The 113739-nt window shown below is 73.1% G+C and carries 103 protein-coding genes, 4 pseudogenes and 1 riboswitch (2 of these 108 only partly in view); of the genes and pseudogenes, 46 read left to right on the top strand and 61 right to left on the bottom strand.

The genetic code is table 11. From position 1 onward, the window contains the following. Positions 1-3, top strand: partial view of a PaaI family thioesterase gene (locus ABDB74_RS13545; protein ID WP_346619164.1) — the end only. The gene continues 381 nt to the left of window position 1, outside the view; only the last 3 of its 384 coding nucleotides appear in the window; the start codon falls outside the window, past its left edge; the stop codon is at positions 1-3. 52 nt (positions 4-55) lie between these two features. Here the strand turns inward: ABDB74_RS13545 and ABDB74_RS13550 are convergent, their stop codons facing one another. Beyond that, positions 56-286: a hypothetical protein gene (locus ABDB74_RS13550; RefSeq protein ID WP_346619166.1), complete on the bottom strand. Its 231-nt coding sequence runs from the start codon at positions 284-286 to the stop codon at positions 56-58. Positions 287-430: 144 nt separating this feature from the next. Between ABDB74_RS13550 and ABDB74_RS13555 the strand changes: the two genes are divergently transcribed. Next, a complete protein-coding gene (locus ABDB74_RS13555) occupies positions 431-712 on the top strand; it encodes a DUF427 domain-containing protein (RefSeq protein WP_346619168.1) in 282 nt (93 codons plus the stop codon). Positions 713-730: 18 nt separating this feature from the next. Here the strand turns inward: ABDB74_RS13555 and ABDB74_RS13560 are convergent, their stop codons facing one another. The 4 genes from ABDB74_RS13560 to ABDB74_RS13575 form a co-directional block, all read right to left on the bottom strand. Continuing rightward, positions 731-1144, bottom strand: coding sequence for a hypothetical protein (locus ABDB74_RS13560; RefSeq protein ID WP_346619170.1), 414 nt, complete (start codon positions 1142-1144; stop codon positions 731-733). Between the two features lie 128 nt (positions 1145-1272). Then, complete coding sequence (locus ABDB74_RS13565; protein ID WP_346619172.1) at positions 1273-2247, bottom strand: ferritin-like domain-containing protein; 975 nt, start codon at positions 2245-2247, stop codon at positions 1273-1275. 172 nt (positions 2248-2419) lie between these two features. Further along, a complete protein-coding gene (locus ABDB74_RS13570) occupies positions 2420-2638 on the bottom strand; it encodes a hypothetical protein (protein WP_346619174.1) in 219 nt (72 codons plus the stop codon). Between the two features lie 162 nt (positions 2639-2800). Beyond that, positions 2801-3607, bottom strand: coding sequence for an enoyl-CoA hydratase/isomerase family protein (locus tag ABDB74_RS13575; RefSeq protein WP_346619175.1), 807 nt, complete (start codon positions 3605-3607; stop codon positions 2801-2803). A 237-nt stretch (positions 3608-3844) separates the two neighbouring features. Between ABDB74_RS13575 and ABDB74_RS13580 the strand changes: the two genes are divergently transcribed. Together ABDB74_RS13580 and ABDB74_RS13585 are read left to right on the top strand one after the other, a co-directional pair. Then, positions 3845-9778 (top strand): DUF4011 domain-containing protein, encoded by a 5934-nt coding sequence (locus tag ABDB74_RS13580; protein ID WP_346619177.1) that lies wholly within the window; start codon positions 3845-3847, stop codon positions 9776-9778. A gap of 85 nt (positions 9779-9863) precedes the next feature. Then, on the top strand, positions 9864-10190 hold the full coding sequence (locus ABDB74_RS13585; RefSeq protein WP_346619179.1) for a hypothetical protein: 327 nt from the start codon (positions 9864-9866) through the stop codon (positions 10188-10190). A gap of 12 nt (positions 10191-10202) precedes the next feature. On the opposite strand, the gene ABDB74_RS13590 is transcribed toward ABDB74_RS13585, so the two are convergent. The 3 genes from ABDB74_RS13590 to ABDB74_RS13600 all read right to left on the bottom strand — a co-directional run bounded on the left by ABDB74_RS13590 (position 10203) and on the right by ABDB74_RS13600 (position 13992). Further along, a complete protein-coding gene (locus tag ABDB74_RS13590) occupies positions 10203-11279 on the bottom strand; it encodes a DUF3048 domain-containing protein (protein WP_346619180.1) in 1077 nt (358 codons plus the stop codon). Between the two features lie 125 nt (positions 11280-11404). After that, a complete protein-coding gene (locus tag ABDB74_RS13595) occupies positions 11405-13633 on the bottom strand; it encodes a SpoIIE family protein phosphatase (RefSeq protein WP_346619182.1) in 2229 nt (742 codons plus the stop codon). Beyond that, complete coding sequence (locus tag ABDB74_RS13600) at positions 13630-13992, bottom strand: STAS domain-containing protein (protein WP_346619184.1); 363 nt, start codon at positions 13990-13992, stop codon at positions 13630-13632. The genes ABDB74_RS13595 and ABDB74_RS13600 overlap by 4 nt, the downstream gene beginning before the upstream one ends. Positions 13993-14058: 66 nt before the next feature. Here ABDB74_RS13600 and ABDB74_RS13605 point away from each other — a divergent pair, with 66 nt between their 5' ends. Beyond that, entirely contained in the window at positions 14059-14490 is a 432-nt protein-coding gene (locus ABDB74_RS13605; RefSeq protein WP_346619186.1) for an ATP-binding protein, read from the top strand. 13 nt (positions 14491-14503) lie between these two features. On the opposite strand, the gene ABDB74_RS13610 is transcribed toward ABDB74_RS13605, so the two are convergent. Further along, positions 14504-14992, bottom strand: coding sequence for a hypothetical protein (locus ABDB74_RS13610; protein WP_346619187.1), 489 nt, complete (start codon positions 14990-14992; stop codon positions 14504-14506). A gap of 132 nt (positions 14993-15124) precedes the next feature. On the opposite strand from ABDB74_RS13610, the gene ilvA reads away from it, so the two are divergent. Next, entirely contained in the window at positions 15125-16405 is a 1281-nt protein-coding gene (gene ilvA / locus ABDB74_RS13615) for a threonine ammonia-lyase IlvA (protein ID WP_346619189.1), read from the top strand. On the opposite strand, the gene ABDB74_RS13620 is transcribed toward ilvA, so the two are convergent. The 6 genes from ABDB74_RS13620 to ABDB74_RS13645 form a co-directional block, all read right to left on the bottom strand. Then, positions 16402-17352, bottom strand: a complete 951-nt coding sequence (locus tag ABDB74_RS13620) for a D-2-hydroxyacid dehydrogenase family protein (protein WP_346619191.1) — start codon at positions 17350-17352, stop codon at positions 16402-16404. The genes ilvA and ABDB74_RS13620 overlap by 4 nt on opposite strands. A gap of 23 nt (positions 17353-17375) precedes the next feature. After that, positions 17376-17603: a hypothetical protein gene (locus ABDB74_RS13625; RefSeq protein WP_346619192.1), complete on the bottom strand. Its 228-nt coding sequence runs from the start codon at positions 17601-17603 to the stop codon at positions 17376-17378. 31 nt (positions 17604-17634) lie between these two features. Beyond that, positions 17635-17775, bottom strand: a complete 141-nt coding sequence (locus ABDB74_RS13630; protein WP_346619193.1) for a hypothetical protein — start codon at positions 17773-17775, stop codon at positions 17635-17637. Positions 17776-17844: 69 nt separating this feature from the next. Beyond that, positions 17845-18510 carry a hypothetical protein gene (locus ABDB74_RS13635; RefSeq protein WP_346619195.1) on the bottom strand — a complete coding sequence of 222 codons (666 nt, stop codon included), beginning with the start codon at positions 18508-18510 and terminating at the stop codon, positions 17845-17847. A 111-nt stretch (positions 18511-18621) separates the two neighbouring features. Beyond that, complete coding sequence (locus ABDB74_RS13640) at positions 18622-18786, bottom strand: hypothetical protein (protein ID WP_346619196.1); 165 nt, start codon at positions 18784-18786, stop codon at positions 18622-18624. 109 nt (positions 18787-18895) lie between these two features. After that, positions 18896-22099 (bottom strand): carboxyl transferase domain-containing protein, encoded by a 3204-nt coding sequence (locus tag ABDB74_RS13645; RefSeq protein ID WP_346619197.1) that lies wholly within the window; start codon positions 22097-22099, stop codon positions 18896-18898. Between the two features lie 334 nt (positions 22100-22433). Then, positions 22434-22589: riboswitch (cyclic di-AMP (ydaO/yuaA leader) on the top strand. A gap of 15 nt (positions 22590-22604) precedes the next feature. Here ABDB74_RS13645 and ABDB74_RS13650 point away from each other — a divergent pair. Continuing rightward, positions 22605-23147: an NlpC/P60 family protein gene (locus ABDB74_RS13650; protein ID WP_346619198.1), complete on the top strand. Its 543-nt coding sequence runs from the start codon at positions 22605-22607 to the stop codon at positions 23145-23147. A gap of 47 nt (positions 23148-23194) precedes the next feature. Here the strand turns inward: ABDB74_RS13650 and ABDB74_RS13655 are convergent, their stop codons facing one another. Beyond that, entirely contained in the window at positions 23195-23677 is a 483-nt protein-coding gene (locus tag ABDB74_RS13655) for a hemerythrin domain-containing protein (protein WP_346619199.1), read from the bottom strand. Beyond that, positions 23674-24612, bottom strand: a complete 939-nt coding sequence (locus tag ABDB74_RS13660; RefSeq protein WP_346619201.1) for a Rieske 2Fe-2S domain-containing protein — start codon at positions 24610-24612, stop codon at positions 23674-23676. Before ABDB74_RS13660 ends, ABDB74_RS13655 begins: the two co-directional genes overlap by 4 nt. A 153-nt stretch (positions 24613-24765) precedes the next feature. On the opposite strand from ABDB74_RS13660, the gene ABDB74_RS13665 reads away from it, so the two are divergent. Then, on the top strand, positions 24766-25860 hold the full coding sequence (locus ABDB74_RS13665; RefSeq protein WP_346619202.1) for a DUF5925 domain-containing protein: 1095 nt from the start codon (positions 24766-24768) through the stop codon (positions 25858-25860). Between the two features lie 38 nt (positions 25861-25898). After that, a complete protein-coding gene (locus ABDB74_RS13670) occupies positions 25899-26801 on the top strand; it encodes an SMP-30/gluconolactonase/LRE family protein (protein WP_346619203.1) in 903 nt (300 codons plus the stop codon). Positions 26802-26826: 25 nt separating this feature from the next. On the opposite strand, the gene ABDB74_RS13675 is transcribed toward ABDB74_RS13670, so the two are convergent. Further along, positions 26827-27837, bottom strand: a complete 1011-nt coding sequence (locus ABDB74_RS13675) for a GGDEF domain-containing protein (RefSeq protein WP_346619205.1) — start codon at positions 27835-27837, stop codon at positions 26827-26829. A 184-nt stretch (positions 27838-28021) separates the two neighbouring features. Between ABDB74_RS13675 and ABDB74_RS13680 the strand changes: the two genes are divergently transcribed. Next, positions 28022-29128 (top strand): biosynthetic peptidoglycan transglycosylase, encoded by a 1107-nt coding sequence (locus ABDB74_RS13680; protein WP_346619206.1) that lies wholly within the window; start codon positions 28022-28024, stop codon positions 29126-29128. 61 nt (positions 29129-29189) lie between these two features. On the opposite strand, the gene ABDB74_RS13685 is transcribed toward ABDB74_RS13680, so the two are convergent. From ABDB74_RS13685 to ABDB74_RS13735, 11 genes are all read right to left on the bottom strand, one after another. Further along, complete coding sequence (locus tag ABDB74_RS13685) at positions 29190-30335, bottom strand: OmpA family protein (protein WP_346619207.1); 1146 nt, start codon at positions 30333-30335, stop codon at positions 29190-29192. 13 nt (positions 30336-30348) lie between these two features. Continuing rightward, positions 30349-31659, bottom strand: a complete 1311-nt coding sequence (locus ABDB74_RS13690) for a hypothetical protein (RefSeq protein ID WP_346619209.1) — start codon at positions 31657-31659, stop codon at positions 30349-30351. Then, entirely contained in the window at positions 31656-32318 is a 663-nt protein-coding gene (locus ABDB74_RS13695) for a hypothetical protein (protein WP_346619211.1), read from the bottom strand. Before ABDB74_RS13695 ends, ABDB74_RS13690 begins: the two co-directional genes overlap by 4 nt. 405 nt (positions 32319-32723) lie before the next feature. After that, positions 32724-33878, bottom strand: a complete 1155-nt coding sequence (locus tag ABDB74_RS13700) for a ScyD/ScyE family protein (protein ID WP_346619212.1) — start codon at positions 33876-33878, stop codon at positions 32724-32726. 161 nt (positions 33879-34039) lie between these two features. After that, positions 34040-35281 (bottom strand): sensor domain-containing diguanylate cyclase, encoded by a 1242-nt coding sequence (locus ABDB74_RS13705; protein ID WP_346619214.1) that lies wholly within the window; start codon positions 35279-35281, stop codon positions 34040-34042. 447 nt (positions 35282-35728) lie between these two features. Beyond that, a complete protein-coding gene (locus ABDB74_RS13710) occupies positions 35729-36388 on the bottom strand; it encodes a DUF4352 domain-containing protein (RefSeq protein WP_346619215.1) in 660 nt (219 codons plus the stop codon). A gap of 459 nt (positions 36389-36847) precedes the next feature. After that, positions 36848-37021, bottom strand: coding sequence for a hypothetical protein (locus tag ABDB74_RS13715; protein ID WP_346619216.1), 174 nt, complete (start codon positions 37019-37021; stop codon positions 36848-36850). Between the two features lie 22 nt (positions 37022-37043). Continuing rightward, positions 37044-37259: a hypothetical protein gene (locus tag ABDB74_RS13720; RefSeq protein WP_346619218.1), complete on the bottom strand. Its 216-nt coding sequence runs from the start codon at positions 37257-37259 to the stop codon at positions 37044-37046. Positions 37260-37315: 56 nt separating this feature from the next. Next, the gene (locus ABDB74_RS13725) at positions 37316-37585 is read right to left on the bottom strand and encodes a hypothetical protein (protein ID WP_346619219.1); all 270 of its coding nucleotides are present in this window, start codon (positions 37583-37585) and stop codon (positions 37316-37318) included. A 139-nt stretch (positions 37586-37724) separates the two neighbouring features. Then, on the bottom strand, positions 37725-38207 hold the full coding sequence (locus ABDB74_RS13730; RefSeq protein ID WP_346619221.1) for an NUDIX domain-containing protein: 483 nt from the start codon (positions 38205-38207) through the stop codon (positions 37725-37727). A gap of 131 nt (positions 38208-38338) precedes the next feature. Beyond that, positions 38339-38473 (bottom strand): hypothetical protein, encoded by a 135-nt coding sequence (locus tag ABDB74_RS13735; protein WP_346619223.1) that lies wholly within the window; start codon positions 38471-38473, stop codon positions 38339-38341. Positions 38474-38714: 241 nt separating this feature from the next. On the opposite strand from ABDB74_RS13735, the gene ABDB74_RS13740 reads away from it, so the two are divergent. Together ABDB74_RS13740 and ABDB74_RS13745 are read left to right on the top strand one after the other, a co-directional pair. Next, complete coding sequence (locus tag ABDB74_RS13740; protein ID WP_346619224.1) at positions 38715-38918, top strand: DUF6290 family protein; 204 nt, start codon at positions 38715-38717, stop codon at positions 38916-38918. After that, positions 38915-39292: a type II toxin-antitoxin system death-on-curing family toxin gene (locus ABDB74_RS13745; RefSeq protein WP_346619225.1), complete on the top strand. Its 378-nt coding sequence runs from the start codon at positions 38915-38917 to the stop codon at positions 39290-39292. The genes ABDB74_RS13740 and ABDB74_RS13745 overlap by 4 nt, the downstream gene beginning before the upstream one ends. A 6-nt stretch (positions 39293-39298) precedes the next feature. Here ABDB74_RS13745 and ABDB74_RS13750 read toward each other — a convergent pair whose 3' ends face one another. Beyond that, complete coding sequence (locus ABDB74_RS13750; RefSeq protein WP_346619226.1) at positions 39299-40993, bottom strand: CocE/NonD family hydrolase; 1695 nt, start codon at positions 40991-40993, stop codon at positions 39299-39301. 207 nt (positions 40994-41200) lie between these two features. On the opposite strand from ABDB74_RS13750, the gene ABDB74_RS13755 reads away from it, so the two are divergent. The 3 genes from ABDB74_RS13755 to ABDB74_RS13765 all read left to right on the top strand — a co-directional run bounded on the left by ABDB74_RS13755 (position 41201) and on the right by ABDB74_RS13765 (position 42526). Beyond that, positions 41201-41806 carry a hypothetical protein gene (locus ABDB74_RS13755; RefSeq protein ID WP_346619227.1) on the top strand — a complete coding sequence of 202 codons (606 nt, stop codon included), beginning with the start codon at positions 41201-41203 and terminating at the stop codon, positions 41804-41806. A gap of 97 nt (positions 41807-41903) precedes the next feature. Beyond that, the gene (locus ABDB74_RS13760) at positions 41904-42134 is read left to right on the top strand and encodes a hypothetical protein (protein WP_407062125.1); all 231 of its coding nucleotides are present in this window, start codon (positions 41904-41906) and stop codon (positions 42132-42134) included. Continuing rightward, positions 42131-42526: a type II toxin-antitoxin system VapC family toxin gene (locus ABDB74_RS13765; RefSeq protein ID WP_346619229.1), complete on the top strand. Its 396-nt coding sequence runs from the start codon at positions 42131-42133 to the stop codon at positions 42524-42526. The genes ABDB74_RS13760 and ABDB74_RS13765 overlap by 4 nt, the downstream gene beginning before the upstream one ends. Positions 42527-42679: 153 nt before the next feature. On the opposite strand, the gene ABDB74_RS13770 is transcribed toward ABDB74_RS13765, so the two are convergent. The 4 genes from ABDB74_RS13770 to ABDB74_RS13785 all read right to left on the bottom strand — a co-directional run bounded on the left by ABDB74_RS13770 (position 42680) and on the right by ABDB74_RS13785 (position 44790). After that, positions 42680-43078 (bottom strand): type II toxin-antitoxin system VapC family toxin, encoded by a 399-nt coding sequence (locus ABDB74_RS13770; RefSeq protein WP_346619231.1) that lies wholly within the window; start codon positions 43076-43078, stop codon positions 42680-42682. Further along, complete coding sequence (locus ABDB74_RS13775) at positions 43075-43311, bottom strand: FitA-like ribbon-helix-helix domain-containing protein (protein ID WP_346619233.1); 237 nt, start codon at positions 43309-43311, stop codon at positions 43075-43077. Before ABDB74_RS13775 ends, ABDB74_RS13770 begins: the two co-directional genes overlap by 4 nt. Positions 43312-43372: 61 nt before the next feature. Continuing rightward, entirely contained in the window at positions 43373-44113 is a 741-nt protein-coding gene (locus tag ABDB74_RS13780) for a hypothetical protein (protein ID WP_346619235.1), read from the bottom strand. Then, positions 44110-44790 (bottom strand): helix-turn-helix domain-containing protein, encoded by a 681-nt coding sequence (locus ABDB74_RS13785; protein WP_346619236.1) that lies wholly within the window; start codon positions 44788-44790, stop codon positions 44110-44112. Before ABDB74_RS13785 ends, ABDB74_RS13780 begins: the two co-directional genes overlap by 4 nt. 255 nt (positions 44791-45045) lie before the next feature. Here ABDB74_RS13785 and ABDB74_RS13790 point away from each other — a divergent pair, with 255 nt between their 5' ends. Beyond that, complete coding sequence (locus ABDB74_RS13790; RefSeq protein WP_346619237.1) at positions 45046-46086, top strand: NAD(P)-dependent alcohol dehydrogenase; 1041 nt, start codon at positions 45046-45048, stop codon at positions 46084-46086. Positions 46087-46119: 33 nt separating this feature from the next. Here ABDB74_RS13790 and ABDB74_RS13795 read toward each other — a convergent pair whose 3' ends face one another. Both ABDB74_RS13795 and ABDB74_RS13800 read right to left on the bottom strand, forming a co-directional pair. Further along, the gene (locus ABDB74_RS13795; RefSeq protein WP_346619238.1) at positions 46120-47121 is read right to left on the bottom strand and encodes a DUF3048 domain-containing protein; all 1002 of its coding nucleotides are present in this window, start codon (positions 47119-47121) and stop codon (positions 46120-46122) included. Between the two features lie 261 nt (positions 47122-47382). Next, positions 47383-48027, bottom strand: coding sequence for a hypothetical protein (locus ABDB74_RS13800; RefSeq protein ID WP_346619239.1), 645 nt, complete (start codon positions 48025-48027; stop codon positions 47383-47385). Between the two features lie 163 nt (positions 48028-48190). Between ABDB74_RS13800 and ABDB74_RS13805 the strand changes: the two genes are divergently transcribed. The 3 genes and pseudogenes from ABDB74_RS13805 (at position 48191) to ABDB74_RS13815 (ending at position 50447) form a co-directional block, all read left to right on the top strand. Further along, the gene (locus ABDB74_RS13805) at positions 48191-48973 is read left to right on the top strand and encodes a thioesterase family protein (protein ID WP_346619240.1); all 783 of its coding nucleotides are present in this window, start codon (positions 48191-48193) and stop codon (positions 48971-48973) included. 77 nt (positions 48974-49050) lie between these two features. Further along, positions 49051-49835: pseudogene (locus tag ABDB74_RS13810) on the top strand (ADP-ribosylglycohydrolase family protein); the annotation flags it as partial. 366 nt (positions 49836-50201) lie between these two features. Beyond that, entirely contained in the window at positions 50202-50447 is a 246-nt protein-coding gene (locus tag ABDB74_RS13815) for a protein-tyrosine phosphatase family protein (protein WP_346623890.1), read from the top strand. On the opposite strand, the gene ABDB74_RS13820 is transcribed toward ABDB74_RS13815, so the two are convergent. Further along, on the bottom strand, positions 50401-51075 hold the full coding sequence (locus ABDB74_RS13820) for a biotin carboxylase N-terminal domain-containing protein (RefSeq protein ID WP_346619242.1): 675 nt from the start codon (positions 51073-51075) through the stop codon (positions 50401-50403). The two genes, ABDB74_RS13815 and ABDB74_RS13820, sit on opposite strands and share 47 nt — an antisense overlap. Before the next feature lie 295 nt (positions 51076-51370). Here ABDB74_RS13820 and ABDB74_RS13825 point away from each other — a divergent pair, with 295 nt between their 5' ends. The 3 genes from ABDB74_RS13825 (at position 51371) to ABDB74_RS13835 (ending at position 58289) form a co-directional block, all read left to right on the top strand. After that, a complete protein-coding gene (locus ABDB74_RS13825) occupies positions 51371-53617 on the top strand; it encodes an AAA family ATPase (protein WP_346619243.1) in 2247 nt (748 codons plus the stop codon). Beyond that, positions 53614-54666 (top strand): 5-methylcytosine-specific restriction endonuclease system specificity protein McrC, encoded by a 1053-nt coding sequence (mcrC, locus tag ABDB74_RS13830; protein WP_346619244.1) that lies wholly within the window; start codon positions 53614-53616, stop codon positions 54664-54666. Before ABDB74_RS13825 ends, mcrC begins: the two co-directional genes overlap by 4 nt. A 518-nt stretch (positions 54667-55184) precedes the next feature. Then, positions 55185-58289, top strand: a complete 3105-nt coding sequence (locus tag ABDB74_RS13835; RefSeq protein WP_346619245.1) for a DUF3427 domain-containing protein — start codon at positions 55185-55187, stop codon at positions 58287-58289. A gap of 538 nt (positions 58290-58827) precedes the next feature. On the opposite strand, the gene ABDB74_RS13840 is transcribed toward ABDB74_RS13835, so the two are convergent. Then, positions 58828-60450: an N-6 DNA methylase gene (locus tag ABDB74_RS13840; protein ID WP_346619246.1), complete on the bottom strand. Its 1623-nt coding sequence runs from the start codon at positions 60448-60450 to the stop codon at positions 58828-58830. 94 nt (positions 60451-60544) lie between these two features. Here ABDB74_RS13840 and ABDB74_RS13845 point away from each other — a divergent pair, with 94 nt between their 5' ends. Then, the gene (locus ABDB74_RS13845; protein WP_346619247.1) at positions 60545-63529 is read left to right on the top strand and encodes an Eco57I restriction-modification methylase domain-containing protein; all 2985 of its coding nucleotides are present in this window, start codon (positions 60545-60547) and stop codon (positions 63527-63529) included. A gap of 456 nt (positions 63530-63985) precedes the next feature. Further along, a complete protein-coding gene (locus ABDB74_RS13850; protein WP_346619248.1) occupies positions 63986-65584 on the top strand; it encodes an AIPR family protein in 1599 nt (532 codons plus the stop codon). A 540-nt stretch (positions 65585-66124) separates the two neighbouring features. Here ABDB74_RS13850 and ABDB74_RS13855 read toward each other — a convergent pair. Next, positions 66125-66559: pseudogene (locus ABDB74_RS13855) on the bottom strand (enoyl-CoA hydratase/isomerase family protein). A 148-nt stretch (positions 66560-66707) separates the two neighbouring features. Next, a complete protein-coding gene (locus ABDB74_RS13860; RefSeq protein ID WP_346619249.1) occupies positions 66708-66905 on the bottom strand; it encodes a hypothetical protein in 198 nt (65 codons plus the stop codon). A 367-nt stretch (positions 66906-67272) separates the two neighbouring features. Between ABDB74_RS13860 and ABDB74_RS13865 the strand changes: the two genes are divergently transcribed. The 4 genes and pseudogenes from ABDB74_RS13865 to ABDB74_RS13880 form a co-directional block, all read left to right on the top strand. Then, entirely contained in the window at positions 67273-67890 is a 618-nt protein-coding gene (locus tag ABDB74_RS13865) for an antibiotic biosynthesis monooxygenase (protein WP_346619250.1), read from the top strand. 41 nt (positions 67891-67931) lie between these two features. After that, complete coding sequence (locus ABDB74_RS13870; protein ID WP_346619251.1) at positions 67932-68294, top strand: DUF1330 domain-containing protein; 363 nt, start codon at positions 67932-67934, stop codon at positions 68292-68294. A 239-nt stretch (positions 68295-68533) separates the two neighbouring features. After that, positions 68534-68944, top strand: a pseudogene (locus ABDB74_RS13875) (AarF/UbiB family protein); the annotation flags it as partial. Between the two features lie 68 nt (positions 68945-69012). Continuing rightward, positions 69013-69183: pseudogene (locus ABDB74_RS13880) on the top strand (AarF/UbiB family protein); the annotation flags it as partial. 423 nt (positions 69184-69606) lie between these two features. Here ABDB74_RS13880 and ABDB74_RS13885 read toward each other — a convergent pair. From ABDB74_RS13885 to ABDB74_RS13900, 4 genes are all read right to left on the bottom strand, one after another. Further along, a complete protein-coding gene (locus ABDB74_RS13885) occupies positions 69607-70353 on the bottom strand; it encodes an enoyl-CoA hydratase/isomerase family protein (RefSeq protein ID WP_346619252.1) in 747 nt (248 codons plus the stop codon). Positions 70354-70457: 104 nt separating this feature from the next. Then, positions 70458-71615 (bottom strand): ATP-binding protein, encoded by a 1158-nt coding sequence (locus tag ABDB74_RS13890; protein ID WP_346619253.1) that lies wholly within the window; start codon positions 71613-71615, stop codon positions 70458-70460. 19 nt (positions 71616-71634) lie between these two features. After that, positions 71635-73740: a TM0106 family RecB-like putative nuclease gene (locus tag ABDB74_RS13895; protein WP_346619254.1), complete on the bottom strand. Its 2106-nt coding sequence runs from the start codon at positions 73738-73740 to the stop codon at positions 71635-71637. 287 nt (positions 73741-74027) lie between these two features. Continuing rightward, positions 74028-74615, bottom strand: coding sequence for an excalibur calcium-binding domain-containing protein (locus tag ABDB74_RS13900; RefSeq protein ID WP_346619255.1), 588 nt, complete (start codon positions 74613-74615; stop codon positions 74028-74030). 361 nt (positions 74616-74976) lie between these two features. On the opposite strand from ABDB74_RS13900, the gene ABDB74_RS13905 reads away from it, so the two are divergent. From ABDB74_RS13905 to ABDB74_RS13915, 3 genes are all read left to right on the top strand, one after another. Beyond that, the gene (locus ABDB74_RS13905) at positions 74977-75600 is read left to right on the top strand and encodes a hypothetical protein (protein ID WP_346619256.1); all 624 of its coding nucleotides are present in this window, start codon (positions 74977-74979) and stop codon (positions 75598-75600) included. A 149-nt stretch (positions 75601-75749) separates the two neighbouring features. Beyond that, positions 75750-75983, top strand: a complete 234-nt coding sequence (locus ABDB74_RS13910) for a hypothetical protein (protein WP_346619257.1) — start codon at positions 75750-75752, stop codon at positions 75981-75983. A gap of 52 nt (positions 75984-76035) precedes the next feature. Continuing rightward, positions 76036-76242, top strand: coding sequence for a 2-hydroxymuconate tautomerase family protein (locus ABDB74_RS13915; RefSeq protein WP_346619258.1), 207 nt, complete (start codon positions 76036-76038; stop codon positions 76240-76242). Between the two features lie 54 nt (positions 76243-76296). Here ABDB74_RS13915 and ABDB74_RS13920 read toward each other — a convergent pair whose 3' ends face one another. Continuing rightward, positions 76297-76683: a hypothetical protein gene (locus ABDB74_RS13920; RefSeq protein WP_346619260.1), complete on the bottom strand. Its 387-nt coding sequence runs from the start codon at positions 76681-76683 to the stop codon at positions 76297-76299. A gap of 176 nt (positions 76684-76859) precedes the next feature. Here ABDB74_RS13920 and ABDB74_RS13925 point away from each other — a divergent pair, with 176 nt between their 5' ends. The 6 genes from ABDB74_RS13925 (at position 76860) to ABDB74_RS13950 (ending at position 82530) form a co-directional block, all read left to right on the top strand. Further along, complete coding sequence (locus ABDB74_RS13925) at positions 76860-77618, top strand: alpha/beta fold hydrolase (protein ID WP_346619261.1); 759 nt, start codon at positions 76860-76862, stop codon at positions 77616-77618. Between the two features lie 23 nt (positions 77619-77641). Next, entirely contained in the window at positions 77642-78469 is an 828-nt protein-coding gene (locus ABDB74_RS13930; protein WP_346619262.1) for an alpha/beta hydrolase, read from the top strand. 133 nt (positions 78470-78602) lie between these two features. Beyond that, entirely contained in the window at positions 78603-79850 is a 1248-nt protein-coding gene (locus tag ABDB74_RS13935; RefSeq protein ID WP_346619263.1) for an MFS transporter, read from the top strand. 75 nt (positions 79851-79925) lie between these two features. Then, positions 79926-81851, top strand: a complete 1926-nt coding sequence (locus ABDB74_RS13940; protein ID WP_346619264.1) for a primary-amine oxidase — start codon at positions 79926-79928, stop codon at positions 81849-81851. Positions 81852-81928: 77 nt separating this feature from the next. Next, positions 81929-82150: a hypothetical protein gene (locus tag ABDB74_RS13945; protein WP_346619266.1), complete on the top strand. Its 222-nt coding sequence runs from the start codon at positions 81929-81931 to the stop codon at positions 82148-82150. After that, positions 82147-82530: a type II toxin-antitoxin system VapC family toxin gene (locus ABDB74_RS13950; RefSeq protein ID WP_346619268.1), complete on the top strand. Its 384-nt coding sequence runs from the start codon at positions 82147-82149 to the stop codon at positions 82528-82530. Before ABDB74_RS13945 ends, ABDB74_RS13950 begins: the two co-directional genes overlap by 4 nt. 67 nt (positions 82531-82597) lie before the next feature. On the opposite strand, the gene ABDB74_RS13955 is transcribed toward ABDB74_RS13950, so the two are convergent. After that, complete coding sequence (locus ABDB74_RS13955) at positions 82598-85297, bottom strand: S8 family serine peptidase (RefSeq protein ID WP_346619269.1); 2700 nt, start codon at positions 85295-85297, stop codon at positions 82598-82600. 165 nt (positions 85298-85462) lie between these two features. Between ABDB74_RS13955 and ABDB74_RS13960 the strand changes: the two genes are divergently transcribed. After that, positions 85463-86812, top strand: coding sequence for an AarF/ABC1/UbiB kinase family protein (locus ABDB74_RS13960; RefSeq protein WP_346619270.1), 1350 nt, complete (start codon positions 85463-85465; stop codon positions 86810-86812). Here the strand turns inward: ABDB74_RS13960 and ABDB74_RS13965 are convergent. The 4 genes from ABDB74_RS13965 to ABDB74_RS13980 are packed head-to-tail and all read right to left on the bottom strand — an operon-like array spanning position 86799 to position 91022. Continuing rightward, positions 86799-87563 carry a 3-oxoacyl-ACP reductase gene (locus ABDB74_RS13965; protein ID WP_346619271.1) on the bottom strand — a complete coding sequence of 255 codons (765 nt, stop codon included), beginning with the start codon at positions 87561-87563 and terminating at the stop codon, positions 86799-86801. The genes ABDB74_RS13960 and ABDB74_RS13965 overlap by 14 nt on opposite strands. A 2-nt stretch (positions 87564-87565) precedes the next feature. Then, positions 87566-88933, bottom strand: a complete 1368-nt coding sequence (locus ABDB74_RS13970; protein WP_346619273.1) for an aldehyde dehydrogenase family protein — start codon at positions 88931-88933, stop codon at positions 87566-87568. A 24-nt stretch (positions 88934-88957) separates the two neighbouring features. Further along, a complete protein-coding gene (locus ABDB74_RS13975) occupies positions 88958-89638 on the bottom strand; it encodes a gamma-glutamyl-gamma-aminobutyrate hydrolase family protein (protein ID WP_346619275.1) in 681 nt (226 codons plus the stop codon). Positions 89639-89657: 19 nt separating this feature from the next. Then, a complete protein-coding gene (locus tag ABDB74_RS13980; protein ID WP_346619276.1) occupies positions 89658-91022 on the bottom strand; it encodes a glutamine synthetase family protein in 1365 nt (454 codons plus the stop codon). A gap of 235 nt (positions 91023-91257) precedes the next feature. On the opposite strand from ABDB74_RS13980, the gene eat reads away from it, so the two are divergent. The 3 genes from eat to ABDB74_RS13995 all read left to right on the top strand — a co-directional run bounded on the left by eat (position 91258) and on the right by ABDB74_RS13995 (position 98133). Beyond that, entirely contained in the window at positions 91258-92709 is a 1452-nt protein-coding gene (gene eat, locus ABDB74_RS13985; RefSeq protein WP_346619277.1) for an ethanolamine permease, read from the top strand. A gap of 10 nt (positions 92710-92719) precedes the next feature. After that, positions 92720-93505, top strand: a complete 786-nt coding sequence (locus ABDB74_RS13990) for an FCD domain-containing protein (protein WP_346619278.1) — start codon at positions 92720-92722, stop codon at positions 93503-93505. 110 nt (positions 93506-93615) lie between these two features. Further along, positions 93616-98133: an HAD-IC family P-type ATPase gene (locus tag ABDB74_RS13995; protein ID WP_346619280.1), complete on the top strand. Its 4518-nt coding sequence runs from the start codon at positions 93616-93618 to the stop codon at positions 98131-98133. Positions 98134-98290: 157 nt separating this feature from the next. On the opposite strand, the gene ABDB74_RS14000 is transcribed toward ABDB74_RS13995, so the two are convergent. The 6 genes from ABDB74_RS14000 to ABDB74_RS14025 form a co-directional block, all read right to left on the bottom strand. Beyond that, positions 98291-100057: a bifunctional diguanylate cyclase/phosphodiesterase gene (locus tag ABDB74_RS14000; protein WP_346619281.1), complete on the bottom strand. Its 1767-nt coding sequence runs from the start codon at positions 100055-100057 to the stop codon at positions 98291-98293. Positions 100058-100123: 66 nt separating this feature from the next. After that, complete coding sequence (locus tag ABDB74_RS14005; RefSeq protein WP_346619283.1) at positions 100124-100657, bottom strand: DUF4916 domain-containing protein; 534 nt, start codon at positions 100655-100657, stop codon at positions 100124-100126. Positions 100658-100745: 88 nt separating this feature from the next. Further along, complete coding sequence (locus ABDB74_RS14010; protein ID WP_346619285.1) at positions 100746-101195, bottom strand: hypothetical protein; 450 nt, start codon at positions 101193-101195, stop codon at positions 100746-100748. Positions 101196-101221: 26 nt separating this feature from the next. Beyond that, entirely contained in the window at positions 101222-102637 is a 1416-nt protein-coding gene (locus ABDB74_RS14015; protein ID WP_346619287.1) for a DUF4407 domain-containing protein, read from the bottom strand. A 132-nt stretch (positions 102638-102769) separates the two neighbouring features. Continuing rightward, complete coding sequence (locus ABDB74_RS14020) at positions 102770-103063, bottom strand: hypothetical protein (protein WP_346619288.1); 294 nt, start codon at positions 103061-103063, stop codon at positions 102770-102772. Between the two features lie 106 nt (positions 103064-103169). After that, positions 103170-103748, bottom strand: coding sequence for a TIGR03086 family metal-binding protein (locus tag ABDB74_RS14025; protein WP_346619290.1), 579 nt, complete (start codon positions 103746-103748; stop codon positions 103170-103172). Between the two features lie 55 nt (positions 103749-103803). On the opposite strand from ABDB74_RS14025, the gene ABDB74_RS14030 reads away from it, so the two are divergent. Further along, on the top strand, positions 103804-104223 hold the full coding sequence (locus tag ABDB74_RS14030; RefSeq protein WP_346619291.1) for a DUF1810 domain-containing protein: 420 nt from the start codon (positions 103804-103806) through the stop codon (positions 104221-104223). A gap of 3 nt (positions 104224-104226) precedes the next feature. Here the strand turns inward: ABDB74_RS14030 and ABDB74_RS14035 are convergent, their stop codons facing one another. Beyond that, positions 104227-105915, bottom strand: coding sequence for a hypothetical protein (locus ABDB74_RS14035; RefSeq protein ID WP_346619292.1), 1689 nt, complete (start codon positions 105913-105915; stop codon positions 104227-104229). Positions 105916-106134: 219 nt separating this feature from the next. On the opposite strand from ABDB74_RS14035, the gene ABDB74_RS14040 reads away from it, so the two are divergent. After that, the gene (locus tag ABDB74_RS14040; RefSeq protein ID WP_346619293.1) at positions 106135-107169 is read left to right on the top strand and encodes a glutathione S-transferase C-terminal domain-containing protein; all 1035 of its coding nucleotides are present in this window, start codon (positions 106135-106137) and stop codon (positions 107167-107169) included. 50 nt (positions 107170-107219) lie between these two features. Then, positions 107220-107645 carry a hypothetical protein gene (locus ABDB74_RS14045; RefSeq protein WP_346619294.1) on the top strand — a complete coding sequence of 142 codons (426 nt, stop codon included), beginning with the start codon at positions 107220-107222 and terminating at the stop codon, positions 107643-107645. A gap of 8 nt (positions 107646-107653) precedes the next feature. Here ABDB74_RS14045 and ABDB74_RS14050 read toward each other — a convergent pair whose 3' ends face one another. The 3 genes from ABDB74_RS14050 to ABDB74_RS14060 are packed head-to-tail and all read right to left on the bottom strand — an operon-like array spanning position 107654 to position 111439. Next, the gene (locus tag ABDB74_RS14050) at positions 107654-108805 is read right to left on the bottom strand and encodes an acyl-CoA dehydrogenase family protein (RefSeq protein WP_346619295.1); all 1152 of its coding nucleotides are present in this window, start codon (positions 108803-108805) and stop codon (positions 107654-107656) included. Next, a complete protein-coding gene (locus tag ABDB74_RS14055) occupies positions 108802-109851 on the bottom strand; it encodes an LLM class F420-dependent oxidoreductase (protein ID WP_346619296.1) in 1050 nt (349 codons plus the stop codon). Before ABDB74_RS14055 ends, ABDB74_RS14050 begins: the two co-directional genes overlap by 4 nt. Before the next feature lie 52 nt (positions 109852-109903). Further along, on the bottom strand, positions 109904-111439 hold the full coding sequence (locus ABDB74_RS14060; RefSeq protein WP_346619297.1) for an AMP-binding protein: 1536 nt from the start codon (positions 111437-111439) through the stop codon (positions 109904-109906). 147 nt (positions 111440-111586) lie between these two features. Between ABDB74_RS14060 and ABDB74_RS14065 the strand changes: the two genes are divergently transcribed. Together ABDB74_RS14065 and ABDB74_RS14070 are read left to right on the top strand one after the other, a co-directional pair. Further along, positions 111587-112168 carry a DUF6318 family protein gene (locus ABDB74_RS14065; RefSeq protein ID WP_346619298.1) on the top strand — a complete coding sequence of 194 codons (582 nt, stop codon included), beginning with the start codon at positions 111587-111589 and terminating at the stop codon, positions 112166-112168. A gap of 467 nt (positions 112169-112635) precedes the next feature. Next, positions 112636-113100, top strand: a complete 465-nt coding sequence (locus tag ABDB74_RS14070; RefSeq protein WP_346619299.1) for a hypothetical protein — start codon at positions 112636-112638, stop codon at positions 113098-113100. Between the two features lie 28 nt (positions 113101-113128). Here ABDB74_RS14070 and ABDB74_RS14075 read toward each other — a convergent pair whose 3' ends face one another. Beyond that, positions 113129-113739, bottom strand: partial view of an alanyl-tRNA editing protein gene (locus ABDB74_RS14075; protein ID WP_346619300.1) — the 3' portion only. It continues 130 nt past the right edge of the window; only the last 611 of its 741 coding nucleotides appear in the window; its start codon lies off the right edge, out of view; its stop codon occupies positions 113129-113131.

The following is a 113739-nucleotide window of genomic DNA, read 5'->3' on the forward strand; positions in this document are numbered from 1 at the left end:
TGACCGCCCCTCCGCCGCCCGGCGGATCGCCGCCCGGCCCGGGGTGGGCGGGTGGTCAGGCGGTCGTCGGCGAGGACACCTCGACGACCGCGGCCGATCCGACGTTCTCGTAGACGTCCGACTCGTCGTCGGCACCGGTCTGGGCGACGACCAGGATGTAGACGAAGATCGCGATGATGACCAGGAGGATCCCGAGCGGGATGAGGATCTTCGCCCGGCTCCTCGCCTTCGGCGTCCCCTCGTTCGGGCCGTCGTGGCTGCGGCGGTCGTCGGCGGGGTGCGACATGCGTCGGCCTCCTGGGTGCGTCGTTGCTGTCACGGATGCGGCCGGTCGACCGCCTGCCCTGTCCATGCCCACCTGGTCGGCGGCCACTCCCCCGCTGCTCGACCCGGACGGGCACCGGGGCGCCCGGCCGGGGACGATCGGTGGATGACCACTGCGAGCTGGAACGGCACCGTCGTCGCCGAGTCCGACGACATCGTCACCGTCGAGGGCAATGCCTACTTCCCGCGCGAGGCGGTGCGCGAGGACGTGCTGCGTCCGTCGGAGACCCACAGCGTCTGCCCGTGGAAGGGAACGGCGTCGTACCTCAGCCTGGAGGTCGACGGGCAGCTGAACCGGGACGCGGCCTGGTACTACCCCGAGCCGAAGGACGCCGCACGGGAGATCGCCGGGCGGGTCGCCTTCTGGAAGGGCGTCGAGGTGCGCTGACCGCGCCCCGGCGCCGGATCAGCGGCCGGGGCGGGACCCGGCGAGCTCGCGGGCCGACGCCGCGGCCTCGGCATCGAGCTGCCGGCCGACGGACTCGAGGAAGGAGTCCCAGGCCTGCTGCGGCGTGCGCCCGAGGGCGGCCGCGATCTGCTCCCAGTCGGCGCCGCCGCGGAGTGCGGCGCGGATGCCGACCAGCTGGCTGTCGTGCGCCTTGCGAGCGATGACCTCGCCGAGGGCCAGCAGCTCCAGCGACTCGTGGACGTCGAGCCGGGTCTGGGTGTCACGCAGGGAGGCGGCCCAGGGGTCGGGGTCGACGTCCTGGACGGTGTTCAGCGCGGTGTCGCCGTTGTCGCGGCGACTGAGGAAGTCCAGCCGGGTGGCGGCCGTTGTCAGCGAGAACTCCGCCTCGAGGGCCTCGGGTGTGATGCTCATGAGGAGAGGCTTCCCCTTCGTCGGCCGCGCGCCAAACCCGCGCGCGGAGCGATCTCGGACACGCGGAGGGCCCGCACCCCCCGTGCGGGTGCGGGCCCTCCGCGCGAGGCCCCTGGGGGCCGGCCGGCTCAGCTCTCGACGCCGACGGCGTCCTTGGCGAGGGCGGCCAGCTGGGTCTGCGCGGCGCTGACCACGTTCGACCGGTTCTTGTGGGTCTCCTCGTAGCGGGTGATCACGTTGATGTCGTGCGGCGTCTTCAGCTGCTTGATCGCCTTCACGGCGTCGTTGGCCGACATGGAGTCGTAGGCCTTGATCGGCAGCTCGTCGGCGTTGAGGTCGCCGAGCTCCTCACGGGTCTCGCGGGCCACGTTCGCGGCCTCCTGGTTGCCCTCGCGCTGGGCGATCCGCTCGGCGCGGCGCAGCGAGGCGGCTCGGCCGACGGTGAGGGTCTCCCGCACCGCACCGCTCAGGGCGGCGGCGCGGTCGGCGACCGACCCGATCCGCTCGGTGGTCTCCTCACCGGCGTGCTGCACGCTGTCGACGGCGTGGTTCACCGTGTTGGCCCAGAAGCGCACCGGGGCGTTGACCGCGCGGGCGACACCGCCGGCGACCTTCTGCAGCGGGGTGGCGACCAGGGCGGCCGGGCCACCCAGGGCCTCCTCGGCGAGGACGACGGTCAGCCACTCGACGGTGGCCGAGTGGGCGTCGACGAGCTTCTCCGCCAGGCGCTGGGTCGGCACGTCGGAGGCGGTCTCGGCGAGGACCCTGAGGTAGGTGGCGCGGTCGAGCAGCTGGTGCTCGAGCTGCAGGTCCTGGAGCAGGGCCTCCTCGACGGAGGTCGTCTGCTCGAAGGTGGCCTTGAGCCCGGCGGAGAGCCGGCCGACGACCGGGGTGACGACGTCGGGCACGCCGCCCAGGGCGCGCAGGCGCTCGGTGATCTCGATGGAGCGGGCCGCGGCGTTGTCGGCGTTCTGCGTCAGCTCGCGGCGCACGGCGTCGGTGCGGGCCTGCGAGATGCGGGTGCGCGCGATCTGCTCCTCGGTCTGCGTGAGCAGGACGAGGGCGCGCAGCTGGTTGATCATCTTCGTGGTCTTGTCGGTCATGACTCCTTCATGCCCCGGACGGGCCCGGTGCTAACAAGAGCAAGCAGATTGCTAGCAGTGAGGCGCGTCACCCGTCCGGGTGAATCCCCGTCGGCGCACCACCGGCGGCGCGGCCACGCGCCCGGGTCGCGTCCGGACCCGGGCGCCGCCACCCGGTGGGGCGCGCGCGGGATCAGCCGGCCTCGGCCGCGACCCGACTGGTGGCGACGGCGCGCCGGGGCCGGACGTCGAACCGCAGCACCGGCTGGGTCATGTCCTCGGTGAGCTCGTAGGGCGGACGCGGGGCGAGCCGGACCGGCCGGGGCGGCAGCGTGGACGGCGGCAGGGTCTTGCCGCAGCCGACGCAGTAGCGGCCTCGCTGGTGCACGGCTCCGCAGTGCGCGCAGGTCATGACGACTCCTCGGGTCCTTCGACGACGACTGACGACCGGACCCTGGCAGGACGACCGGCCACGGGGAAAGCCGATCGTGCGGGAGTGACGAGCCGTTACGGGACCGTCATGAACGGGCGGGTTCCGCATCGGGCCCGATGGCGCCGCCGGCAGAAGACGTGGTCACCTCCCGGTCCAGCGGGGTGCCCGCTTCTCCAGGCGGGCGGCGATGCCCTCCTTGCGGTCCTCGCTGAGGTAGGGGTTCGGCCCGACGTCCAGCCGCAGGCCCTGCCAGAGCGGGAGTTCCAGCGCCTTGACCGCGGTCTCCTTCATCCGGCGCACCGACAGCGGGGCGTTGGCGGCGATGCGGTCGGCCAGGCCGAGCGCCGTGGGCAGCACCTCGTCGGGCCCCACCAGCCGGTTGACCAGGCCCCACCGATGCGCCTCGGTGGCATCCATCGGGTCGCCGGTGAACAGCAGCTCGAGGGCGATCCCCACCGGGATGCGCTTGGGCAGGACGACCGACCCGAAGTTGGCGCCCATGCCGATCGCGGCCTCGGGCAGGGCGAACCGCACGGCCGGCGAGGCGATCCGCAGGTCGCAGGCGAGCGCCAGCTCGAAGCCGCCCGCGACGGCCGGGCCGTTCAGCGCGGCGATCACCGGCACGGGCGTCTCGGTGACCACCTCGAACACCGCACGGGCCGGCCGGTTCATCGGCGGGCGGAACCGCTCGCCCCGCTCGTCGGCGGCCCGGATCTCCTTCAGGTCGAAGCCGGCGCAGAAGGCGGGGCCGGTGCCGGTGAGCACGACCGCGCGAACCCCGTCCTCGGCGACCCGGAGCAGCTCCTCCACGAGGTCGGCCTGCAGGTCGGTGGACAGCGCGTTGCGCCGCTCGGGCCGGTCGAGGGTGAGCACCCGGACGGAGCCGCGGTCCTCGACGAGGAGCCCGGAGTCGTGGCGCCGCGCATCGCTGGTCCCTGCATCGTCCACCCGTGCAACCTCCGCCCCCGCCGCCGCGCCGGCAACCCGGCCGGTGGCACCCCGGCCCGGGCGGGTCCCCGGCGGCCCCGGGCAGCCCGCCCCTATCGGCAGGACTGCGGGGTGCCGGAACCGTCCCCGGGACGCCGCCGCGTGATCCCGGGCAACGATCGACCGCATCCGTCACATCCGCCCCACCCGTCGGGGACCATGGGCGGACCAGTCCGTCCGACCCGGTAGACAGGTGGCATGGAGAGCACTGCCGACATCGAGCTCGGTGATGTCGTCGCGGCGTCGGCGGCCGTCTCCATCGAGCTCACCTCCACGCCGGTGCTCAGCTACGCGCTGGCGCACAACCGCGTGCCGGTCGTCCCGCGGCTGGCGCTGACCGCCGACCGGACGCTGCGCGGAGCCACCGTGCGGCTGTCCGTGCGCGATGCCGAGGGTCCGATCGCGCACGCGGTCGAGCTGCTCGCCGACGTCGACGCCGGCCGCACGACCGTGCTCACCGGCATCGGGCTGGTCATGGACCCGGCGGCGATGCTGCACGTCGAGGAGCAGCGCCCGGGGGTCGTCGACGTCGAGGTGGAGTTCGAGGGCGAGCTGCTGGGCGAGGCCACGGCCCCGGTCCAGGTGCTGGCGGCCAACCAGTGGCTGGCCACCCCCCTGCCGCTGGCGCTGGAGATGCTCGCCGCGCACGTCATGCCCAACCACCCGGCGATCACCGGGCTGGTCGCCGAGGCGGCCGACCTGCTCGAGAGCCGGACCGGCAGCGGCGCGATGGTCGGCTACTCGGCCACCCCCGAGCGGGTCGACGAGGTCGTGCAGGCCCTCGCCGACGCGGTGCGGCGCCGCGGCGTCCGCTACTCCGAGCCGCCCGCCAGCTGGGCCGAGCTCGGCCAGCAGGTGCGCTCGCCCGGCGACGTCCTCACCTGGCGGGTGGGCACGCCGCTGGACACCGTCGTCCTCCTCGCCGCCGCGTGCGAGCAGGCCGGCATCCGGCCGCTGCTGTGGCTCACCGAGGGCACCGGCGGCCGGACCGCCGGAGCGCACGCCTTCCTCGGCTACTGGCGGGAGGAGCGCAGCTCGGAGAGCGCCGCCACCACCGACGCCGCACCGCTGGTCAACCTGGTCGACCTCGGCCTGATCGGCCTGGTCGAGACCACGCTGCTCACCGGCCCGGGCGAGGCCGGCGAGGACCTGCACGGCCCCGCCTACACCGGCTGGCTCGCCGGCGAGCTCGACCACGTCCTGGGGGTGACCGACGTCCACCGGGCCCGGCGCGACGGCATCGTCCCGCTGCCGGCCCGCGCCCGGACCCCGGAGGGGCTGCTCCAGGTCGTGGAGTACCGGCCGGCCGAGCACAGCGCACCGGCGTTCCCGGCCGGGCCCACGGCGCCGCAGGCGGGCAGCCGCCCCGAGGCACCGCCGCGGGTGCAGCAGTGGAAGAACGCGCTGCTGGATCTGAGCCTGCGCAACCGGCTGATCAACTACAGCGAGCGCGCCGGCCTGCCGCTGACGCTCCCGGCCACCGCGCTGCCGATCCTGGACAACTTCCTCCACGACGGCACCCCGATCACCCTCCTGCCCGGCGACCAGCTGGCCGCCGTCCAGCAGGAGCGCGGGCTCGGCGCGGCCGGGGACCTCCCGGCCGAGCAGCTGACCGAGCGGCTCGTGGAGCGCCGCGAGGTGCACGCCGACGTCACCACCGGCGGCTACCTGCCCCGGCTGCGCAACCTCGCCTACCGGGCGAAGACCGTGCAGGAGGAGACCGGCGCCAACAACCTGTACCTGGCGCTGGGCTCGCTGGTGTGGGAGCTCGACGGCCGGCCGCTGCGTTCACCGCTGATCCTGGTGCCCGTCGTCCTGACCCCGGTCGGCCGCACCGGCTCCTACCGGCTCGCGCTGGACGAGTCGGGGGCGAGCACCCCGAACTACTGCCTGCTGGAGAAGCTGCGCCAGGTGCACGGCCTCGTCGTCCCGACGCTGAGCGAGGCGGCCGAGAGCACGCTGGAGCTCGAGCCGGCGCTGGAGGCCGTGCGGGCGGCGCTGGTCGGCCACGGGCTGCCCTACCGCGTGCAGGCGACGGCGGACCTCGCGATCCTCCAGTTCGCCAAGTTCCGGCTGTGGAAGGACCTCGACGAGCACTGGGCCGACTTCGCGGAGAACCCGCTGGTCCGCCACCTGGTGCACGAGCCCACCGAGCCGTTCCTCGACCCCGCCCGCGACTCCGGCGCGTACGTCGACCTCGACGAGCTGGCCGCCCGGCTGCCCGTGCCCGCCGACGCCTCGCAGCTGCGGGCGATCGCCGAGGCCGGCGCCGGCCGCACGTTCGTGCTGGAGGGCCCGCCCGGCACCGGCAAGTCGCAGACGATCACCAACCTGCTCACCCGCGCGGTGGCCGACGGCAAGCGGGTGCTGTTCGTCGCCGAGAAGCGGGCCGCGCTCGACGTGGTGGCCCGCCGGCTCGACGCCGTCGGCATGGGGATGTTCGCCCTCGACCTGCACGACAAGGGCTCGCGCGCCTCGATGGTGCGCGCACAGGTCCGGGTGGCGCTGGAGCACGCGATCGCCGTCGACGACCAGGGCCTCGCCGCCGAGTCGGAGACCCTGCGCTCGGCCCGCCGCCAGCTGGCCCGCTACGCCGACCGGCTGCACACCGAGAACGCCGCCGGGCTGTCGCTCTACACCGCGCGCACGGCGGAGCTGGCGGCGGACCCGGACGTGCCGCCGCTGCCGGTGCCGCTGCCGTTCGTCGCCAACGCCCCCGCCGAGGTGCTGACGGCGGTGCGCCGGGCGCTCGCGCTGCTGCCCGACATCGCCGACCTCACCCGCCCCTCCCCCCGGCACCCGTGGGCGTTCGTCGACTCCCCGGAGATCGACCTGCCGGCCGCCCGCGAGGCGGCGGCCGCGGTCGACGCGGCGGTGCGCGAGGTCGCCGGCCTCGCCGAGCTGGGCGGCGTGCTCCGGCACGCGCGCACGCCCGCCGACCTCGACTCGCTGGCGCACCTGCTGTCCGGGCCGCCGGTGGGCATCGACGTGCTCGACGAGACGTTCAGCGGCCGGTGGACGACGGCGACCGGGGCGGTCCTCGGCGAGGTCGCGGCCTTCACCGCGTTCCGCCACCCGGGGTTCGACGTCGTCGCGCCCGAGGTGATCGAGCTGCCGCTGGCGGAGGTGTACGTCGCCGCGCAGACCGCGGCCGCATCGGGCTGGTGGGGGCGCCGGCGGCGGCTGACCGCCGTCCTCGACCGGCTGGCCCCGTGCCTGCGGCCGGGCGCCAGGGTGAAGCCCCGGGACGTGCCGGCGCTGGTCGAGAACCTCTGGCGGGTGCAGACCGCGGTGCAGTCCGTCGCCGGCCGCGTCAACTCCGTTCCCGGCCTGGCCGCACCCGAGGGCTGGAACCCGTTCACCGACCCGACGCTGCTGGAGCGGCAGGTCGAGTGGCTGCGCCGGGCCGGCGCCGCCGTCGACGGGTCCTCGGCCTTCCACGTGGCGCTGCGCAAGCTCATCGTCGCCGGGATGCCCGCCGCCCCGGAGACCGCCGCCGCGGTGGCCCGCCTGCGTGACGCCGTCACCGCGCTGCTGCAGGTCTGCCGGAGCTCACCCGACCAGCTGGCCGGCTGGGCCGGTGAGGACGGCTTCGTGCTGCGCTGGTCGATGACCCGCCCCGAGCGCGGGGTCGAGGGCACGGTGCTGATGTCGCTGCGCCGCTGGGTCTCCTTCCTCGACACCCTCGAGCCGCTCCGGTACGCGGGGCTCTTCGACGCCCGGACGCTGCTGATGACCGGGGCGGTCGCCGCTGACGACGCCGTCCGCGCGCTGGACCGCGGACTGGCCCGGGCCTCGGTGGCCGAGCGGCTGGACGCGACCGGCCTCGACACCTTCGACCCGGAGGCACACGAGCGCGCGATCGCCCGGTTCACCGCGGCCTCGCGGGCCGTGCGCGAGCACCTGACCGCCGCGCTGCCGGCGGCGGTGCTGGCCACCCGCCCCTTCGATGCCGCGATCGGCTCCGGCCGGGTCGGTGCGCTGCAGCGCGAGCTGGCCAAGCAGCGCCGCGGGCTCGGTGTGCGGCAGCTGCTGGCCGAGTACGGCGAGCTGATCACCGCGGTGATGCCCTGCGTGCTGGTGTCTCCGGACTCGGTGGCCCGGTTCTTCCCCGCGAAGGCCGCCCAGTTCGACCTCGTCGTCTTCGACGAGGCCTCGCAGATCCGGGTGGCCGACGCCGTCGGCGCACTGGGGCGGGCGAAGGCCGCCGTCGTCGTCGGCGACTCGAAGCAGATGCCCCCGACGTCGTTCCTGGAGCCGACGGCGGCGAGCTCGGACGACTCCGTCGAGGTCGTGGACACCGCGGTCGAGGACGAGGAGTCGATCCTGGGCGAGTGCGTCCAGGCGCGGGTGCCGCGGCACTGGCTGTCGTGGCACTACCGCAGCCAGGACGAGTCGCTGATCGCGTTCTCCAACGCGCAGTACTACGAGAACCGGCTGTCGTCGTTCCCCGCGCCCACCCACGGCCGGGCCTCGGCCGAGCCCGACGGCCGCGGCGTCTCGCTGGTGCGGGTGCCCGGCACCTTCCACCGCTCGGGCGCGGGCCGGCTGCTGCGCACCAACCCGATCGAGGCCGCGGCGATCGTGGCGGAGATCCGGCGGCGGTTCGACGCGGTCCCGAAGTGGGACGGCATCGACGCGGTGCCCTCGATCGGTGTCGTCACGTTCAACGCCCAGCAGCGCTCCTACATCGAGGGGCTGCTGCGCGACGCCGACGACGAGCGGCTGGCCGCGGCGCTGGACCGCACCGACGGCGAGGGGCTCTTCGTCAAGAACCTCGAGAACGTGCAGGGCGACGAGCGCGACGTCGTCTTCTTCTCCACGGGCTTCTCCCCCACCGCCGACGGCACGCTGCCGCTGAACTTCGGCCCCCTCAACCGGGTGGGCGGCGAGCGGCGGCTCAACGTGGCGATCACGCGGGCGCGTCGGCAGGTCGTCGTCTTCTCGTCGTTCGACCCGGCGCAGCTGCGGGCCGAGGAGACCTCGTCGGTCGGCATCACGCACCTGCGCGCCTACCTCGACATGGCCGAGCAGGGCACCGACGTGCTGCCGCGGGCACCGCGGTCGGCAGCCGTGGTCGACCGGCACCGGGAGCAGATCGCCGTGGCGCTGCGCGAGCGCGGGCTGGTGGTGCGCACCGACGTCGGGCTCTCGGAGTTCCGTGTCGACCTGTCGATCTCCCGACCTGTCGACCCGTCGACCCCGGTGATGGCGGTGCTGCTGGACGGCCCCGCGTGGGCCCGCCGCGGCACGGTGGGCGACCGGGACGGCCTGCCGGTCGAGGTGCTGGGCGACATGCTGCGCTGGCCGGTGGTGGAGCGGGTGTGGCTGCCGACGTGGCTGGCCTCCCCCGGCTCCGTCGTCGACCGGCTGGTGGCCGCGGTGGACGCGGCGCCGGTGTCGACGCCGCCGGTCGTCGAGCCGCTGCGGCTGCCGACGGCGGCCGTGGAGTCGTTCAAGGGCGTCGCCGCGCTGCGCTCGTCGGTGACGGCGTCCCTCGCCGTGCCGACGGTGACCGCCCGACCCGCCGCGAAGCCCGCCGCGAAGCCGGCCGCGGCGCGGCGACCCGCGGAGCCGGCCGGGCTCGACGGCGAGACGCCGTTCGTGCCGTGGATCCCGAAGACCGCCGGTGACAAGTCGGTGCTCGACGAGCTGCCGGCCTCGAAGGCCGCGCGGGTGGTGCGCCGGGTGATGACCGCCGGGGTGAAGGCCGAGGGCCCGATCCACGTCGACCGGCTGGCCAAGCTGACCGTCGGGGCGTTCGGGGTGAACCGGTCGACCGAGGCGCGCAAGCAGCTCCTGCTGTCCCTGCTGCCGCCCTCGGCCGTCGACGGCGACCACCTCTGGCCCGAGGGTGTCGACCGCGCGTCGTGGACCGGGTTCCGCCGGCAGGTGTCGAGCACCGACCGGCCGATCGAGCACGTGGCCCCGGAGGAGGTCGCCAACGCGATGGGGGCGCTGTGCCGGGCCGCCGCCGGGATGCAGCGGGACGAGCTGCTCACCGCGACGGCGACCGTGTTCGGCTACAAGCGGCGGGTGGCGTCGGTGACCCCGGCGCTGGAGAAGGCGCTGACCTTCGCCCTCGACACCGGCCGCCTCACCGAGCAGCCGGACGGCCTGCTCACCGTCTGACCCCGACGAGGCATTCAGGACGGAACAGGATCGGCCGTTCCATTCCCTGTCCGGATCACCCGACCAGGGAGGAACAGTGCGGATCATGTGCCGGGCCACGGTGCCCGCCACGGAGGGCCAGGTCATGGCCTCCGTCCAGGAGACCCTGGACCGCCGCGGCTCCATGGCCCACGCCCCCGTCAGCCTGGCGGTGCCCGACGCCGTCGCGCTCGGCATCGCCGGTTTCTTCGTCAGCCCGACCGACTCCGGGCAGGTGCTGGAGCGCTTCTTCCGGGGGGGCGAGGTGGACAGCGCCGCGCTGCTCGACGCCGTGGCGTTCGAGCAGGGGTACGCCTCGGCCGAGCAGCACTCCGCGCTGTACTGCCTCGCGGGGTGGGTGCACGCCCGGGTGCACGCGCACGGCGCCGCCTGAGCGCAGCCGGACTCAGCGGACGGTGACCGCGCCCGTCCGGCTCGGCACCAGCTCCACCCAGGTGGGGCCGGCGGCCAGCGTGACAGGGGCGCCGTCGGCCGCCGCGAGCACCACCGGCTCGGTGACCGAGGCCTTCGACCAGGTGGCGGGGAGCGTCCGGCCGCCGGTGGCCACGAGCGCCTCGCCCCCACCGACCATCACCGTCTCCGGCACCGGGTTGCCGGCCGGGTCCCGGGAGCCGGTGTTCACGACGTCGACCCGGAGCACCACGACGTTGGTGGCGCGCAGGGGGGTCCCGTCGGCCTCGACCGCGGGGGTGTCGCCCTCGGCGCGCAGCCAGCGCCCGTCCGGGGGGCTCCACGTCCAGCGGGGGTGGCTGATCCCGGAGAGCGTCAGGTCGAGCACGCCGGCCGGGGCGCCCGCCACCGCGGCGGACGCCTGCTCGGCCGCGGCCGAGATCGGGAACTGCACGCCCGGGGCCGCCCCGTGCCCGGCGTCGGCCTGGGCCAGGAGCGCCAGGGGGTCGGCGTAGACGTTGTGCGGTGCGGAGCGGCCCGCCTGCCGGTGGAAGCCACCCGCCCCGGCGTCGTGGCTGAGCACCTGCAGCCCGGCGGCGGCGATCGCGTCGACGTACGGGCGCTGCCCGCCGGAGAAGGCGAACACCCCTCGCAGCGGCGCGGCGATCGCCGGGTCCATGGGGCGCACCGACCGCACCGGCCCCAACTCGGCCGGCAGCGTGGAGTGGTAGACGGCCACGTAGCGGGTGATCCCGCCCTCGACGACCTGCTCCCAGACCATGTCCGCGGCCCCCAGCCCCGTCTGCGGACGGGCGGACACGGAGTTCTCGATCTTCACGGCCAGCGCCGGCCGGTCGATGCTCGTCCCCGCGCTGTCCACCCCGGTGAGCGGCCACAGCACCGGCGGGGGCGGCGGTGGCGGTGGTGGCGGGGCGGTCGTCGGTGCGGCGACCGGTGCTGCCGGCGCGGTGCCGCAGCCGGCGAGGGCCGCGACGACCACGAGCGCCACACCCAGCCGCCGGACCAGGCCGCCGGACCGGCGTTGGTCGGGCCGGACGGGGACGGTTTCCACGTGCACGCTCCTGGGTCGGCGGCCGCCGGACGCGGCCGCCCGGCGACCCTAGGACGGGACACCGTCGTCCCCGGCGCTCCCGCGCCGGGCAGCGCGCATCCCGTGGCCGGGCCGCTACGTCCCGGTCACGTGCGGGCGACCGCCAGCAGGGTCACGTCGTCGGTGCGCGGCGGGTCGAGGGCGTCGAGCACCGCGTCGAGCAGGGCCTGCGGCTCGGCCGGCCCGGCGGCGACGGCGGCGCGCAGCTCCGCGAGGCCGGCGGCCAGGCCACCGGCGCCGCGCTCCACCAGCCCGTCGCTGACCAGCAGCAGCCGGTCGTCGCCGGCGAGGGTCAGCCGGGTCTCGGCGTAGCCCGCGGCGTCGAGCAGCCCCAGCGCCGGGCCGCGCCCCCCGGCCAGGTACTCCGCACCTTCGGCGGTGGCGTGCAGCACCGGCAGGTGGCCGGCGTTGGCGACGACGACCTCCCCGGTCGCCGGGTCCAGCTCGGCGACGACGGCGGTCGCGAGCTCGCCAGGCAGCAGCGCGCCGATCACCTCGTTCAGCCCGTCCAGGGCCGCCGCGGGCCCGGGCGCGCGCAGCAGGTGGGCGCGCAGGGCGTGCCGCAGCTGGGCGGTGACCGCCGCGGCGGCCAGGCCGTGCCCGGCGACGTCGCCCAGCACGATCGAGATCCGGCCGCCGGGCAGCGGCACGAGGTCGTACCAGTCGCCGCCGACGACGTCGTCCTCGCTCGGGCGGTACCGGGCGGCCAGGGCGACGCCGGGCAGCTGCGGCAGCTCCTCCAGCAGGAGGGTGCGCTGGAGGGCGGTGGCCAGCCGGTCGTCCTCCGCCACCCGGTTGAGCGCGGTCTCGGTGAGGAGGGCGGCGAGGCCGCGGGCGGCGGCGACCTCGTGGTCCCGCCACGGCCGGGCCGTCCCCCGCACCGTCTCGCTCCATGCCTCGAACGACCGGCGCGGGCTCAGCCTCGGGCCGCTGTCGCCCGGCGCCGTCTTCGGGGTGTACGGGTTGCCGCCCCAGGTGATCTCGCGAAGCGTCTCCGGCCGGAACCAGGCGAGGAAGTCCCCGCGTCCGCCGCCCACCTCGGCGGCGAGCACGCCGCTGGCGCACGGGGCGAGGTCGGCCGCCGCGGGAACGGCGCGGCCGACCGCGTCGGTGACCGGGACGCCGGCGTCCAGCAGCTCCCGCACCAGCGGGAGCACGCGGTCGGCCGGCGGCGTCGTCCCCAGCAGGTGCAGCCGGCCCCCCAGCCGCACCGCCGCACCCGCGGCGGGCAGCAGGTCGAGGACGGTGACGTCGCCCCCGGTCAGCGCCGCGGCCGGCGCCCGCGGCGTCCGGCCGACAGCCGCGGCCAGCTCGGCCTGCCGCTGCGCGACCTCGACCACGCCGCCCTGCTCCGCGGCGGAGACCTTCGTGTGCAGCAGCAGCGAGGCGGTGCGGGCCAGGAACTCCGCGGCCGTCCGATCCGGGTAGGAGGGCCGGTGCGGGCCCGCGTAGTGGTGGCAGGAGATGAGGCCCCACAGCGTCCCGCGGTCGATCAGCGACACCGACATCGAGGCCACGACGCCCATGTTGGCCAGGTACTCCAGGTGGACCGGCGAGACGCTGCGCAGCATCGCCCCGGAGAGGTCCAGCGGCCGGCCCGTGGCCGGGGTGACCGGCGGCTCCAGCGGCACGGGGCGGTATCCGGCGTCCGGGATCAGCCGCATCCAGTTGGTCGCGTAGAGCGCCCGGGCCTGGGCGGGGATGTCGCCGGCCGGGTACCGGAGACCGAGGAAGGGCTCGAGGTCGGCGCGGCGGTCCTCGGCGATCACCTCGCCGTTCCACTCGGCGTCGAAGCGGTAGACCATCACCCGGTCGAAGCCGGTGAGCGAGCGGACGTCGCGGGCCAGCACCGCGGTCAGCTCGTCGAGGCCGGCGGTCGCCGACAGCCGCTGCAGCACCGTGGGCAGCCGCCGGTGCCAGGCGGCACCGGCCTGCCCGGCGCCCTGCACCGGCTCCCACTCGGTGACCAGCAGCCCGTCGGCGCGGTGCAGGAGGACGTCGACGTCGGCGCCGGCCACCTGCACCCGCAGCGGGTTCACCTCGGCGAGCTCCCCGGCGAGGCCGGCCCGCAACCGGGCCGTGCCGTCGGGGCCGAGCAGCTCGCCCACGGTGGCGCCGCGGACGGGGCGGCCGAAGAGCGCGTCGGCGCCGGCGGAGGCCACGACGACGGCGAGGTCGGGCTCGGTGACCGCCAGCAGCGCGCCGTGCGGCTGGATCGCCCCCGGGATGGCGATCGGCTCCTCGGCGCACCGGAGGAGCGCCTCCTCGACGGACCGCTGCGCTGCGCCGCGGCTGGTCACTGCGGCGGACGTCACGGGGCGTCGCGGTCGGGCACGGCGAGCGGGAGCTCGTCGACCGAACCCACCAGTGGGACGACGGAGCCGAGGTCGAGCAGGTCGATCGGCAGCCGGACCGGCCGGTTGCCGGGCGGGGCGACGACGTGCAGGGCCGTCCCGGCCGCGGCGGCGCGGCGGGCGATGCCGACCAGGGTGCGCGCCCCCGAGGAGTCGAGGAAGGCCGTCGGCGTGAGATCGACGACCAGCGCCGCGGGCGAGGTGGCGAGCAGCGACTCGGCGGCCTCGGCCAGTCGAGGTGCGGTCGCCATGTCGAGCTCACCCCGTACGGTGAGGGCCGGGCGCCCGGCGATCGTCGTCCGTGCCACCGCGAAGAACACCAGCGCACCTCCCTCCCCTCGTCCCGGCGTCCGAGGGTAGGCCACGGGGGAAGGGAGCGACCGGCCGTGAACGTCGAGTTCAGCGTGCGGCTGCCCACCGACACGCACAGCGTCCCGCTCGTGCGCGGGCTGGTCCGGCAGGCGCTGGAGCACCTGCGGGTGCCCGGGGCCGTCGTCGAGGAGATCGTGCTGGCGCTCACCGAGGCCTGCGCCAACGTCGTCGACCACGCCGCCGATCAGGACGTCTACCAGGTCGACGTGGCCATCGACGAGCAGCTGTGCCGGATCAGCGTGCTCGACGGGGGCGACGGCTTCGACGTCGCGGCCACCCAGGACGCCGGCACCCTGCCCACCGACGACCGGGGCCGCGGCCTGCAGCTCATGCACTCCCTGACCGACCGGTTGGAGTTCGGCCAGGGCGAGGACGGCCGGCACCGGGTCACCTTCGAGAAGTGGCTGGCCCCTCCACCGCGTCTGCGGCTGCTCGACCCGAACTGACCGCCCGGCGCCGTCAGCCCGGGGCGACGGCCGGGCGCGGCGTCACGAGCTCGGCCAGCGCCTGCCCCCACCGGCGGGCGCGGTCCTCCTCCCCCTCGGCGAGCGGACCGTCCGGGTCGGGGTGGACGAAGTGCTCGGGCGGGGCGGCCGGGGTCCCGCCCAGACCGCGGACCAGCGCCACCTCGATCCCCATGGCGCCGTCGGTGGTGTACCGGGTGGGCTCGTCCGGGCGCAGGTCGAAGGTCGCCACGTTCACCCCCCGGGGCAGCGCGACCGCCTCCAGCCACTCGGGCAGGCCGTAGGCGGGCGCGGCCGGCCCGGCCGGTGGGTGGCCGGGCCCGCCGGCCACCAGCAGCCGCACGTCCCCCGGCACGAGGACCGGCGCCTCCCGCGCGCAGGCGACGTCGACGGGCAGCCGGGTCGCCAGCCCGTGGGCGATCGCCATGGCGATCCGTCGGATCTCACCGGGCATCGACTCGAAGACGACCAGGGCTCGGGCCATGGGTCGCTCACCGCCTCGTTGCAGGAGTTCGGGGCGACGACGGTAGAGCGGGAACGGCGCTCGTGGGGCGGATCACCTCGCGGTCGCCACCCTGCGTCCGCACCGGCACGGCGTGTCGTCGACGATGGGCGGGTGAGCCGCTCCGCCGATCCCGCCGCGCGCACCACCCAGGACGTCGCCGCCGAGGTGCGCGACGCCGCCCGCCGACTGGCGGGGGTGGCCGAGCGGACTCCGCTGCAGCGCAACGCCCGGCTCTCGGGCATGACCGGCGCCGACGTGTGGCTCAAGCGCGAGGACCTGCAGGTCGGCCGCTCGTACAAGATCCGCGGCGCGTACAACACCATCAGCCGGCTGGACGACGCCGCGCGGTCCGCCGGCGTCGTCGCCGCCAGCGCCGGCAACCACGGGCAGGGCGTGGCCTACGCCTGCCGGGCCCTCCAGGTGCACGGGCAGGTGTTCGTCCCGGGGACGACGCCGCGGCAGAAGCGCGAGCGGATCGCCTCGCTCGGCGGCGACATGGTGCGGCTGGTGGTCACCGGCGACTCCTACGACGAGGCGGCGGCCGCGGCCGCGGAGCACGCGCTCAGCACCGGGGCCACGCCGGTGCCGGCGTTCGACGCGCTGTCGACGGTCACCGGCCAGGCGACGGTCGCCGTCGAGATCCTCGAGCAGCTGGGCACCGCGCCCGACGTCGTCGTCCTGCCGGTGGGCGGTGGCGGTCTGCTGGCCGGTTGCGCCACGTGGCTGCGGATCGCCTCGCCCGGCACCCGGCTGGTGGGCGTCGAGCCCGCGGGCGCGGCGAGCATGGCCGCCGCCCTGGCGGCCGGGGAGCCGGTGGAGCTGCCCGAGATCGACACGTTCGTCGACGGCGCCGCCGTCCGCCGGGCCGGTGCGGTCACCTACCCGCTGGTGCGCGACTCCGGCGCCGAGCTGCTGACCGTGCCCGAGGGGCAGATCTGCACCGAGATGCTCGAGCTCTACCAGGCCGACGGGATCATCGCCGAGCCCGCGGGCGCGCTGTCGTCGGCCGCGCTGAGCGGCGGCACCGTCACCGTCGGACCCGGGCAGACGGTCGTCTGCCTCCTGTCCGGCGGCAACAACGACGTCAGCCGGTACGCCGAGGTGGTCGAGCGGTCGCTGGTGCACCGCGGGCTCAAGCACTACTTCCTGGTGGAGTTCCCGCAGGAACCCGGCGCGCTGCGCCGCTTCCTCGACGAGGTGCTCGGCCCCGACGACGACATCGTGCTGTTCGAGTACGTGAAGCGGGACAACCGGGAGACCGGGGCGGCGCTGACCGGCATCGAGCTGGGCAGCGCCGACGGCCTGGCCGGCCTGCTGGAGCGGATCGAGGCCAGCCCGTTGCGCATCCAGCTCGTGGCGCCGGGGACGACGGCCTACCGCTTCCTCATCTAGCCGATCACCCGGATCGGGCTGCCGGCGAGGAAGGCGGCGACGTCCTCGACCGCCTCGCGGTAGAACACCTCGTAGGTCCCGCGGGTCACGTAGCCCAGGTGGGGGGTGAGCACGGCGCGGCGCAGCTCCCGCAGCGGCGAGTCGCGCGGCAGCGGCTCGACGTCGTAGACGTCGAGTCCGGCGCCGGCGATGCGGCCGTCGCGCAGGACGTCGACCAGCGCGGCCTCGTCGACGATCGGGCCGCGGCTGGTGTTGACCAGGATCGCGGTGTTCTTCATCAGCGCGAGGTCCTCGGCGCCGATCAGGCCCCGGGTCCGCTTCGACAGCAGCAGGTGGACGGTGACGACGTCCGCGGTGGCGAAGAGCTCGTCCCGCTCCACCCGGCGGGCACCCACCTCAGCGGCGCGCTCGTCGGTGAGGTTCTGGCTCCAGGCGACGACGTCCATGCCGAAGGCGGCGCCGATCCGGGCCACCTGCGAGCCGAGCCGGCCGAGCCCGACGACGCCGAGGGTGGCGCCGGCGAGGTCGCCGCCGATCGTCTGCTGCCAGGCCCCGGCCCGCATGGCGGCGTCCTCCTGCGGGAGGTGCCGCAGGGCGGCCAGGATCAGCGCCCAGGTCAGCTCGACGGTGGCGGTGGCCGATGCCGCGGTGCCGCAGACGGTGATGCCGAGCTCGGTGGCGGCCGCGACGTCGATCGACTTGTTGCGCATGCCGGTCGTGACCAGCAGCCGCAACTCGGGCAGCCGTTCGAGGACGTCGCGGCCGAACCGGGTGCGCTCCCGCATGGCGACGACGACGTCGAAGGTGCGCAACCGCGCGACGAGCTCGTCGGGGTCGCCGACCGCGTCGTGGAAGGCCACGACCTCCGCCGGCTCGGGCAGCTGCGACCAGTCGGCGAAGGCGGCGGCGACGGACTGGTAGTCGTCCAGGACGGCGATGCGGTGCACGCCAGAGGTCTACCGGACGCGGATCAGCCCTGCGGCCCGGTGGCGTCGGACATGCCGGCCGGCTCGTCGCCGTCGCCGTCGGGCACCCGGGTGACGTCGTCGGACATGACGCCGCCCTGCGCCGCGCGCGGCGACTGCTCCGGGGCCGCCCCGACCTGGTCCTTCTCCGGGACCTCGCCGGGCAGCCCGTCCTCGTTCGAGGCATCGCTCACGCCGCCGTAGGGGCGGCCCGTCATCGAGCCTTCGGTCATCGCTGTGCTCCTCTCCGGTAGCCGGGTGCGGTCAGGTGCGCTTGGTGCCGCCGGTGCTCTTGCCCTTGCCCGTGAACTTGGAGAGGGCGCCCTTGATCTTCTGCTGGTTCTGCGGCTTCTTGGCCTCGTTCATGACCTTCTTGGCCGCGGCACCCTTGGTCAGCTTGCTCATGATTCCCATGGAGGATGGGTGCCCGATCCGCGCCCGCCCATGCGTGGGGGGCCCGACTATCAGACCCGCTCACGCCCGGGCGGCGGTGTCGTCCTCGGCGTCGTCGTCGGTGTCGTCGTCGGCGTCGTCCTCGGCGTCCGGGCCGGCGCCCTCGTCCCGGGCGAGCAGGTAGGTGGCGACGCCGAGGACGAGCCCGGCGATCCCGGAGAGCACGACGATGACCGGCGTGCTGATCTCGCCGAGCACGTCGGTCAGCAGGTCGCGGGAGCGGGAGGTCGGGTCGGCCAGGACGACGCCGACGAACACGGCCACGAGGATCCCGGCGCCCGCCGCGGCGACGTGGGCCAGCCGGCCGGTGAAGCCCAGGCGGTGACTCACGCTGCGCGCCGCCTTGACGATGCGGCCGGCGCGCAGGATCCGCAGGGCGCCGACGGTGCGCACCAGCCGGAGGACCTGGACGGGGCCCAGCGCGAACACGACGGCGATCACCACCGCGACGGTCAGCGCGATGAGGCCGAGGTGCCCGCGGACCCAGGCCCGCCGGTTCTCGGCGACGACGAAGAGGATGACCGTCTCGGCCACGAGGACCACGCCGCTGACGATGTCGATGACGTATCCGGCCGTGCCGAGCGTCCCCTCGGCCACGGTGAGGAACATGGCCGGGATCGAGGCCAGGGCGGCCACGAGGACGGGCAGCGCGAGCCGCTCCTGCCAGCGCTCCTCCCGCGTCTTCACCGACTGCACGCTAGCTGGCCACCTCCGGCCCCCGGGACGACCGCACGACGGCGCCCCCTCGCCCGGGAACCGGGGAGGGGGCGCTGTCGTGCGTACGGCTGGTCGCCTGGGTCAGCGGACCGCGCCGCGACCCTTGCCGGCGCCGCCGCCACCGCTGTTCTTGTTCTGGAAGTCCGAGATGAACTTCTTGATCTTCGCCTGGTTCTGCGGCTTCTTGGCCTCCTGGAACACCTTCGCCGCCACACCGGACGCGATGAGCTTCCGCATCATTCCCATGTCTGCCTCCTCGTCGTCGCGCCGGCTCGGGGCCGGCCGGCTGATCATGCTCTTCCGTGCCCCGGCTCGGGCCCCGCCAACCGCAGGGTCGCGAGTCTCACCCGCTCGGTCACCAGGTGTCGACGTGCGGGCGCACCCGGCCGGGCGGCCGCGGCGTCGCCGCCACCTCCCGGGTGAGGGTGGTGATCCAGCGCCGGGTGTCGGCCGGGTCGATCACGTCGTCGATCTCCCAGTGGGCGGCGACGTTGAGGCCGCGCCCCCTCTCGTAGGCCGCGGCGACGGCGGCGTCGTACGCGGCGGCGCGCTCGGCGTCGTCCTCGATGGCCGCGAGCTCCCGGCGCATGCCCAGCCGCACGGCCCCTTCCAGGCCCATGGGGCCGAACTCGCTGGTCGGCCAGCCGACGGCGAACCGCGGCACCTTCATGCTGCCGCCGGCCATCGCCTGCGCGCCCAGGCCGTAGGCCTTGCGGACGACGACGGTGCCGATGGGCACCGACAGGTTCGCGCCGATGACGAACAGCCGGGAGAAGTGCCGGACGGTCGCGGTCCGCTCCGACTCGGGGCCGACCATGAAGCCCGGGGTGTCGCAGAGGAACACGACCGGCAGGCCGTGGGCGTCGCAGAGCTGGAGGAAGCGGGCGGCCTTGTCGGCGGCGTCGGCGTCGATCGCCCCGCCGAGGTGGGTGGGCACGTTGGCGACGACGCCGACCGGCGCCCCCTCGACCCGGGCGAGCGCGGTGATCGTCCCGTGCCCCCAGCCGTCGCGGAGCTCGAGCACCGACCCCTCGTCGGCCAGCGCGTGCAGCACGGCGCGCATGTCGTAGGCCCGCTTGCGGTTCTCGGGCACCAGGTGCCGGAGCACCCGCTGGTCGGGGGCGGTCCAGTCGGCCACCGGGCCCTGGAAGTAGGAGAGGTACTGCCGGGCCGCGGCGACGGCGGCGGCGTCGTCGGCGACCCGGACGTCCACGACGCCGTTGGCGTGCTGGACGTCGATCGGGCCGATGTCGTCGGGGTCGACGACGCCGAGCCCGCCGCCCTCGATCATCGCCGGGCCGCCCATGCCGATGGTGGCGTCCTCGGTGGCGATGACGACGTCGCAGGTGCCCAGCAGCGCGGCGTTGCCGGCGAAGCAGCGGCCGCTGGCGATGCCGACGGTCGGCACCAGGCCCGAGAGCTTGCCGAAGAGGGTGAAGGCCATCGTGTCGAGCGCGGAGATGTGTCCCGAGTCGACGTCGCCGGGCCGGCCTCCCCCGCCCTCGGCGAAGAGGACGACCGGCAGCCGGCGCTGCTCGGCCAGCTCGAACAGCCGGTCCTTCTTCAGGTGGCCGCGCATGCCCTGGGTGCCGGCGAGCACGGTGTAGTCGTAGGAGACGACGACCGCCGCGCTGCGGTCGCGCCCGACGAGGGCGCCGTTGACGTCGGCCAGCCCGCCGACGACGCCGTCGGCCGGGGTGCGCTCCTGGAGCTCCTCCCGGCTGCGGCGGCGCTCCTGCGCGGCGAAGACCAGCGGTCCGTACTCGAGGAAGCTGCCCTCGTCGACGAGGTCGGCGAGGTTCTCCCGCGCGGTGCGCCGCCCCTGGGCGTGCCGCCTGGCGACGGCCTCGGTGCGGTGCTCGTCGAGGCCGATCTCGTGCCGGCGGCGGACCTCGGCGAGATCGGGGCGGTCGGCGTCGAGGTCGAGCGCCTCACCGGCGCGCTGCTCGCCGGGCGCGGAGTGCTCGACGTCGGCGAGCAGCTGACCCCGGCGGACGGTCTCGCCCACTCGCACCGCGACGCGGAGCACCGTGCCGCCGGCAGGGAGCGCGACGACGTGCTCCATCTTCATCGCCTCCAGGACGACGACCGCACCCCCGGGCCCGACCGTCGTGCCGGGCCCCGCCTCGACGGCGACGACGGTGCCGGGGACCGGGGCGCGCAGCCCCTCCTGCTCCGCGTCCTCCTGGGGAGCCGGGGTCAGCTCGGCGAGGTGGTCGTCGACGAACGTGGTGGTCGCGCCGGCGACGTCCGGATGGGCCAGCAGGGCCCGGAGGAAGGCGGTGTTCGTGGCGACGCCCCGGATGTCGACCTCGGCGAGCGCACGGTCGAGCCGGCGCAGCGCGTCGGGCAGCCCGCCCTGCCGCTCGGCGACCACCACCTTGGCCAGCAGCGGGTCGTAGCGGGGGCTCTGCTCGGTGCCGGCCCGCGCCGCGGTGTCGACGCGGACGCCCGGGCCGCCGGGCAGGACGAGGGAGGTGATCACGCCGGACGACGGGACGACCGCGCCGTCGGCGGTGAGCGTCTCCGCGCTGATGCGGGCCTGCACGGCCCAGCCGGACGGCCGGGGCGGGCCGCCGGCGAGGCCCAGCTCGCCGAGGGTGGCCCCGGCGGCGACCCGCAGCTGGAGCCGCACCAGGTCCAGCCCGGAGGTCTCCTCGGTGACGGTGTGCTCCACCTGCAGGCGCGGATTGCACTCGAGGAAGGTGAACCGTTCCGGATGATCGGCGGGCACGAGGAACTCGACCGTCGCCAGGCCGCGGAGCCCGACGTGCCGGGCGAACGCGGCCGCGGCGTCGTGCAGCTTCCCGCGCACCCGCTCCGGGAGGTCCGGGGCCGGGGCGATCTCGACGACCTTCTGCCGGGTGCGCTGCAGCGAGCAGTCGCGGTCGCCGAGCACGACGACCTCCTCGCGGTCGTCGCCGAGCACCTGCACCTCGACGTGCCGGGCCCGTTCGACGAGCTCCTCGGCCAGCAGGGCGTCGGTACCGAAGGCGACGCGGGCCTCGTCGGACACCTGCGCGACGGCCGCCGCGACGTCGTCCCCACGGCGGAGGATGCGGGTGGCCCGCCCTCCCCCGCCGTGCCGGGCCTTGAGCATGACCGCGCCGGTGGCGCCGAGGAGGTCGGCGACGGCGCCCGGGTCGGGGTCCTCCCCGGTGCCGCCGGGGACCGGGACACCGGCGGCCCGCGCCGCGTCCCGGGCGAGGACCTTGTCGCCGGCGATCTCGAGGACGGCCGCGCCGGGGCCCACCACGGTGACCGGGCCGCCGGCGTCGGCGCAGGCGCGCGGCAGCGCCGGGCTCTCGGAGAGGAAGCCGTAGCCCGGGTGGATCAGGTCGCAGCCGTTGTCGAGCGCGGCGCGCACGATCGCGGCGGCGTCGAGGTAGGCGGCCGGGCCGCTGCCGGGGAGCACGACGGTCTCGTCCGCGGCGGCGAGGTGCGAGGCTTCGGGTTCGTCGGCGGCGGTGACGGCGACCGACGTCATCCCCTCGGCAGCCGCGGCGCGGGCGATGCGGACGGCGATCTCGCCGCGGTTGGCGATCAGCAGGCGGGCCACCCGGCGATGCTCGCACGACCCGCCGGGCGGCTGTGGGGCCGGTCACTGCCGTGTACCGGCCCCAGCGGAGATGATCGTGGACAGTCAGTGAATCCACGCCGCGAAAGGCAAGTAAGTGGCCGACCACGCTCCGTGGCTGCGGACCGGTGAGGGCCGGAACCGCCACCGGGATCGACGGAGGTCGGCCCGCGAGTCGCGTTCCGGACCGGTCGCATCAACCGCCCGCCGGGGCCCCGATATGCCCGTCGTGACCGTTTTGTGACCCGTCCGTGATCCACCTACCGTTCCTCGCGGTCCGCCCGGGGCCCCCTCGTCACCACCACCGGTGACACCCGTGCGGGCACCGCCGAACCGCGCAGCGGCACGTCGCCGCGCGGGCCGGGGACCCACCGCAGCACCGGGGTGAAGCGCGACCGGCAGTGCCGGAGCGCCGGGCGAGTTCCCCGCCCGAACCCGTCAGCTAACTCGGTAGGCGGTTGCTGGAGAACAGGAGAAACCGTCGTCCATGACGACCACTCGCACGTCCACGACCCGTCGTTCGCTCCGCGGGGCGACGCTCGCCCTCGTCACCGGCGCGGGGATCGCCCTCGCCCCCCTGCCCGCCTCGGCCTCCGTCGGTGACGCACCGTCCGGCGCGCCGGTGGCCATGGCCGCCGCCCCGGCGCCCCACCACGCCGCTCCGGTCGCGGCGCCCACCCACGCCGCGCAGGTCGCCGTCGACAGCGCGCTGTCCAAGCTCGGGGCGCCCTACGTCTGGGGCGGCACCGGCCCCGGCGGCTACGACTGCTCCGGCCTGACCTGGTCGTCCTACCGCGACGCGGGCATCACGCTGCCGCGCACCTCGCGCGCCCAGTCGACGGTGGGTGTGCACGTCGACCGCGCCCACCTGCAGCCCGGCGACCTGATCTTCTTCTACTCGCCGGTCGGGCACGTCGCGATGTACATCGGCAACGGGCTGATGGTGCACTCCTCGACGTTCGGCCAGCCGGTGAAGGTCGTCCCCGTCGACTCGATGTGGGGCTACAACACCGCCCGCCGCGTCGTCTGATCCCTCCTGCGGACGGTGCCCCGGCCGGCCGGGGCACCGTCCGGTGGCTACACGTGCCGGAGGGTCGCGCGCTTGAGCCGCACGATCAGCCGCATCCCACCGGACTCGGCCAGCTCCCGCTGCCGCGCCCGCAACTGCTCGCCGAGCTCCTCGAGGCGCTCCTCCCCCAGGGCGTGCGACTGGGGGAACATGCGCTGCTCCTCCTCCATCGTGTGGTGGCGCACCGTCTTCTCGAGCATGCGGACCTCGGTGGTGAACTCCGGGTCGCTGACGTCCATGCGCATGACGGTGGCGACCTGGTCGTCGATCTGCCGGTGCTCGGCGTGCGCGAGGGCCAGCAGCGGGGAGACGTCGGGGACGGCGGGGTAGAACAGCTCGTCCTCTATCTGGGCGTGGATCTCGATCTCGCGCAGGAACCGGTCCCGCAGCTCCTCCCGCCGCCCGGCCTGGGCGTCGGTGGTCTCGGCCAGGTCGCGGAGCAGCCCGCGCAGGACGTCGTGGTGCGCGATCAGGACCTCGTCGGCCTTCATCGGGATGCCTCCTCGGCCGTGGTGATCGCCGTCGGGCTGCGCCAGGTGGCGCGCCGCCGCACCTCGACCGCGCCGTCGGTGATGCGGGTGTCGTAGCAGGGCAGCGGCGCGGTGGACGGTCCCTGCGCCGGCTCCCCGGTGTCGAGGTCGAACCGCGAGCCGTGCCACGGGCAGACGAGCTCGTCGCGGTGCAGCCACCCCTCCGCCATCGGCCCGCCCAGGTGCGGGCAGCGTCCGCTCACCGCCCGGACGCCGCCGTCGGTGCGGACCAGCACCACCGGGACGCCGTCGACGTCGACGCCGAACGGCTCGCCGTCCGGGAGGTCGGCGAGCCGGGTGACCGGGGTGAACGTGCGGGGCGACCGGCCGGCCGCAGAGTGGTCGACGCCGAGCCGGTGGCGGTAGGACAGGACGCCGCCCAGGTAGCCGCTGGCCAGGACGACGGCGTACCCGGCGGCGGCGGTGACCCGTGCCCGCGCCGCGCGGCCGCGTCCGCGGTCGGCGAACGACCAGGCGTAGAGCGCGAGCGCGGTGCTGTTGAGGGCGGCGTGCACGAGACCGACGCGGCGGGCCTCGTCGTGGGCGTGCTGCCAGTCGGTCATCCCGGTCGCGGCCGACGCCACCGCGCCCGCGATCCCGAACCCGACCACCGTCCGCGCCGCCTGGGCCGTGCCCGGGCCGCCGCGGCCGGTGGTGTCGAGGCCGTCGAGCAGGGCCGCCGCGCTCCACGAGCCGATCGGCAGGGCGACGAGAAAGGGGTGCAGCGGGTGCCCGAGCCACACGCCGTGCAGCAGGTCCTGCAGCGGGCGGGCGTACCGGCCGGCCAGCAGGAAGGTCAGCGAGACGCCGTGCTCGACCTGGTAGCTCGGCGCATCCAGCACCTGCCACCGCTCGACGGCGCCGACCGCGCGCTGGAACAGGGTCCGGACGCTCACCGGTGCAGCCTCTCCGTCGTCATCCCGGTGCCCTGCCCCGACCGCGGTGATCGAAAACAGGGGCCGGGGACCGCCCGATCGCGGACGAAGGCGTTCCGACACCCCTGCGGGTTACCGTCCGTGCCGCACCGACCGCGACCCCAGGGAGACCCGGTGACCGACGAGCCCCCGCTCCCTCCCCCGCACGGGTTCCTGCGGCCGGGCCTGTGGGTGGACCGCTTCGACGTCGGCAACGGGATGCTGCTGCAGGCGCAGTGGCACGGCGGCATGCCCTACCAGCGGACCGGCGAGGTGACCGGCGCCGTGGAGGATCCGCTGCCGCTGCTCCCCGACGGCGCCGTCCTCCGCCTGGACCGCAAGGACGGGAGCTCGCGCACGATCGTCGTCGCGTTGCCGGGCCTGCTGGCGCGGCTGGAGGTTGCGAACCGGATGACGACCGTCGACGTCGTCGGGTCGGACCTGGCCGCCGTCGAGGCCCTGGTCGCGCACGTCGTCGCCGGCGCGGAGCAGGTCACCGCCGCACCGGAGGGCGAGGTGCGGATGTCGTTCTGGTCGGGGGCCCCGAACGGCGGGCTGGAGTCGTCGCGCCGCGTCACGGCACCCACGTGGGCGGAGGCGGCGGCGAACTACGCGGGGCGGACGCGGCAGGCGCTGGGGCCGCTCATGACGGCCGGCGACATGTCGGGGCGGGCCGGACGCCTGGTGCTGTGGCACGGCGTCCCGGGAACGGGGAAGACGACGGCGGTGCGGGCGCTCAGCCGCGAGTGGTCGGGCTGGTGCCGGCCGCACTACGTGATGGATCCGGAACGGCTGTTCGCCGAGCCCCAGTACCTGCTGCAGGTGGCGGGGATCGACGAGGACGAGGACGAGGACGACGGCCGGTGGCGCCTGGTCGTGGCGGAGGACTGCGACGAGTACCTGCGGTCGGACGCCAAGGTGCGGGCCGGCGCCTCGCTGGGGCGGCTGCTCAACCTGTGCGACGGGATCCTCGGCCACGGGCTCAAGGTGCTGGTGCTGCTGACGACCAACGAGGACGTCGGCCGGCTGCACCCGGCCATCACCCGCCCGGGCCGGTGCCTGAGCCAGGTCGAGTTCGACCTCCTCTCGCCGGCGGAGGCGCAGGCATGGCTGGGCGGGTCCGTTCCCGCGCCCGAGCGCCCGATGACGCTGGCGGAGCTGTTCGCGCTGCGCGAGGAGCGCGCCCACCCGGCCGATGCGATCGCACCGGAGTTCGGCGGCTATCTCTGAGGACCGCGACCGCGACGATGCTTGTAGCGTCCCGGCGCATGGCGGATCGAGCGTTCCGGACGGTGCTGGAGGGCGGTTCCTACTTCGAGGGCCCGCGGTGGCACGACGGCCAGTGGTGGGTGTCGGACTTCTACCGGCACACCGTGAGCCGGGTCGCGGCGGAGGGCGGCCCGGAGATCGTCGTCCTCGAGGTGGAGAACCAGCCGTCGGGGCTCGGCTGGCTGCCCGACGGTTCGCTGCTCGTGGTCTCGATGAGGGACCACCGGCTGCTGCGGGTCGCCGACGGCGAGGTGTCCACCCACGCCGACCTCTCCGACGTCTGCACGGGGCTGCTCAACGACATGGTGGTCGACGCCTCCGGCCGGGCCTTCGTCGGCGACTTCGGCTTCGACCTCATGGGCGGCGGGGCGCCGGCGCCGGCATCGCTGAAGCGGGTGGACCCGGACGGCACGGTGACCGTGGTGGCCGAGCGCCTGCTCTTCCCGAACGGGTCGGTGATCACCCCGGACGGCGGAACGCTGATCGTCGGCGAGACGTGGGGGAACCGCTTCTCCGCGTTCGACATCGCCGCGGACGGGTCACTGGTGAACCGGCGGGTGTGGGCGGAGCTGGGGCCCGTGCCGGAGGGTGACTCCGTCGAGGAGCTCATCGGCCAGGTGCGGGTCGCGCCCGACGGCTGCACGCTGGACGCCGAGGGCCACGTCTGGGTCGCGGACGGACTGAACTCCCGCGTCGTCCGGGTGGCGGCCGGCGGCGCGATCGTCGAGGAGATCGCCGCGCCCGGCGGGATGGGCGTCTACGCCTGCGCGCTCGGTGGGGACGACGGCCGGACGCTCCTCCTGTGCTGCGCGCCGGACTTCTACGCGCACACCCGGGCACCGGTCCGCGAGGCCGTGCTGGTGGCCACGGACGTCGCCGTCCCGCACGCCGGGCTGCCCTGACCCCGCACCGGGGAACGGTGACCGATCAGCCGAGCGGCAGGCTTCCGGCGACCGCGCCGTCCGGGCGGGGTCCGGCGCCGTTCCAGAGCTCGGCCCGGCCGCGGCCGCGGACCTTGGCCTCGTAGAGCGCCCGGTCGGCGCTGCGCATCAGCTGCGACGCGCTCTCCCCGAACCCGTGCTCGGCGACCCCGCAGGACAGCGAGATCCCGGGGTGCAGCGCGCACGCGCGCCGCACCAGGTCGAGGGCGTCCGCGCCGGGCGTCCCCGGCAGGAGGACGGAGAACTCGTCCCCGCCGTGCCGGGCGAGCACCGCACCGGCCGGCAGCGCCGCGCGCCACACGTCCGCGACCTGGCACAGCACGCGGTCGCCGGCCTCGTGGCCGTAGGTGTCGTTGACCGACTTGAAGTGGTCGACGTCGAGGAGCACGGCGGACAGCGGCTCGCGGGTGCGGGCCGCCTCGGACATCAGCTCGCCCATGGCCTCGTCGAACCCGCGCCGGTTGCGCAGCCCGGTCAACGGATCGCGGCTGGCGCCGGACGCCCGGATGACCAGCCGGCGGATGACGACGCCGAGCCCGAGGAGCACCAGGTTGAGGCCGACCGCGGTGGGCGGCGCGATCCCGCCGGTGACGAGCAGGGACACGGTGATCCCGGTGCCCGCGACCAGCATGTGGCCGAACCCCTGCGGCCCGGAGAAGAAGAGTGCGGCGTCCACGACCACGAAGACGACGAGCGTCGCCGCGGCCAGCGCGGTCACCGGGTCCGGGCTGACCAGCACGGCCGCGCAGATCAGCAGCGTGGCGGCGTCGACCACCGGGTGGAAGGCGTTGCGCGGCCAGCGCGGACCCCACCGCGCGGCGACGGCGGCGCCCGCGAGCGCCAGCAGGGAGATGACGAACAGGACCGCCCGCTGCGGGCCGGGCGCGGCGCCGGCGGTGATGGCCAGGCCGGCCGCCCCGCCGAAGGCGTAGAAGATGGCCAGCGTCTGGGCCATGACGCGCACCGTCGCCACCTCGGGCGCTCGGGACCGGCTCACCCCGAGATGGACGGCAGCCGGGGCGCTCGACTTGATCCCTCGCGGGGGGGGGCACGCGAACCCGGCCCACCCACCCGGGTGAGCCCCGCGCCCGGCAGCCACGTCGCCGGCCGGGACGTCGGCGGCGCTCACAGGGAACCGCCCTACGATGACGGTTCGACGCCGACCAGGGGAGCACCACCTCATGGCCTCCGTCCCGCCGGACTCCCGCACCACCCGATGGCTCCGCCGCCGACCCGACGGGCCGCCACCGCACGAGGAGCCGGTCCGCCGCCCGCGGTTCGACCGCCCGCCGCCCGCCGGGAACGACTGGTACGGCGCCCCACCGCAGACCGGTGGTCCTCCGCCGCAGCAGCCGCCTGCCCGCACGTGGCCCCAGGAGGCGCCCGGGCGCGCGTTCCCGCCGGCCCTGCCGGCGAGCCCCGGTCCGCCGGCCCGGCCGGAGGGTGGTCGCCGCGACCGGCGGCTCCGCGGCGGCCGCCCCCGCCGCCGGCTGGTCGGCCGCGTCGTCCGCATGCTGGCCGCGGTCGCCGTCGTCCAGGCCCTGGTGGTGCTGTCGCTGCGCTGGGTCGACCCGCCGACGACGGCGTTCATGCTGGCCAACCCCGAGGGCGCCGTCCAGGAGTCGGTGCCGGTCGAGCACGTCTCGCGGAACTTCCTGGCCGCGGTGATCGCCCACGAGGACGCCGAGCTCCCCTACCGCTCGGGGGCCTTCGACTGGGACGCGCTGTGGAGCCGCGCGCAGGCCCACCTCGCCGGCGAGGAGGACCCCTCGGGCTCCACGATCCCGCAGCAGATGGCGAAGAACCTCTTCCTGAACCAGGAGCTCAGCGCCTGGCGCAAGGCGGTCGAGGCCGGGCTGGCGGTCGAGCTGGCCGCGTTCGTGGACGACCGCCGGATGCTCGAGCTCTACGTCAACTACGCCCAGTTCGGCCCGACGATCTACGGCGTCTGCGCGGCCGGCTGGTACTACTTCGACTCCCCGCCGAGCGAGCTCTCCCCCGCGCAGGCCGTGCAGCTCGTCGGCCTGCTCCCCTCCCCCGGCCACGTCCGGCGCGCGCCCGGCGGCGGGATGGACTTCGAGGTGGACGACGGCATGGGCTGGCTGTCCCGCTCGCACGTGGTCAACGCCCAGAACCGGGTGCCCCGCCACCTCGACCGGCTCGGCTTCACCCCCGTCGAGGATGCCGGCGTCGAGGGGCTGGCCTCCGACCAGGAGCCCTCGGGCGACGACTGCTCGACACCGCCGCAGGAGGTCACCGACCTGATCGCCGCGGAGGGCACCGCCTGACGCGGGAGTCCTGGACGCTATGTGCATCCTGCGGCGTCACCGACCGTCCCCCTCGGCCCGCTCAGCCGCAGGCGACCTCGGCGGCGCCGGCGAGCTCGATCCGGACGGCCCGGTTGGCCGCCGGGTCGTCGGCGTCGTAGCCGGCGAAGTCGCTGCCGAGCCCGGTGACCGTCAGCCGGTCGGCCGGGACGCCGAGGGTGGCCAGGACGTCGGCCACCGCCTGCGCCCGCCGGCGGCTGAGTTCGACCTGCCCGGTCGCATCGCCGACGTCCGCCGTGGTGCCCGCGAGCGCCGCCGAGAGGTCGGCGGCCCGGATCCGGTCGGCGATCGGTCGCAGCGTGGCGACGGCGGCTGCCTCGTCGAGAAATGCGGCCGTGTCCGCGACGAAGGCGACGTCCCCCTCGTCGAGGACCACGGTCTCCGCCTCGCACACCGGGCCGCTCCCGGGGACGACGGGGGTCACCGCCGGCAGGTTCCCCACCGGCTGCCCGCTCAGCGGCGCATCGTCGACGTGCAGGCTCGCCGCGCCGGCCGCCTCGGCGATCGCCGTCCAGAGGGCGACCAGGTTCTCGCGCTGCGCACGGGGCAGCGCCTGCTGCGGGGCCGCGACGTCGCCGAGCCCGGCGAACACGACGTCGATGCCGGCCAGGTCGGGCAGCGCGCCGGCGTCGTCGAGCTGTGCGGCGAGCGCCCGGGGGTCGGCGTCGAGCAGGGCGGGCTGGGTGGCGAAGTCGAGGGCACCGGCGGTGGAGAGGCCGGAGTCGACGACGACGAGGGTGCGCCGGTCCGCCGCGGCGCCGAGGGCACGGGCGGCGAGGTCCAGGGCTGCCAGCAGGTCGCTCTCCGGCGTCCGCGCCGCCGCCTCGGCGACCAGCTGGTCGATCAGGGCGCGGTTGCGGTCGCGGTCCTGCGGCTGCACGACCGCGTTCTCGTCCCGGGCCAGCAGCGCACCGGCCCCGTCCAGCTGGAACGGGGCGCCGTCCGCGACGACGATCGACAGGTGGGCCTGCGAGGCCAGCGCCGCCTCGCGGGCATCGCCGGCGGCGCCGCCGAGCACCGGTTCGGCCGAGTTGCTCCGGGCGCCGACGACGATCGCCATCGCTCCGCTGGGCTCGGCACCGCTGTTCGTGCAGGCCGCCGTCCCGGTGAGGAGGGCGACCGTCGCGGCCACCGCGGCGGTGCGGCGCAGCACCGTTGTTCCGAGCACGAGGTTCCTTCCGTCAGTGGGCGGCGTGGTCGCCGTTGCCGTTGCCGTTGCCGTTGAGGGACGGCGCGGGAGCGGACGCGGCCGGCCAGAGGGCGAGCGGGCCGATGGTGCGGGTGCCGGCCGGCCCGTCGGTGGCGTCCGCCCGTCCGGAGACGACGTTGTTGGTCGCGGCAGGGTCGCCGAGGAGCCCGGCGACGTGGATCCGCGCCAGCTCCTTGAGCTCGGCGATCTCGGCGTCGACGCCGGCCGCGGCGGCGGCCGTGCGAGCCGCCGTCCGCTCGACCTCGGCCCGGGCGTTCGCCGCGAGCCGCTCGGCCTCGATCGCCGCGCGCTCGGCGTCGGCGGCCGCCCGCCGCTGCGCCGCCAGGTCGCTGCGCAGCCGCAGGTAGCTCGCCATCCGCGGGTGGTGGTCGGAGAACCCGATCCAGAAGGCGAGGATGCCGGAGCCGACGTAGAGGGCGGCCAGCAGGATCGCCGACAGGAACGGGTCGTCCCCGGGCACCTCGGCGGCGGTACCGCCGAAGGCCACCTGCCCGGTGCCGCCGGTCGGCGCCTCGACCTGCGTCCGGACGTAGAAAGTCGCCGCACCGAGGAGGAACCAGCCTATGGTCATGACGGCGAGCGCCGTCCGGCCGAGCCCGCCCTGGCCCTCGCGGAGGTTGCGGGCGGTCCGGCCGACGAGGTGCATCACCCCGACGGCCGCGGCGGTCAGCGCGATGGTGAGCGTCCAGACCATGTAGTCCTGCTGGCCGGTCATCCCGGCGAGAGTGACGTAGAAGGCGGCCAGGTCGCCGGCGGCGGCCAGCACGAGCAGCAGCCGGGTGAAGACCTGCCAGCCGCGCTGGGGGGTGAGGCCCTCCAGCGCGTCGACGGCCGGCCGCGGCCGGCGTCGGCGGTCGGGCCCTCCGGCGACCGGCGCCTCCTGCGGCGCCAGGAGCCGCTGCTCGAAGATCCTCACCAGCCGCTCGGTCTGGTCGCGCTCCGCCGCGGTCACCCCGGCGGTGGCACGGGCGGCGACGGCGGCGGCCTCGTACCGGCCCGCGCCCAGCTGGGCGACGGCCTCGGCCTCGGCGCCGGCCATCTCGTGGTGGGCGATCCACTGCGGCCGCAGCGAGTCGATCCAGCCGTCGAGGGCGTCCCCGTTCCCGGCGTCGAGCGAGCCGGTGCGGTGCATCTCGACGACCGCCTTGTGGACGGCGTCGCGCGCCTCCTGCGAGCGCATGCGCGGCGGCAGCGGCGGGTCGGCCGGGTGGCGGAACGACCACCCGGTACCGCCGTCGACCGCGCGCCGGGGCAGGTCGTCGTCCGTGCGCTTCCTGCTCACGCGGCGGCTCCGGTGTCCCGGTGGGCGGGCAGCAGGTCGTCGGCCAGCACCCACGCCGGCGGCGGCACGGGGCTGCTGTCCCAGCGGCTGACCAGCGCCTCCCGCTGGGGGTGGCGGCGGAGGAGCGCGCGCCGGTACACGGCGGCCAGCCGTTCGGCGCGTTCGACAAGGCGGAGGGCCCGCGAGCGGGCGACGTCGGCCAGGTTCTGGCGGCGGGCCTCCAGCTGCGCCTCCTCGGCGCGGGTGGCGTCCAGCCGCACCCGGAGCTCGTGCTGCGCCGCCCGGGCCGCGTCCGCGCGGCGCAGGTGCTCGGCGGCGCGCCGCTGGCGGACCAGTTCGGCCGGCACCTGCTGCTCGCCCGCCCTCCGGGCGGTCAGCTCCTGCTCGGGAAGCGGTGCGGCCGCACGGGCGGCCGCATCGGTCGCCTCGGCGAGCGCCCGCTCGAGGGCGCCGAGCTCGGCGTCGATCCCGGCCAGGCGGACGTCGATGCGCCGGACGTCGGCGTAGTAGCGCGTGCGCTCGAGCTCGCAGGCGTGGTCGCGGTGGGCCACAAGGTCGCGGAGGATCGGCGTGGTCTCGGCGCCGAGGCCGATCGGCAGGCCGGCGCGGCGGTCGCTGCGGGCCGCCCAGAGCAGCCGCCAGCGGACCGGCCAGTACACGGGCAAGGAGCGGTAGGAGGTGCTCCTCCGGTCCGTCTTCGATCGCTTCACAACCACAGCTCCCCCGTGGCGGGGCCGCACCCCCGCCGGTGATCGTGGGGTGCGGACGGCGACGCCTGGCTGCCGTGCGCGGATCCCCCCGTGCCACGCCACCGCCGTGCGACTGTTCGGCGCCTCGCACTGCGGGGCACCGGTGACGGTGAGCAAGCAGAGGCTAGGGGCGAGGAGCCCCGGTGATCACGGAGAGCGACCGGAATCCGCGCACATCCACCCCGGACGGGTGAGGTGGGAGCGGCTGGTCACCCGTCCGGCGGAGCGGGCGTTCCCCCGGACGGGGACGCCGACATGACGGTGCCGCGGCCGAACCGATCGGCCGCGGCACCGTCGTGGATCGGTGCGGGTCGATCAGGGCGCCGTGCCGGTGAACGCCCGGTGCGTGATCCGCTGCACCTCGCCCGCCGGCGGTGAGCCCGGCGGCAGGACGAAGCCGGCGATGCTCCACGCCGAGGCGTAGAGCTTCCCGCGGGTGAACTCCAGCCCCGTCGGCATCGCGACCTGGGCGGTGGCGCGCTCCCCGTGCGGCGAGATGCGCGTGATCTCCCCGACCGACGCCGGGTCGAAGCCCTCCGGCGGCGGGCCCTCACCCATCGGCGCGCCCTCGAGCACGTTGGAGACGTAGACGTTGCACCACCAGTCCACCGCGACGCCGGTGACCCCGGTCAGCCCCTCGATGACGTCGACCTGGTTCCCGTGCCGGTCGAGGACGTACACCCGTCCGGCGCCGGGCACCTCGGCGCCGAGCGTGCCGACGTAGATCAGCCCGTCGGGCCCCTGGGTGATCTCCGTGGGGACGGAGTCGCACCCCTCGGTGCCCGGGTTGTTCTCCGCCTCCGCGCACCCCTCGACGTCGGTCACCGTCGGGGGCACGAAGAACGTGCTGATCTCCCCGCTGCGCAGGTCGACGGAGAGGACCGCGTTCGCGCCGGCGTCGCTGACCAGCACCCGCTTGTGCTGGACGAGCACCGAGAACGGGTTGGACAGCGTCTCGATCGGCTGCTGCGTGTCCGGGTCGAACTGGAGCTGGCCGTCGGGGTTGTTCTCCAGCTCGTACTCCAGCAGGTCCCACGTGCGGACGATCTCGCCGTTGAGCTTCGCCTCGACGAGCAGCTGGCTGGGCATGTCGGCCGGGGGCGGGGGCGGAGCACCCTCCTCCGGCGGCGGGGCCCCTTCCTCCGGCGGCGGACCGCCGGACTCGCCCACCGCGACGTAGAGGCGGCCGCGCTCGGAGTCGACGCCCTGCGCGTTGCCCAGGCCGGTCAGCAGGGTCTCGACCTCGCCGGTCCGCAGGTGCACCGACGAGACCTCGCCGGAGTCGGACTCCGCGACGACGACCCGGGGACCCGGGAAGTCGCTCAGCTGGCGCGGGCCCTCGAGCCCACCGGCGACGGTCGTGATCGGTTCACCACCGCGCCCTCCCCCGTGCGCACTCGCCGTCGCCGGTGACACCGCCACCAGCGCCACGGCTGCAGCCGCCCCCGCGACTGCCCTGTATTGCCGCATCCGTCTCTCCTCCGACGTGGGATCCCCCGATGGACGCCGGGAAAGCTGCCAGGAAGCCGGGAACCGCAGGTGCGCTCCGTTCGTCCCGATCCGGCGATTCCTGCGCGGCGTCGCTCGCTGTAGCGGCTACAGCCACCGGGGCGGATGCCGGGGCGGTGCCGCTACGCCGGCCGGCTGTCGGTGGCCAGGACGCGCAGCACGCCCCCGCCGCTGCCCTTGGCGTCGTGCATCGCGCGGTCGGCCCGGGAGAGGGCGGTCTCGAACGCCGTCCCCGGCTGCGCCATGGCCAGCCCGATGCTGGCGGAGACGAGCACGCAGCCCCGCCCGACCGCCACCTCGTCGACGAGGACGGCGGCGAGCCGGGAGGCGAGCCACTCCGCGGTGGGCCGGTCGACCCCGGGGAGGACGGCCGCGAACTCGTCGCCCCCGATCCGGCCGACGACGGCGTCCGGCACGACCGCGTCGACGCAGGTCCGCAGCCGCTCGGCGAGGCGCACGAGCACCTGGTCGCCGACGGTGTGCCCGCCGCGGTCGTTGAGCTCCCTGAACCGGTCGAGGTCGATGCAGAGCACCGCCCCGCCCTCGGCGAGGGCCGCGCGGCCGGCGTCGAGCAGGTGGGCGCGATTGGCCAGGCCGGTCAGCGCGTCCCGCTGGGTGGCGCCCAGCAGCGCGTGCCGCCGCCGGTCGGCCTCGGTGGCGACGGCGGTCAGCCGGTCGATCGCCACGTGCAGCACGCGCTTCTGCGGCACGTCGGCGTCCGGCGACAGCTCCCGCACCGTCAGGGCCAGCATCGCGAGGACGGTGTCGAGGGGCTGCCCGGCGGCGACCGCCTCCAGCGCCCGCCCCTGGGCGGCGAGCAGGGCGGCGTCCCACCGGTGGGCCGCCGCCCGCCGCCGCAGGGAGAGGACGGTGCGCACCAGCCGGGCCTGCATCTCCAGGAGCTCCTGGTCGGCGGCGGTGAACTCGCGGGGGACGGCGTCGAACACTGCCAGCGCGCCGAGGACGAAGCCGTCCTCGTCGACCAGCGGCACGCCGAGGTAGGCGCGGACGGCGCCGGCGACCACCCCCGGGTTGTCGCGGAACACCGGGTGGCCGAGCGCGTCGGGGACCCGCAGCGGTGCCCGCATGGCGACGACGTGGGCGCAGAAGGAGAGCTCGTCGGGCACCTGCGAGTAGCGCACCCCCAGCCCGTGCTCGGCGGGGTAGCACTGCTCGTCCGGGCCGACCAGGTTGACATTCACGATCGGGGCGCCGACGACGCGGGCCAGGTGGGCGACGACGGCGTCGAGGTCGGGGTCTCCGACGTGACCGGTGAGCCGGTAGCTGTCGATCGCCGCCAGGCGCGCCGGGTCGGCGACGGCGGGGCGGGGATCGGGCGGGACGGGCATCCCGACGGCGCTCACGCGGGGCGACGCTAGCTGTCCGTGAACGCGTTGGGAACAGCAGCGCTACGACGGGCGTCGGCGCGGTGGACGCCGACTGCGCACGGACGTCAGGGTTCCGATACCTCGGGCGGCAGCGGCCCGGGCTTGGTCACCTCAGGACCGGCGACCGGCACCCACCACGCGGACGCGTGGCCCTGGAACGGGGATCGCCATGATCACCTGCATCGGCCGGGGCGGGCTGGTGCTGCTCCCCGGGTCGCTGACGTCGGGCATCCTCGTCGGCTACGTCTTCGTCGCCCCCGGCCTCAAGACCCTGTCGATGACCGGCCTGCTCGGTATCCCGCTCGGCGCGATGCTGATCTGCGGCCTAGACGCGGGGCTTGTGAACAGACGCGGCCCAGCTTTCGAAGCGCTCGGGGCTCCCCACCATGGCGGTAGGGAGCCCCGAGCACGGGCGAGCTCAGCTCACTGCAGGTCGACGGTCACCCCGCCGGAGAACGACGAGTCGTGCAGCTCGATCGCGGTCGGCGTGGTGCCGGCCGGGACATCGAAGATCACCTTGCTGTTCAGCGTGTTGCCGGGATTGATCTCCTCGTACAGGGACGACGAGTCCTCCAGGTACATCCCCGCCCCGCTATCGGCCGAGAATTCCTGCCCCTGGGCGTTGAACAGCTTGGCGTTGTCACCGAAGAAGGACTGCGCCTTGTCACCGATGTTCGTGATGGTGACGTCCACGATGCAGAACTGGCCCTGCGCCGTCGTGTTCAGGTACTGGTTCCCGATCTGCGTAGTGCTGCAGTCCACCCCGTTGACGACGAAGTTGAACTTCCCATCAGCGGCCGGCTCACCGATGCCGGGGTTCTTCGGCTGGGCCACGGCAGACTCGCCTGCAACCTCGGCAGACTCAGCCGCAACCTCACCCGCCGCCGGTGCGGCGGTGCCGGTGTCGCCGCCAGAGGCCTGCGAATCCGTGCCACCGTCGTTCTCGCCACCCATGTTGGCGCCGACAGCGATCAGAACGATAGCCGCGAGGACGATGAACCAGACCCGCTTGTAGATCGGCTTCTTGGCCTTCGCCTGAGGCTGCTCGGGCAGCTGCTGCTGCGGCGGCGGTGCGTACGACATCTCTTCCCCCGTCAATCAAAGTGGTCCTGTTCCGAAACCTAGGCGAAGAGATATCGAAATCAACGTGGCGCAACAGCCGAACAACGCCCCGACTTCTGTCAGATGACGCCAACCTTCATCGCGCGCGCCCCTCGCGCCCCATCGGCGACGGCGCCGGGCAGCAGCCCTACGTTCGCCTCGCGCTCTTGATGCAATCGCTGGTGTGCCCACTTTCCTGATCAGGTGCCTGCAGATCAGCGAAGTTCTGGGCGTACTGCAGGCGCGTGTGGGCCGAACCGGGCTACCACTCTGGCGCCTGGACGCGGTGGCAGCTGCAGCACCAGCGGAACGACCGGCGCCGCCGCGCAGCGATCTCCTCGGCGGCCTCGGCGACGACGTCTGGCAGGTGGAGCAGGTCGTCGCGGCTGAACGGCTGCCGGTCGGCCGGCTACAGCCCCGGGCGGCCCTCGCCCCAGCGGGTCACCGGGCGGCCGAGGGTGACCATGGGCCCTCGACGCCGACGGCGACCTGCGTCGGCTCGCCGCTGACGAACCACGTCACGACGTCCCGTTCACCCGACGGCTTCTCCCGCCGCCAGCCGGTGCCCAGCGCGCGGACGACGTCGGCGTACCGGACGCCCAGCAGGTCGGCCAACTCCTGCTCGCCGGCGGTCGGCTCACCGGCGCGCCCTCACTCGTGACCGCACGCCCGACAGGCCCAGGACATGCGCCGGGTCGTCGGGGAAGATCACGCAGCCGCCGGCGACGACGTCGCCCGGCGCGGCGTGCGAGAAGGCGTCCGGCGAGGGCAGGCCCCAGAGCAGCGGCACCGACTCCTCCCGCCCGCAGCGCGGACACGCCTGTCCCACCTGCACACCGACCGGCTCGCTCATCGCACTCCCGGGTCCCGCGCCGCCCCGTGACGGCAGGACGGAGACCGTGGCACGACCTACTGGAAGGTTCGACTCGCACCTTCGGTCACCACGGGAGCCGCCGGATCGATCAGCGGCCCGTCGCCGCGGACCCCGTAGCCGAGCCAGGCCCGCTGCCGGGCGGCGACCGGTCCGTCGTCACCGATCCACCGGCACCCGGGCGAGCACTCCCCCGTGCTCGCGAAGACGACGAAGCAGGTGACGTTCGGCCAGCCGGCGGTGGCGCAGAACCGGCCGATGTCGGCCAGGACCCGGGACGCGGCGATCGGCGCCAGGCCCGGCTGCACCTGCTCGGCGAACTCCTGTACGTCACCGGCCGGTCGCCGGTCCGGGCGAGTTCCTGCAGAAGCCGCAGCCCGTCGACCATGCGGCGCCGCCTCCCCGCCGGCCAGGCCACGTCCTCGAGGTAGCGGGCGAGCACGGCATTCATCGCGCCTCCTCGGCCGGCCGGCAGCCGAGGTGCACGGCCAGCCGGCCGAGGAAGGGCAGCTGGCCCTTCACGATCTTCGCGCGGGCAGTGTCGAGATCGAACCAGGCGGCCCGGTCGATCTCCGGGAACTGCTGCAGGCGACCCGATCGCGGCGGCCACACGAGCTCGAAGGTGTTGCTGACGCAGGTGCCGGCGTCGAGGTCGCCCTCCCCCGCCCAGACGGCGAGCAGCTTCCGGCCCGTCACCTCGCCGAGCGGGTGCAGCTCGTCCGCCGGCACCGGGTGACCGAGCTCCTCGGCGAACTCCCGCCGGGCGGCGGCCTCGCCGTCCTCGTCCGGGTCGTGCTCGCCCTTGGGGATCGACCAGGCGCCGTCGTCCTTCTTTGCCCAGAACGGCCCGCCCATGTGCCCGAGGAGGATCTCGACCCGGCCGCCGGGGCGGCGGAACAGCAGGACTCCGGAGCTGCGGACGGGTGGCACGCGCCCAGCCTCGCAAAGCCCGGCCGGTGACCGATCCGCCTGTTGACCTCTCCTGCCGGTGCCCGGGCGGCAACGTTCCCGCCCGGGCACCTGGTCAGGGCTTCGACGACGGCGCAGCAGTGCGCCGGGCGTCAGCGGGGCTGGACGTCCCTGCCCTGCTGGGCGTCGGGCACTACCGGCCGCGGGCGCTGGACACCCGCGTCGAACCGCTGGGTGACCTCCAGTTCGGCCGTCTCCGGAGCGGCGTGCCGGCCGATCCGGGGCATCTTGAACTCAGCTGTCTCGTCAAGCAGGTGCCTACTCACAACCCGTCCTTCCGTGGAGGAGCCCCAGCGTAAGGAGGAAAACCGGCCGATCCCAGGGCCTTCGGGGAAACCGCAGGTCGCCTGTGGTCAGCGGGGAAACTGTGACGAACGAGCGGCACACGGCCACGCGCGTCAAGCGGATGGGATCGGCTCGGTGCCATTGAAACGGTGTGGGTGGTATCGGTAGTGATACCGTCTCGTCATGGCCATGACCTTGCGTCTCGATGATCAGGAGAGCGAAGCTCTCCGCCGTCGCGCCGAACTGGAGGGCCGTTCGATGCAGGAAGTCGCTAGGCAGGCAGTGCGGGACTACATCGAGCGCAACAGCAAGCGAGAGCTGCTGGATCGGGTGCTCGACCAGGAACTGCCTCGCTATGCCGAAGCCCTGGAGCGGCTGGGCCAGTGATCCATCTCGACCTCGACGACCTCCTGCACGTAGCGAGGCGAACGCTGGGCGAGGTCGAGGTGCGCGACATCGGACTCCTGGAGTCGGCAGCAGCGAGGCCCAGAGCCACGGCATTCGGTGAGGACGCCTACCCGTCCTTCCATGACAAGGCAGCGGCACTGCTGCATTCGCTGGCCCGGAACCACCCACTCGTCGACGGCAACAAGCGATTGGCCCTGGCCGCGACCCTCGCCTTCTACGGCGTCAACGGGATGCGGCTGACCCTGTCCAACGACGAGGCCTACGACCTCGTGATGGCGGTGGCCGCCGGACACCTCGACGACGTCGGAGCCCTCGCCGAACGCCTGGCAACTGGGACTGAGCCCTGGCGATGACGCCACTCATGGCGTGCCGACCGGCAGGGTGACCGACGACGGCGTCGCCCTGCCGTGGCAGATCCGGTGGGTCACCGGCACGCCGTGGGTGCCCTCGCCGGCCGGCTCGCCGGTGCCGAGGTTGCGGGCGTAGCGCGGGTGGGCGCCGCCGGAGACCTGCAGCCGGATGCGGTGCCCGGCGCGGAAGCGGTGCGCGGTGTCGGGCAGCGTCGTCTCCACCGTCCGCTCCCCCGTCACCGACTCCTCCCCGGGCGACGGGTCGAGCCGGACGAGCCGGTCGGTGACGTTGATCGACGCGCCATCCGGGCCGACGTCGCACAGCCGCACGAAGACGTCTGCGTACGGGTTGTCGGACTCGTGGAACAGCCGGACCCGGGCGCCACCGAGCAGCTCGACCGGCCGGCGCAGCGGCGCGGTGGTGAAGGTGCGGACGTCGTCGCGCGCCTCCAGCTCGCGGTTGTCCCGCTGGCCGGCGCTGGCGGCGAGCACCCGCCCGCCGACCGACGGGGTCGGGTCCATCGCGTCGTAGGTGAAGGTGGTCGGCTCGAACGGCGCGGTCGGGGCATCGTCGTCCAGCCGGCCGTCCGGAGCGAGGTACCAGGCGCGGTCGGTGGTGGCCGGCGGCCAGTCGGGCATCGTCCGCCAGGTGCCGGCGCCGGTGACGTGCACCCGGACGCGGCCGGGCCGCTGCGGACCGGGCTCTGCGCCGGCCACGGGCAGGTGGGCGTTCAGCCAGGCCAGGCTCTCCGGCGTCGTGACGGCGGCGTCGATGGTGAGGTGCGCCCACGGGCCGAGGGTGAGGCCGACGTCGACGCCGCGGTCGCGCAGCACGGCGTACTGGTACAGCGTCTGCTCGACGAACCAGTCCTGCCAGCCGCCGATGAGCAGGGTCGGGACGGTGCTCGAGTGGACGGCGGGGGTGGCGCGGTAGCGGTCCCAGTAGGAGTCGGCGAGGTCGGGGTGGGCCAGCCACTCGTCGAACCACGGGGCGGGGGCGCCGCCGAAGCGCTCGGCCAGCCCCTGCAGCGGGAGCTCGCCCAGGTGCGGGGCCAGCCGCCGCTCCGCCGTCATCAGACGGTACAGCCCGCGCAGGAAGCTGACCCGTTCCTGGTGGGCGACGAGCTCGGTCCAGATGGCGAGGTTGGTGAGCTGGAAGGCGCCGTCGACCATCCCCGCCTGGGCGAGGTCGTGCGGGCCGATGTGCAGCACCATCGCCTTCAGCTCGGGCGGCGGGTCGAGGGCGAGGGCCCACTGCGTGTAGCCGAGGTAGCTGGGGCCGAGGGTGGCGAGCCGGCCGTCGAACCAGGACTGCTCGCGCAGCCAGGCGACGGTGTCCTGCCCGTCGTGCTCCTCGTTCACGACCGGGCTGAACTCGCCGCCGGAGCCGAAGGTGCCGCGCACGCTCTGCACCACCACCGCGTAGCCGCGCTCGGCGTACGGCACCGTCATCGCGAAGGCGAACCCGAGGCCCCGGCCGTACGGCGAGCGCAGCAGCACGGTGGGGTGCGGTCCGGCCGACGCCGGCAGGTAGACGTCGGCCCGCAGCGTGGTGCCGTCGCGCATCGGGACGTCGACGCCGCGCAGCAGCCGGACCTCGTGGGTGGCCGGGGGCAGCTGCCACCGCCGACCGAGCGCGGCCGCCGCGACGCGGGCCGGGCGCGGGAGCGGCCGCGGCGAGAGCGGCGGCATGCGGTCGAGCACGGAGCCTCCGGGTACGTGGGACGGCGATCCCGGGACCCTAGCCGCGGGCCCAGCCCGCGAGGTGCGCGACCAGCGGGTCGCAGACGGCAGCTGCGCTTCGACCAGTTCATGCAGGCGGTGCCGGACCGTTCGTGCACAGCCCAGCGGGCGATCCACAGATGACCCGCGCGGCTCCCGGTACCCGCCGGCCGTTCCTAGCGTCGCCTCGTGCGCACGCCACTGGACATGGACGCCGTCGGATCCCTGGGCCTCGACGCCCGGACGCCCGAGCAGCAGAGGAATGTGGCGGCCCAGTTGATGGCCTGGGCCGACGAACGGCACCCGGCGGACGCTGCTGACGTCACACCAGCATTTCTCCTGGCGGAGGCCGGGGAGATCCTGGAGATCGTCGGTGACCATTCCGCGGCGCTCGCCGCGTACCGGCGAGCAGCAGCTGCGGAGGGCGTGGTCGAGCCGGACGTGCGGTGCTTCCTGCACCGCGCGCTCGTATCGGTGGGCGACCTCCCGGCAGCCCGGCTGCTCGCCGACGAGGTCCGCCGGTCCGCGCCTGCGGACCTCGGCGTCTACGCGATGGTCGGCGAGACCTACGAGAAGTCCGGGGACCTCTCGGAGGCTCACCGCTGGCTCAACCTCGGGCTGCAGCAGTTCGGCCGGTCGGCCGGGGCCGGTACGGACGACCTGGCTCTCGACCTGCTCCTGCTCACCGTCGTCCGCCGCCGGATTCGCCGCGCCCTCGGCCTTCCGGCGGACGCTGCCCACCGCCTGGCCGAACTGACAGCACCTGGGCGGGGGAAGAACGATGGTTCCCGGTGAGCACGACGCAGGACCGGCGCCCGGCCGTGCCGCTCCGGTGCCCTCTGCGGGTGCCGCAGCGGCCCTATGCATGCGATTCGCATGTAGGTTTCGGCGGGTGAGCAAGATGCTGCAGGTCCGCCACGTACCGGACGCCGTGCACGCCGAGCTCTCCCGCCGCGCGGCGGCAGCCGGGGTGCCGCTGTCCGAGTACGTGCTGCGCGAGCTCGAGCGCGTGGCTGCCCGCCCGCCGGTCGAGGAGGTGCTCGCCCGCTCGGCCTCGCGGCGGCTGGACCTGTCCCTGGCCGACGTGGTGGACGCGGTCCGCGCCGAACGCCCGGACCGGTGATCGTCGTCGACGCGTCGGTCGTCGTGACCGGGCTGCTCGTGGCCGGTCCGGCGGGTGACGCGGCGCGGGAGGCGCTCAGGAGCGGGCCGCTGCACGCGCCGCACCTGCTGGACGTGGAGGCCACGTCCGCCGTCCGCCGCTGGGTCCTCTCCGGCCGGCTCCCCGACGAGCAGGCCCGGATGTCGCTCCAGGATCTCCGGGACCTCGCTGTCGACCGGCACGCACACGAGCCATTCCTCGACCGGGTGCTCGACCTCCGGGATGCCGTCAGCGCCTACGACGCCGTGTACGTCGCGCTGGCCGAACTGCTCGGCGCGTCGCTGGTCACCGCCGACCGCCGGTTGGCACGGGCACCCGGTATCCGGTGCCCGGTGTCGCTCCTGACGGCGTGACGGCCGCGCGACGGACTTCCGCTGGACCTGGTGGCGCCCGGTTGGCCTGCGCCGACGGCTGAGGCTGACCCTCGATCACCTTCCGCGGCAACTACCGGGCAGAGGCGCAGCCGTCGAGTCCATGGGTGCGTCGCTCATGTCCGCACAGTTCTCTCACGGCTGGGGCAGTCGGAAGGAGCACCGCGGACCGGGAGCAGCGGCGAGACGCCGGTCGAGGGTCCACAGCGGTGCATCGAGCGCCTCGGCCAGCGCGACGTAGGCGGCGTCGTACGCGGTGACGGCGGGGTGCAGTTCCCACACGCGGTCGGCCAGTGGTTCGAACGGGAAGCTCGTCAGCGGCAGCCCGACGAGGTCACGGTGGGCGAGCGCGCCGACGTCCGCACCGAGCCGGCCGGCGAGGACGGCCCGCCGGAGCACGTTCGATACCTCGACGTACACGTGCGACGGCGCCGCGAGGTCCTCAGCGCGCAGCCCGGCGCGCGCCCACGAGCCGTCCGGGCCCCCGTCGATCAGCGCGGCGACGACGGCGGACGCGTCGACCACGATGGTCACGCGCGGTCGGCGTCGCGCAGCTCGAGGATCGCGTCACCGGACAGCCGACTGCCGGTGGTGATCACGCGGTGCTGCACGCGGTCCCACAAGGCATCCGGGCTGGGGCGCCGCGCGAGCGCCACCAGTTCTGCACGCAGGTACTCCTGCAGCGACTGACCGGCTCGGGCCGCGCGAGCCGCGAGCTCGTCCCTCGCGTCATCGGGGACGCCCCGGATGGTCACGGATACGGGCATGCATGCACATTAGCAGCAGGCGCAGCACTATGGTGTCAGCAGAACCGTGGTCGAGCTCAGCTCACCAACAGGCGCCAGGTGGCGTAGCCGTCGTCGGCGGCGTCGCCGAGCCGGCGCCATTCGGCGGCGTCCGGATTCCCGAGCACCTGGTCGAGCCGCTGCAACCGCTTGCGGTCGCTGCCGGCGAACCGATCCGCTCTGCCAGCGGATCGGCGATCAGCCCGGCCAGGAAGGCGGCGTCCCCGCTGTGCCGTGCCCGGTCGCGGGTGTCAGTAGCCCAGGCGGCGGCCTTGAGCACCAGGGCGCCGAGCAGGTCCGGCACCGGGACCGGTGCCGTCCGCTGCCCCTTGGTCACGTGCACCGGCACCGCCCGCTGCAGGGCCTGGGTGCCGCCCTCGATGCGGATGGTGTCGCCACCGACCGTGCGCAGCCGCCGTCGTGGTGGTGTGTGTTCCGGCGCCAGGATGTCGGCCCGGGCCTGGTCGCTGGCCCGGACGAAGCGGCAGACCTTGCCGGCGGCGTCCGGCTGCGGCTCGAGGTCCAGCTCTCGCACCGCGCGCACGCAGCGCACGAGTCCGGCCTCGTCGGAGAGCAGATCGGCGAGGACGTCGACGTCCTGGCTGGCCCGCGTGGCCACCCGCCCGGCGAGCAGCCCGTGCAGCATCACCATCTGGCCGCCGACCAGCGCCCAGCCGGCTGGCGGCAGCTGCCCGGCGAGGTCGAGAACGAGGTCCCAGAGGGTGTCCAGCGGGCCGGCCAGCGCCGGCAGCTCGACATGCGCCTCCGCCCCGGCGTCGGTCACCGGGGAAGGTCACCCAGCGCGGCGGCGAGCAGGTCGAGACCGGCCCGCCGGGTACGCACGTCGGGCGACTCGGCGAGGTCGACGGCGACGACCGCGACCGGCATGTGGGCGCGACCGGTCAGCTGCAGCCCCTCGTAGCGGGGCACGCGCACGACCAGGTTGGCCTCCCCCCGCTCGGACAGGCCCAGCTCGCGGCGCAGCTGGTCCAGCACGCCCTGCGTGCAGTACACCTCCGCCGCAGCCTCGGCAGCGATGATGTCGGCGCCGACGGCAGCCGCCGCGGTCAGCCCGGAGGGGACGACGCCGTCGGCGTCGAGCAGCCGCTGCCGGTAGGCAGGCAGGACCCGCAGCTCGTGGCGCTCCGCACGGTCCCGGGCTGCGGCGACCAGCCGCTCGGCGTCGTAGCCCCGCAGCCGGGCCAGCAGCCGGGATCGGTCACCGGGCGGCAACCAGTCGACGTCCTCCCCGGAGAGCTGCCACAGCGCGGCCCACACCGTCCGCGGGGCCAGGGCACGCCCTGCCGTGATCGGCAGCCGCGCCCGACCCTCGACGGCATCCTCGTCGAGCACGAGAGTCCGACCAACCCTGCGCGCCACCAGCTTTCCGGCACGGATCAGCCGGCGGACCTGCTCAGGTTCGACGCCGAGACGCTCGGCGGCCTGGTCGACGGTCAGCATGCCGATCCCTTCACTGGCACAAACGGGCGTGTTACACGACCTGTTGTGCCAACGGCCTGGGCTGAGGCGTCCCGCGGCGCGCGGAAGACGACGACGGTTCGCACAGGCTGCGCCACCTTGCGGACCCGGGGACATGGACCCTCCAGGCCGGGAGCCGGGACTTCGGACCCTGAAGACGGGCCCTGACGACCTGCCGTCGACCGCCACGGCTACCTAGGGTCGACGGCACGTCGTCCTGACCACGGAGGAGCACGCATGCGCGCGGTGCAGTACCGGACCATTGGCGGCGAGCCCGAGGTGGTCGACGTCCCGACGCCGGAGCCGGGCCCGGGGCAGGTCCGGCTGCGGGTGACCGCCGCGGGGCTGTGCCACTCCGACGCGTTCGTCATGAGCCTGTCGGCCGAGCAGTACGTCTACGGCCTGCCGCTCACGCTCGGGCACGAGGGCGCGGGTGTCGTCGACGCACTGGGTGAGGGTGCCACCGGGGTCGAGGTCGGTGAGCCGGTGGCGGTCTACGGGCCGTGGGGATGCGGGCTGTGCCACGCCTGCGCCCAGGGTGCGGAGAACTACTGCCCGCGGGCCGCGGAGCTGGGCATCGCGCCGCCCGGGCTGGGCTCTCCCGGCGCGCTGGCCGAGTACATGATCGTCGACGACGTCCGGCACCTGGTGCCGCTCGGCGACCTCGACCCAGTGGCCACCGTGTCGCTGACCGACGCGGGGCTGACGCCGTACCACGCGATCGTCTCCAGCCTGCCGGCTCTGCCGGCCGGGAGCACGGCCGTGGTGATCGGCGCCCGCGGCCTCGGGCACGTGGGCATCCAGATCCTGCGGGCGATCACCGGCGCGACCGTGATCGCGCTGGACGTGTCCGAGGACAAGCTGAAGCTGGCCCGCGAGGTGGGGGCGCACCGCGCGCTGCCGTCGGACGAGTCGGCCGTAGCGGCGATCCGGGAGCTGACCCGCGGGGTGGGGGCCCAGGTGGTGTTCGACTTCGTCGGCGCCCCGCCGACCCTGGAGATCGCCCGGAAGTCGGTGGCGCTCGACGGCGTCGTCCAGATCGTCGGGATCGGCGGCGGGCTGCTGCCCACCGGCTTCTTCTCGACGCCGATGGGCGCGTCGGTGCGGGCGCCGTACTGGGGCACCCGGTCGGAGCTGATGGAGGTGCTCGACCTGGCGCGGGCCGGGGCGATCCACGTGGAGGTGGAGCGGTACTCGCTCGACCAGGCGCCGGAGGCGTACCGGAAGCTGCACGAGGGCACGATCCGCGGCCGCGCCGTCGTCGTCCCCGGGGAGTAACCGCTCGCCTCCCCCGGATCGGCGGCTGCCCGCTCAGCCGGTGGCGACCGCTCCGGAGTGGGGTACCAGCTCGACCCAGGTGGTCCCGGGCGCCAGGGTCACGGGATCGCCGTCCGCGTCGGCCAACTCCACCCGGTCACCGACGGCCGGCTTGGACCAGGTCGCCTCGACCGTGTGCCCGCCGGAGGCAACGAGGGCCCGCCCGCTGCCGGTCAGGATCGTCTCCGGCACGGGATTGCCGGCCGGATCGCGAGCTTCCGTCTGGACGACGTCGACGCGCAGGACGACGACGTTGGCGGCACCGATCCGCGCGCCGTCCGCCTCGACCGCCGGGGTGCTCCCCTCGGCACGCAGCCAGCGACCGTACGCGGCGCTCCAGCTCCACCGGGGACTGCTGATCCCCGACAGCGTGAGGTCGAGCGTGGTCGTCTGCTGCCCCGTGTCGACGGCGGTGGGCTGCTGGCCTGTCGTGGCGTGGTCGAACTGGGCACCGGGTGAGGCGCGGTGCGTGGCGTCGGCCTGGTCGAGGAGGGTCTGCGGCGCCGCGTGGACGTTGTGCGGCGCCGAGCGGGTCGTCGTCCGGAAGAACCCGTCGACGCCGGAGTCCTGCGTGAGCACCTGCAGTCCGGCGTCCTGAGCGGCGGTGACGTAGGCCGGCACGCCGCCGGAGAACGCGAGCAGCCCGCCGAGCGGTGCGGCGATCGCGGGATCCATCGGCCGGATCGACCGCACGGGGCCGATCTCGGGCGGCAGGGTGGAGTGGTAGACGGCGACGAACCGGGTGATGCCGCCCTCGACGACCTGCTCCCACACCATGTCGGCGGCGTTGAGCCCCGTCTGCGGGCGGGCGGCGACGGAGTTCTCAATCTTCACGGCGAGCGCCGGGCGGTCGGGGATCGTGTCGGCCGGCACGCCGGTCAGCGGCCAGGTGGGCCCGGACGGCGACGTGCCCGCGAGCACCGAGTCGAGGAACGGCAGGGCTGACACATGCGGCTTGACCGCCGGCCACACGACGACACCGGCGACCACCAGCACTGCGAACAGGAGGAGCCGGCCGGCGCGCCGGGGCCCCGAGCGCCGGCGACCTCTCGCCGCCTTCTGCCTCGCCGGCGCCGATCGCTTACCGGCGCCCTTCCTGGGCCGGGAGCGCTTGATGGACCCGCGGGCGGTCGTCGACCGGGAACGGGACCGTGGTGCGGTCGACCTGGGCACGGGGAGGCTTCCTGACTCGGCGACGTCGTACCTCTTGTCTATCGGCACGGTCGGACGGACCGACGTCCCCGGGCGGCGCCGGATCTACTCCGCCCGGTCGATGGAGGCGGACACGCACCGCTCGCACGAGCCCTCGGCGGCGACGAACGACTCGGGCGCGGTGGCCCGGCGACAGGTGCGGCACCAGCGGAAGGACCGGCGTCGCCGAGAGGCGATGTCCTCGGCGACCTGGCTGACGTACCAGGGGTCGTGCAGCAGTTCGTCCCGGGTGAACCGCACGCCGTCGGTGGTGAGTGGACCGGAACGGCGGTCACCCTCCGAGGCCTGCGGGCGGTCGAGCACGAACCACGGGCCCTGGACGCCGACCGCGAGCTGCGCCGGCTCACCGCTGACGAACCACCGCACGCCATCCGGCCCGTCCGCTGCGCCCTCCCGTCGCCATCCGGTACCGAGTGCTCGGACGAGGTCGGTGTGCTCGACGTCCAGCAGGCCGGCCAACTCGGCCGCGTCGGCGGTGGGGTCGGACTCACTCCCCCACTCCAGGTCGCAGCTGCGGCAGACGAAGGCTGGCTGCTCCTCCATCACCAGGCAGCCACCGAGTGCGACCCGCCCGTGCTCCGCCTGCTCGAAGATGTCGCCGCCCGGCAATCCGTAGACCACCGGGATCGAGTCTTCCCGCCCGCAGCCGGGGCACACCCGCCCCGCCTGCACACCGACCGATCCGCCCATGCCACTCCCTGGTCCGCGCCGTCCCCGTGACGGCAGGGGCGGACGATGACAGACGCCACCGACAGCGAGCGGCCGCCCGGGCAGAGTCCGCCGCAGTGCCACCCGTTCGGGCGACGGCACGTCCGCCCGGTCGCCGGCTGACCACCTCGGCCAGACTGCCGTCATGGAGTTCGAGGCCTTCTACCTGCCGCTGGGCGACAACCGCTTCGCGCCCACCCGGGCCACGGAGAGCCCGTGGGACCACAGTGCCCAGCACGGCGGACCGCCGTCCGCGCTGCTGGCCCACCTCGCCGCGGACGCCGCCCGGGTGACCGGAGCAGGTTCCCGCCCGGCGCGGATCAGCGTCGACTTCTTCGGCGCCATCCCCCGCCGAGAGCTCACCGTCGAGGTTTCGCCCGTCCGCCCGGGGCGTCGAATCGACCTGACCGAGGCCGTGATGACCGTGGAGGGCCGCACCGTCGCCGTCGCCCGCGTGTGGTCGCTCGCCGTCGGACCCACCCCGCCGGTGGTCACCGAGCTCAGCCCGCCACCCGCCGTCCCCGACTCCTCGCCCGAGGTGCTGTTCGGCCTGCCCGACTGGGGCTTCGGGCAGGCCCTGGAGTGGCGCTACACCGCCGGGTCGCCGCAGGAGCCGGGGCCGGCCGACGTCTGGACCCGGGTGCGCGTCCCACTGGTCGCCGGCCTGCCGCTCACGGGTCTCGACCGCGCGCTCATCGCCGCCGACGCCGCCAACGGCATCTCGGTGGAGCTGCCCATCGACAGCTGGTGGTCCATCCCGCCGGGCATGACCACGCACCTGACCCGCGAGCCGGACGGCGAGTGGGTGCACCTGGCCTGCCGCACGCAGATCGCCGCCGACGGCATCGGGCTGTGCCACGGCGAGCTGTCGGACGAGCGCGGCTCGATCGGCGAGGTCGCCCAGCCGCTGCTCGTGCAGGCCCGCTGACGGAGTCACGAGCCTCGTCCGGCGTCGCACGCACGCGCGGCACCGCCGTCGGCAAGGATGCCTGAGTGACCCCGCGCATGCACCGCTCCCACCGCGTGGCCGGCGCGCTCGTCGGCTCGGCCGTCGGCGACGCCCTCGGTGCACCGTTCGAGTTCGGACCGCCGGGTCGGTTCTCGGCCCGCTTCCCTTCCCCGCCCGTGGCGCGAAGACGGAGATGTGCGGCGGTGGCTCGCTGGGCTGGGAGCCGGGCGAGTTCACCGACGACACCCAGATGGCGCTGCTCGTAGCGACGTCGCTGGTCGAGCGTGGCGGGCTCGACGAGGCCGATGTCTTCGACCGGTTCCGCGCGTGGGCGGCCGCCGGGCCGCCGGACATCGGCAACCAGACCCGCGCCGTCCTCGGCTCCGGCCGGCCGTGGGACGTCGCCGCGGCCGAGCACTTCGCCCGCTCCGGGCACGCGGCCGGCAACGGCTCGCTCATGCGGACGACGCCCGCCGCCATCCGGTCCTCCCGGGAGGGGCGCCAGGCGACCATGGACGCCGCCCGGCGCATCTCGGCGCTGACCCACGACGACCCGTCGGCGGGCGAGGGCTGCGCGATCTTCCACGAGCTGATGCGGGTGGCGCTGGACGGGGGGGACCCGCTGACGGCGATCCCGGCCGCGCTGGAGGCGGTGCCGCCCGAGCACCGTGAGCGGTGGGCGGCGGTGCTGGCGCCGGACTGGACGCCGGACCAGGCCACCGAGTCGAACGGCGCGGTGTGGCCGACACTCGGCCAGGCGGTGTGGGCACTGCGGAACGGATGCGACTTCGCCGAGGTGCTGCGGCTGGGCATCGACCTGGGTGGCGACACCGACACGGTGGCGTGCGTCGCCGGCGGACTGGCGGGTGCGGTGTATGGGATGGGCGGCATCCCGAGCCGGTGGGCGTCGGTGGTGCACGGCCGGGTGCCCGGCCACGGCGACAAGGTCTGGCGACTGTCCGACCTACAGCAGCTGGCGGCCGCTCTGGACGGCGGGGTGCAGCAGAACTACGACCCGGGCGTGATCCCGCGGATCGGCCCGACCGAGGTCCTGCCTGGCATCTGGGCCGGCAACCTGGACGGTGCCCGGTACAGCGACGAGGACTTCGCCGTCATCTCGCTGTGCCGGCTCGATGAGCCGTTCCCGCACCCGGTGCACCGGATGGCCTACATCGCCGATAACGACCACAACGCCGACCTCGACGTCATGCTCGCCGACGTCCTGGACGACATGAAGGCGCTGCGCGACGAGGGACACCGGCTGCTGGTGCACTGCCACGGCGGCGCCTCGCGCACCGGGCTGGTGCTGCGCGGCTGGCTGGTGCGCGAGAAGGGGATGTCGGTTGAGGACGCCACGGCGCACGTCGCCGAGCGCTGGCCGCACCTGGGCCTCTGGAACGACAGCTTCACCGAGGCACTGAACCGCTTCGCCACGGGCGGCGCAGCGATGTAACTGGAAGGGGCAGTACGACCTTCTTTGGCGCGGGCGCGGTCATGGCGGCGGCGACCGTCGTCGCCGCGGCGGACCACGCGGTGCCGCGCCCCCCTCCGCCGGCGCGGGCCTTGAGCATGACGGCGCCGGTCTGTGCCAGCAGGCTGGCGACACCTCGACGTCCACCCCGGCCACCACGCCCGCCAGCACGGGGATGCCGGCTTCTCCGCGCGCACCTTGTCACCGAGGGACACAGGACGGAGGCGCTCGGTCCAAGGAAGACGAGCGGAATCCAGCGTTTCCGGCCGGCGTCCTCGCCCGCCTCGGCAAGCTCGGAGCGCTCCGAGAGGAATCCGTAGCCGGGGCGGAGCAGGTCACAGCAGGTGGCGGTGGCCGCTGTTGCGCGCGCGACGGTGTCCAGGGAGGCGGCCGACGCAGTGCCGAGGAGGGTGTGGCGTTCGTCGGCGGCAGCCAGGTGCGAGGCGTCCGACTCGTCGGCGCCTGCCATGGCCGCGCTGACCATGCCCTCGGCCGCCGCGGCGCGGGCGATGCGTTCGGCGACGTCTCCGCCGTTGGCGATCAGTAGCGGTGAGAGTCGTCCACCGCGCGTGCTTGCACGGCTTGGCCGCTTGCCCGTGGCGGCGGTCACGCATGGCCGGACGCATCGTCGCCGTCCGGTGCGCCGCCGTCCCACACCTCACCCGCTGCAGCAAAGGCGTGGCCGTGGGAGGTAGTGCTGGCAGTCAAGTCATCGTGCGGTTGTCCGCGTTGAGGCAGCACCAGAGGACGGGCGTCGGACCCCCACAAACACCCTGCTGGTCCTCCTGACCCCCGGACGGCTAGCCACCCCGGCAAGTACCCCGGATACGCTCACATCCGGTCAGAAACCGCGCCACGCAGCAGGATGCTGAACGCCGCAGGGGGTCCGCATAGAAGATGGGCTCGTGAAGGACGAGCAATCTCACGACATCGGGGACATCGCCCTTGCCGCATCGCGCCCAGCTCCGGACATGGACATCGCGCACGAGGTCTCCGAGGTCATCGCCCACATGCTCGGCGACGGCCGCTCGGTCATCGACCCGGCCACGACGATCTGGACGGCAGAGACGGCCGAGGACCTTCGGCGCAGGATCGGGGACAACCCCATCCTCGGCAAAGGCGCAGGGCAGTGGGAGAAACTCGACCAGCAACTGGAAGGCGCATCGCGTGCCGTCGTGCTGCTTGCAGCAGAGCTCGTCTTCCTGCGCGAGCATCCCCTGCGCTCCGCCTTGCCAGAGACCCGCAAAGCGCATGTCGAACGGGTACTCGAGCACTGCGACTCCCCCGTGGCGATCCCCGCATCGATGGAGGAGTGGCTCGCCCGTCCCGCCGGTACTGCGGGATTTGAGCCAGGCAGCTGGTACAACGGCGCCCTGTGGCGGCACGTCATCTGGGCCGCGACATTCGTGCGCACATGGAACGAACTGCCCGAAAGCGCTCGGGACGCCGCCCGGCGCGACCCATGGGAACTGCAGCGAGCCATGCTCGCCGCTGGCGACGACCGCTCAGATATCCGCAACGCGCTGCAGTTCCTCGCCCGCCCCGAAACGTTCGAGCCCATCTCGTCGACCGGCATGAAGTTGCGAATCCGAGCAGCCCTCGCGGACCGGATCGACGGCGAGACCGGCAACAGCCCAGAATCGATCGACCGAGATCTTCTCGCGATCCGCGCCACCTTGGCCAAGGAGATCGACAGTCCGTTCCACTTCTGGTCCCCTGGTGTGCGCGAGCTGTGGGACGCCCCCGGCGCCGACACGGGTGCGGCCGGGGACGACAAGACCGGTTCGGACGAGCCCCGGCCTCGCCACTACTGGCTCTACTCTCCGGGGCCACAGGCATCTGAATGGAACGAGTTCTCGACCAACCGCATCATGGCCATCGGGTGGGACGAGCTCGGCGACCTCGCCGGCTACCAGAACCGGGAGTCGATCCGCCAGGCCCTCACCGTCGAGGGCTCCGGCGGATCTATGAGAAACGACGTGCTGGGCCTCTGGGAGTTCCAGAACGAGATGGCGATCGGCGACGTCGTCTACGCCAAGCGCGGCAGGCGGGAGATCGTCGGCCGCGGAGAGATCACCTCCGACGCACGATTTGAGCCAGACCGCGACCAGTACCGTCACGTTCGCTCGGTCCAGTGGACCCACACCGGCGCGTGGGAGCATCCGGGAGACGCGCCGACGAAGACACTCACCGACGTCACGTCGTACCGGGATTACGTCGAGAAGCTCGAGGCCCTTTTCGCCGACGACGAGGCCGCTGAGGTGACCGACGAGCTGGTGACGCCGGCACCGGTCTACGACCAGGCCGCCTTCCTCGAGGAGGTCTACCTCGCTGAGGTCGACTACGACAGGTTGAAGGCCCTCGTGCTGCGAAAGAAGAACGTCATCCTCGCCGGCCCTCCCGGCGTCGGCAAGACGTACGCTGCCAAACGCCTCGCCTACTCGATCATGGGCGCAAAGGATCCAAGCCGAGTTCAGATGGTCCAATTCCATCAGAGCTATTCGTACGAGGACTTCATGATGGGCTACCGCCCCACGGAGTCCGGCGGGTTCACACTCACCGAAGGCCCGTTCTACCGGTTCTGCGAGCAGGCGCGGAAGGACGACGCCGACCGGCCGTACTTCTTCATCGTCGACGAGATCAATCGCGGCAACATCTCCAAGATATTCGGCGAGCTACTCATGCTGATCGAGGCGGACAAGCGCGGCCAGGATCTGAGGCTCCTCTACAAGAACGAAACCTTCTCCGTCCCGGCGAACGTCCACATCATCGGCATGATGAACACGGCTGACCGCAGCCTCGCCGTTCTGGACTACGCATTGCGCCGACGCTTCGGCTTCTTCGAGATGACTCCGGGTTTCGACTCGACCGGATTCATCCACTGGCAGCAGTCGGCCGACAGCCCCAGCCTCGACCGCCTCGTCTCCGTCGTCATCAACCTGAACAAGGCCATCGCCGCCGACCCCGCGCTCGGTGGAGGATTCGCCATCGGACACAGCTTCCTCTGCCGACCCGCGGATGGCGATGCCGACGACGCGTGGCTGTACTCCGTCGTCGAGGATGAACTCGTTCCACTGCTCGACGAGTATTGGTTCGACGAACCACAGACTGCTGCGGACTGGGCGACCAAACTACGCGATGCCGTCGCATGATCGACCGGACGATCGCCATCCATAACGTTTACGTGATGCTGGCGTACGCGTTCAGGGCAATTCGAAGCCCAGGCACCGGCCGGATCGCCACCGAGCGGTTCGACCACCTCCACGACCTGCTCGCGGAGGTCCTCGTCCGCGGCGCCGGAACACAGGTCAAGCGCGGGCTCCACCACGACTACCTCCACCGGAGCGACGAGCTCACCACGGTTCGCGGACGTATCGATGTCGCCCGCTCCGTCGCAGCCCGCTCAACAACCCGCGGGCGGCTTGTGTGCGCCTTCGACGATTACGAGCCCGACACGCCGCACAACCAGGCACTGAAGTCCGTCATCGTGCTCCTCATCCGCCACGGCACGGTCACGCCGCAGCGGAAGACCGCACTTCGCCGGCTCCTTCCCTACCTCGATGCCGTGACACTCGTCGCGCCGACGTCGATCCGCTGGGACAGGCTCACCTACCACCGCGCCAATTCTTCCTACCGGCTTCTGCTTGGTGTCTGCGAACTCGTCGTCCGCGGGCTCCTGCCCACAGAGGAGGCCGGATCCACCAAGCTCGCGTCGTGGTTCGCAGACGACACCATGAGCAGTCTCTACGAACGGTTCCTGCGGGAGTACTTCGCCTTTCATCACCCCGACTTCTCCCCTGGGGCGTCCACCGTCGCCTGGGATCTCGACGAGCCGAGCGTCGTCGGCAGGCAACAACTGCCCGTGATGCGCACCGACGTGATGCTCCGACGGGGGAAGCGCACCCTGATCATCGACGCGAAGTACTACGGGAGCTCCATGCAGGTCACCCCGTGGGGAAAGGCGACCGTCCATTCCGCGAACCTGTACCAGATACTGGCCTACGTCAAAAATGAGGACGTGAACCGCGACGGCTCCGTCGGCGGCATGCTTCTTTACGCCCGGACTGACGCGGCGGAGCAGCCCAACGTCGATGTCGTGGTCCAGGGCAACCGGATAGGCGCACGGACTCTCGATCTCAACCGACCCTGGAGAGAACTCGCCGCACAACTCGAGGACGCCTGCAGCTGGCTCGACGCCTGACGCTCGGCCATGACAAAGGAACCAACGCTCGGGACATCTTCAGTCGCCGGAATGCAGACCCAGCACTCTCGAGGCTTGCTCAGCGCTACGAGCACTCGCAGGGGTCCGGCACCCGAGTCGCGACGCGCTACAGCTGGGCGCTTACTCGCTACGGAAATCAGGACCGAGCTCAGGCGTGTCGGATCTGGCTCGCGGAAGGCCTTCGTCGCCGGCGAACAGAAGCTGTCCCGCTGGATGTCCGAGCACGCCTACGTGAGCTTCCTTCCGCACGAGCGTCCGTGAGAACTCGAGGATCAGCTGATTGAGCTGCTGGACCTGCCATTGAACCTGGACGGCAACAAGCACAACGCCCTTCATGCGCACCTCACTGAAGTCCGCAAGCTGGCGGTGACCGCAGCCAACTTGCTTCCGGTCGTCGCGAATCCGGGAGTCGGCGGTCGCTGAGCGAGTGGTCGTGGACGGAGCTTGGCTTCGCGTCGCATCGCACAGTAGCGCAAGTGTCCGATTACTTTCTGCCCATGACGGACGTGCGACCCGGGCTGTACGAACACCTGCTCACCGACCGGATGAGCAAGGACCTTGCCGGGACGACGCCCGACCTCGTTCAGCTTGGTGGGCTTGACCCAGCGGACGCGCACGAGACCCTGACTCGCCACATCACGCAGCTCGCCAGTCGCGCTCTGCGGGCAGCCGGTGGCAGCGACGCAGCGGCCATCCGTCGCCAGGTCGAACTGACCAACCGGATGATCGCCGCAATCGGTGAGCTCGCACCCGATGCGACAGACATGGACGATGCGGTCGCGGATCCGGCCCGCACCCTATTGGCAATCGCTCCGCCGAGCGTCGTCCCGGGACCATCGAAATTTCCTGAACGCCCCGCCGTCCCCCTGTCGTTGAGCGCGCTGCTGGTGAACGGTCGCGGTCAGCCGCGCATCGGCTCCGAAGTGACGCGCGAGCTGGCGTCCGCCAACGACGTCGACCTGCTCTGCGCCTTCATCAAGTGGCAGGGCCTCCGCGTCCTGGAGAAGGCGCTACTCGGCCTCCGCAAGCGTGGCGGTCGGATGCGTGTCATTACGACGACCTACATGGGAGCTACCGACCAGCGCGCCCTCGACCGCCTCGTCGAGTTGGGCGCCGACGTCAAGATTTCCTACGAGACGCGAACGACGCGACTCCACGCCAAGGCATGGCTGTTTCGCCGGGCGACCGGGATGTCGACAGCGTACGTCGGCTCATCGAACATGTCGCGGACGGCGCTAACAGACGGCCTGGAGTGGAACGTTCGTCTCTCGAGCGTCGAGCAGGCACACCTCCTGGAGACCTTCGCCGAAACGTTCGACAGCTACTGGGCTGACCCGTCGTTCGCGGCGTACGAGCCGGCGCGGGACGGCGACCGGCTCCGCGAGGCACTCAGCGCCGAGCGCGGAGGTCCCTCCGATCTGCCCATTGAGATCACCTCGCTCGACGTTCGGCCGTATGGCTACCAGCGAGAAATCCTCGACGAGCTTCAGGCCCAACGGACCATTCACAACCGATGGCGCAACCTCGTCGTGATGGCAACCGGTACGGGGAAGACCGTGGTGTCGGCCCTCGACTACAAGCGTTTGCGGAATGCGGGAACCGTCGACCGGATCCTCTTCATCGCGCACCGGGAGGAGCTGCTGGTTCAAAGCCTGTCCACGTTCCGGCACGTGCTCAGACAGGGCGACTTCGGCGAGCTCTATGTCGGCGGTGCGCGTCCGCGCGAGTGGCGCCACGTGTTCGGGTCCGTTCAGTCCTTGACTCAGCTAGACCTCGCCGAGCTGGACCCTGCGCACTTCGACCTCGTGGTCGTAGACGAGTTTCACCACGCGATGGCCGCCACATACCGCCGGCTCCTTGAGCACCTCACGCCCAAGGTGCTGGTGGGTCTGACCGCCACTCCCGAGCGGACTGACGGCGCCGACGTCCGGGAGTGGTTCGACGGCCGCACAGCGGTGGAGTTGCGGCTCTGGGAAGCGCTGGAGCAGGGACTGCTGGCACCGTTCCAGTACTTCGGCCTTCACGACAACGTGGCTCTTGACCAGGTCCGCTGGAAGCGCGGCCGCGGCTACGACATCACCGAACTCACCAACGTCTACACCGGTGACGACCACCGCGTGCGGCTCATCCTTCAGGCGGTGCACGACAAGGTGGAGAGCCCCGGCAGCATGCGCGCCCTGGGGTTCTGCGTGAGCATCCAGCACGCCGAGTTCATGGCCCAGCGCTTCAGCGCATCTGGCATCCCCAGCCAGGCAATCACCTCGCAAACCCCGCGAGAAGAGCGCGCAGCTGCGTTGGCCGCCCTGCGGGATCGCACGGTCAACGTGCTCTTCACGGTCGACCTCTTCAATGAGGGCCTCGACATCCCGGCTGTCGACACAGTGCTCTTTCTCCGACCGACGGAGAGCGCCACGGTGTTTCTGCAGCAGTTGGGACGAGGCCTGCGACTGGCCGAGGACAAGGCATGCCTCACCGTCCTGGACTTCATCGGTGCTCAGCACAAGGAGTTCCGTTTCGACCTGCGCTTCCGGGCACTGACCGGCAGCTCACGTCGCGGACTACAGCGAGACGTCCAGCAAGGATTTCCAACCTTGCCGGCCGGCTGCCACATCGAGCTCGACCGGGTCGCTCAGCAGATCGTGCTGGACAACATCAGGCAGTCGCTGAACGTCTCGTGGAAGGGACTGACCGCCGAGGCGCGCAGCCTTGAGCGGCCGACGATGGCCGAGTTCCTTGACGAAGCTGGCATCGAGCTTGAGGACCTGTACCGAGGCAACGGCCGGAGCTGGCTGGATCTGAAACGAGCGGCCGGCTGGGACGTCAGCCCGATGGGTCCGGACGACGACGCGCTGGGGGCCGCTCTTGGCCGCATGCTGCACGTGGACGACCTTGAGCGTCTGCGGTTCTTTCACGCTGTAACGGAATCCGCCGACCTCGCAGACACAGACCGGGTGCGTCGCCTCGCGGCGATGCTGCACTTCTCCCTCTTCGACGCTCGGACACCCTTCAGCAGCATGGAGGCCAGCCTCGCCCGGCTCCTGGCGAACCGAGGTCGAACGGCAGAACTGCGCGAGCTCAGCGGGGTCCTCCATGACCGCATCCATCGCGTCGCGCCAGCCCTGGAGATTGCGGGCCCACGTCCGCTGCATGTTCACGCTAGATATAGCCGCAATGAAGCGCTGGCGGCCTTCGGAATGGAGAACCTCAACGGCACGTTCGGCTCGGGAGTGCGCTGGGTGCCGGGCGACCAGGCCGACGTCTTCTTCGTGACGCTGGTGAAGTCAGAGGCGCACTTCTCCCCCACAACGATGTATGCGGACCACGCCATCTCACCGAACGTGTTCCAGTGGGAGTCTCAGAGCACGACGGCTGAGAGTTCCCCGACCGGCCAGCGCTACATCAAGCACTGCGAGTTGGGCTCGTCGGTGCACCTCTTCGTCCGCGAGACGAAGACGGCTGACGGAACGCTCGGCACGCCCCCGTACTTGTACGCCGGCCCGATGTCTTACCTCTCCCACACCGGCGAACGTCCGATGCGCATCCTCTGGCAGTTGGAGCATGCTCTTCCCGCTGATGTGTTTCACGCTGCAAAGATTGCCTAAGGGCGACCCCCTGATGTCAGCGGTCACTCCTTAGCCCCTGGCCGTCTTGACGGCCAGGGGTGGCGTTGACGTAGAGGCCGTCTGCTGCACCGGCACGTGAGGCGTCTCGGACGCCGTTGCAGCTGCCCCCTCGGAGATCGCCGCAGCGAGACGCCTGAACCAATCGAGGTGACGCAGCAACGTGGCGAGTGCCGACTCGGAGACAGTTAGGTCAATGTGGGACCCCCGGCGCGTCGACACCTTCGCGATAGGGATGTTCACGCCAGGCACCGCAGTTAGGGGCGGTGGAACTGATCCCGCAGCTCAACCTCGGTGCCCAGGTCCAGCAGGCGCACGTCTGACCTGGAAGGCTTTCCGGATGCTCGGCGGAGTTTCACGGCGATAGCACGGTCGAACGAGTCGTAGGTCTGGCGCACACGGCGCGGCCGCGTCTCTGTAGAGCACCGCCCGATCACGAGGCCAGGCCCCGGGCATCGACAACCGACGAGGAGGCCTGTAGCCGGCGCCACGCAGACTCGTCCCATGGCGTGTAGGGCAGCTATCCCGACACGATGACCTTGCTCGAACGACCACGACTCGCTCGCCTGTCACGCAGCCGCCGCCACGCCGAGCTGGCCAGCTCGACCTCCTGGCGGGTGAAACCCAGCGCGTCGATTAACAGTGTTTGGTCGACCAGCTCGACCGCCTCAGCTGTACGACCGTCCCGCAGCAATTCGTCCACCTTCGTTGCCAGTGCCTCGTCGACCAGGGCCGGGCTCGGGATGGGAATGTGCTCCGCTTCGGAGGGCTCCAGCTCAAGAATGCCGCCGCCGTAACTGCGCCCCACCACTTCTGCCGACGCGCAGGTAACGCTGTTCAGCGAAGCAACGGCTAGCTGCGTGGCTGTGGCATCGGTCCTGCGGAGGGTCACTCGGTGCACGGTGTCCGTGCTGGTCGCATCTGTGAGGTTTGCGAAGATCCGTGGATACCTGTGGATCTGTCGGAGCATGAAGCCGTCAGGAGAACTGGTGGACGGAACGCGCCACCAATCACGGCGAATCCGGCACTTGTAGCCAAGGTGCACCTCCTCGGCTTCACCCTCCTCGACGTGCCGACGGAGGCCGGCGTGGGTCTCGGGGGACACGTCGGAGGGCACGTCCAGCAGTCGCGTCCTCGCGGCTGTGATGGCCTGCTCATTGAGGTCCGCGGGGGTGAATGCCACCCCGGTCAGCTGTGCGCTGCGGGACACGAGACCCTTGGTGAGATCGGCCAGGTCCAGAGCAGCAGCGTCGCCCGCGGTCATCGTGAAAAAGCTATTCCTGCCCGTCACGACGCCCACGTCAACAGAGGCCCAGGCGCCCACGGTGGTCAGCCGGGCGTCCTCCCGCATGCTCCGCAGCCCAGCGACCTCGTCCGCGGCCAGGTAATACTTCGTCCACTTCTCGCCATCATGCAACGGCGCGACCACTGCCGGAACCGCGCTCAGGTTCAGGTCGCCCAGTTCGGCCGCATCGTCGATCTCCACGCCCCGCATCACGGCAGGGCCTTCTCCGCGCGTCGCCAGCAGGAGCACAACCTCCTGCAAAATGCCCGGAAAAACGAGCTTCCGAAAGGAGATCAGCGTGATCTCTGCGCAGTTGTCGACAAGGTAGGCCCGCAAGGCCTTCGCATAGCCGACCTGGAGCAGCTCCGCCGGCAGCACGAGCCCAACACGACCGCCCTCTCTCACAGCAACCATGGACGCGGCGACGAACGGCATCCAGGCATTCATCAGCTTCGTAGTTGGCAGCCCAAGTTCGCGCATGAACCGGAGGGCTCGCTCACGCTCGACCTGCGACCAGTTGCCGAAACGGATATACGGCGGATTGCCGGCAACACCGTCGTGACGACCGTGTTGGGCCGCATCAAACCAGCGAAAGAAATCGTCCTGGATCACACTCCCACCGTGCTCAGCAGCACGGCGAGCCTCAGCCGCCTCGAGCTCGATACCGAGCACGTCAGCCGATCCTGCCTTGGCGACCAGGTGCCGCAGGATCGCGCCGTCGCCCGCCGCCGGCTCCAGCAGCCGAGTCCCGGCGCCCGCCACCCAGGCAGCCACGGCGCGAGCGATCGCGTCGGGGGTGTAGTAGCCGCCTCGGAGCTTGTCGACGTCCGGCGCGATCTTGCTGGTGAAACGAGGCATGCGATGAGTATCCGTGGCGGCACCGACAAGTCGCTGCCACCGGCCGGTGCGTGTCATGCCCGGCGCCGCTACCTCACCGTGTTCTGCTTCCTGCGTGGGATTCATCCGCCTGGACAAGGAAGCTGCACGACTCGAGCTTGCGAAGCTGGTGGAGCAGTACGACAGTCAGCGCGCTGCCCTCGAAGCCCCCGGGTCCACCTACCCGGAGGCCCAGGCAAGGCTCGACTACATCGACAAGATGCTGCGAATCCTCGGCTGGGACGTGAACAACGACGAGGGAGTTCCGCACTCGCTCCGGGACGTCGTCGTTGAGCAGACCCTCTCGGAAGAAGGCAGCGCCGGAAGGCCCGACTACCGGCTTCGCGTGAACGGGCGAGACCGCCTTCCTTGGGAGGCGAAGAAGCCGTCCGTCCGGCTGTCGAACAGCCGGGAATCAGCCCACCAGACCCGCACGTACGGCTTCACCTTGCAGCTACCCGCGGCCGTGCTCACGAACTTCTCCGAGCTCGTCATCTTCGACACGAAGAACGAGCCGGACGAGTCGCAGGCTACCGACTACGCCGTAATCCCCAGATGCCACTTCGCGTACACGGACTATGTGTCACGCTTCGACGACCTGTGGGAGCGCCTGTCGTATGAGTCCGTTGCAAGCGAAGCCTTCTACAGCGTGTACGACTATGCGGAGCCCCTACGCGGCACTTCCGCCTTCGACCAGAGCTTTCTCAAGCACTTCCGGCACTGGCGTCAGCAGCTTGCTCAGGCCATCTCCCTGGAAGATCCTGCACTGGCCGCTGCAGAGGTCGGCCGCCGGACGCAGCGACTGCTAAACGCCATGCTGTTCCTCCGCGTGTGCGAGGACCGCAACATCAAGAAGTACGAGGACCTGCGAAAGTCCTCCGAGGCCGGCGAGCTTTCGAACGAGTTCAAGCGAGCAGACGAGATTTTCAACGCCGGACTCTTCCGGGCGCTGGACTCCGTCCGGATCGATGCGGACGTGCTCGGCTCGGTCGTTCGGGACCTTTACTGGCCGCGCAGCAAGTTCGCCTTCGGTCTCTTGGAGCCCGACACCCTCGCCGCCCTTTACGAGCAGTCTCTGGCCGAGCGCGTCGAGATCGATGAAGAACGGGCCGTGACCTTGGTACCCAAGCCGGAGCTGGCGCACGCAGGAGGCGTCGTCCCCACGCCCGCGGACGTAGTTGACAAGCTCCTCGACCTGGCCCTCGGCCAGCACCTCGTCGTAGGTCAGCCCGTTCCCGCAGACCTGACAGTCGCTGATCCGGCCAGCGGCAGTGGTGTATTCCTCGTGGCCGCGTTGGAGCGCTTAATCCGCCATGAGGAGGCCGCCACGGGTCCTCTCGACCTCGTTGGCCGCGGGCGATTGGCGCGGGAGCACATCTTCGGCGTCGACATCGACGGCGAAGCTGTCGAGGTGGCGCGGCTCAGCCTGCTGCTCGTCGTGCTGGGCGAGGACCTGGTGGACATCGCCACCGCGCAGGCTGTGCTTCCTAGCCTCGACCACAACCTGCAGGTCGGTAACGCCCTCGTCGGCTACGACTTCGACCAGATCGTCCCCGACGCGGCCGCCGAGCCCGAGGTGTGGGCGGCCGTCGCACCGTTCGACTGGGCCCTCGCATTTCCGGAGACGCAGGCGGCCGGTGGCTTTACCTGCCTGATCGGCAACCCGCCCTATATTCGAATTCAGGTCCTCGCCGCACACATGCCGCAGCAGCTGGAGTACTTCCAAGACGCCCGTTCCGGCTACGTGTCCGCACAGTCGCACAACTTCGACGTGTACATGCTCTTCCTCGAGCGGTCTCTTCGTCTCATCAAGCCGGAGGGCAGTCTGGCCTTCGTCGTCAAGCACGGCTTCACGTCGTCGGCGGCAGGTGGGCGGTTGCGCGGCGTTCTCGGGAAGAAGCTGCGGAAACTTGTGCACTTTGGGGTCGAGCAGCTCTTCCCTGGCCGCCTGACCTACACCTGCTTCGTCGTCGCGAGCGGCACGGACGAGACCTCGGATTTAACAGTTTCGTTGGTCTCGAACGCTGCCGCATACCTCAACGGAGATTCGGAGGCCGCGTCCGAGGTCTCACTCGTGCGTGCCGACCTGGGGGAAGCCGTCTGGCCCATCGCCGGGGCCGAGCAAGCCACGATGTTCACAACGATGGAGGCCGCCGCCATCGCAAGGCTTGGTGACGAGAACTGGGTGGACATTTTCGTGGGAGTGCAGACCTCCGCGGACCCTCTCTTCCTGCTCCGCGTCGCTGCTGACGATCCGGCAAGCAACCACGTGGAAATCCTCGACGATGAAGGCGAGCTTTGGTCGATCGAGCGGGGCATGCTGCGCCCCGCCATCCGAGACGTAGCCCTCATGCCGTACGGCGACCAGCCCGACGGCGACTACGTCGCCATCTTCCCGTACGAAGTGGAACAACCGCACCCCGGCCAGAAGCGCGGAAAGGCCACCCCGTTCGACCTGCAGACCATGCAGCACAGGTTCCCCAAGGCGCTCGAGTACCTACGCGCCAAGGAAGGCCGACTGCGCGCGCGGGCCGCGACACTGGACGAGGCATTTTGGGCCTACGGCCGGAATCAGAGTTTGTGGAAGATGGACGGCCCCAAAATCGTCAACCGCACCATGTCCGTGGCTGGAAAGGCTCAGTACGTGCCGGACCGGCGCGATCACGTCGTGCCCGGCGGTGGGAGTGGTCCGTACACGCTGCTCCGACCCACGCCACAGTGTCCGATCTCGATGGAGGTCGTCATAGCACTGCTGTCTCATCCGGCCGTCGACGCCTACGTGGCCGCCCGCGCTCGCGCCTTCCAGGGCGGGTATGTCGTGCACTCCAAGGCCACCCTACAGGGCGTCCCGGTCCCAGCCCTGTCCAGCGAGGCTGTGGACGAGTTGGAGCGGAACACCAGGCAGTTGCAGGAGTTCGAGCGCCGGCTCCGCGAGGAGAACGACAGCGTCCTCCGGGGTTCCCTCGTCCAGCGCCGGGAGATTCTGGCCCTCAAGAACCGATCGATCATCACCGAGGCGTATGGCCTCACGGACGGCCAGGTACAGACGACTGTCGGATAGACACTCGGATCACGGTCCGAGGGTCGAGCATCGCGAGCGGCGAGAGCCGGCGGTGCGAGAAGCGGTTTCGCAGGCCCTTGAGAAGAGAGGCCGCTTCACCGCCCCGGTGCTTGACGAAGCCCTAACGGACGCGAAAGCGCGAGGACGCGATGGGCCGAGTGACAGACCTGCGTCGCTCCGGTCCCGTGGCGTGGGGCCCGGCAAGAACGCCCCGTGGACCGCTCGAGGGGGGCAGGGCCTGTCCCCGGCTCCCCGCCGCGCTCTGCCGGCTCCTGGCATCCGAGACGGTGAGGAGGTTCAGGTCGCACACCACCGCCTGCGCGCCTCCAACCGCGGGCCACCAAAAGGTGCTGAAGTTCCGACGTGGATACGGCTGCTCGTAGGCTGCTCGCGCGCCAGTTCGAATCGCACCGAATCGGTGACCGGACGCCAAGCGCTGCCATGCTCGCGTGGTTCTTGACGCACGTCGAGCGCCTTGATGCCGAAGAAGTGCCACAAGCGATATGTGATGGCAGTGGCGACAAGGGCATCGACGCCCTGACAGTCAACGATGAGCTGAGCGAGATCACTGTCTACCAAAGCAAGAGGATGGAGAGCCCAACCAAGACCCAGGGCGACAATGATCTTAAGAACCTAATGGGGGCTGCTCGCTACTTCGACTCCTCGGCAAGCGTCGATGGATTACTTGCAAGCAAGCCAAACCCTGAGCTTCGCCGCCTTCTTATCAGGCACGACATCTCAAATAAAGTTGGGAAGGGCTACCGTGTTCGACGCTTAGTCTTTGTCACGAACGCTGAACTTGATGCCGCCGGGGCCAGCCTAACGGAAGCCATGGTTGGCCAGGACCCTACTCTGGATGTATGGCATGGCGGGCGATTGGCAGCAGTGGCCGCGCGGGTCGAGCGGGCCGACTTACGCGCCGAGGTCGTTACTCTACGGGCGGCAACGAGACCTCTACTGGACGACTTGGATGGCCAGGCGCGCTTGGCGGTGGCGTTGGTCCCGGCGACCGAGCTCGTGAAACTACCCGGCATCGACGATATGACGTTGTTTAGCAGGAACGTGCGCCTGTCTGCCGGCAATACCCGGATCAATAGAGAGCTTGCAAAAACCGTCACTGACGCCAGCGAACACGATCTGTTCCCAGCGTCTCACAATGGTATAACCATTCTCACTCTAGGGCTCCAAGTGCGCGCCACGAGGCTGCAGTTGTCGGGAGTAACAGTCGTGAACGGCTGCCAGTCGCTACTCGCCCTTCATCGGGCGCGGAACGTCATTACGCCGAGCCTGAAACTCTTGGTGAAAGTGATTCAGCTTCCCGAGGCGGATAGTCGTCTGAGTGACGTAATAACATACCGCGCGAACAACCAGAACGCGGTGAATATTAGAGACCAGCGTTCAACAGATTCAATTCAGCTGGATCTACAACGCCAAGTGTCAGCGACGTACGGGGCCGCCTTCGCCTACACGATCAAGGTTGGAGAGAAGATAACAGCGGACCGCTCATTGGATAATACGCATGCCGCACAGCTGATCATGGCGGCCTATCGGCAACGGCCCGCAGCTGCCGTGAGGAAAGTGCGCCTATTTGATCAGGATTACCATGACGTCTTTGCAGCAGACATCAGTGCGCCGAAGCTCTACCTGCTGAAGCTCTTAAGCGAGGCGGCGGACACGGCCCGCGACGACCTCCACGGGGAGCTGCGATCTTCGTTCTCCTCGGTTCGATTTGTAGTCGTGGCGTTGGTTGCCGAACTGTTGCGCCTAACGCCCGGCGGGACACGCTTACTCGAGGCCCCCGAGGAGTGGTTGCCCCACAAGACGCAGGAGGTGCTCAGCTTCCTGACCGATCGCGCCCGGGACGTTGCTATGAACATCAACGACTACGTTCGTGATGCGGTCGAGGCGGCAGCAGGTGACGGTAGTGACTTTGATGCGAAAACTGTCTTCATGAGTAATACTGGCATTGCACCTCTCCGGCGAGAGATCATTACGGTCTCGCGGAGAATGAACAATCGGGACCCTGGCTACCTATTCGAATTGACACCTGAATAGCGCACAGTTGATCGGGCTCCATGCCTGCCGTCGCCCTCGAGGCGTACGGTCAAGCAGGCGAGCGGGTTCCTATTGGCGCAGCCTGGGTATCAAACTTCGGGGCGCTAACGCAGCCGCCCTTCGACATCGCGCCATAGACACTGGCGCATGGCCATATTGCTCTCCCAGGAGCGCAAATGACACCAGCGCCCCCGAAGATGAGACATGCGTTTGGTCGGCCTAGCCCGATGTAGCGTCTGTGGGCTAACCCGTCGTGCTACGCCGCATCGACCACATCTGCGCCGGGCGCTCGGACTGCATCGCGAAGTCCACGGCCACCGCGCCGTTGACGACCTCCTTGCGGAGGTTGCCCACTGCCACCCGCCCCAGCTCCGGGTGCGCCGCCCACCCTCCCTGCCAGCTCCAGCACCCGATCCTCGACTGCGGCCTCGTCAACTGACTCCCAGGCCAGCCTGAGCTCGACCGCCTTGTTGCCGTTGATCTCCTCGACGAAGAGCGCCATCGCGGCCGCCGCCTCGCGGCCGATCAGCCGCGAGAGGATCACGAAGTGCCCGCGACCCGGGTGCATCCCGCGCTTGAGGAACCCGCACAGCCGCCGGCGTCGCGCGCCACGATCCGCAGGTCCGTCGCGAGCAGCATGTCTATGCCGGCGCCCACCGCCGAGCCGCGCACCGCCGCCACCGTCGGCACGCGCACCTGACCCAGCCGTTAGAAGGAGTCGTAGATCCTGCCCATGCCCTTGTAGGCGTCGGGCGCGGCCGGGTCCTTGCCGGCCGAGGTCAGCGTCGCGGTGTCGCCAACGGCGCAGAACGACTTCCCGACCGCCCGAATCACCAGCGCGACGACCTCCGGCTTGGCGTCCACCTCGTCGAACGTCGCGATCAGCTCATCGGCCATTGCCGGCGTCAGCGCGTTGCGCCGGTCCGGGGCTTTCAGCGTCACTGTGGCGACGCCGACCTCCACCTCGAGCAGCACCTCGCCGGATCCGGCCAGGAGTCCACCTTCCTACCGATCCGACCAGCCCCGACGCCGGCCACGGCCCCAGTGCCGTATCCGTGGCGGGGGGCCGGGAGACAGCGATATCGGTCGCCGAGTTATGCCCGGCCTGCAGCAACCGCTGGGTTCAGCTGCCGGTGCGCGCGACCGGAATGCCCGGCCAACCGGGGCCGGGCCGGAAGCCGCCGCGGCGGGCGGCGGGTGGGGCAGCCACCGGAGCGGCAACCAGGCGGAGCGTCGTCCCGCTCGCAGCAGGCACCTCGCGGCGGCGCAGGTTGTCCCGGCACCAGCGTTCGCAGTCAGCCATCAGGTTGCCGGTGGTCATCGGGCGGGAGATCCCGCTGGACGGCATGCCGGACAACGCTGCACAGCTCCTCGGCTCAGGACGACGGTTTCGGCGTCCCCACGGCAGGCTGCTGCCGGGCACGGTCGGAGCCGGCCGCGGAACGGCCGGGGACCTGCCGGGAGCGCGCCGGAAGACGGGGAAGGACGCGGGACCAACCGTAGGTGACGCCCGCGTCCGAGCCGGGCATCCCGATGACCGGCGCGCCCCGCTCAGCCGGCCACCGAAGAGCGAGACGGTCGCGCCGGGGCCGGGCCGTCACAGCATTGCGGCCGATATCCATCACAGCCAGGGTGAGCCCCAGTGGCGACGCCACCGGGGCGCCGCCACGAGCGGAAGGTGCGGTGGCATGCACGCTCGATCCACCACCATCGAGGCCGACCCCGACAACCTCGACGCCGGCATCGCCTTCACCCGCGACGAGGTGATGCCGGCGATCCAGCAGATCGACGGCTGCATCGGCCTGTCGATGCTCACCGACCGCGAGAGCGGCCGCTGCATCGTCACGACGTCCTGGGCCGACGCCGATGCCATGCGCGCGGCCACCGAGGACGTCCACCCCATCCGGCTCATGCAGGCCCTCGGCGCCCAGGGCCTCGACATCCAGGAGTGGGAGATCGCCGTCCTGCACCGCGAGCGCCCGGCCGGGGACGGCGCCGGCGCCCAGGTCACCTGGGCCCGCATCCCGCCGAACCACCTGAACGAACTCCTCGACGCCTACCGGCACAACCTCATGCCGCGGCTGCAGGAGCTGATGGGCTTCGACAGCCTGAGCATGCTGGTCGACCGGCGCACCGGCCGCACGGTCAGCGTCACCGCCTTCGAGACCCGCGACGCGCTCGCCCTGGTCCGCAAGCAGGCCAAGCACCTGCCCGAGCAGTTCGCCCAGGCCATGGGCGCCCGCATCACCGACATCGCGGAGATGGACCTCGCCGTGGCCCACCTGCGGGTCCCGGAAACGGTCTGACGGACGTCGCTCCCCAGGAGGAGCGCCAGTAGCGTCGACACATGGCGATCGACCCCCGCGGTGCAGACCTCGAGCGCTACCTCCAGGAGGACCCCGGCGGTCCTGTCATCATGCTCAACCTGCTCCGCTTCGCCGAGGGCGGCCGCGAGTCCTACGACCAGTACGCCAAGGCCCTCTCCGAGACCTTCCTCCCCCGCTACGGCGGCGAGGTCCTCTATGCCGGGGACGGCGGCACGCCGCTCGTCGCCGAGCAGGGCCAGAACTGGGACGCCTTCCTGCTCGTGCGCTATTCCTCCCGCGAGGCGTTCAGCCGCATGGTCGCCGACCGCGGGTACCAGAAGGTCACGCACCTGCGCACCCAAGCGCTCACCGAGGCCGTGCTCCAGCCCACCACCCCCTGGTAGCCGTGGGGGGTCGGGACGAGGGGACGCCGGTGCGCGGCCGCCTCGCCCGGACGGCCCGTCTCGCCGCACTCCCGGCCGCCTATGCCGGCCGTACCGCGCTCGGCCTCGGCAAGCGCCTCGGTGGCCGCCCCGCCGAGCTCGTCGCGGCGCAGGTGCAGCAGCGCACCGCCGAGCAGCTGTTCGCCACCCTCGGCCATCTCAAGGGCGGCGCCATGAAGATGGGCCAGGCGCTTTCCGCCATGGAAGCCGCGCTCCCCGAGCAGCTGGCCGGCCCCTACCGCGAGACGCTCGTCCGGCTGCAGGAGGCGGCGCCGCCCATGCCGGCCGCGCGCGTCCACGAGCAACTCGAAGCGTCGTTCGGACCGCACTGGCGCGAACGATTCCGCGACTTCGACGACCGGCCCGCCGCGGCCGCCAGCATCGGGCAGGTCCACCGCGCCACCTGGTCAGACGGCACGCCGGTGGCCGTCAAGGTCCAGTGCCCGGGCGCGGCCGAGGCCTTGGTCGCCGACCTCGGCATGCTGCAGAGAATTTCCCCAATCGTGAAGGCTACGGCCCCGCACCTCGACGTCCGCCAGCTCTTCAGCGAGCTGCGCGAAGGGTTTGTCGAGGAGGTCGACTACGCGCGCGAAGCAGAGGCCCAGACCGCCTTCGCCGACGCCTACCCGCGGGGACCGCCGACGTCCTCGTGCCCGAGGTGCTGGCCGTCGAAGGCGAGGTGCTCGTCACCCGGTGGATCGACGGCACTCCCCTGTCCCGCGTCATCACCTCCGGCACCCAGGAGGACCGCGACCGCTGCGGCGAGGTCCTCGTGCGCCTCTTCACCTCCGGCCCCTCACGGGCCCATCGGCTGCACGGGGACCCGCACCCTGGCAACTTCCGGCTCATGGACGACGGCCGGCTCGGCGTCCTCGACTTCGGGTCGAACCAGCCCATGCCGCACGGCTGGCCGGCCCGGCTCGGCCCCCTGCTCGCCGCCGGACGGGACGGCGACGCCGCGGAACTCCACCGCATCGCCGCCTCGGCCCACCTGCTGCGACCGGACGACGTGACGCCCGCGGCCCTGCTCACGCTCCTGGAACCCTACCTGCAGCCGCTGCGGAGTGAGCGGTACGCGTTCACTCGCGGCTGGTTGCAGGAGCAGACCCGGCGAGCCTCCGACCCCTCGGCGACGCCCGACGCACCCAGCGAAAACTGTCGATCCCGCCCGGCACCTGCTACTACAGCGGGTGGCCGCCGATCTGGTCGGCGTCCTCTGCTCGCTGAACGCCACCGTCGCGGTGGACGGCGAGCTGCGGCGGTGGCTGCCCGGCTACTGAGCCGAGCGGCGCATCGACCACATCTGGGCCGGGCGCTCGGACTGCATGGCGACGTCCCACGGGATCGCGCCGGTGACGGCCTCCTTGCGGAAGTTGCTCACCGCGATCCGCGCCAGCTCCGGGTCAGCCGCAACCCGAGCCGCGAGCTCCCGCGCCCGGTCCTCGACCGCCGCGTCTTCCGGCGCCTCCCAGGCCAGGCCGAGCTCGACGGCCTTCGCCCCGTTGATCTCCTCGCCGAACAGCGCCATCGCCGCCGCCGCCTCGCGGCCGATCAGCCGCGACAGGATGACGAAGTGCCCACCGCCCGGGTGCATCCCGCGCTTCAGGAAGCCGGCCAGCAGCCGCGCGTCGCGCGCGATGATCCGCAGGTCGGTCGCCAGCAGCATGTTCATGCCGGCACCCACCGCCGAACCCCGCACCGCCGCCACCGTGGGCACGCGAACCTGTCCCAGCCGGTAGAAGGAGTCGTAGATCTTGCCCATGCCCTCGTAGGCGTCCGGCGCCGCCGGGTCCTTGCCGGCCGAGGTCAGGGTCGCCACGTCGCCACCCGCGCAGAACGACTTGCCGACACCGCGGATGACCAGCGCTCCGACCTCCGGCTTGGCGTCCACCTCGTCGAACGTCGCGATCAGCTCGTCGGCCATCCCGGGCGTCAGCGCGTTGCGCCGATCGGGCGCGTTGAGCGTCACGATCGCGACGCCGCCGTCCACCTCGAGCTGAACCTCACCGGTACCGGCCACGAGCCCACCTTCCTGCCGAGCGGACCGGCCCCAGCGCCGACCCGCACATCACCTGACTGGCATCACACCACGGGCCCGCACCAGCCCGCGCACCGCGGTCGGGATCAGACGACGGTCGCCGACTCCACCAGCCGGCACAGCGCGTTGACCCGCCGCAGCTGCTCCGGCGTGCGCACCGGCGCGTCCAGCAGAAGCGGGCTCAGCACCACGACCGCCAGCGCCTGAGCCCGCGACACCGCCACGTTGAGCCGGTTCAGGTCGTAGAGGAACGACACGCCTCGCGGCGCGTCGTCCGCGCTGGTGCTCGTCATCGAGTAGAGGACCACCGGCGCCTCCTGGCCCTGGAACTTGTCCACGGTGCCGACCCGCGCCCTGTCCGGCAGCGCCGCCTTGATCAGCGCGACCTGCGCGTTGTACGGCGCCACGACGAGCACGTCCGACGGCCCGACCGGCGCCTCCTCCCCCAGGTGGTTCCGCCACGTCGAGCCCTGCACCGACCGCCACAGCCGCGCGACGGCGTCGGCCTCCTGCTGGCACTTGTCCGCCGCCGTCAGCACGTGCTCCACCGGGTGCACCCGCAAGCCACTGCCGGCGAGCAGCCCCTCCCCCAGCACCGCCACCCGGTCCCGGCCGTCCGCCGCCTCCAGCCGGCCCTCGTAGGCCAGGTCGGAGACGAAGGCCGTCAGCGAAGGGTGCATCCGGTACGAGCGGTCGAGGAACACCCCGCGGTCGGCCGGGATGGTCGCGTGGCCGTCCAGCAGGTGCTCGAGCGCCGACGCCCCGGAGCCCCCGGGGTGCACGGCCTGAGTGGGCTGGGCCAGCTGCTGCGGGTCACCCAACAGCACCATCGACCGCGCGCCCCGCGCTACGGCGACGGCGTTGGCCAGCGAGAACTGCCCGGCCTCGTCGACCACCAGCACGTCGACGGCCTGCGCCACATCGGCCCGGGTCCAGAACCACGCCGTCCCGCCGACCAGCCGCGCACTGCCGTCCGCCAGCGCCCGGGCGACGACGCCGTTGTCCCCAGACCAGGCGACGCCGGCCGCCCCGCAGTGCTGGCTCTCGTCGCACTTCTGCAGCGCCGGCCGACCCACCGCCTTGAGCAGGTTGCCGATGACCGCGTGCGACGTCGCCGTCACGCCCACCTTCTTCCCGGCGTCCAGCAGCTCCCGGATCAGCGCGGCGGCGGCCGTCGTCTTGCCGCTGCCCGGCGGGCCCTGGATCGCCAACACCTCGCCGTCCAGCGCCAAGCCGAGGCGCACGATCGCGTCCGTCGTCGTCTCACCCGGCAGCAAGCGCGTTCCCGCGGGAACGCGGCGCTCGACCAGTGCCTGTCCGAGGCAGTCCCGGCTGGCCAGCACGTCCTTGCCGGTGTCCTGGATCGCGGCGCGCAGACTCGCGGTGTTCAGCGGGCCCCCCGGACCGAGCCCGCGCGGCCGCGGCGGCTCGGCAGCGGTCGTCTTGAGGACGAGTCGACATGTCGCGATGTCGAGCTCCACCACCGTGCCGAGCCGCTTCGCGGTGTCCACGTCCAGCACGTCTCCACCGGAGGACACCTTCGTGTCCTGCACCGGAAACGCGTACTCGTACAGCTGGCTGCGCTTCTCCGGCCCCACGTACCGGACGAAGGACAGCCCGCCCAGCGCCGTCCCGTCCCCCACCAGCTCCTCGGCGTCGAAGTCCTGCAGGCGGTAGACCTCCCACCACGCCGGCCGGTCCTCGCGGCGGTGCCAGCCGACGAGGTCGCCCCAGCAGCTCGTGCCCGACCGCGTGCAGCCGGTCGGTCAGCTCCTGCTCGGCGGCCTGCGCCTCGGTCACCTTCGCGTCCGGCGCCACCACCGAGACCGCCGGCCGCGGCAACGGCCCGAGCTGCGCCTCCAGCTCGGCGCGCTGCTGCTCCAGCCAGTCGTGCAGCTCGCGGGTCGAGTCGACGTCGTCCTTGTTGTAGGCCTCGATGCCGTCCAGCCGGGCCTGGTCGCCGTCCTCCAGCCAGGCCTCGTACTCCAGAACGCTGCCCAGCGCGCTGGCCACCGCCCCGGCGTGCGAGCGCCCGTAGAACGCCTCGACCTTCTTGATCGAGTACGACTCCTTGCTGATCCGCATCGACTGCCGGACGACGGGATAGAGGTCGACGAACCGCTCCTCGCGCAGCAGCTGGTCGAGCTCCGCCTCGCGGACGCCGTAGCCGCCGGTCAGCTTCTTGAGCGCGGTTACCTCGTAGGGCGCGTAGTGGTAGACGTGCATCGCCGGGTCGGCCCGCACCGCCGAGACGATCCGGTCGATGAGGTCGGCGACCAGCTGCTTCTCCGCGGGCCGGTCGTGCGCCCACAGCGCGGTGAACCCGCCGGACCGGTCGCCGATGCCGGCGAGGTACTCGATGCCCGCGCCGTCCTCGAACCAGGGGTCGCCCTCGAAGTCGAGGTAGAGGTCGCCGTCGCTGGGCGGCGGCAGCCGGAGGAGCCCCAGGCCGTCGACCGGGTCGAGCAGCGTCCGGGACGCTACGCCCGTCGTCCGCTCGCGAAGCTGCTCGGCCGCCTGCTGCTGCAGCCGGGTGCGCGCGTCGGCACCGATGCCCGATGCCGCGAGCTGCTCCGGTCCTGCCGTGGCCAGCGCCGCCAGCGTCGGGATGCCCGCCGCGCGGAGGGCATCGCGGTGGTCGCCCCGCATGAAGGCGACCAGGCCGAGGTCGTCGGCGTCCCGCAGCTCGGTCGTGCACTTCTCCGCCCAGCGGCACTGGTCGCAGTAGGCGATCGGCGCGGGAGCGGTCGACGGCGGAGCGGTGGTGAACGCCTCCAGCCGGGCCCGCGCGCGGCGGGCGTACGCGGCGACGTCGACCAGCCGCCACGGCCGCGAGACGCCGTCGCCGGTGACGACGTGGATCCCGCCCGGCGCCACCCCCTGGAGGACGGTGAGCCGCTCGGCGTAGGTCGCCATCTGCAGCAGCGCGGCGACCTTGAGCTTCCGGGCGAGCTTGGTGTCGGCGATCTCGTAGGACCAGCCGCCGAAGGACGACGGCACCTCGACGCGGAGCAGGAAGTCGGCCTGCCCGCCCCAGGCGCCGTCGAAGAAGGTCCCCTGGTAGACGACGTCGACGCCGCTGCGCATCGCCTCGAACGTCTCGGCCTCGGCTCGGCGGCGCCCGGCCGCGTAGAAGACGGTGTCGATCTCGGCGACCGTCTTCCCGGCGGCCCGCAGCGACTCCAGGTACTTCTTCTCGTGCGCCACGCCGCGGTCGAAGACCAGCTGCAGCTCGTCGGTCGTCTCGGTCTCCGGGGCCGCCCACTCCCCCGCGGCCACGCCGAGGTCCAGCCGGGTCAGGTGCCGGCACTCCTGGTGGTGCGTCAGATCGGTCGGGCTCAGCACCAGCCGTCCGTCGAGTCGCTGCATCCCCGCACCTCTCCGCGTCGCCGTCCCGCCGGCAGTCCGTCCACGACCCTGCCTGACCGCAGCTGTAGCGGACACCTCCGACACGATCGGGCGCCCGGTGCCGGGATCGCCGACGAGGTCACCCCACCGTGGGACGCCGAAACATCAATCGGAGCGCACCCTGGGTTCACCGGGTTCCACCGATGTCGCCTCCAGCGCCGCACCGCACGCCGCTGGCTGCGCGACAGCCCGGTGTCCGTCCGCAACGGACGGGCACCGGGCCGCGGCATCGGGATGATCAGGGCGGGCTACTCGCAGCCGACACCGTCCCCGTCCCGATCCAGGTGACCGGCGTAGCCGGGGTCACCGACCCGCACGGGGGCTGCACCCGCGGCTCGGGCGGCGTCGCAGTTCTTGTAGTACGCGCTGGGCGCCTTCGGTGCCGGCGCCGGAGCGACCGGCGCCGAGGAAGCGGACGGTGCGGGAGCAGCCGAGCGCACCGTCGCCTGCGGTGCCGGGGCAGCGGATGCAGCCGCCTCACGCGCCACCAGCTCGCTCTCCCGCTGATCGAGCGCGGCACTGCGCGCGTCCAGCTCTGCCACCCGTGCGGCCAGGCGCGACTCCCCATCGGCGGTGACCCGACGGATCCGCGACTCCGCCTCGGCCACCTCGTCCTCGAGCTCGGCCGCCTCCTGCTGGGTGTCCGTCAGCTCGCTCTTGAGCGTCAGGTAGGCAGGTGAGGCTTCGACCTCGGGCGACTTGCCGCCGCCACCGACCGCGATGCCGATCAGGAACGCGAGCAGCGGGATCGCCCATTTCAACCACCGCTTCGGGCGCTTGTCGGAGTTGGTCGGAGCAGGAGCGGGAGCACCTGGCATGACAGCGGTGTCGGACACGATCGTTCTCCATTCCCCGTAGTGACACGGGACGGTATCGCTACCGCGCTCCGGCGAGTGGGGGAACAGAGGACGCTGCTGCGCCGGGGGGCGGTGGGACCGATGAGGCGCACGGATGGGCCTCTCCGCCGCTGCGGCGCCCTCGAGCACGGCCCGGGAGCGCCGGGCGACCGCCTGTCGTCGGTCCAGCTCGAGGGAGTCGCGCCGCCGGCGCCGTCCGCTCGATCGCGTCCATGGTGATCCGGCCTCGGGACGGCGCTGTCCGCGCGCGCACCCGTTGACAGCGGCCGGCACCCGAGCACGATGACCTGCGGCGACGCCGACGGGGCGCCGCGCGCCTGTCCCCGGAAGGGAGGGCGTCATGCACGCCCGCACCACCACGATCACCGCCGACCCGAACCGCATCGACGCCGGCATCACCGACGTCCGCGACACCGTCATGCCCGCCGTCAGCGGCATGGACGGCTACGTCGGGCTGTCGATGCTCTGCGACCGGAGCTCCGGTCGCTGCATCGTCACCACCGCCTGGGACAGCGAGGAGGCGATGGCCGCGACCCGCGACGGAGTCCGCCGGATGCGCGAGCAGGCCACCGAGCAGTTCGGCACTCCTGCGCCCGAGGTGCGGGAGTGGGAGATCGCGGCGATGCACCGGCTGCACCCCGCCGGCGACGACTCCTGCGCGCGGGTCACCTGGTCCTGTGTCGACCCGGCCACCATCGACAAGGTCCTCGACGTCTTCCGCACCGACCTCATCCCGCGGATGGACGAGATGCCCGGCTTCTGCAGCCTCAGCCTGATGCTCGACCGGCAGACCGGCGACAACTCCCTCACCGCCGTCTACGCCGACCGCCGGGCCATGGAGGCCTCCCGCCAGCGGGCCATGGTCATCCGCGACGAGTTCCGCCGCCGGCTGCACATGTCGGCCACCGACGTGGCCGAGTTCGACGTCGTCCTGCACCACCTGCGCGTCCCCGAACTGGTCTGACCGGTACAGGAGACAACGCATCCTCGGTGGCGAGGTCGGAGCCGCGCGCCTTCCCGGGGGAGATCGTCCGCCCGGAGCAGGACGCCGCCTGCCGGTAGCGCACCGGCGGCCCGGTCACGGAGCCTTGGCCGCCCGCCGATGAGGCAGCCATGACCAGTCGACATGTCGGTCCTGCGGAAGCGGCGCACGCGGCGGCGGCCAGCGCCATCCAGGAGCTCTACGACGAGGCGCTCCGTCACCTCGACGTCATCGCCCGCTCCCTGGGGGCAGCCGCCCCGGCGGCACAGGAGGCCGGTGAGCCGCACCAGCCCCATGCGGATGCGGGTCCGGCGACCCTGGAGCTCCCCCGCCGGCTGATCTCGCCGGTGGCCGCTGCGGCCTGACCCCCACCGCGCCGAGTGGCCGTCCGCGGCCGGCTGCTGCTAGGGATGCGGCATGCCGTACATCCAGATCACCATGATCACCGGCCGCACCGAGGAGCAGAAGCGCGACCTGCTCGCCGCGGTCAGCCAGGCCACCGCCGACAGCCTCGGTGCTCCGCTGGACACGGTCCGGGCCTGGGTCGTCGAGGTGCCGCCGACCGACATCGCGGTCGCCGGCGAGACGCACGCGGACCGCCGCGCGAAGAGCGACCAGACCTGAGGCGCGGCACACCCGCTTCCGACGGGCACACGCCGTCCGGAGCGAGCGGGGAGTTCAGTCCTCCAGCGACCGGATCCACAGCGCCGCCGCGCCGTAGGCGAGCGAGCTGACGACGGCGCGCGTGGTGGTCCGGCCGCCGGCCTGCCCTGCGCTCGCCAGCGCGGTGAGCGTGTCGAGCGCGTTCATCGCCACGACGGCGGCCAGCCCGCGGTCGACCTCTTCGTCGGTCTTCGCGGTCAGCGCCAGCGCCGAGACCACCAGCGCCCGGCTGCCGAAGAGCCGCTGCAGCTGCAGGCCCGACGGCGTCACCGGGACGCCGTAGCCGTTCGCCACCTTCCGCGGCGCCAGGACGCTGATCGCCCCGAACGCCGCTCCCACCGCACCCAGCGCCTGGGCCATCGACTTCTTCGACGACTCCGTCGCGGTCTTCTTCTTGGCCATCGTCAACTCCCGGAACGGATAAGGGACGGCGTGGGCTCACCGCCACCGGCCACTCAACCAGCGGCGTCCCCGGTCCGCAGCGCGAGCGACCCCGCCCGCCGCTAGCGTCCGGAGCCATGACCGCCGACCGCCGTGCACACCGGTCGCCCGCGCAGCCGACCGCCTCCAGGTAGACCGTGCCCGTCGAGTTGCAGCACCGCGCCACCTTTTGGGGCGTCATGCGCAGCCGGGTGGTCGGGAGGCTGCGGCCGGGCGTCCCGGAGGTCGTCGTCGTCCACGGGCTGGCGGTGGCCGACTACCTCGAGCCCGCCGTCCGCGAGCTCGGCGCCTGGACCCGCGCGCACCTGGTCGAGCTGCCGGGCTTCGCCGGCAGCGGTGAACCGCCGCGCCCGATGGACGTCGCCGACCACGCCGACGCCGTCGTCGAGTGGCTGGCCGCCGGCGGTCTCGACGGCGTCGTCCTCGTCGGCCACTCCAGCGGCACCCAGGTCGCCGCCCACGTCGCCGTCCGGGAACCCGACCGCGTGCGGGCGCTGGTCCTCGCCGGCCCGACCGTCGACCCGGCCTACCGCAGCATGCGCCGCGTCCTGCTCGCCTGGCGGCGCAACCACGAGCTGGAGCCGCCGGAGCTCGACGTCCAGCACACCCAGGACCGGCAGCGCGCCGGTCTGCGCCGGGTCCGGCACGCGCTGGCCGCGCATCTCCGGGACCGCCTCGAGGACACCGTCGAGCGGGTGCCCCAGCCGGTGCTCGTCCTGCACGGCGACCGCGACCGCCTCTGCACCGAGGCCTGGGCCCGCGAGCTGAGCGAGCGAGCGCGGGACGGCCGCTTCCGCAGCGTCCCCGGCGCGCACAGCTTCGTCTGGACGGCGCCCGGCGCGTGGTCCGCCCCGATCGCCGAGCTCGCCGGAGTCCCACCGCGTCCCGTCGATTGACCCCCGGGATGGCGGGCGACACGATGACCCGACCGCCGTCCGAGAACCGTGAGGGACACCATGGGCAGCACGGAGACGATCCGGATCCCCCACCGCTGTACCGTCCGCAGTTCGCGGACGAGCAGCTCTCCGCCACCGCCAACCTGCTCGCCATCGAGCCCTACGGGCACGGGGGGACCCGCGCCTCGTACGGGCAGTTCACCTACTGGGACACGGCCATCGCCGGGCTGCAGGTGCTCGACGCCGGCATCCCCGACGCCTTCGTCCTGGGCACCTCGCAGGGCGGATGGATCGCGGCACGCATGGCGATGCTGGCCCCCGGCACCGTCAAGGGCATCGTCCCGCTCGGCACCTCGATGGACTTCGAGAGCCAGCGCAGCCGCGAGCTGGGGTGCTGGGACGGGGTCGCGTTCTGCACCCCCGCCATCGACGCCCTCGCGCAGCCCGTCGGCGACGACTGGGTCATCCCGGTCGAGCTCGTCGACGCCACTCTCGCGGAGGGCATGGGCGACGACGTCCCGGACGACGAGCGCGCCTTCTGGCACAAGACGCACCAGGAGAACTACGCCGGCGACTCCGGGCGGGAGCGGCTCCGGATCAGCAGCATCAACCTGCGCGACCGGGACGGCCTGCACGGCCGGCTGGACAGCGTGCGGTGCCCCGTCCTGTGGATGCACGGCACGGCGGACCGGGTCTACTCGGTGGCGAACGCCGAGGCCGAGATCGGGCTCTTCGTCAACAGCGCGAACGCCGAGCTGCGCGTCGTCGAGGGCGGGCAGCACTTCCTCAGCGCCACCCACGCCCAAGACGTGAACGCCGCGACGGTCGAGTTCATCAACCGCTGGAAGTAGCGCTCGCCGGCCCTGCCGGCACCCCGCCGCGCGATAGGGTCGGCCCCGTCCCGAACGTCCGTGTGTAACTACCTGCTGCCGCCCTCGCCCGGCGGATCAAGGCGGCACGCCCCGATCCGCAGCAGCAGAGGTCATGTTCCGCACGCGCCCGACCAGCTCCGTGCTCATCCGCTCGGCCGGTCTCTCCTACTTCCCGATCGCCTTCATCGCGCGGCTGCCGTTCGCGATGATGACCGTCGGCGTCCTCACCCTGGTCGTCGCCGAGCGCGGCTCGGTGACCCTCGGCGGGCTCAACTCGGCCGTCGCCGGCCTGGGCACCGCGATCGCCGGCCCCCTGCTCGGCGCCGCCGCCGACCGCTTCGGCCAGCGCCGGGTGCTCGTGCCGGTGGGGCTGGTCAACGCCGCCCTGCTCGGCGCCTTCCCGTTCGTCGTCGCGAGCACCGCCGCCGACGCCGCCGTCCTCGCGCTCTCGGTGCTGATCGGCATGTCCGCGCCGCAGGTCGCCCCCATGTCGCGCACCCGCCTGATGGCCGTCATCCGGCGCTCGGTGCAGCGCGACCGCCGCGAGAAGGTGCTCAACGGCACGATGGCCTACGAGTCCGCCGCCGACGAGATGGTCTTCATCGTCGGCCCGTTCCTCGTCGGGCTGCTCGCCGTCGCGATCGCGCCGTGGGTGGCGATCGCCGGCGCGTCGGCGCTGACGTTCGTCTTCGTCACCGCCTTCGCCCTGCACCCCACCGGCCGGCTCCACCCCGGCACCGACGCAGCGGCCACGACCCAGGCGCCCGCCCGGGAGCTGTTCCGGTTCCGGCTGCCCACCGTCGTGGTCGGCACGCTCGGCGTCGGCGTCTTCTTCGGCGCGACGCTCACCTCGCTCACCGGCTTCCTCGCCGTCGACGGCGACGGCGACAGCGCCGGCCTGCTCTACGGCGTCATGGGCATCGGGTCGGCCGTGCTCGCGCTCGGCACCGCTGCCCTGCCGGAGCGGTTCACCCTGAAGGCACGCTGGCTGGCCTTCGGATCGCTGCTGCTCGCCGCCGCGGTCATCTACGCGTTCGCCCGGTCGGGCACCGGGCTCGTCATCGCCCTCGCGGTGCTCGGCTGCGGCGTCGGGCCCACGCTGGTCACCCTGTACAGCCTCGGCGCGACGCTCAGCCCGGCCGGCCGCTCGGCGACCACCATGACCATGCTCAACTCCGCGGTCGTCGTGGGGCAGGCGGTCGCCGCCGCGGTGACCGGCCTCGTCGTCGACCGACTCGGCATCAACGCTGCTCTCACCGGGCCCGCCGTCGCCGCGGCGATCGTGGTCGCCGCCGGAGTCGCGCACGCCGCGGCGAGGCAGCGGGTCGCGGAGCCGGAGCGGGAGCCGGTTCCCGCCTGAGCAACGGCGCGACCCGGTGGGAGTACTTGCGCACTGCCCCTTCCCTCGCCCCTCGGAGGCGAGTAGAGACAGCACATGACGACGACCGAGGTCCGCAGCGTCACCCACCCGCTCGCCCGGCTCACCGCCGAGGAGATCACCGCCGCCGCCGGGATCGTCCGCGATGCGGACCTGGTCGGCGAGCACACGCGGTTCGTCTACGTGGGGCTGATCGAGCCGCACAAGGACGACGTCCTCGCCTTCACGCCGGGCGATCCGATCGAGCGGCGGGTCCGCGTGCTGCTGCTCGACCGCAGCACCGGCGACGGCCGCGACGTCACCGTCTCGGTCACCGGCGGCGCCGTCGTGGAGAACGTCGAGATCGACGGCGTGGCCGACGGCCAGGTGCCGATCCTGGAGGAGGAGTTCGGCGTGATCGAGCCGATCCTCGCCGAGGACGAGCGCTGGGTCGCGGCCATGACCAAGCGCGGCCTCGACATCGCGGATGTCCGGGCGGTGCCGCTGTCGGCCGGCTCCTACTTCGAGGAGGAGTTCGGGCACCGGATCATCCGGGTGCTCGGCTTCTTCCAGGCCGACGAGGCCGACCTGCCGTGGGCGCACCCGGTCGACGGCGTCGTCGCCTACGTCGACATGACCCGCGGCGTCGCGACGGCGGTGCACGACCACCTCGACCTGCCCGTGCCGGCCGAGCGCGGCGAGTGGAACGCCGAGCCGCACGCCCAGCCCACCCGCACCGACCTCAAGCCGATCGAGATCACCCAGCCCGAGGGGCCGAGCTTCACCGTCGACGGCGACCAGGTCACCTGGGCCGACTGGACGTTCCGCATCGGCTTCGACGCCCGCGAGGGCCTCATCCTGCACCAGCTCGCCGTCGACGGCCGGTCGGTGATCTACCGGGCGTCCATCGCGGAGATGGTCGTCCCCTACGCCGACCCCTCTCCGGTTCGGTTCTGGCAGAACTACTTCGACACCGGCGAGTACCTCTACGGCCGGTTCACCAACTCCCTCGAGCTCGGCTGCGACTGCCTCGGCGAGATCCACTACTTCGACGCCACCCTCGCCGGGGAGGACGGCGCCGCGAAGACGATCACCAACGCCATCTGCATGCACGAGGAGGACTACGGCGTCCTCTGGAAGCACACCGACCTGTTCAACGGCATGGCCGAGACGCGGCGGCAGCGCCGGCTGGTGGTCAGCTTCTTCACCACTGTCGGCAACTACGACTACGGCTTCTACTGGTACCTCTACCTCGACGGCACCATCGAGCTGGAGTCGAAGGCCACCGGGGTGCTGTTCTCCTCGGCCTACCGCGGCGACGAGCACCCGTACGCCACCGAGGTCGCGCCCGGGCTGGGCGCGCCGTTCCACCAGCACCTGTTCTGCGCGCGGCTGGACATGGCCGTCGACGGGCGGGCGAACACGGTGGTCGAGATGGACGCCGTCCGGCAGCCGATCAGCGAGACCAACCCCTATGGCAACGGCTTCGGCCGCTCCATGACACCGCTGACGTCGGAGTCGCAGGCCCAGCGGACGGCGGACGCCACCGTCGGCCGCACCTGGTACGTGCTCAACCACGAGAAGCGCAACCGCCTGGGCCAGCCGGTCGGGTACGCGCTGTACCCGCAGGCCGGCCCGCTGCTGCTGGCCGACGACGAGTCGTCGATCGCCAAGCGGGCGACGTTCTCGACCAAGGCCCTGTGGGTCACGCCCTACGAGCCCGCCGAGCGCTACGCGGCCGGCGACTTCGTCAACCAGCACCCGGGGTCGGGCGGCCTGCCGGCGTTCGTCGCGAACGACCGACCGCTCGAGGGCCAGGACGTCGTCCTGTGGCACACCTTCGGGCTGACCCACTTCCCGCGGTCCGAGGACTGGCCGGTCATGCCGGTGGACTACGCCGGGTTCACGCTCAAGCCGGTCGGGTTCTTCGACCGCAACCCGACGCTCGGCGTGCCCGCGTCGACCTCCTCGCACTGCGCCGGTCAGGAGCCGCACTGCAGCTGAGCGCCGGGGCTCGGATCTCGGCAGGCGATCTGCGGCAACCCTGTCGCAGATCGCTTGCACATTGCTAGCATCGTCGCGTGCGAACCCTGTACCTGCGCAACGTGCCCGACGAGGTCGTCGATCGTCTCGAGACGCTCGCCGAACGCCAGGGCATGTCGGTGAGCGCCCTGGCCCTTCGCGAACTGACCGAGGCATCCCGGCGGGCCGACAACCCGGAGCTGCTGGCCGGGCTGCCTGACCACGGCATCGCGGCCTCGACCATCGTGGAGGGCCTGGCCGCCGACCGCGCCGCCCGGTGATCGTCGTCGACGCGTCGGCCGCCGTCGCCGCCCTGCTGAACGCCGGCCCTGCCCGCGCGGCGCTCTCCGACGAGGCCCTCCACGCTCCGCACCTGATCGATTCGGAGGTGGCACAGGCGCTCCGGCGTCTGGTGGTGCGCGGGTCCCTCGGCGCGGACGACGGATGGGCGGCGCTGGACACCTGGCGCCGCCTGGGCATCGTCCGTCACCCCGTCAGCGGCCTGCTCGACCGCGTCTGGGAGCTGCGGGACAACGTCTCCGCGTACGACGCCTCGTACCTCGCGCTCGCCGAGGCACTCGGCTGCAGTCTGCTGACCGCGGACGCGCGGCTCGGCCGGGCTCCTGGTCTCCGCTGCCCGGTGACGGTCGTCCCCCGCTGACCGAACACCGGCTGAAGGCGGCGGCCCCGCGACGACCGGAGTCGCCCGCGGGGCCGCCGTCCTCACCTCAGATGCTCAGCCCGCTGCACCCGCTCGTGCAGTCGACGGTCCAGATCGAGCCGGCCAGCGCGCTGAACCGGGCCGACGGCAGGAGCCGCTCCCCGCGCGGACCGCGGACCGTTCCGTCGGACGAACCCGCCGGCGGCGCAGCGCCGCCCGGTGCGTCGACCACCGGATCGGCGCCGGGGGCCGGCGCCGACGGTGCAGGCGCGGACGGCGCCGACGCCACCGTCACCAGCGTGAGCGCGTCGTCCAGCACCGTCTCCGTGCGGTCGGGCGCGAAGACGTGAACGTCGTAGACACCGGCCATCAGCTGCGGCGACTCGAAGACGATCTCCGTGCCGCTCAGGCCGACGATTCGCACCGCCGTGCTGGTACCGACGCGCACCCGCACCCCGGACTCGAAGCCTGAGCCGCTGATCCGCACCCGCGTACCGCCGGAGGCGCTCACCACCGACGGTGAGACCGAGGTGATGCGGTACGCGCCCACCGACGGGAACGACTTCTCCCCGCCCGTGACCGGCTGCGGTGCCGACGGCGCAGGAGCCGACGGTGCCGGGGCCGACGGAGCCGGGCTCGACGGAGCCGGGCTCGACGGTGCCGGGGCCGACGGAGCGGGCGATGCCGGTGCCGGCGACGACGGCGTCTCGCCACCGGGCCGCGGCGCGATCGGTGCGGTGCTGCCGTCCGGGGTCCTGCCACCGCCCACCACGGGCGACGACGGGGCCGGGGCCGGGGAGCTCCCCGGCGCGGGCGTCGAGCCACCGGGTGCCGGGCTGCCGACCGACGGTGCCGGCGCACCCGGCGCCGGAGCGCCCGGAAGGGACGGCGCCGGAGCGGTCGGCGACGTCGGAGCCGGCGTCGGAGCGGTCCCCGGCGCAGGGGTCGCGCCACCCGGCGCCGGGTCGCTGCCGCCCGGTGCCGGAGCGGAACCGCCCGACGGCGGGACCGGCGTCCCCGGGGACGGCTCCGGCGCCGGCTCGGCGCTGCGCTGCGCCTCCTCGCCCACGAGGAGCGGGGCGGCGTAGGCCATGCCGAGCGCCTCGCCGTCCAGGAACAGCTGGGCAAGCAGCACGTACCGGCCGTCCTGCAGCTCGGTGCTCGGTGCCAGCAGCAGCGACCCCAGCCCCTCCCGGTTCCCGAGGGAGAACCGCGCCTCACCGGCGTCGTCGGTCGTCACCGTCTGGCCGTTCAGCGCGATCGGGTGCTGCGTCAGCGCCAGGACGTCACCGCCGTGCTCCATGCCCAGCGAGATCCGCGCCTCGTAGGCGCCACCCGGCACCGAGCCACTGGCCACGACCTGCGGCGTCACCGTCCCGGCCATCGCCGTCATGTTCGTGAAGCGGTACTTCACCGGCGCCGCCGTCTCGCCGAACTTCGTCAGCGACAGCCGGCCGCCGGTCACCGACCTGCCGGCGAACGCCGGCAGGGGCTCGACGTCGGCGAGCAGCCGCTGCACCACCTCGGGTGCGGACGCCGCGCGGTCCAGCCCCCGGTAGAGCGCCGCCGCCGCAGCCACCTGCGGAGCCGCGATCGAGGTGCCGCTCACCAGCTTGTACCAGCCGTCGGGCGTCGTGGAGAACACCAGCGTCCCGGGGGCGAAGAGCTCCACCGTGCCCGCCCCGTAGGCGGAGAAGTCGCTGACCGTGTCGGCGGCCGTGCTGGCGCCCACGGTGATGACGTTGGGCCGGTTGATGCTGGCCGGGTACACCGGCGAGGTGTCGCGGTTGGCGCTGTCGTTGCCGGCCGCGGCCACGACGACGACGCCCAGGCTGTTCGCGTAGTCGATCGCCTCGGTCAGGATCGCCGCGCCCCCGGGACCGCCCCAAGAGGCGTTGATGACGTCGGCGCCGTTGTCCGCCGCGTACCGGATCGCCTGCGCGCCGAGGTTGAGGTCGACGCTCCGCCCGGCCCCGATGACCAGCGGCATGATCGAGACGTCCGGCGCCACGCCCGCGGTGCCCTGGCCGTTCCCGGCGCGGGCACCGACGGCGCCGGCCACCGTGGTGCCGTGCGAGTTGTCCAGTCCGGCGTTCGTGACGTCGGCGGAGTTCGTGTAGAAGTTCCAGCCGTGGCAGTCGCCCGGCTTGCCGTTGCCGTCGGTGTCACCGGCGCCGCAGGGCTGGTCGGGATTGGTCCACAGCGCGCCCTGCAGGTCGGGGTGGCCGGCCGCGAACCCGCTGTCCAGGACGGCGACGGTGAGGCCCCGGCCGGTGCCCGCCCGCCAGCCCTCCGGCGCCGAGACGTCGGCCTCGGCGACCCCGCTCTGCCCGTAGGCGTTCGAGCCGGTGTTGCTGAGGTTCCAGCCGTAGGTGCTCCAGTAGGGGTCGGAGACGGATTCCCCGAACACCTCGCCGGGCTCGGAGGGCGTCACCTGCGCGCCGGCCAGCAGCTCGGTGACGACGGACGGGACGAGGCCCTTCCCGGCGACCAGCGCGGACCCGTCGAACAGCGACTGCGCGGAGGCGATCGCCGGGTGGGCGTCCAGGAGCGCGACCTGCTCGGCGGTGACCCCGCCGTCCAGCGTGACGACGAGGCGGGTGAGCCCGTCACCGGCCGGGCCGAAGCCGTCGGCGATCGGCACCGCCGGCGCCGCGGAGGCGAGCGTGCCGATGACGGCGGTGCCCCCGAAGCCCAGCGCCGCGGCCGCCAGCACCGCGATGCCGCGGCGCCCCCTGCCGGCCGACCGGCGTGTCGTGTCCCTCATGCGTCACCTGATCCGTCCACGGGACCTCTTCCTGCAGGACCTCGGCACGAACCGGTCGGTTCTGGATAGCTCGAACGAGGGAGCTGCCGCGCGACACCCGGCGGCTCGCCGACGTACCGGGGTCAGCGACTACTGAACCCGCTGCCCCGGCGCTACCGTCCGCCCGTGGACACCGACTCCCCGGAGGACGGCCGGCCGCCGCGGAGCCGCCTGGCGCGGGCGGTTCGTCTGGCCGCGCTGCCGGCCGCGCACGCCGGCCGCACCGCCGTCGGGCTCGGCAGACGGATCGGCGGCCGCCCCGCCGAGGCCGTCGCGGCGCAGGTGCAGCAGCGCACCGCCGCGCAGCTGTTCGCCACGCTCGGCCAGCTCAAGGGCGGCGCCATGAAGGTGGGTCAGGCGATGTCGGCGATGGAGGCGGCGCTGCCCGAGCAGCTGGTCGGCCCTTATCGCGAGGCGCTGGTCCGGCTGCAGGAGGCGGCGCCGCCCATGCCGGCGGCGATGGTGCACGCCCAGCTCGACCGCGCCTTCCCCGGCGGGTGGCAGCGGCACCTGCGCGACTTCGACGACCGGCACGTCGCCGCGGCCAGCGTCGGTCAGGTGCACCGCGCCACCTGGTCCGACGGCACCCCGGTCGCGGTGAAGATCCAGTACCCGGGCGCCGGCGAGGCGCTGGTCGCCGACCTCGGCATGCTGCAGCCGCTGGCCCCCGTCATCCACGCCGCCATGCCCGGGCTCGACGCCCGGGAGCTGATCGCCGAGCTGCGGGAACGGCTGGTCGAGGAGCTCGACTACGCCCGCGAGGCCGAGAGTCAGTCCGCGTTCGCCGACGCCTACCGCGACGATCCCGACATCGCCGTCCCCGACGTGCTCGCCGCCGAGGACGTCGTGCTGGTCACCCGCTGGCTCGACGGCACGCCGCTGTCGCAGGTCATCGCCGCCGGCAGCCAGGACGACCGCGACCGCGCCGGGCTCCTGCTGGTGCGCCTGCTGCTCTCCGCCCCGGTGCGCGCCGGCCGGCTGCACGGCGACCCGCACCCCGGCAACTTCCGGCTGCTGCCCGACGGACGGCTCGGCGTCCTCGACTTCGGCGCCGTCGAGCCCATGCCGGCCGGCTGGCCGGCCCGGCTGGGCCCGCTGCTGGCCGCGGGCCGGGACGGCGACGCGGCGGAGCTGCACCGCATCGCCGTCTCGGCCGGCCTGCTGCAGCCGGGCACGGTCGACCCGGCCGCCCTGCTGGCGCTGCTCGACCCGTACCTGGAGCCGCTGCGCACGCCCGACCACCGGTTCACCCGCAGCTGGATCCAGGAGCAGACCCGGCGAGCCTCCGACCCGCTGAGCAGCGCCGCCCGCACCCAGCGCCGGCTGACCATCCCGCCCCGCCACCTGCTGCTGCAGCGGGTCGCCACCGGGCTGGCCGGCGTCCTGTGCTCGCTGGGCGCCACGGTGGCCGTGGACGCCGAGGTCCGCCGGTGGCTGCCCGGCTACGACGACGGCGGAGCCGCTACTCCGGCGTGACGTACGCCCCCGAGATGCCGCCGTCGACGAGGAACGACGACGCGGTCATGAACGATGAGTCGTCGCTGGCCAGGAACGCGACCGCCGCCGCGATCTCCTCGGGCTCGGCGAAGCGGCCGAGCGGCACGTGCACCAGCCGCCGCGCCGCCCGCTCCGGGTCCTTCGCGAACAGCTCCTGCAGCAGCGGCGTGTTCACCGGGCCGGGGCACAGCGCGTTGACCCGGATGCCCTCCCGGGCGAACTGCACGCCGAGCTCCCGGCTCATCGTGAGCACGCCGCCCTTCGAGGCGCTGTAGCTGATCTGCGACGTCGCCGCGCCCATCACCGCCACGAACGACGCGGTGTTGATGATCGAGCCCTTGCCCTGGCGCTGCATGTACGGGATCGCCGCCTTGCAGCACAGGAACACCGAGGTCAGGTTGACCTCCTGCACCCGCCGCCACGCATCCAGGCCGGTCACCAGGATCGAGTCGTCGTCCGGCGGCGAGATGCCGGCGTTGTTGAAGGCGACGTCCACCGATCCGTAGGTGTCGTGCGCCGCGGCGAACAGCGCCGCGACGTCGCTCTCACTGGTCACGTCGGTGCGCACGAAGAGGCCGTCGACCTCCTTGGCCGCGGCGGCGCCGGCCGACTCGTCGACGTCGGCGACCACCACCCGGGCACCCTCCGAGGCGAGCCGGCGCACCGACGCCAGCCCGATCCCGCTGCCACCCCCGGTCACCACGGCGACCCGGCCTTCCAGACGCTGCATGACTACTGCTCCTCCGTGGCGAGAAAGACGTTCTTGGTCTCCGTGAACGCACCGAGCGCGTCGGGCCCGAGCTCGCGGCCCAGCCCCGACTGCTTGAAGCCGCCGAACGGCGTCGCGTAGCGCACCGACGAGTGCGAGTTGACCGACAGGTTGCCGGCCTCCACCCCCCGCGACACCCGGAACGCGCGGCCGACGTCCCGCGTCCAGATCGACCCGGACAGCCCGTACTCCGAGTCGTTGGCGATGCGGACGGCGTCGTCCTCGTCGTCGAAGGGCACCACCGCCACGACCGGGCCGAACACCTCCTCGCGCAGCACCGGGTCGTCCGGCCGGGACGGCGTCACCACCGTCGGCGGGAACCAGAACCCGGGGCCGGACGGCGCGCTCCCCCGGTACGCCACCGCCGCGTCGGACGGCACGTACGAGGCCACCTTCTCCCGGTGCTCGGCGGAGATGAGCGGCCCCATCTCGGTCGACGGGTCGGCCGGATCGCCCACCCGCAGCCCGGTCACCGCCGGCTCCATCAACTCGAGGAACCGGTCGAACACCGACCGCTCGACCAGGATCCGCGACCGCGAGCAGCAGTCCTGCCCCGCGTTGTCGAAGACGCCGTACGGCGCCGTGGCCGCCGCCTTCTCCAGGTCGGCGTCGGCGAACACGATGTTGGCGCTCTTGCCACCGAGCTCCAGCGTCACCCGCTTGACCTGCGCGGCGCAGCCGGCCATCACCTGCTTGCCCACCGCCGTCGAGCCGGTGAAGGTCACCTTGCGCACCAGGGGGTTGTCGACGAACCGCTGCCCCACCACCGAGCCCTTGCCCGGCAGCACCTGGAACACGTCCTCCGGCAGCCCGGCCTCGCGCGCCAGCTCGCCCAGCCGCATCGCGGTCAGTGGGGTCATCTCGGCCGGCTTGAGCACCACGCAGTTGCCCGCGGCCAGCGCCGGCGCGAAGCCCCACGCCGCGATCGGCATCGGGAAGTTCCACGGCGCGATCACGCCCACGACACCGAGCGGCTCCTGGAACGTGACGTCCACCCCGCCGGCCACCGGGATCTGCCGGCCGAACAGCCGCTCCGGCGCCGCGGCGTAGTACTCGAGCACGTCGCGGACGTGCCCGGCCTCCCACCGCGCCGCGCCGATCGGGTGCCCGCTGTTGCGCACCTCCAGCGACGCGAGGTGCTCGACGTCGGCGTCGACCGCGGCGGCGAAGCGGCGCAGCAGCCGCGCCCGGTCCGCCGGCGCCACCTTCCGCCAGGACGCGTGGGCAACAGCGGCCCGCTCGATCGCGAGATCGGCGTCGGCCGCCGACGTCAGCGCCACCTCCTGCAGCAGCTGCTCGTCGGCCGGGTTGACCAGCTGGATGGTTGTCACGTCGTCCTCTCGTGTCGCGGAACGTCAGGCCGGGGCGGTGGCGTCGACCAGGGCCTGGAACAGCCGGCAGTCGTCACCGTCCACCTCGGGGTGCCACTGCACGCCGACGGCGAACCGTGGCCCGCGCAGCTCGACGGCCTCCAGTGTCCCGTCGTGCGCCCGCCCGACCGCCACCAGCTCCGGCGCCAGCACGTCCACCGCCTGGTGGTGGTAGCAGTGCACCTCGGTCTCGCCGCCGAAGACGCCCCCGAGCAGGCTGCCCTCGTCGAGCCGCACCCGCGTCGTCCCGAACGTCGCCGGCGCCGGCTGGTGCCCCTCGTGGCCGACGACGTCGGGCAGGTGCTGCACCAGCGTGCCGCCCAGCGCGACGTTCAGCACCTGCATGCCGCGGCACACCCCGAGCACGGGGACGTCGGCGGCGAGCGCCGCCCGCAGCAGCGTCTCCTCGGCCGTGTCCCGGACGGCGGACGTGCCGCCCGTCCGCGGGTGCGGCTCGGCGCCGTAGCGCGCGGGGTCGACGTCGCCGCCGCCGCTGAGCACCAGGCCGTCGAGCACGCCGAGGACGTCGGGATCGACCTCGTCCACCGGCGGCAGGAGCAGCGGCGAGCCACCGACCCGGGCGACGACGTCGACGTAGGAGCGCGGCAGCACCGCGGCCTCGTGGTCCCAGACCCCGTGGCGGGCGTTCTGGAGGTACGTCGTCACCCCGATCCGCGGACGCCGGTCAGAGGCGTTCGAAGCCACGCACCCGCTCCCAGTCCGTCACCGCGGCGTCGAAGGCGGTCACCTCGGTGCGGGCGGCGTGCACGTAGTGGTCCACGACCTCTTCGCCGAACGCCTTGCGGGCCACCTCGCTGCCCTCGAGCAGCGCCGCCGCGTCGCGCAGGGTCGACGGCACCCGTGGCTTGTCCGAGGCGTAGGCGTTGCCGGTGACCGGCTCCTCCAGCGGCAGCTCGTTCTCCACACCGTGCAGCCCGGCCGCGATCAGCGCCGCGACGGCGAGGTAGGGGTTGACGTCGCCGCCGGGCAGGCGGTTCTCGAACCGCAGCGACTCGCCGTGCCCGACGACGCGCAGGGCGCAGGTGCGGTTGTCCACGCCCCAGGCCACGGCGGTGGGCGCGAAGCTGCCCTCGGCGAACCGCTTGTAGGAGTTCACGTTCGGAGCCAGCAGCGCCGTCAGCTCGCTCAGGCAGGCCAGCTGGCCGGCCAGGAAGTGCTCCATCAGCGGCGAGAAGCCGTGCTCCCCGTCCCCGGCCATCGCGGAGCGGCCGTCCCGGCCCCGCAGACTCAGGTGGATGTGGCAGGAGTTGCCCTCGCGCTCGTCGAACTTCGCCATGAAGCTCAGGCTCATGCCGTGCTGCGCCGCGATCTCCTTGGCGCCGGTCTTGTAGACGACGTGGTTGTCGCAGGTGGTCAGTGCGTCGCTGTACCGGAAGGCGATCTCGTGCTGGCCGAGGTTGCACTCGCCCTTGATCGACTCCATGTACAGCCCCGCCCCGGTCATCCCGCGGGCGATGTCGCGCAGCAGCCCGTCGATCCGGCCGGTGCCGATCAGCGAGTAGTCGACGTTGTACTGGTTGGCCGGCTCGAGGTCGCGGTAGCCGCGGCGCCAGGCCTCCTCGAAGCTGGTGGCGAAGGCGAAGAACTCGAGCTCGGTGCCCACGTGCGCGGTGAGGCCGTGCTCGGCCAGCCGGTCCAGCTGCCGCCGCAGCACCTGCCGCGGGGACGGCGCGACCGGGCGGCCGTCCAGCCACTCGATGTCGCACAGCACCATCGCGGTCCCCGGGTGCCACGGCACCGGCCGCAGCGTCGAGGTGTCGGGGCGCAGCGCGAAGTCGCCGTAGCCGGACTCCCAGGAGGTCATGGCGTAGCCGGGGATCGTGTTCATCTCGACGTCGACGGCGAGCAGGTAGTTGCACGCCTCGGCACCGTGCGGCAGCACCTCCTCCATGAAGTACCGGGCACCGCAGCGCTTGCCCTGCAGCCGGCCCTGCATGTCGGTCATGGCCACGAGCACGGTGTCGACGTCGCCGCGCTCGACGAGCCTGCGCAGCTCGTCCACTGACAGCGGTGCCGCGGGTCGCTCCACGTCGCCTCCTCGGGCGGTGCCGCCGTCCCCGGGGACGGCCGCAGCCTGCAACGGGCCAGTCGTGGCCCAATAGGAGTGCATGGAACAGGCCGGCGGGTGCGACGTCAACGCCGGTCGCGCCGACCCTTGACACCGCACCGGCCGCCCACCACGCTTCCGGCCACGCATCCGCTCCAAAGGTCCACCTCGAGCCCCATTGCCCGGCCGCCGGCCGGGCCCACAGCCGGGAGAGCCCATGGCCGATCGCCGACATGTCCACGGTGCCGACTACGAGCAGATGGGCGCGGACTACCTGCAGCAGCGCCAGCTCAAGAAGGGCGCCGCCGGCTGGGTGCTGCTCGCCGGTCTCGGCGTCGCCTACGTCATCTCCGGTGACTTCGCCGGCTGGAACTTCGGCCTCGCCGAGGGCGGCTGGGGCGGCCTGCTCATCGCCACGGTGCTGATGGCGATCATGTACACCGCGATGGTCTTCGGCCTGGCCGAGCTCGCCTCGGCGCTGCCGGTCGCCGGCGCCGGCTACGGGTTCGCCCGCCGGGCGATGGGCCCGCTGGCCGGCTTCGCCACCGGGACGGCGATCCTCATCGAGTACGTCATCGCCCCGGCCGCGATCGTGGTGTTCATCGGCGGGTACGTCGAGGCGCTCGGCCTCTTCGGGCTGACCAGCGGCTGGCCGGTCTACCTGGTCTGCTACGCGATCTTCGTCGGCATCCACCTGTACGGCGTCGGCGAGGCGTTGCGGCTGATGTTCGCCATCACCGCCATCGCCGTCGTCGCGCTGGCCGTGTTCGTCATCGGGATGATCCCGCAGTTCGACGCCGCCAACCTCTTCGACATCGAGCCGACCGCCGCCGCGGGTGCGAGCGACTTCCTCCCGTTCGGCTTCGCCGGCGTGCTGGCCGCCTTCGTCTACGGCATCTGGTTCTTCCTGGCCGTCGAAGGCGTGCCGCTCGCCGCGGAGGAGTCGCGCGACCCGCAGCGGGACATGCCCCGCGGGATCATCGCCGCGATGATGGTGCTGCTGGTCTTCGCGGCGCTCATCCTGGTCACCGCACCCGGTGGGGCCGGCGCCGCCGCGATCGCGGACTCGGACAACCCGTTGCCGCTGGCGCTGCGCGAGGCCTACGGCGGCAACACCTGGATGGCGGACTTCGTCAACTACGCGGGGCTGGCCGGGCTGGTGGCGAGCTTCTTCTCGATCGTCTTCGCCTACTCGCGGCAGATGTTCGCGCTCTCGCGAGCGGGCTACCTGCCGCGCTGGCTGTCGCGCACCGGTTCGCGCCGGACGCCGTACCTGGCGCTGATCGTGCCGGGCACCATCGGTTTCCTGCTCGCCGCCATCACCCAGGACGGCGCACTGCTCATCAACATCGCGGTGTTCGGCGCGACGGTCTCCTACGTGCTCATGACGCTGTCGCACATCGTGCTGCGGAAGCGCGAGCCCGACCTGCACCGGCCGTACCGGACGCCGGGCGGCGTGTTCACCACCGGCACCGCCCTAGTGCTCGCCTCGGCCGCCGTGGTGTCCACCTTCTTCGTCGACGAACTCGCCGCCGGGATCACCGCGGCCATCTTCGTCGCCGCGCTGGCCTACTTCTGGTTCTACAGCCGGCACCGCCTGGTCGCCAACGCCCCGGAGGAGGAGTTCGAGGCGATCAGCCGGGCGGAGGCCGAGCTCGCCGGCGACTGACGTGCGGACCGTGGCAGTGGCCGGCCGGGACGAGCTCCCACCGGGCGGGCCGACGACCCCGCCGCGGACGGGTGGTGACGAGCCGCCCGTCCGCGGCGCCGACGAGGTGCTGTTCCGCCCGATCCGCGGCGGCAACGCCTTCGAGGAGACCGTCGAGCGGCTGCTGTCCACCCTGCGGCTCGGCGTCGTCGCCCCCGGCGGGCGGCTGCCCCCCGGGCGCCAGCTCGCCGCCCGCCTCGGGGTGAGCCGGGCGACGCTGCGCGAGGCGCTGGCCACCCTGCAGACCGCCGGATATCTGGAGTCCCGGCGCGGCCGCTACGGCGGCACGTTCGTCGTCGCCGTCCCGCCGCACGGCTCCGGGCTCGCCCCCGGCGCTCGCTCCGCGGCGGAGATCGACGACGTCCTCGCCTTCCGGCAGGTGCTCGAATCGGGCGCTGCCGAGGCCGCCGCGGCCCGGTCGCTGACCCGCGCCGATCGCGAGCACCTCTCCACCCGGCTGGCCGAGTGCACCGGCACCGGCCTGGCGGAGTACCGGCGCCTGGACTCCCGGCTGCACCTGGCCATCGCGGAGGTGGCCGGCTCACCGTCCCTGACGACGGCGGTCGTCGACGTCCGGTCCCGCGTCAACGAGCTGCTGGACGAGATCCCGCTGCTGGCGCCGAACATCGAGCACTCCGACCGCCAGCACGCGGCGATCGTCGCCGCGATCCTGGCCGGCGACCTGGACGCCGCCCGGAGGACCATGGCCGAGCATCTGGCCGGCACCGCGGCGCTGCTGCGCGGCTTCCTCACCTGACCGCGGCGGCCGCCCTGCACGGGACCTCCGAGGTGGCCGGGGTCAGGGCACCGAGCGGCCGGGACGGACGCGTCGGCGTAGCCTCGTGTGACCGGCGTCACGGGGGTGTGATGACTTTTCTCGACCGGCTCGGGTCCGCCCGCAGGGCCGCCTCCGAGGCCACGAGCCTCGCCACGGGCGTGGCCGCGCTGGCCGCCGTCCCGGTGCTGGCCGGCGCCGGCCTGCTGGGTGCGTCGGCGAGCATCCCGAGGAAGGTCGCCCGCACCGGCGTGGACCTCGCCGGCGGGTCGGTCGAGCTGACCAGGCGCGCCGTCGTCCACGGCGCCCGGTCGGTCGGCACGCTGGTCACCGGCGGCGACCCGCTCCCCGGCGGACACCTGCACGACCTGGTCGACACCGTGAAGGGCATGCTGGAGCCGCCGCAGCTGCGCTCCACCCGCCGGGTCTGGGCCGACCGCGACCGCCTCCAGATCGAGCTGGAGGCCCCCGCCGACGAGGAGCCCGCCGAGGCCCGCTCCGCCCTGCGCCGCCACCTGGAGCGGCTCGAGGGCGTCGAGTGGGCGACGGTCAACGACGTCGTCGGCCGGGTCCTGATCGCGGTCGACGACCGGCGGATCACCCCCGACGAGGTCATCGGCGTCGTCACCGAGATCGAGCAGGCCCGCGGCGGCACCCACGTCTTCCCGCAGCGCCCCGACCACCCGGCCGACCTCGAGCCGCTGCTCGCGGCCGCCGTCTCCGCCGCGATCGACACCGCCGCGGTCGGGGTGGCCACCGCCGCGAAGTACCTGCCGATCCCCGCGCTCACCCGGCACGCCACCCTCGTCATGGCGGTGCTGGACAGCCAGCGGTGGCTCAAGCGGGCCCTCTCCGACCGCATCGGCCCGGTCGGTACCGACCTCGTCTTCGAGGGCGCCAGCGCGCTGCTGCACTCCCTCACCCAGAGCCCGACCGTGCCCGCGATCAACGCCGCCGCCGCGGTCCAGCGGGCCCTGGAGGTGCGCGCCCGCCGGCAGGTCTGGTGCCGCCGCGAGCGGGAGCTGTGCCTGCCCGAGCCGGACGACGACGCCGCCGAGCCCCTTCCTCCGCTCGGCCCCCGCCCCGCTCCCCTGCCCCGCGGCCCCGTAGAGGTCTACCTCGACCGGCTCGGCCCCACCGAGTTCGCGGCGGCCCTCGCGCTGCTGCCGCTCACCCGCCGCCCCGGCCGCTCCGCTGACCTGTTCAAGGCGCTCGGCCACAAGGCCGCCACGCAGGGCCGCGAGTCCTTCGCCGCCTCCCTCGGCCTGCTGCTCGCCCGCCGGGGCGTGCTGCCGATGGACGGCTCCGCCTACCGCCGGCTCGACCGCATCGACACCGTCGTCGTCGACGGCGGCGCGCTGTGCACCGGCCGGCCGGAGGTGGTCGAGGCCACCGGCGAGGCCTGGAGCGACGCCGACGTCTGGACCACCGCCACCCGCCTGCTCGGCGGCGGCAGCACCGACGACGGCGGGAAGGTCCGGCTCGGCCCGCCGCGCACCTCGGCCGAGGCCCCCGGCGGGGAGGTCCGCTCGCTGCTGCAGGGCCGCCGCCGGGTCGGCACGGTCGTCGTGGCCCCGGGGCTCGATCCGCACGCCGAGGCCCTGCTGACCGCCGCCGTCGAGGCGGGCTGCCGGCTGGTGCTCACCCCGCACGTGAGCGCCGGGGAGATCGCCGGGGCGGCCCACGAGACGCCGCCCGCGGACGAGCACCTGGTCGACACCGTCCGGCGGCTGCAGTCCGACGGCCACGGCGTGCTGGTGGTCTCCGCCACCGACGGCCCCGCGCTGCTGGCCGCCGACGTCGCCGTCGCCCCCGTCGCCGACGGCCGCGCGCCCGCCTGGGGCGCCGACCTCATCACGCCCCCCGGCCTGGCCGACGCCTGCCGCGTCGTCGCCGCGACCGCCGACGCGAAGGCGGTGAGCCGGCGGGCGGTGCGCACCGCTCTGACCGGCAACGCCCTCGGTGGGCTGCTGGCCGCCGTCGGCAACCCCCGCGTCGGCCAGCGCCGGGCCACCACGCCCGGCAAGTGGGCGACGGTGAGCACGATGACGGCGGGCACCTGGACCGCCGTCCGGGTCAGCCGCCGCCCGGTGCCGGCACCGACCGTGCACACGCCGTGGCACGCCCTCGATCCCGACGAGGTGCTGCGCCGGCTGGCCGACGTCGCGCCGGAGCCCGAGCCGCGCTCCACCCGGGAGATGCCGACGGCCCTCCGCATCCCGGCCCGGTTCGGGAAGACGGTCGCCGCCGAGCTCGCCGATCCGCTCACCCCCGTGCTGGCCACCGGGGCGGCGGCCACCGCGCTGCTCGGGGAGTTCACCGACGCGGTGCTGGTCGGCGGGGTCACCGTGATCAACGCGCTGGTCAGCGGGCTCCAGCGGCTCCGCGCGGAGACGGCGCTGGAGGCGCTGCTGCTCGAGCAGGACCGCACGGCGCGCCGCGAGACCGACGCCGGCGAACCGGAGGAGGTGCCGGCGAGCGAGCTGCGGGTCGGCGACGTCGTCGTCGTCCGGCCCGGCGACCTCGTCTCCGCCGACGCCCGGCTGCTCGAGGCCGCGGACCTGGAGGTCGACGAGTCCGGGCTCACCGGTGAGTCGCTGTCGGTCGCCAAGTCGGTCGAGGCGACGCCCGGAGCCGTGGTTGCCGACCGCACCTGCATGCTCTTCGACGGCACCACGGTGGTCGCCGGCACCGGGCGGGCCGTCGTCGTCGCCGTCGGGCAGGCCACCCAGGCGGGGCGGGCGACCCGCGCCGCCGGGGGCGCCGCTCCCCCGGCCGGCGTCCAGGCCCGGCTGGCCGAGCTGACCAGCGCCGTCCTGCCGCTCACCCTCGCCGGCGGCGGGGTCGTCGCCCTGCTCGGGGTGCTGTGGCGCCGCCCGCTGCGCGAGTCGGTCGCCGCCGGGATCGCGATCGCGGTCGCGGCGGTGCCCGAGGGGCTGCCGCTGGTCGCCACGGTCGCCCAGCAGGCGGCGGCCCGGCGGCTGTCCCGGCGCGGCGCCGTGGTCCGCAGCGCACGGGTGCTCGAGGCGCTCGGCCGGGTCGACACCGTCTGCTTCGACAAGACCGGCACGCTGACCGAGAACCGGCTGAGGGTCGCCCGGCTGCTGCCGCTGGACGGCGGGAGCGAGGACGACCTGCTCCGGCTGGCCGCCGCCGGCATGGGCAACGGCGACCGCGAGGCCCACGAGACCGACCGCGCCGTCCTGGACGCCGCCGGGGACGCCTGGGGCGGGCCGCCCGACGCGAGCCTGCCCTTCGCCGCCGGCCGAGGCTTCTCCACTGCCGTCCGCGACGGCCGGCTGATGGTCAAGGGCGCCCCGGAGACCGTGCTGCGCCGCTGCGCCGACGCCCCCGACCTGCGCGACCGCGTGCAGGAGCTCGCCTGCGACGGGCTGCGGGTGCTCGCCGTCGCCGACCGGGCGGTCGACGGCCTCCCCGACGACCTCGACGAGGCGGCGCGCGAGCTGACCCTGCGCGGGCTGGTGGGGCTGGCCGACACGCTGCGGGAGTCGTCGGTCCGCGCCGTCGAGCAGCTGCGGGCAGCCGGTGTCCGGGTGGTCATCGCGACCGGCGACCACCCCGAGACCGCCGGCGCCATCGCCGCGCAGGCCGGGGTCCCCGGCGCCGACCGGGTGATCACCGGCAACCGGCTGGCCCGCGCCTCCGAGGCCGAGCGCGCCCGCCTCGTCGCAGAGCACGCCGTCTTCGCCCGGCTCACCCCGGAGCAGAAGGTGACGCTGGTGACCGCGCTGCGCCGCGCCGGGGCGACGCTGGCGATGACCGGCGACGGGGTGAACGACGCCGCCGCGATCCGGCTGGCCGACGTCGGCGTCGGGGTGGAGGGCGCCGAGTCGCCGGCCGCCCGCACCGCCGCGGACCTGGTGCTCACCGACTCCGACCTCACCCGGCTGGTCGACGCCATCGCCGAGGGCCGGGCCATGTGGTCGCGGGTCCGGGACGCGGTGTCGATCCTCGTCGGCGGCAACGCCGGCGAGGTGACGTTCACCGTGCTCGGCACCGCCGTCGGCGGCCGCGCCCCGCTGGGCACCCGGCAGCTGCTGCTGGTCAACCTGCTCACCGACATGTTCCCGGCACTGGCCGTCGCGGTCGCCGCCCCCCGGTCGACCAACGGCACCGGGGAGGACGACGGCCCGCTCGCCGGGCACCCCTTCGCGGCGGTGCTCCTCGCCGGGCCGCACCGCGGGTTCACCCAGGCGGTCCGCCGCATGGTACTTGTCCGGGGTGCGGCGACCGCGACCGGCGCCACCGCCGCCTGGGTCGCCGGCCGAGCCACCCCGGTCTTCCCCGGCCGGGCCAGCACGATGGGCCTGGCCGCGCTGATCGCCACCCAACTGGCGCAGACGGCGTGGTCGGGCCGGCGCAGCCCGCTCGTGCTGGCCACGGTCGCGGGCTCCCTCGTCGTCCTGGTGGCCACCGTGCAGATCCCCGGACTGAGCCAGTTCTTCGGCTGCACGCCGCTGGACCCGCTCTCGTGGGCGGTCGTGCTCGGCTGCGCCGTCGCCGGCGCGGCCGGCGCCGAGGTGGTCCCGGCCCTGGTCGCCCGCCGGCGGTCGCCGAGCACGAAGGCGCCCGAACCCGCCGCGTCGTAGAGCCCCGGCAGGGCTGCTGCTCCCGGACAGTCTGTCTCTGCCCATCGGTGGTGGGCAGAGACAGACTGTCCCGGATGACCTCACCGCCGGCCTGCTGGAGCGCGGCTGCCGGCCGGATCGTCGAGCGGCGTGATCCCTCGGTCGCCGCCGACCGGGACTACGACCCGACCGCGGCCTCCGCGGCCGGGGTCAGCTCGGCCACCAGCTCCCCCACCGGCCGGGGCCGGCCGTAGAGGTAGCCCTGCGCCAGCGGGCAGCCCAGCTCCCGCAGCGTCCGAGCCTGCTCGGGCGTCTCCACCCCCTCGGCGATGAGCACGAGGTCCAGCGCGTCGGCCAGCGCCATGACGCTGCGCAGCAACCGCGCCCGCCGGCTCGACGTCGTGATCGTCGAGACGAACGAGTTGTCCAGCTTCAGGTAGTCGGTGGGCAGCGTGTCGAGCCGCGACAGGGCGGAGTAGCCGGTGCCGAAGTCGTCGATCGCCACCCGCAGCCCGTGCGCGCGCAGCGTGTGCAGCGCCCGCACCGACCGGGTCGTCTCCGCCTCGACCAGGCTCTCGGTCACCTCGACCACGGTCCGCCCGGCCGGCCAGCCGGTGCCCGCCAGCGCGGCCAGCACCCGGTCGGGGAAGCCGGGGTCGTCCAGCTCCAGCCCCGACACGTTGACCGTCAGGACGAGGTCGCGGCCCAGCGCGTCCGACAGCGTCCGGGCGTCCCGGCACGCCGCCACCCACACGAAGGCCCCGAGCGCACCGATCAGCCCCTCCTGCTCGGCGACCGGCACGAAGTCCATCGGCGGCACCATCCCGCGCTCCGGGTGGGTCCAGCGCACCAGCGCCTCCACGCCGGCGATCTCGCCGTCCGCCGGGGTGACGATCGGCTGCAGGTGCACCGACAGCCCGCCCGCCTGCCCGTCGGCGAGCGCGGTGGCGAGGTCGCGGGCCATCGGGCTCTGTCCTCCGGCGTCGAGTTCGCTGCGCCCGCGGCCGAGCGTCTTCACCCGGTACAGCGCGGCATCGGCCCGCCGCATCAGGTCCGACGGGGAGTCGCCCAGCTCGATCTGGGCGACGCCGACCGACGTGCCGATCCCCGGCAGCGCCGCCCGCAGCGCGTCGGCGCAGCGCAGCGCCCGGTCGCCGTCGTGCCCGGGCAGCAGCAGCGAGAACTCATCCCCGCCGTGCCGGGCGAGGACCGCGCCCCGCGGGAGCGCCTGCCGCCACGTGTCCGCGACCGCGCGCAGCAGCTCGTCGCCGGCGGCGTGGCCCCGTGAGTCGTTGACCGCCTTGAAGTGGTCGAGGTCGAACAGGGCTGCCGCCAGCGGCTCGCCGGTGCGCATCGCCGTCCGCACCGCGGCGTCCAGCAGCTCGTCGAAGCCGCGCCGGTTGACCAGGCCGGTGAGCGCGTCCTCGCCGGCGCTGGCCGCCCGCCGGGCCAGGACGCCGATGGCCCCCGCCGAGCCGACGACGAGCACGCCCAGGACGAGCGCCGGGCCGACGGCCACGTCACCCCGGAGCACGACCACGACCGCACCGATGGCCAGCAGCTCGACCAGGAAGCCGAGGCCCCACAGCAGCGGGAAGAACAGGAACGCGTCCATCGAGGCGAACGCCATCAGGGCGAGCACCGCCACCGCGCCGTCCACCGTGGGTGAGCAGTAGCCGAAGACGCCGATGCCGACGGCGCCGACGATCATCAGCACCTGGAAGAAGACCCGCGGGATGCGGTGGCCCCAGCGCATCACCGCCAGACCGAGCACGGTCGTGGCCGGCCCGAGCGCGCTGATCGCGGGGTGGATGCCGGCCAGGCCGCCGGGAGAGCCCAGGACGAGCGCGATCGCGGCCAGGCCGCCCATGGCCGTGAGCAGGCCGCCGGTCCGGGCGACGACCCGCGGGGTGGCCACCTCCGGAGCCATCCGACTGATCCGCATGGAACGGGGTGTCGGTCGTCCACCAGCGGAACTGAAGCGGCCGTCACCCCGGAGGGTGCCCCGGCGTCAGACGCCGAGGTGCGCCAGCGCCTGCAGCAGCAGCGCGCTCTGCCCGTTCGCCAGCTCGGCCAGGACGGCCGGCTCCCGGGCCTCCAGAGGGGAGAACCAGGTCAGCTCGAGCGCGTCCTGCTGCGGGGCGCAGTCGCCCTCGACCGGCACGACGTAGGCCAGCGACACCGCGTGCTGCCGGGGGTCGTGGAACGGCGTCACGCCGGGGGTCGGGAAGTACTCCGCGACGGTGAACGGCTGCGGGGCGGGCGGGATCCGCGGCAGCGCGAGCGGGCCGAGGTCCTTCTCCACGTGCCGCAGCAGGGCTGCGCGCACCCGCTCGTGGTAAAGCACCCGCCCCGAGACCAGGGCCCGCTTGATCTGCCCGTCCTCACCCGCCCGGAGCAGCAGCCCGACCGAGGTGACCGTGCCGTGGTCGTCGACGCGCACCGGCACCACGTCGACGTAGAGGATCGGCAGCCGTTCGCGGGCGGCGTCCATCTCCTCCCGGGAGAGCCAGCTGGTACCGGTCGCCGTCGTCACGTCCGTCATGGGGACTGTCTAGCCGACGTCGCCCGCGGGACGCGCGCGAGCCCCGTGTCCGGCGCGGCGGAGGTGGGGCCGGCGGACGCCGACGGGATCAGTCACCGGTGTAGGCGGCGATGCCGAAGTGCTGCCGGCCGTCCTCGTCCTCCTGCACGAGCACGGTGTACGCCGTGCCGTCGACGATCGCCGCACAGGTGTTCCCGTCGCACTCGACGGTCTCCGGCTCGGCGCCCTGCTCGGCCATCCACGCGGCGAACGCCGCCTCGGTGGCGGCGTCCTGGTCGTCGAGGCTGCCGCGCCAGAGGATCAACGTGGCGATCCCGACGGCCGCGACGAGGAGGGCCACCATCGGGGCGATCGGCAGCCCCCTGATCCGCTCCGCCCAGCCGGGGTCACCGGTGACCGGGGGCCCGATGCCGGCCGGGGGGATGCCGTAGGACGCGCCGACGGTCGGCTCCACGACCGGCTGGGCCGGAGGTGGCGTCGCATCGGGGTCGCCGGAGGCAGCGGTGCTGCCGCTCGGGTTCGGGTCGTCGGTGCTCATGGCAGCAGGCTCTCAACCGCCGGGCGTCAGGCCGGCGTCGGCTCCCGGTCGGCCGGGCGGCGGCGCACCGACCGCACCGTCCGGACGGCGGCGTTGCGGGCCAGCTCGCGGATCGGGCCGGTGTCCCACATCCGCTGCGCCTCCACCGGCTCCTCCGCCGGAGCCACCGGGGCCGGCGCCGGCTCGCTCCGCGCGCCCTCGGTCCGCGCGGCCACCTCGGCCAGCGTCGCCCGGCGCCGCGCCAGGATCGCCTCCTTCTGCCGGTCGACCCGCTCGCGCTCGGCCATCACCAGCAGCTCCTCCTTGGCCTGCGCCACGGTGCGCCGCGACTCCTGGGCGAGCTCCTCGATCTCCACGTCACCGGAGTCGCGCAGCGCCGTCAGCCGGTCGTAGGCGGTCGGGGGGCTGAAGTTGAGCAGCAGCTTCATCAGCACCGGCAGGACCTCGACGCACATGAACAGCAGCGACAGCATGAACTGCGCGGCGGCCAGGGTCCCGCTCTTGTCGCCCAGTCGGTCGAGTGCCTCCAGGCGCAGCAGGATGCCGCCGGAGCCCTCGTTCCGTTCGTCGAAGGCGGCCTGCAGCCGATCGAGCTCCGCGGTCAGCCGGGCCAGCTCGGCGCGGTCGCCGTCCAGGGACGACGCCGCCAGCGAGGCGCTGCGCCCCTCGGCGGCGGACACCGCCGCGGTCGCGGCGGCGAGCTCCGACCGGGCCGCGGCCACGACCGCCGCCTGGGCGTCGGCCGCCGCGCGCGCCTGGGCGTAGGCCTCGCCGGTCCCGGCGTCGCCGGTGCCGCAGGTGCCGTCCAGCTCGCACTGCGCCTTGGCGTCGAGCTCGCGGCCCACCGCCACGGCCTGGTCCAGCGCCGCCTGCTTCTCGACCACCCCGCCGCGCACCGAGGCCAGGCCGGCGTCGCTGCGCCCCCCGCTGGCGATGACCGCCTCCTGCGCGGCGATCCGCTCCTCCAGCGCCGGCAGGCCCGCGAACCGGGTGTCGGCCTCCAGCGCGGTGCGGTGGGCATCGGCCGCCTCGGCCTGCATGACGACGATCTCGGCGTCGATCTCCTTGTGGAACACCTGCAGGGTCAGCGGCGTCGCGACGACGACGCCGAGCACCAGCGCCAGCCCGACGCGCGGCACGGCCATCACCAGGTTGCGCTTGAGCGAGCTGTCGTGCGCCATCCCGACCAGCAGCATCCGGTCCAGGTTGACGACGACGGCGCCCCAGCCCAGGCCGACCAGCAGCGCCAGCGGCCACCACACTCCCAGCGCCATCGACACCGCGAAGGCGGCCGAGACGGCGGCGAGCGCCCCCGTGCTCAGCAGCACCCCGCCCAGCGCGACGAAGCGCGGGCGGGCGCCGGGCGCCGCGGCCAGCACGTCCGGCCGGGCGCCGGCCAGAACCGCCAGCCCGTCGCCGATCCGACGTCGTCGCTCGCTCATGCAGTGCACCCCCGGGCGACGGGGGTCGCGAAAGGACCGTCGCCCACCTGCCTCTATCGGCAGGCCGGGGTGCGACCGCGCACGGCCGCCGACCGTGATGGATCTCGCCCCGGGGATCGGGGCGTCGCGGCGTCAGTCGTCGGAGCCGATGCTGTTCTGGTCCTCGGACGAGGTCCCTTCGTCGATACCGGCCTCTTCGTCCCCGAACGTGGTCCCGTCGTCGATACCGGCCTCTTCGTCCTCCTGGATGCCACCGGTGCCCCGGTCGACGGTGTTCGGGTCCTCGTCGCCGCCCTCGGGCGTGTCGAACTGCTCGTCGACCGTCGTGCCCTCCTCCAGGGCAGGCGTGTCGTCCTCGCCGCAGCCGGTCAGGCCCAGGCCGGCGGCGAGCACGGCACCGGCCAGCATCCGTGTGGTCTTGCGCATGCGTCCTCCTCGCGTGGTCATGCGCCTGCTCTGCCCCGCCCGCACCGTTCCCACGCGGCGACGGCGGCAGATGACACGGCTTCGACACGTCCCCCGGGTGCGGCGATCAGGCCGGCCGGCGCGGGTCGCGGCCGGTGCGCCCCAGCAGCCGGTCGAACGGCGGGGCGTCGTCCGGCACGGGCACGACCGGCCCGAACAGTCCCTCGGGCTCACCGGTGGTGTCGCTGCGGTCGCCGATCATCGCGAGGCAGGCTTCGACCGCCGCGGGGTCGGGCCGGTACGGCTGTCCGGTGGCGACGGCGAGGTCCCAGCCGTGCACCAGCACCTCGTTCCAGGCGACGACGGCCATCGCCGCCGCCGGCATCCGGACGCCGGCCACCTCCGCCTCTCCACGGTTTGCCTGGGGTGCCCGCCAGGCGGCGGCCAGCGCCTCGAGCTGCGCGGGCAGCCGGGTGCGCCAGTCGGGCGCGAGGTGCGCCGCGTCGGCCGAGGGACCGCCGTCGAACGCCGCCTTCTCCGCGGCCAGTCGGAAGGCCAGCGTCAACCCGACCAGGTGGTCGAGGAGGCCGGCGACCGGCATCCCCTCGCACGGTGTCGGGTCGCCCAGCTGGTCGTCGCGCACCCCGGCGACCACGCGTGCCGCCTCATCGGTCTGCGGGCCCAGGTCCACGGTCGTCGTCTGCATGCCGGAGAGGACTCCCCCGGGACCGCGAACTCATCGGGTGGAGGACGCTGGCGGGGTGACCGCTTCCCCCGACCTCCGCCGGTTCCTCGACGCCCAGGCCCAGACGTACGAACAGGCCCTGTCCGAGCTGCAGGACGGGCGGAAGCGCACCCACTGGATGTGGTTCGTCTTCCCGCAGGTCGCCGGGCTGGGCCGCAGCGGCATGGCGCAGCGGTTCGCGATCTCCGGCCTGGAGGAGGCCCGGGCCTACCTGGCGCACCCCGTGCTGGGCCGCCGGCTGGTGGAGTGCGCCCGCGCGCTCACCGCGCTCGACACCGCCGACCCGGTGCAGGTGCTGGGCGAGGTCGACGCGCAGAAGCTGCGGTCGTCGATGACGCTCTTCGCGCACGCCGCGCCCGGCGCGGCGATCTTCCGCGAGGTGCTCGACCACTACTTCGACGGCGTCGAGGACGAGGCGACCACCAGCCGCCTCTGACCCTCAGCGGGGCCGATTCCCGGCTGCCAAGCGGCGCAGCCGGTGCCACGAACTGATCTGCAGCGCAAAGGCGCTGGACAGCCGATCGCGCCACCCGAAGTACGCGCCCAGGCCGGGCATGAGCACGAGGGTGTGCAGGGATTCGGGCCGCCCCAGCGCGGTGGCCAGGGCGACCTGGCGGCGCACCGTAGCGACGTCGACCCTGCCTGACTCCGCCGATCGACGGATCCCCCCGTGTACGAAGTTCAGGACCGCGTGAAGGGAGTCGAACTGCGTGAACGAGGCCAGTGCCTCGTCGACCCGGCGCTCCTCGTCCCCGTCCAGCCTTCCGCGCAGATCACCGAACCGGGCCGCGAGCGCCACGCCCTGACCACGGGGATCGGGGTCCGGAATGTGCTCGTGTGCCCACCGCGCGACACGGAGCATCGACAGCCATCGGGTGTCCGGTGATCGCCGCATGTGGTCGAGCACCCGGACGAGTGTCTCGGGTACCGGCCCGGGATCCACACCCCGCCGTTCCGCGAGGCGCAGCGTCAGGGCCAGGACGACGACGGCCGCCGTCCAGCGCCCCTGCACCCACAAGGTGGCACCGATTCGCTCCCACCGCGCCACCCGGTCGACGACCGCGCGACCGGCGTGTGCGCGTCGGTAGTGCCGGCGCGCGAGCCCGTAGCGACCCGAGCCCCAGGCGGCCTCGGCCGCAAGGGCGGAGGAGCGGCGGGTGGGCAGCGACGCGTCCGGCAGGTGGCGGAGGACCCGTTCCGAGGAGCCGACGTGGTCCCACAGGAGCGTGGTGGCGGCGGCGCGTGCCCCGGCAGAGCCGAGCGGGGAACTCCGCCGCCGATACCCCTGCCATGGTTCCGCGGGCTCGGGCGGCTCCAGCCGCCACTCCTTAGCCAGCGCGGCTAGTACGTCCGCCGTACGAGCGTGCAGCTGCATGGCCCGTCCGCCTGCGCTGTGGAATGCCTCGAGTTGCGGCTGCCGACACGAGGCCCCGAGGACAACGTCTGGGGGGTCGGCCGGCTGTTCATCGTGGACCACCCACAGGAACGTCTTCCCTCGGGCCGCGCCCGTCTTCACCCACTGCCGGAAGAAGGGGTCCACGTCGAAGTAGTCACTGCCGCTGTAGCCCAGGAAGACGACGAGGTCGGCGGCTCCCAGCCAGCCCGCCAGTTCATGAGCGACCGAGTCGGACAACCCGTGCTGCAGGAGCGCCACACTGCCCCCGGCCCGCACCGAAGGCGGGTCGTCCAGGCGCCCGTGAAAGTGCAGGATCGCCGCCGCCGCAGACGGGGCGGCGAGTGCCCGTTCGATGCACAGGTCGAAGTTCGCCGTTACGTGGCGACCGCCGACGGCGACGTGCCGAGCGAAGAACCGGTGCAGCCGGTTGGGCTCACCCGCTGCGAGCTGGTCCAGAAGTCCGAGCCCGGCCAGGCCATGGGCGTCGTCCTGGAGCCCAACGCCGAGGACCGACTCCAGCCGCGGACCGCTCCGCCCGAACGACGAGAAGACCGCGTCGACTTCTTCGCGCGTGCCCGGCAGGAAGAGCCGATCCAGAGCTTCCTCGGTCAGTGTGACGCCCAGCGGACCGTTCGTAGGCGCCTCGGCCGACACTCCGGCGCCTGACCAGAGCAACGTCTTGGACGCCGAAGGAGGGACAGTCCCGAGAATCCGCGTCAGGTCGCACGTCATCCGGACCGGTCCTTCCTCGTCAGGGTGCGGCCAGTCTGTGACGGAACCCGAACTCCTGCGCGGCGATACTCCAGCGGGAGCGGCCACCGGTGCGAGCTGCCCGCTGATCCCGAGGCGGTTCCTAAGTGCTCGGGAGCTATACCCACCGGCTCGGACACGTCACCGGAAAGCAGTCCTCCCGGTGGTGTGAGGTCGGTCGGCATCGGGAACGCTCCCGCGGTGAGTGAGAACAAGAGCGGTTCCGGTTACGTCGAAGCAGAGTTCCAGCGCGACTCCAAGTACATCTCCGACCGCATCACCGGGGACGGGGCCGACGGCTGGCCGGTGGAGCCCGGCCGCTACCGGCTGGTCGTCGCCCGCGCCTGCCCGTGGGCCAACCGGGCGGTGGTCGTGCGCCGGCTGCTCGGCCTCGAGCCGGCCATCTCGATGGGCCTGTGCGGGCCCACCCACGACGAGCGCAGCTGGACCTTCGACCTCGACCCCGGCGGCCGCGACCCGGTGCTGGGCTACGAGCGGCTGCAGGAGGCCTTCTTCGCCCGCGACCCGGAGTACTCGCGCGGCATCACGGTGCCGGCGATGGTCGACGTCCCGAGCGGCGCCGTCGTCACCAACGACTTCCCGCAGATGACGCTCGACTTCTCCACCCAGTGGACCGCCCACCACCGCGAGGGTGCGCCCGACCTCTACCCCGAGCCGCTCCGCGACGAGATGGACGAGGTCATGGAGCGGGTCTACACCGAGGTCAACAACGGGGTGTACCGCTGCGGGTTCTCCGGCTCGCAGCGCGCCTACGACCAGGCGTACGACCGGCTGTTCACCGCGCTGGACTGGCTGTCGGAGCGGCTGGCCGACCGCCGCTTCCTGATGGGCGACACGATCACCGAGGCCGACGTCCGGCTGTTCACCACCCTGGCGCGGTTCGACCCCGTCTACCACGGCCACTTCAAGTGCAACCGGCAGAAGCTGAGCGAGATGCCGGTGCTCTGGGCCTACGCGCGCGACCTGTTCCAGACGCCCGGGTTCGGCGACACGATCGACTTCCCGCAGATCAAGGAGCACTACTACGTCGTCCACGCCGACATCAACCCGACGCAGATCATCCCGAAGGGCCCCGACACCTCCGGCTGGCTGACGCCGCACCACCGCGAGGAGCTCGGCGGCCGCCCGTTCGGCGACGGCACCCCGCCCGGGCCGCCCCCGCCGGCCGAGCAGGTGCCGGCCGAGCACGGTCCGGGCGGCATCGCGCACCGCTGACCTGTGGACAACGCCGTGGCAGGCCGCTCCGGCCTGCCACGGTGTCGGGCATGACGACACCCCCGCTCGCCGATGTCCCGGTCCGCTCCGCCACCGACCTCACCGACCGCTGGCTGGCGGTGCTCGATCCGCCGGAGTTCGGCGCGCGCAGCCTCTGGCTGACCTGGTTCGGCGCCGACGGCCGGCAGCTGCCGATCGTGGTGCCGGTCGACGACCTCCCGCAGCGTCCCGACCCGGCCCTGCTCGCCGGTCTCCGCGAGGTGCACGCCGGGGTCCTCCACGACCAGCTCGGGGGCTCCGGTCACCTCGCGCTGGCGTTGTGCCGGCCGGGTGAGCCGGCGGTCACCGCGGACGACGTCGCGTGGGCCGACGCCCTGCGCCCGGTGCTGGACGGGGACTCCTGGAGCCTGCACCTGGCGGCGGGCGGCAGCGTGCTCCCGCTGGTCGAGGCGCCGTCGTGGCTCCGGGGCCGCTGATGGTCTTGTCAGATCGCGTGCCGGGCGATCCACTGGGCGGCGATGACGTTGCGCTGGATCTCGTTGGTGCCCTCGCCGAGGATCATCAGCGGCGCGTCGCGGAAGTAGCGCTCGACGTCGAACTCCTTCGAGTAGCCGTAGCCGCCGTGCACCCGCATGGCGTCCAGGGCCACCTGCATCGCCGTCTCGGAGGCGAACAGCTTGGCCATCCCGGCCTCCATGTCCGCCCGGACGCCGCGGTCGAGCTTGTCCGCGGCGTCGAGCGTGAGCAGCCGGGCGGCCTGCACCTTGGTGGCCATGTCGGCGAGCAGGTTCCCCACCGACTGGTGCTTCCAGATCGGCGTGCCGAACGACTCGCGCTCCTGCGCGTACCGGGTGGCCGAGGCGAGCGCCGCCTGGGCGACGCCCACCGCCCGGGCGGCCACCTGCACCCGGCCCACCTCGAGCCCGCGCATCATCTGCACCCAGCCCCGGCCGGGCTCGCCGCCGAGGACGGCGCCGGCCGGCACCCGCATCGCGTCGAAGGTCAGCTCGCAGGCCTCGATCCCGCGGTAGCCGAGCTTCGGGATCTTCTCCGAGACGGTCAGGCCGGGGCCGGGCTCGACCAGCAGGACGCTCATCCCGGTGTGCGCCGGGACGGCGTCGCGGTCGGTGCGGCACAGCAGCCCGATGAGCCCGGAGTGCTGGGCGTTGGAGATCCAGGTCTTGCTGCCGCGGATCTCGTACTCGTCCCCCACCCGGGTCCCGACGGTGCGCATCGCCTGCAGGTCGCTGCCGCCGCCGGGCTCGGTCAGCGCCATGGTGGCCCGCAGCCCGCCGTCGGCCATCCGCGGCAGGTAGGCGGCCCGCTGCTCCTCCGTGCCGACGGTGGCCAGCAGGTAGGAGATGACCGAGTGCCCGCCGATCGCCCCGGCGAGGCTCATCCAGCCGCGGGCGAGCTCCTCGGTCACCCGGGCGAAGCAGGCGGTGCTCACCCCGGTGCCGCCGTGCTCTTCGGGCACCAGGAGGCCGAAGAAGCCCAGTTGCTTCATCTCCTCGATGAAGTCGTCGGGGTAGCGGTCCTCCGCCTCGAACTCGGCCACCCTCGGGCGCACCCGCCGGTCGACGAACTCGGCGGTGAGCGCGACCAGCTCCCGCTCCTGCTCGTCCAGCACGGTCACGCCAGGGCCTTCAGCGTCTCGATCGAGCGCAGCCGTTCATCGTGGCCGGCGGCCAGCGGGGTGGCGTTGAGGGTCGTGACGCCGGCGTCGCGGAAGGCGGCGACCCGTTCGGCGACGTGCCCGTGGGGGCCGATCAGCGCGATCCCCCGCACGAACTCCTCGGGCAGGGCGGCCGCGGCGTCGTCCTTGCGTCCGGCCAGGTACAGGTCCTGCACCGTGCCGGCCTGCTCGGCGAAGCCGTACCGCCCGGCGAGGTCGTTGTAGAAGTTCTTCCCGCGGGCGCCCATGCCGCCGACGTAGAGCGCCAGGTTGGCCCGCACGCGGTCGAGCGCGGCGGCCTCCTCCGCGGGGTCCTCGGTGATCAGCAGGGAGGTGTCGGCGACGACCTGCAGCGGCCCCAGCTCCGGATCTCGCCGGGCGGTGCCCTCGGCCAGCGCGTCACCGAACGCCGTCGCGCTGCCCTCGGGCAGGAAGAACGCCGGCTGCCACGCCTCGAACAGCTCCGCGGCCAGCGCCACGTTCTTCGGCCCGATGGCGGCCAGCAGCATCGGGATCCGCGGCCGCACCGGCTCGTTGATCAGCTTCAGCGGCTTGCCGAGCCCGCTGCCGCCGCGCTCGGGGGTGAGCGGCACGTCGAGGTACCGGCCGTGGTGGTCCAGCCGCTCGCGGCGCCACACCGTCCGGCAGATCTCCACGACCTCGCGGGTCCGGCCCAGCGGCGCGGTGTAGGGGACGCCGTGGAAGCCCTCGACCACCTGCGGGCCGGACGCCCCGATGCCGAGGGTGAAGCGGCCACCGGAGACGAAGTCGAGGCCGGCGGCGGTCATGGCCAGCAGCGACGGCGTCCGCGAGTAGATGTTGAGGATCCCGGAGACCAGCTCCAGCGTCGTCGTCCGGGCGGCGAGGTAGCCCAGCTGGCTCACCGCGTCGAACGAGTAGGCCTCGGCCACGTAGACCGTGTCGAGCCCCGCGCTCTCGTACTCGGCGATCGCGGCGGCGGCGCGGTCGAAGCCGCCGCTGTAGGAGATGGGCATGCCGATGCGCACGGGTGCTCCTGTCGCCGGATGAGCGGTCACCGGCAACGTAGGCGACGGACCACTACCGCGGGACGGCGACCCAGCCCTCGGGCTCGCGCAGCGGGGCCTTGAGCACCTTGCCACCGGCGTTGCGCGGCAGCGGCCCCTCGATGACCCGCACGAACTGCGGGCACTTGAAATCGGCCAGCCGCTCGCGGGCGAAGGCGGCCAACGACGGCACGAGCCGGTCGGGAGCCACCCCGGGCCTCGGCAGGACCACCGCGCCGACCTTCTCGCCCATCACCGGGTCGGGGACGCCGACGACGGCGACCTCGAGCACGTCGGGGTGCTCGGCGAGGGCGTTCTCCACCTCGACGCTGTACACGTTCTCGCCGCCGCGGTTGATCATGTCCTTGGCGCGGTCGACGATCCGCACGATGCCGTCGGTGACGGTCGCGAGGTCGCCGGTGTGCAGCCAGCCGTCGGTGAACGTCTCCGCCGTCCGCACCGGGTCACCCCAGTACCCGGCGACGACGTTCGGCCCGCGCACCAGCAGCTCGCCGACGCCCGTCACCGGGTCGGGCCGGTCGAGGCGGATGTCGTTCACCGGGGTGGGGAACCCGACGGCGTCGGCGTGGGTCTCGGCGTACTCGTGCGGGAGGAAGGTGGCCAGCGCGGAGGTCTCGCTGAGGCCGAACCCGTTGCCGAGGCGGGCGTTCGGGAACGCCGTCCGCAGCCGGTGCACGAGCTCGGGGGCGATCGGGGCGCCGCCGTAGCTGAGGGTGCGGACGGTGGAGACGTCGGTGGTCGCCAGTGCGGGGTGGCGCAGCACCAGTTCGTAGATCGTCGGGACGCTGGTGAGCAGCGTGATGCCGTGCTCGGGGATGGCGGCCAGGAACGCCGTCGCGTCGAACCGCGGCATCAGCACCGAGGTGCCGCCCAGGGCGATCTGGGTGAGGAACTGCGAGTTGCAGCCGGTCACGTGGAAGAGCGGCACCGAGACGAGCGTGGCGTGGGACGCCTCCGGGTCGCGGCTGAGCTCGCGGCAGCGGACGACCGACTCGATGTTGCTGAGGAAGTTCTCGTGGGTGGTCATCGCGCCCTTGGGGCGGCCGGTGGTGCCGCTCGTGTAGAACAGCGCGGCGACGTCGGTGTGCGCCGGGTCGGGCACCTCCCCGGGCTCCCCGTCGGGCAGGGGCTCCCCCGGGCGGACGACGTGGGCGGCGCCGCAGTCGGCGAGGATGAACTCGGCCTCGGCCGGGGCCAGCCGGGTGTTCATGGGGACGACGACGGCGCCCGCGAGGTGGGCGCCCCAGAAGGCGAGCACCCAGTCCACGCCGTTGGGCAGCTGGACCGCGACCCGGTCACCGGTGGTCACCCCGGCGTCGCGCAGCCCGCCGGCGACGCGCATCGCCCGCTGCCAGAGCTCGGCGTAGGTGAGCTGCGGGCCACCGAGCTCCACGATGGCGACGCGGTCAGTGCGTGCCGCGACGACGCCGGCGAGCATGCGGACCACGTTCTCCGGCAGGCCCGTGTACCGGCGGACCCCGTCGGCGCCGGTCTCGATGCCGCTCGTGTCGAAGGGGTACTCCCCCGTCGCGGTGCTGCCCGTGCTCATGCGTCCCCCGTCCGTCCGGCCGATCCGTCGGATTGTGCGCCGGTGAGCCAGGTCTCCTCGCGGCACCCGTCACCCGATCCGGCGGCGACAGCCGGCTGTCCACAGTTACGGAACCGCAGACGTCCGGACTCTGCGTAGTCTCCCGCTGTGCGTGATCCTCGTGGAGGCCCGGTCCGGACGATCCTCGCCCTGCTGATGCTCGGAACGCTGGCCCTCACCGGCTGCTCGGAGAAGCAGGAAGCCAACACCACCCTGCCGACGAACGCGGCTCCGACCACCGAGGCGCTGCCGCCATTGGGTCCTCCCGACCTGCCGATGCCTGCAGAGGCCCGGGAGCAGACGGCCGAGGGCGCGCAGGCGTTCACCGAGTACTACGTCGAGGTCTACAACCACGCCATGCGCTCACTCGACACCTCGTACATGCGCGACCTCAGCCGCGAATGCGAAACGTGCGATCAGCTGGCCGACCAGGTTGATCGCGTGGCCGCCAGTGAGCAGGAGTACGACGGCGGCCAGGTAACCATCGTCGGGAGCACTCCGCCTTACTTGACCGGCGACGAAGCGCAGCTGGTGTTCGATGTCAAGCAGGCACCGCTTTCCATAACCATGGATGACCAGCCCATCGAAGGTCGATCGTTCCCCGAACATGCGACCTCTGGCGGCGGCGGCATCTTGCACTGGGACGATGCACGCGCCACTTGGGTCATGCGCCAATGGGTCGTTGAGTGAGCTGGCGCCTGTTCGCAGGAGTTTGCAGTGGTGCGCTCGTCTTCTCGCTTCTACTGACCGGCTCACCTGCTGCCGCCGAGGACGAACCAGAGGCAAACTGCGGCATCTTCTGCGTGGACTCCTCGACCCAGAAGGGCAGTGTCCACATCTCGGCGCGGTTCATAACCAGCGACGACGGAACAGGGATCAGACGAGCATCCAACATGCCCCCACCCGAACCGCCGTTGTACACCTGGCGTCTCCGGCTGGCCTGCACAGCCGAGGACGCAGCGACTGTTTCCTGTGACGCCCGCAACCAGCGGGTCTGCCCTCAGATAGAGGGGCGGCTCATTCAATTTCGACTCGTCCAACGGCAGCGCCTGGCTCAAGCCGATGGCACGCCGGTAGAGGGCTCCACTCCACTGCCTGGAACGCCTCCGGGGACGCCGTACGGCGGGTGGATCCAAGAGGGCGGCGCGTGCATCGACGTGACCGACCTCAATCCGCCGCCATCACCGGCTGAGGTCTTCTCCTACTTCCAGCGGCTTCCGCTCCCCCAGCTGACGACCCAGCACCAGCCGCCGGGCGACGGCCTCACTGGACTGCCGGTCATCTTCTACACCGACTCCCCCACCACCCAGACCTTCACCGTCGACATCCGCGGCTTCGACGTCGTCATCGAAGCCACCGCCGAACGGTTCACCTGGCACACCGGCGACCCCGCCGGACAGATCACCACCACCGACCCCGGCGCCCCGTATCCGGACCACACCATCGAGCACTCCTACCGGTCCGGCACCTACACCGCCCACCTCACGGTCACCTGGGGCGCCACGTTCACCGTCGACGGCAGCGCACCGGCTGACGTCCCCGGCACCACCACCACCGACGGTCCACCGGTCACCTTCGACGTCCTCCAGGCCCGGACCGTCCTCACCAACCCGTACGACTAGTTGGTGTTCGCCGGGGCGCCGCACAGGGTCACACGATGCGGATCCGCAGCCGGCGGAAGCCACGGCCCTTGTTCTCCATCTTCACGACCTCGACCCGGCCGACCATCGACGTCGACGCCACGTGGGTGCCGCCGTCGGCCTGGGTGTCGAGGCCGACGATGTCGACGATCCGCACGTCCTCGATGTCGGGTGGGAGCAGGTTGGTCGCCGTCCGGATGATGTCGGGGATGGCGAACGCCTCGTCACGCGGCAGCGTCCTCACCTCGATGGGGCGGTCGGCGGCGATCTCGGCGTTGACGGACTCGGCGATGCGCTCCTTGAAGTCCGGCGGCACCTCGGTCAGGTCGAAGTCCATCCGCGCGGTCAGCGGCTCCATGTTGCCCCCGGTCACCAGTGCGCCGAAGTCCCGGAAGACGACGCCGGTGAGCACGTGCAGTCCGGAGTGGGTGCGCATGAGCTGGGTGCGCCGCTCGTCGTCGAGCGCACCGCGGACAGCCGTTCCCACGGGCGGAACGGGATCGCCCTCGACGGGGATCAGGTAGAGCTCGTCGCCCTTGCGCGTACCGGCGATGCGGGTGCGGACGCCGCCCCAGAGGAGCACGCCCTCGTCCGGCGGCTGGCCGCCGCCTCCCGGGTAGA

It is taken from the genome of Blastococcus sp. HT6-4 (assembly GCF_039679125.1).
Classification (GTDB): domain Bacteria; phylum Actinomycetota; class Actinomycetes; order Mycobacteriales; family Geodermatophilaceae; genus Blastococcus; species Blastococcus montanus.

Excerpts from the sequence above, each read along its gene's own strand:
- ABDB74_RS13550 (WP_346619166.1), bottom strand. The coding sequence starts at position 286 with ATGTCGCACCCCGCCGACGACCGCCGCAGCCACGACGGCCCGAACGAG.
- ABDB74_RS13555 (WP_346619168.1), top strand. The coding sequence starts at position 431 with ATGACCACTGCGAGCTGGAACGGCACCGTCGTCGCCGAGTCCGACGAC.
- ABDB74_RS13560 (WP_346619170.1), bottom strand. The coding sequence starts at position 1,144 with ATGAGCATCACACCCGAGGCCCTCGAGGCGGAGTTCTCGCTGACAACG.
- ABDB74_RS13565 (WP_346619172.1), bottom strand. The coding sequence starts at position 2,247 with ATGACCGACAAGACCACGAAGATGATCAACCAGCTGCGCGCCCTCGTC.
- ABDB74_RS13570 (WP_346619174.1), bottom strand. The coding sequence starts at position 2,638 with ATGACCTGCGCGCACTGCGGAGCCGTGCACCAGCGAGGCCGCTACTGC.
- ABDB74_RS13580 (WP_346619177.1), top strand. The coding sequence starts at position 3,845 with ATGGAGAGCACTGCCGACATCGAGCTCGGTGATGTCGTCGCGGCGTCG.
- ABDB74_RS13585 (WP_346619179.1), top strand. The coding sequence starts at position 9,864 with ATGTGCCGGGCCACGGTGCCCGCCACGGAGGGCCAGGTCATGGCCTCC.
- ABDB74_RS13610 (WP_346619187.1), bottom strand. The coding sequence starts at position 14,992 with ATGGCCCGAGCCCTGGTCGTCTTCGAGTCGATGCCCGGTGAGATCCGA.
- ABDB74_RS13625 (WP_346619192.1), bottom strand. The coding sequence starts at position 17,603 with ATGACCGAAGGCTCGATGACGGGCCGCCCCTACGGCGGCGTGAGCGAT.
- ABDB74_RS13630 (WP_346619193.1), bottom strand. The coding sequence starts at position 17,775 with ATGAGCAAGCTGACCAAGGGTGCCGCGGCCAAGAAGGTCATGAACGAG.
- ABDB74_RS13640 (WP_346619196.1), bottom strand. The coding sequence starts at position 18,786 with ATGGGAATGATGCGGAAGCTCATCGCGTCCGGTGTGGCGGCGAAGGTG.
- ABDB74_RS13650 (WP_346619198.1), top strand. The coding sequence starts at position 22,605 with ATGACGACCACTCGCACGTCCACGACCCGTCGTTCGCTCCGCGGGGCG.
- ABDB74_RS13655 (WP_346619199.1), bottom strand. The coding sequence starts at position 23,677 with ATGAAGGCCGACGAGGTCCTGATCGCGCACCACGACGTCCTGCGCGGG.
- ABDB74_RS13670 (WP_346619203.1), top strand. The coding sequence starts at position 25,899 with ATGGCGGATCGAGCGTTCCGGACGGTGCTGGAGGGCGGTTCCTACTTC.
- ABDB74_RS13680 (WP_346619206.1), top strand. The coding sequence starts at position 28,022 with ATGGCCTCCGTCCCGCCGGACTCCCGCACCACCCGATGGCTCCGCCGC.
- ABDB74_RS13700 (WP_346619212.1), bottom strand. The coding sequence starts at position 33,878 with ATGCGGCAATACAGGGCAGTCGCGGGGGCGGCTGCAGCCGTGGCGCTG.
- ABDB74_RS13710 (WP_346619215.1), bottom strand. The coding sequence starts at position 36,388 with ATGTCGTACGCACCGCCGCCGCAGCAGCAGCTGCCCGAGCAGCCTCAG.
- ABDB74_RS13720 (WP_346619218.1), bottom strand. The coding sequence starts at position 37,259 with ATGAGCGAGCCGGTCGGTGTGCAGGTGGGACAGGCGTGTCCGCGCTGC.
- ABDB74_RS13735 (WP_346619223.1), bottom strand. The coding sequence starts at position 38,473 with ATGCCCCGGATCGGCCGGCACGCCGCTCCGGAGACGGCCGAACTGGAG.
- ABDB74_RS13740 (WP_346619224.1), top strand. The coding sequence starts at position 38,715 with ATGGCCATGACCTTGCGTCTCGATGATCAGGAGAGCGAAGCTCTCCGC.
- ABDB74_RS13775 (WP_346619233.1), bottom strand. The coding sequence starts at position 43,311 with ATGCCCGTATCCGTGACCATCCGGGGCGTCCCCGATGACGCGAGGGAC.
- ABDB74_RS13785 (WP_346619236.1), bottom strand. The coding sequence starts at position 44,790 with ATGCTGACCGTCGACCAGGCCGCCGAGCGTCTCGGCGTCGAACCTGAG.
- ABDB74_RS13790 (WP_346619237.1), top strand. The coding sequence starts at position 45,046 with ATGCGCGCGGTGCAGTACCGGACCATTGGCGGCGAGCCCGAGGTGGTC.
- ABDB74_RS13800 (WP_346619239.1), bottom strand. The coding sequence starts at position 48,027 with ATGGGCGGATCGGTCGGTGTGCAGGCGGGGCGGGTGTGCCCCGGCTGC.
- ABDB74_RS13805 (WP_346619240.1), top strand. The coding sequence starts at position 48,191 with ATGGAGTTCGAGGCCTTCTACCTGCCGCTGGGCGACAACCGCTTCGCG.
- ABDB74_RS13815 (WP_346623890.1), top strand. The coding sequence starts at position 50,202 with ATGCTCGCCGACGTCCTGGACGACATGAAGGCGCTGCGCGACGAGGGA.
- mcrC (WP_346619244.1), top strand. The coding sequence starts at position 53,614 with ATGATCGACCGGACGATCGCCATCCATAACGTTTACGTGATGCTGGCG.
- ABDB74_RS13835 (WP_346619245.1), top strand. The coding sequence starts at position 55,185 with ATGACGGACGTGCGACCCGGGCTGTACGAACACCTGCTCACCGACCGG.
- ABDB74_RS13840 (WP_346619246.1), bottom strand. The coding sequence starts at position 60,450 with ATGCCTCGTTTCACCAGCAAGATCGCGCCGGACGTCGACAAGCTCCGA.
- ABDB74_RS13860 (WP_346619249.1), bottom strand. The coding sequence starts at position 66,905 with ATGACCACCGGCAACCTGATGGCTGACTGCGAACGCTGGTGCCGGGAC.
- ABDB74_RS13865 (WP_346619250.1), top strand. The coding sequence starts at position 67,273 with ATGCACGCTCGATCCACCACCATCGAGGCCGACCCCGACAACCTCGAC.
- ABDB74_RS13870 (WP_346619251.1), top strand. The coding sequence starts at position 67,932 with ATGGCGATCGACCCCCGCGGTGCAGACCTCGAGCGCTACCTCCAGGAG.
- ABDB74_RS13895 (WP_346619254.1), bottom strand. The coding sequence starts at position 73,740 with ATGCAGCGACTCGACGGACGGCTGGTGCTGAGCCCGACCGATCTGACG.
- ABDB74_RS13905 (WP_346619256.1), top strand. The coding sequence starts at position 74,977 with ATGCACGCCCGCACCACCACGATCACCGCCGACCCGAACCGCATCGAC.
- ABDB74_RS13910 (WP_346619257.1), top strand. The coding sequence starts at position 75,750 with ATGACCAGTCGACATGTCGGTCCTGCGGAAGCGGCGCACGCGGCGGCG.
- ABDB74_RS13915 (WP_346619258.1), top strand. The coding sequence starts at position 76,036 with ATGCCGTACATCCAGATCACCATGATCACCGGCCGCACCGAGGAGCAG.
- ABDB74_RS13920 (WP_346619260.1), bottom strand. The coding sequence starts at position 76,683 with ATGGCCAAGAAGAAGACCGCGACGGAGTCGTCGAAGAAGTCGATGGCC.
- ABDB74_RS13930 (WP_346619262.1), top strand. The coding sequence starts at position 77,642 with ATGACCCGACCGCCGTCCGAGAACCGTGAGGGACACCATGGGCAGCAC.
- ABDB74_RS13935 (WP_346619263.1), top strand. The coding sequence starts at position 78,603 with ATGTTCCGCACGCGCCCGACCAGCTCCGTGCTCATCCGCTCGGCCGGT.
- ABDB74_RS13940 (WP_346619264.1), top strand. The coding sequence starts at position 79,926 with ATGACGACGACCGAGGTCCGCAGCGTCACCCACCCGCTCGCCCGGCTC.
- ABDB74_RS13955 (WP_346619269.1), bottom strand. The coding sequence starts at position 85,297 with ATGAGGGACACGACACGCCGGTCGGCCGGCAGGGGGCGCCGCGGCATC.
- ABDB74_RS13965 (WP_346619271.1), bottom strand. The coding sequence starts at position 87,563 with ATGCAGCGTCTGGAAGGCCGGGTCGCCGTGGTGACCGGGGGTGGCAGC.
- eat (WP_346619277.1), top strand. The coding sequence starts at position 91,258 with ATGGCCGATCGCCGACATGTCCACGGTGCCGACTACGAGCAGATGGGC.
- ABDB74_RS13995 (WP_346619280.1), top strand. The coding sequence starts at position 93,616 with ATGACTTTTCTCGACCGGCTCGGGTCCGCCCGCAGGGCCGCCTCCGAG.
- ABDB74_RS14000 (WP_346619281.1), bottom strand. The coding sequence starts at position 100,057 with ATGCGGATCAGTCGGATGGCTCCGGAGGTGGCCACCCCGCGGGTCGTC.
- ABDB74_RS14005 (WP_346619283.1), bottom strand. The coding sequence starts at position 100,657 with ATGACGGACGTGACGACGGCGACCGGTACCAGCTGGCTCTCCCGGGAG.
- ABDB74_RS14010 (WP_346619285.1), bottom strand. The coding sequence starts at position 101,195 with ATGAGCACCGACGACCCGAACCCGAGCGGCAGCACCGCTGCCTCCGGC.
- ABDB74_RS14015 (WP_346619287.1), bottom strand. The coding sequence starts at position 102,637 with ATGAGCGAGCGACGACGTCGGATCGGCGACGGGCTGGCGGTTCTGGCC.
- ABDB74_RS14020 (WP_346619288.1), bottom strand. The coding sequence starts at position 103,063 with ATGCGCAAGACCACACGGATGCTGGCCGGTGCCGTGCTCGCCGCCGGC.
- ABDB74_RS14025 (WP_346619290.1), bottom strand. The coding sequence starts at position 103,748 with ATGCAGACGACGACCGTGGACCTGGGCCCGCAGACCGATGAGGCGGCA.
- ABDB74_RS14035 (WP_346619292.1), bottom strand. The coding sequence starts at position 105,915 with ATGACGTGCGACCTGACGCGGATTCTCGGGACTGTCCCTCCTTCGGCG.
- ABDB74_RS14045 (WP_346619294.1), top strand. The coding sequence starts at position 107,220 with ATGACGACACCCCCGCTCGCCGATGTCCCGGTCCGCTCCGCCACCGAC.
- ABDB74_RS14060 (WP_346619297.1), bottom strand. The coding sequence starts at position 111,439 with ATGAGCACGGGCAGCACCGCGACGGGGGAGTACCCCTTCGACACGAGC.